The 107,549-nt window shown below is 68.1% G+C and carries 113 protein-coding genes and 3 pseudogenes (1 of these 116 running past the window's edge); 61 read left to right on the top strand and 55 right to left on the bottom strand.

The window, feature by feature from the left end:
- The 3 genes from AC1RRW_RS06705 to AC1RRW_RS06695 all read right to left on the bottom strand — a co-directional run.
- The coding region (locus AC1RRW_RS06705) for a hypothetical protein (protein WP_492899836.1) at positions 1–218 on the bottom strand (218 nt) is incomplete at its 3' end.
- A gap of 132 nt (positions 219–350) precedes the next feature.
- Positions 351–1,250: a polysaccharide deacetylase family protein gene (locus tag AC1RRW_RS06700; RefSeq protein WP_492899834.1), complete on the bottom strand. Its 900-nt coding sequence runs from the start codon at positions 1,248–1,250 to the stop codon at positions 351–353.
- Positions 1,251–1,522: 272 nt separating this feature from the next.
- The gene (locus AC1RRW_RS06695) at positions 1,523–3,691 is read right to left on the bottom strand and encodes a protein-disulfide reductase DsbD family protein (protein WP_492899833.1); all 2,169 of its coding nucleotides are present in this window, start codon (positions 3,689–3,691) and stop codon (positions 1,523–1,525) included.
- 194 nt (positions 3,692–3,885) lie between these two features.
- Between AC1RRW_RS06695 and AC1RRW_RS06690 the strand changes: the two genes are divergently transcribed.
- Positions 3,886–4,737 (top strand): SDR family NAD(P)-dependent oxidoreductase, encoded by an 852-nt coding sequence (locus AC1RRW_RS06690; RefSeq protein WP_492899832.1) that lies wholly within the window; start codon positions 3,886–3,888, stop codon positions 4,735–4,737.
- Between the two features lie 134 nt (positions 4,738–4,871).
- Here AC1RRW_RS06690 and AC1RRW_RS06685 read toward each other — a convergent pair.
- A pseudogene (locus AC1RRW_RS06685) lies at positions 4,872–5,018 on the bottom strand (ABC transporter substrate-binding protein); the annotation flags it as partial.
- A gap of 132 nt (positions 5,019–5,150) precedes the next feature.
- Between AC1RRW_RS06685 and AC1RRW_RS06680 the strand changes: the two are divergent.
- Positions 5,151–5,618 carry an Lrp/AsnC family transcriptional regulator gene (locus tag AC1RRW_RS06680; RefSeq protein WP_492899831.1) on the top strand — a complete coding sequence of 156 codons (468 nt, stop codon included), beginning with the start codon at positions 5,151–5,153 and terminating at the stop codon, positions 5,616–5,618.
- 67 nt (positions 5,619–5,685) lie between these two features.
- Here AC1RRW_RS06680 and AC1RRW_RS06675 read toward each other — a convergent pair whose 3' ends face one another.
- The 5 genes from AC1RRW_RS06675 to AC1RRW_RS06655 all read right to left on the bottom strand — a co-directional run bounded on the left by AC1RRW_RS06675 (position 5,686) and on the right by AC1RRW_RS06655 (position 10,874).
- Entirely contained in the window at positions 5,686–6,441 is a 756-nt protein-coding gene (locus AC1RRW_RS06675) for an SDR family NAD(P)-dependent oxidoreductase (RefSeq protein WP_492899830.1), read from the bottom strand.
- Positions 6,414–7,454: a ketopantoate reductase family protein gene (locus tag AC1RRW_RS06670; protein WP_492899829.1), complete on the bottom strand. Its 1,041-nt coding sequence runs from the start codon at positions 7,452–7,454 to the stop codon at positions 6,414–6,416. The genes AC1RRW_RS06675 and AC1RRW_RS06670 overlap by 28 nt, the downstream gene beginning before the upstream one ends.
- 190 nt (positions 7,455–7,644) lie before the next feature.
- Complete coding sequence (locus AC1RRW_RS06665; RefSeq protein ID WP_492899828.1) at positions 7,645–8,592, bottom strand: isoaspartyl peptidase/L-asparaginase family protein; 948 nt, start codon at positions 8,590–8,592, stop codon at positions 7,645–7,647.
- Between the two features lie 141 nt (positions 8,593–8,733).
- On the bottom strand, positions 8,734–10,326 hold the full coding sequence (locus AC1RRW_RS06660) for an ABC transporter substrate-binding protein (protein WP_492899827.1): 1,593 nt from the start codon (positions 10,324–10,326) through the stop codon (positions 8,734–8,736).
- On the bottom strand, positions 10,323–10,874 hold the full coding sequence (locus AC1RRW_RS06655) for a MarR family winged helix-turn-helix transcriptional regulator (RefSeq protein ID WP_492899826.1): 552 nt from the start codon (positions 10,872–10,874) through the stop codon (positions 10,323–10,325). The genes AC1RRW_RS06660 and AC1RRW_RS06655 overlap by 4 nt, the downstream gene beginning before the upstream one ends.
- 310 nt (positions 10,875–11,184) lie before the next feature.
- Here AC1RRW_RS06655 and AC1RRW_RS06650 point away from each other — a divergent pair, with 310 nt between their 5' ends.
- From AC1RRW_RS06650 to AC1RRW_RS06610, 9 genes are all read left to right on the top strand, one after another.
- The gene (locus tag AC1RRW_RS06650) at positions 11,185–11,910 is read left to right on the top strand and encodes a creatininase family protein (protein ID WP_492899825.1); all 726 of its coding nucleotides are present in this window, start codon (positions 11,185–11,187) and stop codon (positions 11,908–11,910) included.
- Positions 11,911–11,944: 34 nt separating this feature from the next.
- Entirely contained in the window at positions 11,945–12,916 is a 972-nt protein-coding gene (locus AC1RRW_RS06645; RefSeq protein WP_492899824.1) for an ABC transporter permease, read from the top strand.
- Positions 12,917–13,085: 169 nt separating this feature from the next.
- A complete protein-coding gene (locus tag AC1RRW_RS06640) occupies positions 13,086–13,964 on the top strand; it encodes an ABC transporter permease (protein ID WP_492899823.1) in 879 nt (292 codons plus the stop codon).
- A gap of 112 nt (positions 13,965–14,076) precedes the next feature.
- Positions 14,077–15,054 carry an ABC transporter ATP-binding protein gene (locus tag AC1RRW_RS06635; protein ID WP_492899822.1) on the top strand — a complete coding sequence of 326 codons (978 nt, stop codon included), beginning with the start codon at positions 14,077–14,079 and terminating at the stop codon, positions 15,052–15,054.
- Entirely contained in the window at positions 15,051–16,043 is a 993-nt protein-coding gene (locus AC1RRW_RS06630) for an ABC transporter ATP-binding protein (protein ID WP_492899821.1), read from the top strand. The genes AC1RRW_RS06635 and AC1RRW_RS06630 overlap by 4 nt, the downstream gene beginning before the upstream one ends.
- 481 nt (positions 16,044–16,524) lie before the next feature.
- Positions 16,525–16,734, top strand: coding sequence for a cold-shock protein (locus tag AC1RRW_RS06625; RefSeq protein WP_054210450.1), 210 nt, complete (start codon positions 16,525–16,527; stop codon positions 16,732–16,734).
- A gap of 397 nt (positions 16,735–17,131) precedes the next feature.
- Positions 17,132–17,545: a DUF4112 domain-containing protein gene (locus AC1RRW_RS06620; RefSeq protein ID WP_492899820.1), complete on the top strand. Its 414-nt coding sequence runs from the start codon at positions 17,132–17,134 to the stop codon at positions 17,543–17,545.
- 317 nt (positions 17,546–17,862) lie between these two features.
- A complete protein-coding gene (locus tag AC1RRW_RS06615) occupies positions 17,863–18,435 on the top strand; it encodes a TRAP transporter small permease subunit (RefSeq protein ID WP_492899851.1) in 573 nt (190 codons plus the stop codon).
- A complete protein-coding gene (locus AC1RRW_RS06610; protein ID WP_492899818.1) occupies positions 18,432–19,862 on the top strand; it encodes a TRAP transporter large permease in 1,431 nt (476 codons plus the stop codon). The genes AC1RRW_RS06615 and AC1RRW_RS06610 overlap by 4 nt, the downstream gene beginning before the upstream one ends.
- A gap of 342 nt (positions 19,863–20,204) precedes the next feature.
- On the opposite strand, the gene AC1RRW_RS06605 is transcribed toward AC1RRW_RS06610, so the two are convergent.
- The 4 genes and pseudogenes from AC1RRW_RS06605 to uvrB all read right to left on the bottom strand — a co-directional run bounded on the left by AC1RRW_RS06605 (position 20,205) and on the right by uvrB (position 25,160).
- Positions 20,205–20,843, bottom strand: coding sequence for a glutathione S-transferase family protein (locus AC1RRW_RS06605; protein ID WP_492899817.1), 639 nt, complete (start codon positions 20,841–20,843; stop codon positions 20,205–20,207).
- A gap of 713 nt (positions 20,844–21,556) precedes the next feature.
- The gene (locus AC1RRW_RS06600) at positions 21,557–21,850 is read right to left on the bottom strand and encodes a hypothetical protein (protein ID WP_492899816.1); all 294 of its coding nucleotides are present in this window, start codon (positions 21,848–21,850) and stop codon (positions 21,557–21,559) included.
- 352 nt (positions 21,851–22,202) lie between these two features.
- Positions 22,203–22,328, bottom strand: a pseudogene (locus tag AC1RRW_RS06595) (DUF559 domain-containing protein); the annotation flags it as partial.
- Positions 22,329–22,499: 171 nt separating this feature from the next.
- On the bottom strand, positions 22,500–25,160 hold the full coding sequence (uvrB, locus tag AC1RRW_RS06590; protein ID WP_492899815.1) for an excinuclease ABC subunit UvrB: 2,661 nt from the start codon (positions 25,158–25,160) through the stop codon (positions 22,500–22,502).
- A 264-nt stretch (positions 25,161–25,424) separates the two neighbouring features.
- On the opposite strand from uvrB, the gene AC1RRW_RS06585 reads away from it, so the two are divergent.
- The gene (locus AC1RRW_RS06585) at positions 25,425–25,820 is read left to right on the top strand and encodes a hypothetical protein (protein ID WP_492899814.1); all 396 of its coding nucleotides are present in this window, start codon (positions 25,425–25,427) and stop codon (positions 25,818–25,820) included.
- 141 nt (positions 25,821–25,961) lie between these two features.
- On the opposite strand, the gene AC1RRW_RS06580 is transcribed toward AC1RRW_RS06585, so the two are convergent.
- The 10 genes from AC1RRW_RS06580 to AC1RRW_RS06535 form a co-directional block, all read right to left on the bottom strand.
- Positions 25,962–26,615, bottom strand: coding sequence for a DsbA family protein (locus AC1RRW_RS06580; protein WP_492899813.1), 654 nt, complete (start codon positions 26,613–26,615; stop codon positions 25,962–25,964).
- A complete protein-coding gene (locus AC1RRW_RS06575) occupies positions 26,612–27,055 on the bottom strand; it encodes a disulfide bond formation protein B (protein ID WP_492899812.1) in 444 nt (147 codons plus the stop codon). Before AC1RRW_RS06575 ends, AC1RRW_RS06580 begins: the two co-directional genes overlap by 4 nt.
- Positions 27,056–27,071: 16 nt before the next feature.
- Entirely contained in the window at positions 27,072–27,809 is a 738-nt protein-coding gene (locus AC1RRW_RS06570; protein WP_492899811.1) for a cytochrome c biogenesis CcdA family protein, read from the bottom strand.
- Complete coding sequence (locus tag AC1RRW_RS06565; protein ID WP_492899809.1) at positions 27,809–28,129, bottom strand: hypothetical protein; 321 nt, start codon at positions 28,127–28,129, stop codon at positions 27,809–27,811. The genes AC1RRW_RS06570 and AC1RRW_RS06565 overlap by 1 nt, the downstream gene beginning before the upstream one ends.
- A gap of 170 nt (positions 28,130–28,299) precedes the next feature.
- Complete coding sequence (locus AC1RRW_RS06560) at positions 28,300–28,692, bottom strand: hypothetical protein (protein ID WP_492899808.1); 393 nt, start codon at positions 28,690–28,692, stop codon at positions 28,300–28,302.
- Positions 28,693–28,783: 91 nt separating this feature from the next.
- Positions 28,784–29,332 carry a TlpA disulfide reductase family protein gene (locus tag AC1RRW_RS06555; RefSeq protein ID WP_492899807.1) on the bottom strand — a complete coding sequence of 183 codons (549 nt, stop codon included), beginning with the start codon at positions 29,330–29,332 and terminating at the stop codon, positions 28,784–28,786.
- Complete coding sequence (locus AC1RRW_RS06550) at positions 29,329–29,949, bottom strand: SCO family protein (protein ID WP_492899805.1); 621 nt, start codon at positions 29,947–29,949, stop codon at positions 29,329–29,331. Before AC1RRW_RS06550 ends, AC1RRW_RS06555 begins: the two co-directional genes overlap by 4 nt.
- An 8-nt stretch (positions 29,950–29,957) precedes the next feature.
- Positions 29,958–30,452, bottom strand: coding sequence for a copper chaperone PCu(A)C (locus AC1RRW_RS06545; protein WP_492899804.1), 495 nt, complete (start codon positions 30,450–30,452; stop codon positions 29,958–29,960).
- Between the two features lie 48 nt (positions 30,453–30,500).
- Positions 30,501–30,911 (bottom strand): hypothetical protein, encoded by a 411-nt coding sequence (locus tag AC1RRW_RS06540; protein ID WP_492899803.1) that lies wholly within the window; start codon positions 30,909–30,911, stop codon positions 30,501–30,503.
- A gap of 56 nt (positions 30,912–30,967) precedes the next feature.
- Positions 30,968–32,308 (bottom strand): Nramp family divalent metal transporter, encoded by a 1,341-nt coding sequence (locus tag AC1RRW_RS06535; protein ID WP_492899802.1) that lies wholly within the window; start codon positions 32,306–32,308, stop codon positions 30,968–30,970.
- A 319-nt stretch (positions 32,309–32,627) separates the two neighbouring features.
- Between AC1RRW_RS06535 and AC1RRW_RS06530 the strand changes: the two genes are divergently transcribed.
- Genes AC1RRW_RS06530 through phnE form a run of 4 tightly spaced genes read left to right on the top strand, consistent with a single transcriptional unit; the run spans position 32,628 to position 36,993 of the window.
- Positions 32,628–34,511 carry a cytochrome c peroxidase gene (locus AC1RRW_RS06530; RefSeq protein ID WP_492899801.1) on the top strand — a complete coding sequence of 628 codons (1,884 nt, stop codon included), beginning with the start codon at positions 32,628–32,630 and terminating at the stop codon, positions 34,509–34,511.
- Between the two features lies 1 nt (position 34,512).
- The gene (locus AC1RRW_RS06525) at positions 34,513–35,388 is read left to right on the top strand and encodes a phosphate/phosphite/phosphonate ABC transporter substrate-binding protein (RefSeq protein WP_492899799.1); all 876 of its coding nucleotides are present in this window, start codon (positions 34,513–34,515) and stop codon (positions 35,386–35,388) included.
- Positions 35,389–35,398: 10 nt separating this feature from the next.
- Positions 35,399–36,172: a phosphonate ABC transporter ATP-binding protein gene (locus AC1RRW_RS06520; RefSeq protein ID WP_492899798.1), complete on the top strand. Its 774-nt coding sequence runs from the start codon at positions 35,399–35,401 to the stop codon at positions 36,170–36,172.
- Positions 36,169–36,993, top strand: coding sequence for a phosphonate ABC transporter, permease protein PhnE (gene phnE, locus AC1RRW_RS06515; protein WP_492899797.1), 825 nt, complete (start codon positions 36,169–36,171; stop codon positions 36,991–36,993). The genes AC1RRW_RS06520 and phnE overlap by 4 nt, the downstream gene beginning before the upstream one ends.
- Positions 36,994–37,008: 15 nt before the next feature.
- Here the strand turns inward: phnE and AC1RRW_RS06510 are convergent, their stop codons facing one another.
- From AC1RRW_RS06510 to AC1RRW_RS06500, 3 genes are all read right to left on the bottom strand, one after another.
- Positions 37,009–38,064 (bottom strand): L,D-transpeptidase family protein, encoded by a 1,056-nt coding sequence (locus tag AC1RRW_RS06510; protein ID WP_492899796.1) that lies wholly within the window; start codon positions 38,062–38,064, stop codon positions 37,009–37,011.
- Between the two features lie 82 nt (positions 38,065–38,146).
- Positions 38,147–38,392, bottom strand: a complete 246-nt coding sequence (locus AC1RRW_RS06505; RefSeq protein ID WP_492899794.1) for a hypothetical protein — start codon at positions 38,390–38,392, stop codon at positions 38,147–38,149.
- Positions 38,393–38,484: 92 nt separating this feature from the next.
- Positions 38,485–40,011 carry an alkaline phosphatase family protein gene (locus AC1RRW_RS06500; protein WP_492899793.1) on the bottom strand — a complete coding sequence of 509 codons (1,527 nt, stop codon included), beginning with the start codon at positions 40,009–40,011 and terminating at the stop codon, positions 38,485–38,487.
- Positions 40,012–40,322: 311 nt separating this feature from the next.
- On the opposite strand from AC1RRW_RS06500, the gene AC1RRW_RS06495 reads away from it, so the two are divergent.
- The 3 genes from AC1RRW_RS06495 to AC1RRW_RS06485 are packed head-to-tail and all read left to right on the top strand — an operon-like array spanning position 40,323 to position 42,842.
- Entirely contained in the window at positions 40,323–40,847 is a 525-nt protein-coding gene (locus AC1RRW_RS06495; RefSeq protein ID WP_492899791.1) for a DsbA family protein, read from the top strand.
- A 25-nt stretch (positions 40,848–40,872) separates the two neighbouring features.
- On the top strand, positions 40,873–41,451 hold the full coding sequence (locus AC1RRW_RS06490; RefSeq protein ID WP_492899790.1) for a TRAP transporter small permease subunit: 579 nt from the start codon (positions 40,873–40,875) through the stop codon (positions 41,449–41,451).
- Positions 41,448–42,842, top strand: a complete 1,395-nt coding sequence (locus AC1RRW_RS06485; RefSeq protein ID WP_492899789.1) for a TRAP transporter large permease — start codon at positions 41,448–41,450, stop codon at positions 42,840–42,842. Before AC1RRW_RS06490 ends, AC1RRW_RS06485 begins: the two co-directional genes overlap by 4 nt.
- A gap of 77 nt (positions 42,843–42,919) precedes the next feature.
- Here AC1RRW_RS06485 and AC1RRW_RS06480 read toward each other — a convergent pair whose 3' ends face one another.
- On the bottom strand, positions 42,920–43,555 hold the full coding sequence (locus tag AC1RRW_RS06480; protein ID WP_492899788.1) for a transglutaminase-like cysteine peptidase: 636 nt from the start codon (positions 43,553–43,555) through the stop codon (positions 42,920–42,922).
- Between the two features lie 224 nt (positions 43,556–43,779).
- On the opposite strand from AC1RRW_RS06480, the gene AC1RRW_RS06475 reads away from it, so the two are divergent.
- Together AC1RRW_RS06475 and AC1RRW_RS06470 are read left to right on the top strand one after the other, a co-directional pair.
- Entirely contained in the window at positions 43,780–43,935 is a 156-nt protein-coding gene (locus AC1RRW_RS06475; protein WP_492899787.1) for a cytochrome c oxidase system small membrane protein, read from the top strand.
- A gap of 130 nt (positions 43,936–44,065) precedes the next feature.
- Positions 44,066–44,539: a TFIIB-type zinc ribbon-containing protein gene (locus AC1RRW_RS06470; protein WP_492899786.1), complete on the top strand. Its 474-nt coding sequence runs from the start codon at positions 44,066–44,068 to the stop codon at positions 44,537–44,539.
- 35 nt (positions 44,540–44,574) lie between these two features.
- Here AC1RRW_RS06470 and AC1RRW_RS06465 read toward each other — a convergent pair whose 3' ends face one another.
- The 6 genes from AC1RRW_RS06465 to AC1RRW_RS06440 form a co-directional block, all read right to left on the bottom strand.
- Entirely contained in the window at positions 44,575–44,877 is a 303-nt protein-coding gene (locus tag AC1RRW_RS06465) for a hypothetical protein (protein WP_492899785.1), read from the bottom strand.
- A gap of 49 nt (positions 44,878–44,926) precedes the next feature.
- Positions 44,927–45,844 carry a cation diffusion facilitator family transporter gene (locus tag AC1RRW_RS06460; protein ID WP_492899784.1) on the bottom strand — a complete coding sequence of 306 codons (918 nt, stop codon included), beginning with the start codon at positions 45,842–45,844 and terminating at the stop codon, positions 44,927–44,929.
- A 154-nt stretch (positions 45,845–45,998) separates the two neighbouring features.
- Positions 45,999–46,553 (bottom strand): copper chaperone PCu(A)C, encoded by a 555-nt coding sequence (locus tag AC1RRW_RS06455; RefSeq protein WP_492899783.1) that lies wholly within the window; start codon positions 46,551–46,553, stop codon positions 45,999–46,001.
- Positions 46,550–47,083 carry a signal peptidase II gene (gene lspA, locus AC1RRW_RS06450; protein WP_492899850.1) on the bottom strand — a complete coding sequence of 178 codons (534 nt, stop codon included), beginning with the start codon at positions 47,081–47,083 and terminating at the stop codon, positions 46,550–46,552. The genes AC1RRW_RS06455 and lspA overlap by 4 nt, the downstream gene beginning before the upstream one ends.
- A gap of 2 nt (positions 47,084–47,085) precedes the next feature.
- Positions 47,086–47,715: a methyltransferase family protein gene (locus AC1RRW_RS06445; RefSeq protein ID WP_492899782.1), complete on the bottom strand. Its 630-nt coding sequence runs from the start codon at positions 47,713–47,715 to the stop codon at positions 47,086–47,088.
- A gap of 15 nt (positions 47,716–47,730) precedes the next feature.
- Positions 47,731–50,439: a heavy metal translocating P-type ATPase gene (locus AC1RRW_RS06440; protein WP_492899781.1), complete on the bottom strand. Its 2,709-nt coding sequence runs from the start codon at positions 50,437–50,439 to the stop codon at positions 47,731–47,733.
- Positions 50,440–50,518: 79 nt separating this feature from the next.
- Between AC1RRW_RS06440 and AC1RRW_RS06435 the strand changes: the two genes are divergently transcribed.
- From AC1RRW_RS06435 to AC1RRW_RS06425, 3 genes are all read left to right on the top strand, one after another.
- Positions 50,519–50,962 carry a MerR family transcriptional regulator gene (locus AC1RRW_RS06435; RefSeq protein WP_492899780.1) on the top strand — a complete coding sequence of 148 codons (444 nt, stop codon included), beginning with the start codon at positions 50,519–50,521 and terminating at the stop codon, positions 50,960–50,962.
- 130 nt (positions 50,963–51,092) lie between these two features.
- The gene (locus AC1RRW_RS06430; protein ID WP_492899779.1) at positions 51,093–51,692 is read left to right on the top strand and encodes a DUF3833 family protein; all 600 of its coding nucleotides are present in this window, start codon (positions 51,093–51,095) and stop codon (positions 51,690–51,692) included.
- 5 nt (positions 51,693–51,697) lie between these two features.
- Entirely contained in the window at positions 51,698–52,198 is a 501-nt protein-coding gene (locus AC1RRW_RS06425; RefSeq protein WP_492899778.1) for an MgtC/SapB family protein, read from the top strand.
- A 451-nt stretch (positions 52,199–52,649) separates the two neighbouring features.
- Here the strand turns inward: AC1RRW_RS06425 and AC1RRW_RS06420 are convergent, their stop codons facing one another.
- Both AC1RRW_RS06420 and hisN read right to left on the bottom strand, forming a co-directional pair.
- Entirely contained in the window at positions 52,650–53,465 is an 816-nt protein-coding gene (locus tag AC1RRW_RS06420) for a DeoR/GlpR family DNA-binding transcription regulator (protein WP_492899777.1), read from the bottom strand.
- A gap of 8 nt (positions 53,466–53,473) precedes the next feature.
- A complete protein-coding gene (gene hisN / locus AC1RRW_RS06415; protein ID WP_492899849.1) occupies positions 53,474–54,277 on the bottom strand; it encodes a histidinol-phosphatase in 804 nt (267 codons plus the stop codon).
- Positions 54,278–54,313: 36 nt separating this feature from the next.
- On the opposite strand from hisN, the gene AC1RRW_RS06410 reads away from it, so the two are divergent.
- From AC1RRW_RS06410 to AC1RRW_RS06380, 7 genes are all read left to right on the top strand, one after another.
- Positions 54,314–55,435 carry an ABC transporter substrate-binding protein gene (locus tag AC1RRW_RS06410; RefSeq protein WP_492899776.1) on the top strand — a complete coding sequence of 374 codons (1,122 nt, stop codon included), beginning with the start codon at positions 54,314–54,316 and terminating at the stop codon, positions 55,433–55,435.
- Positions 55,436–55,530: 95 nt separating this feature from the next.
- Positions 55,531–56,523 (top strand): ABC transporter ATP-binding protein, encoded by a 993-nt coding sequence (locus AC1RRW_RS06405; RefSeq protein WP_492899775.1) that lies wholly within the window; start codon positions 55,531–55,533, stop codon positions 56,521–56,523.
- Complete coding sequence (locus AC1RRW_RS06400) at positions 56,508–58,199, top strand: ABC transporter permease subunit (protein ID WP_492899774.1); 1,692 nt, start codon at positions 56,508–56,510, stop codon at positions 58,197–58,199. Before AC1RRW_RS06405 ends, AC1RRW_RS06400 begins: the two co-directional genes overlap by 16 nt.
- Before the next feature lie 14 nt (positions 58,200–58,213).
- A complete protein-coding gene (locus tag AC1RRW_RS06395) occupies positions 58,214–59,059 on the top strand; it encodes an N-formylglutamate amidohydrolase (protein WP_492899773.1) in 846 nt (281 codons plus the stop codon).
- The gene (locus tag AC1RRW_RS06390; RefSeq protein ID WP_492899771.1) at positions 59,056–60,426 is read left to right on the top strand and encodes a glutamine synthetase family protein; all 1,371 of its coding nucleotides are present in this window, start codon (positions 59,056–59,058) and stop codon (positions 60,424–60,426) included. Before AC1RRW_RS06395 ends, AC1RRW_RS06390 begins: the two co-directional genes overlap by 4 nt.
- A 41-nt stretch (positions 60,427–60,467) precedes the next feature.
- Positions 60,468–61,853, top strand: coding sequence for an aldehyde dehydrogenase family protein (locus AC1RRW_RS06385; RefSeq protein ID WP_492899769.1), 1,386 nt, complete (start codon positions 60,468–60,470; stop codon positions 61,851–61,853).
- Positions 61,850–62,995 (top strand): iron-containing alcohol dehydrogenase, encoded by a 1,146-nt coding sequence (locus AC1RRW_RS06380; RefSeq protein WP_492899767.1) that lies wholly within the window; start codon positions 61,850–61,852, stop codon positions 62,993–62,995. The genes AC1RRW_RS06385 and AC1RRW_RS06380 overlap by 4 nt, the downstream gene beginning before the upstream one ends.
- Positions 62,996–63,265: 270 nt before the next feature.
- Here the strand turns inward: AC1RRW_RS06380 and exbD are convergent, their stop codons facing one another.
- From exbD to AC1RRW_RS06345, 7 genes and pseudogenes are all read right to left on the bottom strand, one after another.
- Positions 63,266–63,721, bottom strand: a complete 456-nt coding sequence (gene exbD, locus AC1RRW_RS06375) for a TonB system transport protein ExbD (RefSeq protein ID WP_492899766.1) — start codon at positions 63,719–63,721, stop codon at positions 63,266–63,268.
- Between the two features lie 4 nt (positions 63,722–63,725).
- Positions 63,726–64,751 carry a tonB-system energizer ExbB gene (gene exbB / locus AC1RRW_RS06370; RefSeq protein WP_492899765.1) on the bottom strand — a complete coding sequence of 342 codons (1,026 nt, stop codon included), beginning with the start codon at positions 64,749–64,751 and terminating at the stop codon, positions 63,726–63,728.
- Between the two features lie 160 nt (positions 64,752–64,911).
- Positions 64,912–65,138: pseudogene (locus AC1RRW_RS06365) on the bottom strand (CbbX protein); the annotation flags it as partial.
- Positions 65,139–65,161: 23 nt separating this feature from the next.
- Positions 65,162–66,397, bottom strand: a complete 1,236-nt coding sequence (locus tag AC1RRW_RS06360) for a metal-dependent hydrolase family protein (protein WP_492899764.1) — start codon at positions 66,395–66,397, stop codon at positions 65,162–65,164.
- Between the two features lie 167 nt (positions 66,398–66,564).
- Positions 66,565–67,842, bottom strand: coding sequence for an FCSD flavin-binding domain-containing protein (locus AC1RRW_RS06355; protein ID WP_492899762.1), 1,278 nt, complete (start codon positions 67,840–67,842; stop codon positions 66,565–66,567).
- An 85-nt stretch (positions 67,843–67,927) separates the two neighbouring features.
- The gene (locus AC1RRW_RS06350) at positions 67,928–68,269 is read right to left on the bottom strand and encodes a c-type cytochrome (RefSeq protein WP_492899761.1); all 342 of its coding nucleotides are present in this window, start codon (positions 68,267–68,269) and stop codon (positions 67,928–67,930) included.
- Between the two features lie 51 nt (positions 68,270–68,320).
- On the bottom strand, positions 68,321–69,943 hold the full coding sequence (locus AC1RRW_RS06345) for an ABC-F family ATP-binding cassette domain-containing protein (protein WP_492899759.1): 1,623 nt from the start codon (positions 69,941–69,943) through the stop codon (positions 68,321–68,323).
- A 305-nt stretch (positions 69,944–70,248) separates the two neighbouring features.
- Between AC1RRW_RS06345 and AC1RRW_RS06340 the strand changes: the two genes are divergently transcribed.
- The 5 genes from AC1RRW_RS06340 to lhpI all read left to right on the top strand — a co-directional run bounded on the left by AC1RRW_RS06340 (position 70,249) and on the right by lhpI (position 74,451).
- Positions 70,249–71,538 carry an Hsp70 family protein gene (locus AC1RRW_RS06340; protein WP_492899758.1) on the top strand — a complete coding sequence of 430 codons (1,290 nt, stop codon included), beginning with the start codon at positions 70,249–70,251 and terminating at the stop codon, positions 71,536–71,538.
- Positions 71,539–71,723: 185 nt separating this feature from the next.
- Positions 71,724–72,692 carry a signal peptide peptidase SppA gene (sppA, locus tag AC1RRW_RS06335; protein ID WP_492899757.1) on the top strand — a complete coding sequence of 323 codons (969 nt, stop codon included), beginning with the start codon at positions 71,724–71,726 and terminating at the stop codon, positions 72,690–72,692.
- 27 nt (positions 72,693–72,719) lie between these two features.
- Positions 72,720–73,004, top strand: coding sequence for an integration host factor subunit beta (gene ihfB / locus AC1RRW_RS06330; protein WP_492899756.1), 285 nt, complete (start codon positions 72,720–72,722; stop codon positions 73,002–73,004).
- 157 nt (positions 73,005–73,161) lie between these two features.
- Entirely contained in the window at positions 73,162–73,500 is a 339-nt protein-coding gene (locus AC1RRW_RS06325) for a LapA family protein (RefSeq protein ID WP_492899755.1), read from the top strand.
- The gene (gene lhpI / locus AC1RRW_RS06320; RefSeq protein WP_492899754.1) at positions 73,501–74,451 is read left to right on the top strand and encodes a bifunctional Delta(1)-pyrroline-2-carboxylate/Delta(1)-piperideine-2-carboxylate reductase; all 951 of its coding nucleotides are present in this window, start codon (positions 73,501–73,503) and stop codon (positions 74,449–74,451) included. It begins immediately after the preceding gene.
- 13 nt (positions 74,452–74,464) lie between these two features.
- Here the strand turns inward: lhpI and AC1RRW_RS06315 are convergent, their stop codons facing one another.
- Positions 74,465–74,638: a DUF3309 family protein gene (locus tag AC1RRW_RS06315; RefSeq protein WP_492899753.1), complete on the bottom strand. Its 174-nt coding sequence runs from the start codon at positions 74,636–74,638 to the stop codon at positions 74,465–74,467.
- 107 nt (positions 74,639–74,745) lie between these two features.
- Positions 74,746–75,729, bottom strand: a complete 984-nt coding sequence (locus AC1RRW_RS06310) for a Bug family tripartite tricarboxylate transporter substrate binding protein (protein ID WP_492899751.1) — start codon at positions 75,727–75,729, stop codon at positions 74,746–74,748.
- Between the two features lie 136 nt (positions 75,730–75,865).
- Between AC1RRW_RS06310 and mepA the strand changes: the two genes are divergently transcribed.
- A complete protein-coding gene (gene mepA / locus AC1RRW_RS06305; protein ID WP_492899750.1) occupies positions 75,866–76,813 on the top strand; it encodes a penicillin-insensitive murein endopeptidase in 948 nt (315 codons plus the stop codon).
- 171 nt (positions 76,814–76,984) lie between these two features.
- Here mepA and AC1RRW_RS06300 read toward each other — a convergent pair whose 3' ends face one another.
- Complete coding sequence (locus AC1RRW_RS06300; RefSeq protein ID WP_492899749.1) at positions 76,985–78,106, bottom strand: extensin-like domain-containing protein; 1,122 nt, start codon at positions 78,104–78,106, stop codon at positions 76,985–76,987.
- Between the two features lie 232 nt (positions 78,107–78,338).
- Here AC1RRW_RS06300 and AC1RRW_RS06295 point away from each other — a divergent pair, with 232 nt between their 5' ends.
- Both AC1RRW_RS06295 and AC1RRW_RS06290 read left to right on the top strand, forming a co-directional pair.
- Positions 78,339–78,566, top strand: coding sequence for a DUF2798 domain-containing protein (locus AC1RRW_RS06295; protein WP_492899747.1), 228 nt, complete (start codon positions 78,339–78,341; stop codon positions 78,564–78,566).
- Positions 78,567–78,569: 3 nt separating this feature from the next.
- A complete protein-coding gene (locus AC1RRW_RS06290; protein ID WP_492899746.1) occupies positions 78,570–79,814 on the top strand; it encodes an amidase in 1,245 nt (414 codons plus the stop codon).
- A gap of 343 nt (positions 79,815–80,157) precedes the next feature.
- On the opposite strand, the gene AC1RRW_RS06285 is transcribed toward AC1RRW_RS06290, so the two are convergent.
- Entirely contained in the window at positions 80,158–80,472 is a 315-nt protein-coding gene (locus AC1RRW_RS06285; protein ID WP_492899745.1) for a hypothetical protein, read from the bottom strand.
- A gap of 232 nt (positions 80,473–80,704) precedes the next feature.
- On the opposite strand from AC1RRW_RS06285, the gene AC1RRW_RS06280 reads away from it, so the two are divergent.
- The 3 genes from AC1RRW_RS06280 (at position 80,705) to AC1RRW_RS06270 (ending at position 83,401) form a co-directional block, all read left to right on the top strand.
- On the top strand, positions 80,705–81,682 hold the full coding sequence (locus AC1RRW_RS06280; RefSeq protein WP_492899743.1) for a Tim44 domain-containing protein: 978 nt from the start codon (positions 80,705–80,707) through the stop codon (positions 81,680–81,682).
- A gap of 283 nt (positions 81,683–81,965) precedes the next feature.
- The gene (gene dapB / locus AC1RRW_RS06275; RefSeq protein ID WP_492899848.1) at positions 81,966–82,772 is read left to right on the top strand and encodes a 4-hydroxy-tetrahydrodipicolinate reductase; all 807 of its coding nucleotides are present in this window, start codon (positions 81,966–81,968) and stop codon (positions 82,770–82,772) included.
- 8 nt (positions 82,773–82,780) lie between these two features.
- On the top strand, positions 82,781–83,401 hold the full coding sequence (locus AC1RRW_RS06270) for an alpha-ketoglutarate-dependent dioxygenase AlkB family protein (protein WP_492899742.1): 621 nt from the start codon (positions 82,781–82,783) through the stop codon (positions 83,399–83,401).
- A 2-nt stretch (positions 83,402–83,403) separates the two neighbouring features.
- Here the strand turns inward: AC1RRW_RS06270 and AC1RRW_RS06265 are convergent, their stop codons facing one another.
- The 3 genes from AC1RRW_RS06265 to AC1RRW_RS06255 all read right to left on the bottom strand — a co-directional run bounded on the left by AC1RRW_RS06265 (position 83,404) and on the right by AC1RRW_RS06255 (position 87,534).
- Positions 83,404–84,030, bottom strand: coding sequence for a trimeric intracellular cation channel family protein (locus AC1RRW_RS06265; protein ID WP_492899740.1), 627 nt, complete (start codon positions 84,028–84,030; stop codon positions 83,404–83,406).
- Between the two features lie 3 nt (positions 84,031–84,033).
- Positions 84,034–84,636 carry a nucleotide exchange factor GrpE gene (gene grpE / locus AC1RRW_RS06260; RefSeq protein WP_492899739.1) on the bottom strand — a complete coding sequence of 201 codons (603 nt, stop codon included), beginning with the start codon at positions 84,634–84,636 and terminating at the stop codon, positions 84,034–84,036.
- A 90-nt stretch (positions 84,637–84,726) separates the two neighbouring features.
- Positions 84,727–87,534 (bottom strand): [protein-PII] uridylyltransferase, encoded by a 2,808-nt coding sequence (locus AC1RRW_RS06255; protein WP_492899738.1) that lies wholly within the window; start codon positions 87,532–87,534, stop codon positions 84,727–84,729.
- 296 nt (positions 87,535–87,830) lie between these two features.
- Here AC1RRW_RS06255 and AC1RRW_RS06250 point away from each other — a divergent pair, with 296 nt between their 5' ends.
- From AC1RRW_RS06250 to AC1RRW_RS06235, 4 genes are all read left to right on the top strand, one after another.
- The gene (locus tag AC1RRW_RS06250) at positions 87,831–88,808 is read left to right on the top strand and encodes an aliphatic sulfonate ABC transporter substrate-binding protein (RefSeq protein WP_492899736.1); all 978 of its coding nucleotides are present in this window, start codon (positions 87,831–87,833) and stop codon (positions 88,806–88,808) included.
- Positions 88,809–88,977: 169 nt separating this feature from the next.
- On the top strand, positions 88,978–89,781 hold the full coding sequence (locus AC1RRW_RS06245) for an ABC transporter permease (RefSeq protein WP_492899847.1): 804 nt from the start codon (positions 88,978–88,980) through the stop codon (positions 89,779–89,781).
- A gap of 14 nt (positions 89,782–89,795) precedes the next feature.
- Complete coding sequence (locus AC1RRW_RS06240; RefSeq protein WP_492899735.1) at positions 89,796–90,578, top strand: ABC transporter ATP-binding protein; 783 nt, start codon at positions 89,796–89,798, stop codon at positions 90,576–90,578.
- A gap of 67 nt (positions 90,579–90,645) precedes the next feature.
- Complete coding sequence (locus AC1RRW_RS06235; RefSeq protein WP_492899734.1) at positions 90,646–91,152, top strand: OsmC family protein; 507 nt, start codon at positions 90,646–90,648, stop codon at positions 91,150–91,152.
- Here AC1RRW_RS06235 and AC1RRW_RS06230 read toward each other — a convergent pair.
- The 3 genes from AC1RRW_RS06230 to AC1RRW_RS06220 all read right to left on the bottom strand — a co-directional run bounded on the left by AC1RRW_RS06230 (position 91,142) and on the right by AC1RRW_RS06220 (position 92,989).
- Positions 91,142–91,351: a type II toxin-antitoxin system RelE/ParE family toxin gene (locus AC1RRW_RS06230; protein WP_492899733.1), complete on the bottom strand. Its 210-nt coding sequence runs from the start codon at positions 91,349–91,351 to the stop codon at positions 91,142–91,144. The two genes, AC1RRW_RS06235 and AC1RRW_RS06230, sit on opposite strands and share 11 nt — an antisense overlap.
- A 122-nt stretch (positions 91,352–91,473) precedes the next feature.
- Entirely contained in the window at positions 91,474–91,746 is a 273-nt protein-coding gene (locus AC1RRW_RS06225; RefSeq protein WP_492899732.1) for a ribbon-helix-helix domain-containing protein, read from the bottom strand.
- A gap of 58 nt (positions 91,747–91,804) precedes the next feature.
- The gene (locus AC1RRW_RS06220) at positions 91,805–92,989 is read right to left on the bottom strand and encodes a DNA recombination protein RmuC (RefSeq protein WP_492899731.1); all 1,185 of its coding nucleotides are present in this window, start codon (positions 92,987–92,989) and stop codon (positions 91,805–91,807) included.
- Positions 92,990–93,103: 114 nt separating this feature from the next.
- On the opposite strand from AC1RRW_RS06220, the gene def reads away from it, so the two are divergent.
- The 3 genes from def to truA are packed head-to-tail and all read left to right on the top strand — an operon-like array spanning position 93,104 to position 95,341.
- Entirely contained in the window at positions 93,104–93,640 is a 537-nt protein-coding gene (gene def, locus AC1RRW_RS06215; RefSeq protein ID WP_492899730.1) for a peptide deformylase, read from the top strand.
- 34 nt (positions 93,641–93,674) lie between these two features.
- Positions 93,675–94,604 carry a methionyl-tRNA formyltransferase gene (fmt, locus tag AC1RRW_RS06210; protein ID WP_492899729.1) on the top strand — a complete coding sequence of 310 codons (930 nt, stop codon included), beginning with the start codon at positions 93,675–93,677 and terminating at the stop codon, positions 94,602–94,604.
- Entirely contained in the window at positions 94,604–95,341 is a 738-nt protein-coding gene (gene truA / locus AC1RRW_RS06205; RefSeq protein ID WP_492899728.1) for a tRNA pseudouridine(38-40) synthase TruA, read from the top strand. The genes fmt and truA overlap by 1 nt, the downstream gene beginning before the upstream one ends.
- Position 95,342: 1 nt before the next feature.
- Here truA and AC1RRW_RS06200 read toward each other — a convergent pair whose 3' ends face one another.
- The 3 genes from AC1RRW_RS06200 to AC1RRW_RS06190 form a co-directional block, all read right to left on the bottom strand.
- Entirely contained in the window at positions 95,343–95,876 is a 534-nt protein-coding gene (locus AC1RRW_RS06200; protein WP_492899726.1) for a hypothetical protein, read from the bottom strand.
- 119 nt (positions 95,877–95,995) lie between these two features.
- The gene (gene dapE / locus AC1RRW_RS06195; protein WP_492899725.1) at positions 95,996–97,186 is read right to left on the bottom strand and encodes a succinyl-diaminopimelate desuccinylase; all 1,191 of its coding nucleotides are present in this window, start codon (positions 97,184–97,186) and stop codon (positions 95,996–95,998) included.
- Positions 97,183–97,611, bottom strand: a complete 429-nt coding sequence (locus AC1RRW_RS06190; protein WP_492899723.1) for a hypothetical protein — start codon at positions 97,609–97,611, stop codon at positions 97,183–97,185. Before AC1RRW_RS06190 ends, dapE begins: the two co-directional genes overlap by 4 nt.
- A gap of 222 nt (positions 97,612–97,833) precedes the next feature.
- On the opposite strand from AC1RRW_RS06190, the gene AC1RRW_RS06185 reads away from it, so the two are divergent.
- The 12 genes from AC1RRW_RS06185 to AC1RRW_RS06130 all read left to right on the top strand — a co-directional run.
- Positions 97,834–98,448: a ribonuclease D gene (locus AC1RRW_RS06185; protein ID WP_492899721.1), complete on the top strand. Its 615-nt coding sequence runs from the start codon at positions 97,834–97,836 to the stop codon at positions 98,446–98,448.
- A gap of 191 nt (positions 98,449–98,639) precedes the next feature.
- Positions 98,640–99,410, top strand: a complete 771-nt coding sequence (gene lptC, locus AC1RRW_RS06180; protein ID WP_492899720.1) for an LPS export ABC transporter periplasmic protein LptC — start codon at positions 98,640–98,642, stop codon at positions 99,408–99,410.
- A gap of 8 nt (positions 99,411–99,418) precedes the next feature.
- Positions 99,419–100,231, top strand: coding sequence for an LptA/OstA family protein (locus AC1RRW_RS06175; RefSeq protein ID WP_492899719.1), 813 nt, complete (start codon positions 99,419–99,421; stop codon positions 100,229–100,231).
- Between the two features lie 82 nt (positions 100,232–100,313).
- Positions 100,314–101,177 carry an LPS export ABC transporter ATP-binding protein gene (gene lptB / locus AC1RRW_RS06170; protein ID WP_492899718.1) on the top strand — a complete coding sequence of 288 codons (864 nt, stop codon included), beginning with the start codon at positions 100,314–100,316 and terminating at the stop codon, positions 101,175–101,177.
- 176 nt (positions 101,178–101,353) lie between these two features.
- Positions 101,354–102,898 (top strand): RNA polymerase factor sigma-54, encoded by a 1,545-nt coding sequence (rpoN, locus tag AC1RRW_RS06165; RefSeq protein WP_492899717.1) that lies wholly within the window; start codon positions 101,354–101,356, stop codon positions 102,896–102,898.
- A gap of 375 nt (positions 102,899–103,273) precedes the next feature.
- Complete coding sequence (gene hpf / locus AC1RRW_RS06160; protein ID WP_492899716.1) at positions 103,274–103,864, top strand: ribosome hibernation-promoting factor, HPF/YfiA family; 591 nt, start codon at positions 103,274–103,276, stop codon at positions 103,862–103,864.
- Positions 103,865–103,951: 87 nt separating this feature from the next.
- Positions 103,952–104,413: a PTS IIA-like nitrogen regulatory protein PtsN gene (gene ptsN, locus AC1RRW_RS06155; RefSeq protein ID WP_492899846.1), complete on the top strand. Its 462-nt coding sequence runs from the start codon at positions 103,952–103,954 to the stop codon at positions 104,411–104,413.
- 48 nt (positions 104,414–104,461) lie between these two features.
- Positions 104,462–104,719 (top strand): type II toxin-antitoxin system RelE family toxin, encoded by a 258-nt coding sequence (locus tag AC1RRW_RS06150; RefSeq protein ID WP_492899714.1) that lies wholly within the window; start codon positions 104,462–104,464, stop codon positions 104,717–104,719.
- Positions 104,704–105,108, top strand: coding sequence for a helix-turn-helix domain-containing protein (locus AC1RRW_RS06145; RefSeq protein ID WP_492899712.1), 405 nt, complete (start codon positions 104,704–104,706; stop codon positions 105,106–105,108). The genes AC1RRW_RS06150 and AC1RRW_RS06145 overlap by 16 nt, the downstream gene beginning before the upstream one ends.
- Before the next feature lie 120 nt (positions 105,109–105,228).
- The gene (locus AC1RRW_RS06140) at positions 105,229–106,857 is read left to right on the top strand and encodes a fumarate hydratase (RefSeq protein WP_492899711.1); all 1,629 of its coding nucleotides are present in this window, start codon (positions 105,229–105,231) and stop codon (positions 106,855–106,857) included.
- Complete coding sequence (locus AC1RRW_RS06135) at positions 106,854–107,180, top strand: hypothetical protein (protein WP_492899710.1); 327 nt, start codon at positions 106,854–106,856, stop codon at positions 107,178–107,180. Before AC1RRW_RS06140 ends, AC1RRW_RS06135 begins: the two co-directional genes overlap by 4 nt.
- 46 nt (positions 107,181–107,226) lie before the next feature.
- Positions 107,227–107,549, top strand: the 5' portion of a protein-coding gene (locus AC1RRW_RS06130; RefSeq protein WP_492899708.1) for an MBL fold metallo-hydrolase. It continues 334 nt past the right edge of the window; the window shows 323 of its 657 coding nt (coding positions 1–323); it begins with the start codon at positions 107,227–107,229; its stop codon lies off the right edge, out of view.

Genomic DNA, 107,549 nt, shown 5'->3' with positions numbered 1-107,549 from the left:
CCGGCGGGACGCTCGGGCCGACCCTCGCCGGGCGCGCGCGGCGGACCGGGCTGGCGCGGGCGCTGCGGCCGCTCGGCCCCGTCTTCCGCCGGGGCCGGCCCCTGCGCGATCCGGAAGGCGGCGGGGGCGGCGAAGCCGCCCTGCGGGAGCGTAAGCGCCGGCAAAACCGTGCCGATCAGCAGCCAGGTTCTCGCGCGTGTCCGTGTGTCGTTTTTCAAGGCGCCTGTCCGTTTCCGTTTCACTGTGGGCATTCAGCGCCTCGTGGCGCTGAACCCGTGGTGAACCGAAAACGGCCGAAATCGGGCGCTGTTCCGCCTGCCGCCGCGGCAGTCAGGACAACGGCGCCGCGATCAGAGCCCGGCCTGGCCCTTCACATAGGCCGCGATCTCGTCATGGCGCGCGAACCAGACGGAGCCTCTCGCCTTGGCGTGGGCGATCAGCTTTTCGAGGATCCAGAAGCGCGAGCGGTAGGTGATGACATGCGGGTGCATGGTCAGCAGGAAAAGCCCTCCGGCCTCGTAGGCGCCGTCGAATTCGCGCCGGAAGATGTCGAACACGGTCTCGGGCGCGGTGTAGGGCCTGAGCGCCTGGAAGCGGTTCATGTTGAAATAGACCGCGTCGTCGCGGATCCATTCGACCGGCAGTTCGACCATGCCGGTCGGCTCGCCCTTGTCGACGAGTTCGTAAGGCTCGTCATCGGCGAAGAGCGACGAGTCGTAGAGCAGCCCGAGCTCGCGCTGGATCGCCAGCGTCGCCTCGGAAAAGTCCCAGGACGGCGTGCGCATGCCGACCGGCCGGATGCCGGTGATCGCCTCCAGCGTATCGGCGGCACGGAAATGCAGCTCGCGCTCGGCGCTGGCTGGCACCTGCGTATTGACCTCGTGGATCCAGCCATGCAGGCCGATCTCGTGGCCTTCCGCGATGACGCGGCGCTGCTCGTCCGGGTGCAGCAGCGCCGCGACCGCGGGCACGAAGAAGCTCGCCTTGATGTTCTCGCGCTTCAGCATCTCGAGAATGCGCGGCACGCCGACGCGGGCGCCGTACTGGCCCCAGGACAGCCGCCCGACAGACCGGCCGCCGTCGCGCAGCTCGTTGGTCTCGTGATCGGCGTCGAAGGACAGCGCCACGGCGCAGCGCGCCCCGCCCGGCCAGATCGCGGGCTTCAGGCCGCGGCCGGCGCGGACGCGGTCGACCTTGGCGCGCCAGGTCTCTTCCGGCCACTGCCAGGGTTCGAGCGGATTCTCGGTCATCGGCGTCGCCTTCGGGTCGGAGTGCCTTGCCGTCAGCAAAGCACGGGCCCGACCGGAAAGGCGACAGAGCGGCGGTTGCGTCGCCGCGCATTCTCGCCGGGCCGCCATGCGCGTTTGAGGGGAGCATCAACCTCATCTGGCATGGCGGGTCTTGCCGTCGGCGTCGAGCGCCGGAAGGCGGGCGCGGACGCGCCGGCTTTTGCCGTGCTCCGGGCGAACGCGGAGCCGGCGGCGAGGCCATGGCCGGTCTCCTTCGTGGATTCGACTCCGGATCAGGGCTGGCCGGCGGCCGTCCTGACGTCGCGGCCTGCCGCGCGGGCGGCGGCGGCGATCAGCATGTCGGCGGTGAGAAGCTGCGGCAGGATCTCCGGCTGGCTCCCCTTCACCGCCGAATAGAACAGATAGAGCGGCACGCCGGCACGGCCATGTTCCGCCAGCGCCTGTGCGATCGCAGCATCGCGGTTGGTCCAGTCGGCCTTGAGATAGACGACCCTGTCGGCCGCGAAGGCGTCCTTGACCTCCTGCCGCGACAGCGCGACCCTTTCATTGGCGATGCAGGTGATGCACCAGGCGGCGGTGAAGTTGACGAAGACCGGCTTGCCCTCCGCCTGCAGGGACGCGACGCGCTCGGGCGTCCAGGTCTGGATGTCGTCTGCCTTGGCCTGTGTGCTTGCCTCCGGAACGGCGCTCTGGAGCACGAACCGGCCGGCCCCGAGCGCGACCAGCACGGCCAGGGCCGAGGTCGCGAGGCGTATGCGTCCCGCCCCGCGCGAGACGCCGACCAGCCAGACGATGAAGCCAGCCGCCAGCACCGCGACCAGCGCCGCCAGCACGCCGCCGGGACCGGCCTGCACCGACGCGACCCAGATCAGCCAGATCGCGGTCGCGAACATCGGGAAGGCGAAGCCCTGCTTCAGCACCACCATCCAGCGCCCGGGTTTTGGCAGCAGGCGCAGCAGCCCGGGCGCGAAAGAGAGCGCCACGACCGGCAGCGCGAAACCGAACGCAAGGGACAGGAAGACGGCGAGCCCGAGAGCCGGCGGCTGCGTCACCGCATAGCCCACCGCCACGCCCATGAAGGGGGCGGTGCAGGGCGTCGCCACCACGACGGCGAGCGCGCCGGTCACGAACGCGCCGATGCGCCCGCCGCGGCTCGCCAGTCCATGGCCGACGCCTGCGACCGAGGTTCCGACCTCGAAGGCCCCGAGCAGGTTGAAGCCGATCAGCGTCATGACGACGGCGAGCGCGATGACCAAGGGCGGCGATTGGAGCTGAAACCCCCAGCCGACGCTGGAGCCGAGCGCGGCGAAGCCGATGACGAGTCCGGCCAGGGTCGTGAAGGTCACGACGACGCCGGCCAGAAAGAGCAGGCCCTGCTCGCGCACCCGCGCGCGGCTCGCCCGCGCCAGTTGCGCGAAGCCGAGCGCCTTGATGAACAGGACAGGCAGCACGCAGGGCATCAGGTTGAGGATCAGGCCGCCGAGAAAGGCGAGGCCGAGCGCGGCCCATAGCGTAAGGTCCGCGCCTTCCATCGCGACCGGCCGGCGCAACGTCGCGGCCGAGGGGGCGGCCGGCGTCGCCGATCGCGCCAGCAGCGCCGGCTCGGCCTCGGCGGTGATCAGGAGCGAGCGCATCGTGCCGCCCTCGCGCCACGTCAATACGCCGGTCTGCGCCGCCTGCTGCAGTTTGAAGGCGCTGGAACGGGCGAGGCGGAGGCTCGCGCCCTGTCCGGAGGCCGTCGCCGCCTGTGGCGCGGCATGGTCGATCAGCGTGTCCGAATAGGGGAAGAAGCGCAGGTCCGTGGCAGTCGCGCCGATGCCCGGCAGCGACAGGGCGAGGCCGTCGCCTTCGGCCCTCAGAGCGGCCTTGAAGCCTGCCGGCTTCGGCAGGGCTGTGAGGGTGGCTTCCATGCGGATCTGCGCCGCCTCGTCGATCACGGATGCTGACGCGACCGGCAGCTCGAGCGCAAAGGCGCCCGCCTCCGGGATGCAGATCTTCTCGCAGACGAGCCAGGTCGCCTTGGCCTTGAGCGTGATCGTTTCGCCCGGTTTGGCATTGGCCGGGACGACGATCTCGACCGGCAGCAGAACCGCGCGGTCATAGCCGAAATTGACGAGCGGATCGAACGGCAGCGCCTTGGGCGCGGGCCACTGGATGTCGCCCGCGCTCAGTCCCGCCGGCAGCGTCCACTCGATCTTCGTCGCCTCCCCGGAATCGCCGGGGTTCTGCCAATAGGTGTGCCAGCCGGGCGCGATCTTCTGGACGAGGGCGACATGGAAACGCTCGCCGGGTTTCACCGCATCGCGGCTGGACAGCAGCGTGGCCGTGACGCGCGGCGAGGTCACCGCTTTCGATTCAGCCGCCAGCGCGAAACCGGGCATGGCGAGCGCCAGCGCCAGAAGCGCGCCGGCCAGATTGCGGTTTCGGGAGGTCGGAGCCATGCGCCCTGTCGTCATTCCGTTCAATTCATCGTCCAGATGCCCGAAACAGGCGTTCAGCGCCAATGACAAGCGGGTGATGGCCGATAAAGGCGAGCATTTTCGGGCAGTCGCGCAAACTCCGCGACGCGCCATGATGTCGCCCCTTGGCTCCCGTTGAAGTGCCGGCCCCGAGATTCCGAATCGCGAGCCTGTCGATGTCACATGCGCAAACCGTCCTCGTTCCCGACCATGTCGCCGTCGTCACGGGCGGCGCCTCGGGCATCGGCTTCGCCGCCGCGCGCGCCTTCGCCGGGCTCGGCATGAAGATCGCGGTCGCCGACCGCGACGCCGACGGCCTGAAGGCGGCGGGACAAGTGCTGGCGACGCTGGTCGGCGAGGAGAATGTGCTGGCGGTGCCGACCGATGTCGCCAGGCGCGAGGAGATCGCCAACCTGCACGACCAGGTGATCGCGCGTTTCGGCGCGGTGCATCTGTTGATGAACAATGCCGGCATGCAGCCGGGCAGCGCGGTGTTCGGCCCGCATGACGCATGGGAGCGGATCATGGCCGTCAATCTCGGCGGGCTCATTCATGGCGCTCAGATCTTCGGGCCGGGCATGATCGCCAGCGGCCAGCCGGGGCTGATCGTCAATACGGGCTCGAAACAGGGCGTCACAACGCCGCCGGGCGATCCCGCCTACAACATTTCGAAAGCCGGCGCGAAGGCGTTCACGGAAGCGCTGCAGCACGAATTGCGCGGCACGCAGGGCTGCCGCGTCAGCGCCCATCTTCTGATCCCCGGCTTCGTCTACACGCCGCTGACGGCCAAGGGGCGCACCGAGAAGCCGGCCGGAGCCTGGACGCCGGAGCAGACGGTCGACTTCATGCTCGACAGCCTGAAGCGCGGCGATTTCTACATCCTCTGCCCCGACGACGACACGCCGCGCGCGCTCGACGAGAAGCGCATGGCCTGGGCGATGGGCGACATCATCGAGAACCGCCCGCCGCTGTCGCGCTGGCACGAGGGGTATGGCGAGGCGTTCAAGGCGTTCGCCGAGGGGACCTGAGCCCCTGTCATTCCGGGTTCGGCCCTCCGGGCCGCCCCGGAACGACAATCGAAGTCAGATAGCCGCCCCATCCGTCATCGTATCCGCGCCCAGCCCCGCGCGGACCGCCCGCACGATCTCGGCTTCCGCCGCCTCGCCGCGCTTGCGCGGCCGCGGACATCGACGTCGCGCGCGCGGGCTACCGCCAGCGGCGCGATTCCGGCGACGTAGAAGTCGATCGTGCCCGAGGCGTAGGCCTGGATCATGTTCGGGCCGGATTCGAAGATCGTCGAGACGGGTGCAAACAAGCCCTATTGACTGTTCGAGAAAAGGATTTTCTATCTGAATGCACGACAGCCACATCAATAAGATGATTATTCTCCCCATTGCCGATCCGGCAGAGACAATCATCTGCCAACCGACGGATTGCGAGAATGGATCAGATCGACCGTAAAATCCTGACGGTGCTGCAGGGCGACGCCAACATCTCGATCGCCGAACTGGCCGACAAGGTCGGGCTCTCGCAGACGCCGTGCTGGAAGCGGATCCAGAAGCTCGAACAGGCGGGCGTGATCATCAAGCGCGTCGCGCTGGTCGCGCCCGAGAAGATCGGACTGGGGCTGACCGTATTCGTCCAGATCGAAACCGCCGACCATTCCGGCCCGTGGCTGGAGAAGTTCGCCCAGATGGTCTCGTCCATGCCGGAGGTGATGGAATTCTACCGCATGGCCGGCGACGTCGACTACATGCTGCGCGTCGTCGTCGCCGACATGGCGGCCTACGACGCCTTCTACAAGAAGCTGATCGAGACGATCCCGCTGAAGAACGTCACCTCGCGCTTCGCGATGGAGCGGATCAAGGCGACGACGGCCTACAAGGTGCCGGATCTGGTGAGGGCGTGACGCGGATCGACCTTTTCGTCATGGTCGGGCTCGTCCCGAGCATCACGAAAAAGCTATAGGAGACAGATTAAGACCGCCCGCCATCGACCGACAGCACCTGCCCGGTGATCCAGCTGGCCTGCTCGCTGAGCAGGAACAGCGTCGCGCTCGCGATGTCCTGCGGCGTGCCGAGCCGGCGGGTGTGGAGGTTCTCGATCATGCGCGCCTGGCCCTCGGCGCCGTAGCTTTCCCATTGCCGCTCGGTCGCCGGGTTGGAGCGGACGAAGCCCGGCGCGACCGAATTGACCGTGATTCCGTGCGGGCCGAACTCCCAGGAGAGCTGCTTCGTCAGGCCGATCAGCGCATGCTTGGCGCTGGCATAGGCCTGGATGCCGGTGAGGCTCGGCCTCAGGCCCGCGCTCGACGAGATGGTGACGATGCGGCCGTGACCGGCCTGCTTCATGGCGGGGGCGGCGGCCTGCGCCAGGAAGAAGGCCGCGTCGACATTGGCGGCGAAGATGGCGCGCCAGTCCGGTTCGGAGATCGTCTCGATCGGCCGGCCGACCTGTCCGCGCACGCCGCCCGCCGCATGGACGAGCAGGTCGAGCCGGCCGCCGTCCGAGACGACCTCGGCGACCAGCGCCCGCGCGGCTTGCGCCGAGCCGAGATCGGCGACATGGGCCGTCGCGCCGATCTCGGCCGCGGCAGCCGCGATGCCGTCCGCGTCGATATCGGCGAGATGGACGCGCGCGCCGTCCGCGACCAGCGCGGCCGCGATGGCCCGCCCGATGCCTTGGGCCGCGCCGGTGACGAGGGCTACCCGGTCGTCGAAACGGATCTGCATCGGTCGATCAGCACCTTCAGGGTCTCGAACGCCATCGGCCGACAGCCGTCCTCGATATCGTGGATCAGCCCGACCAGCGTCTCGATCGCCGGCGTCGGCACGCCGGCCTGCGCCCCCAGCTCGGCGATGACGCCGATCTGCGGATCGACCTCGGTCTTGCGTTTGCGCACGGCGAGGTCGCGCCAGATGCCGGAATGGGTCTTCGCGGTCTGCGAGGTGTAATCCGCGAGCCAGGCGATCGTCGCGACCTGCGGCGCTTCGGGCGCGCCCGGCGCGAAGACCAGCGGATCGAATGCGCCGAAGCCGAGGCTCCTCACGCCGCGCGCCGCCGCGACGGCGCCGACCTCGCGCCCGAGCGCGAGCCAGACGGCCAGGCGCGCCGGATCGGCGAAGTTGGCCGACATCGAATCATTCGTCAGCGCCGTGCCGAACAGCATCGCGCCATAGGCGAGCTTGCCCCAGAGATAGCCGAAAATGTTGTCGGTCAGGATCGCGTCCGGCTCGAACAGCGTGAGGAGGTCGTGCATCTCGCGGGCGCGCGGCGTGATCGACCCGTCGAGCTCGCCGGCGACGACCGCGCCGCGATTGCCGTAGAGGATCTCGCCCGGTCCGTGCCAGTCGGCGCCGAAATTGACGAAGCAGCCCATGGTCCGCGCCGCGCCGACGGCCCTTGCGATGGCGATCTCGTTCAAGCCGTTCTGGGCCGAGAGCACGAAGCCGTCCCGCGCGAGATGCGGCGTGAGCGCTTCAAGCGCCGTCGCGGTCGCGCCGGCCTTCACGGCGAGCACAATCCGGGAGTAGACGCCCGTCAATTCGGCCGGCGTCACGGCCGGGATCACCTGCCGGAACTTTTCGATCGGGCCCGTGATGGCGAGCCCCGTCGTTCGGCAGGCTTCGACATGCTCGGCCACGATATCGACGAGCAGCACCGGCACGCCGGCGCGGGCCCAGTACGTCCCGAGCGTGCCGCCGATCGCGCCCGCGCCCCAGATCAGGATGGGTTCGGAGGTCATGGTCGCGCTCCGAAAGCGCCGCCCTGTCCCCTTCCCCCCGCTCGCGGTGGGGAAGGGTCAGGCATGGGGGGGCGTGCGGGAAGAGGCTCGACGACTATTACAGGCGACGGCCTGGACTTTCCCTCCCACCCCGGCCCTCCCCACCGCAGGCGGGGGGAGGGGGAAGTGGCGCGCCCTGCCTCGACAGCCATCACGCCTGCCCCGCCAGCTCGACCTCGGCATGGGTCGCAACGTGCAGGAAGCCGTCGGGCGTGACCCAGCCGCGATACATGCCCTCGGAGTTGTAGGGCGCGACGATCGCCCCGTCCGCGCCGACCGCGACCAGCCCGGCGCCGATCTCGTGCGCCGTCAGCTCGGCCAGCACCGCGTCTGTCGCCTCCTTCAGGCTCAGGCCCTTGTAGGCGATCAGCGACGCGATCTCGTGGCCGACGCAGTAGCGGATGAAATACTCGCCCTTGCCGGTGCCGGAGACGGCGCAGCGGCCGTCTCTCGCATAGGTTCCAGCCCCGATGATCGGCGAATCGCCGACGCGGCCGACCGGCTTGTTGGTGTAGCCGCCGGTCGAGGTCGCGGCGGCCAGATGGCCTGCCGAGTCGCGGGCGACGGCGCCGACCGTGCCGTGCTTTTCGGCCTCGCTGGCTTCGGAGACCGTGCCGACCAGTTCCCTGATCTTCATCGAGGACAGGTTCTTGCGCCGGCGCTCGGTCGAGAAATGCTCGTTCTCGACGGTATCGAGGCCCTCGCGCCGGGCGAAGCGGTCGCCGGCCTCGCCCGCCAGCAGCAGCGGATCGCCGCGCAGCATCAGCGCCCTGGCGGCGCTGACCGGGTTCCTGATGCGCCTGACGCCGGCGAGCGCGCCGGCGGCCAGCGTCGCCCCGTCCATGATCGAGGCGTCGAGCTCATGCTCGCCGTCGGCGTTGAAGGCCGCGCCATGGCCGGCGTTGAAATGGGGCGAATCCTCCATGACGCGCACGGCGGCCTCGACCGCGTCCACCGCCGTTCCGCCGCCGGTCAGAATGGCCCAGCCGGCGCGCAGCGAGGCGGCGAGATCGGCCTTGGCCTCGGCCCATTCGGCCTCGGTCATCTCGGCCTTGGGCAGCGTGCCGCAGCCGCCATGGATGGCGAGGGCGATGGTCATGGGCATGTCCTGAATTGATGCGAGCGAAGCAAATCCGTCATGCTCGCCCTTGTGGCGAGCATCCGCGTCCTGGTCACTGATCTCGACGACGAGAGACGTGGACGGTCGGCACAAGGCCGACCATGACGACAGGGCAGAACCTCACTTCTTCGCCGGCTTGATGTCCATCGCCAGCGTGTCCTCGTCGACGCGCGGCGCGATCGTGACCTTGTCCTTCTGCATCGCCCAGGCTGAGCCGACGGCGACGATCGGCAGGCGCGGCCGGTCCTTCGCCACGATGGCGTTGGCCTGCGCCAGCAGGTCGTTGCGCTTGGCCTCGTCGAGCTCGACGGCGGCGTCCTCGATCAGCTTGTCGATCGCGTCGCTCTTGTAGCCGAGCACGTTGAAGGCCCCGAGCTTCTTGGCCGGATCGTTGGAATGGACCACCGAGGAGAGCGTGTAGTTCGCCTCGCCGGTCAGCGTGCCCCAGCCGGACATCGCCAGCGAGAACTCGGCGCGGGTGCGGGCCGGGAAGAAGACCGCGCCGGGCTGGGCGTTGGCGTTCACCTCGATGCCGATGCGGGCCAGCATCTGCGCGATCGAGGTGCCGACCTGGCGGTCGCCAGGCAGGCGGTCGTTGGTGAATGAGAAGGTCACCTTGAAGCCGTTGGCGTAGCCGGCCTCCTCCATCAGCTTCTTCGCCCTGGCGAGGTCGGGCTTGAGCTCGGGCAGGCTCTTGTTGAAGCCTGCGATGTTCGAGGTGACGAGCTGGTTCACCGGCGCGCCGAGGCCCTCCATGGCGATCTCGACCAGCGCGGGCCGGTCGATGGCGAGGTCGATCGCCTCGCGCACCTTCGGATCCTGCAGCGGGTTCTTCGGCAGGGCCGAGCCGTCCTTGGCGCTGACCTGCGGAGACTTGTCGCGCAGGTCGATCTCCATGTTGAAGACATAGACGGTGTCGATCGTCGCGACCGAGATCTTGGGGTCGCGCTTCAGCGTCGCGACGTCGGAGGCCGGGGCGCGCACGATGATGTCGACCTGGCCGGCCTTGAGCTGAGCGACGCGGGCGGCGTCGTTGGGCAGTTCCTTGCGGGTGACGCGGGCCCAAGGCTCCTTCGGCCCCCAATAGCCGTCGAAACGCTCGATCACCATCTGGTCCTTCGGCGTCCAGGACACGTATTTGTAGGGGCCGGTGCCGATCGCCGCCTTGCCTGAATTGAAGGCCTCGTTGGCGGTTTCCCTGGTCAGCCCGGCGGCGGCCTTGGCCGAGACGATGAACAGGCGGATGAAGTCGTTGGGCAGGTTCGGCGCCGGGCCGTCGGTGACGATTTGGACGGTGAGCGGATCGACGATCTTCACCTCCTTGACGCGGCGGACATAGATCGTGGTCGGGTTCGGGCCGGCGACGACCGGGATGCGCTCGATCGAGAACTTGACGTCCTCGGCCGTGAAGTCCGAGCCGTCATGGAACTTCACGTTGGGGCGCAGCTTGAACTCCCAGACGTCGGGGGAGATCGCCTTCCAGCTCAAGGCGAGGCGCGGCTCGATCTGGAGCTTGTCGCCCGACCAGGTCAGCGTGTCGAAGACATGCTTCAGCGCCTCGGCATGGGTGCCAGTCGCGGTGAAATGCGGATCGATCGAATCCGGGCCGGCGCGCACGCCGATGGTCAGGTTCTGGGCGAGCGCGGCGCCGGAGACGCCGGCGCAGATCAGGGCCGCGAAGGCGGCAAGGCGCAATGTCCGTGCGGTGCTCATGATGGAATCCCCTCTTGTTCGAGATCGTTCGGCCAGGTCGGCGAGGCAATGACGAGCTTGTCCATCAGTTCGCAGAGCTGACGCTGCTCGGCCTCGGACAGGCCCGAGAGCATGGCGGTCTGCTGCTGCACCATCAGCGGCATCGTCTCCTCGAAAATGGCGCGGCCGGCCGAGGTCAGGCGCAGCACATAGCTGCGCAGATCGTCGCGGTCGGTCTCGCGCTTGAGCAGGCGGCGCTGGAGCAGCTTCTGGATGGCGCGCGAAAGCGTGTTCTTGGGCAGCCCCGAGGAGGAGACGATGTTCTTGGCGGCGACGCCTTCCTTGAGGCCGACCGCGTAGAGCGCGACGAATTCCGGTCGGACCAGCCCGTAGCGCGTCTCGATCCAGCGATAGACCGGGTCGTTGAAGCGGAAGGCGACGAAGTTCAGCCGGAAGGACAGCCAGCACGGATTGTCCCAGAGCTTGGTGACGGTGAGCGGGTCGAGATCGCGGAGCGCCGCCTCGCGCTCATGGTCGAGGCGCGACAGGGCGGTGGGGGCGCGGCGCATGAACAGCCCTCGTTAGTTCCGGATGGAACTTGACCGTGCCGGATGGCAGAGTCAAGGATGGCAGCATAGAGGCTGTCATTGACCATGGACAGGGTTTGGGCGTCGGCGATTGCCCGAATGCCAGGAGTTTGGTGCGGCCAAGCCTTGCGGCTTGGCCGTGACGGACGACGCCGCAGTCGGGCAAAAGCGCCACGCCGCTGCGCGGTGAGGTGAAATCTCACCCAAATCTTGTCCATGGTCGATGACCGCCTCTGGGACCATTCCTCCATCTGAAACAGCCTCTTGCCGCCGCTACCTTAGGCTGTAGCGTGTGCTGGGTAGCAAGGATCCCGCCGTGCGCGTCGCGCAGATGAACTGGATGCAGATCGAGGCGCAGGCCGCCCGCGACGACCGTTGCGTCTTGCCGCTCGGCTGCGTCGAGCAGCATGCCTATCTCAGCCTCGCGACGGATGCGATCCTGGCCGAGAAAGTCGCCAACGACGCCGCCGAGCCGCTCGGCCTGCCGGTCTTCCCGGTGCTGGCCTACGGCATGACGCCGGGCTTCCGGGCCTATCCCGGCACGGTCTCGCTCAGGATGAGCACCTATATCGCGCTGGTCGAGGATCTGCTCGAGGGCTTCTATCGCTCGGGTTTCCGCCGTATCGTGCTGGTCAACGGCCATGGCGGGAATTCCCCGGTGCTGACCTTCGCCAACGAATGGATGGGCATGCGCAACGACGCCTCGGTCAAGCTGCACAACTGGTGGGCGGGGCCGCGCTTCCAGGCGGCGGTGAAGGCGGTCGATCCGGCCGCCTCGCACGCCTCCTGGATGGAGAACTTCCCGTGGACGCGACTCGACGGCGTGACCATGCCGGACGGCGCCAAGCCGGCCTTCGACGCGGCGCTCTATCATGCCGCCAATCCCGACAGAAAGCGCGAGATCCTCGGCGACGGCAACTTCCTCGGCCGCTACCATCGCTCCGACAACGAGATGCTGAGCCTCTGGGACGTCGGCGTCGAGGAAACGCGGGCCGTGATGGCGGACGACTGGCCGTGACGGCGGTGGGTGTTCCAGGCGAAGTCGGATTGCCATGCTAGGCCACGTCATCGAGCGCGTGGTTCAGGCGCTCGCCGTCATGCTGGTGATGTCGGTCCTGGTCTTCGTCGGCGTCTACGCGATCGGCAACCCGATCGACGTGCTGATCGGCCCCGACGTCTCGCAGCAGATCAGGCTCGACACGATCGCCCGCTACGGCCTCGACCGGCCGCTCCATGAGCAGTATTTCACCTTCCTGAAGCGCGTGCTGCAGGGCGATTTCGGCCGCTCCTTCGTCTACGGCCTGCCGGTGCTCGACCTCATCCTGTCGCGGCTGCCGGCGACGCTGGAGCTGACGCTCGTCGCCGTCTGCGGGGCGGCGCTGATCGGCGTGCCGGCCGGCATCTATGCCGGCTACCGGCCGGACGGCCTGCCGGCCAGGATCGTCATGGCGGTCTCGATCCTCGGCTTCTCGGTGCCGACGTTCTGGATCGGCCTCGTCCTGATCATGACCTTCGCGGTGGAGCTGCAATGGCTGCCGGCCGGCGGGCGCGGCGAGACGGCGTCGCTCTTCGGCGTGCAATGGAGCTTTCTCACCGCCAACGGCCTCTCGCATCTCTTGCTGCCGGCGCTGAACCTCGCCTTCTTCAAGCTCGCTCTGCTGACGCGGCTGGCGCGCGCCGGCACGCGCGAGGTGATGCTGACCGACACGGTGAAGTTCGCCCGCGCCGCCGGGCTCTCGGAATGGACCGTGCTGCGCCGGCATGTGCTGCGCCTGATCGCGATCCCGATCGTCACCGTGTTCGGACTCGAATTCGCCTCGACGCTGGCCTTCGCCGTGGTCACCGAGACGATCTTCTCCTGGCCGGGCATCGGCAAGCTGATCATCGATTCGATCACCTCGCTCGACCGGCCGGTGATGGTCGCCTATCTGATGCTGGTCGCCTTCGTCTTCATCACGATCAACTTCCTCGTCGACCTGACCTATCTCGCGCTCGATCCGCGCCTGCGCAAGGCGCGGGCATGACGGTCAAAAGACCCCTGCTCCGATCCTGCGCCCTCATCCCGGGGAGCGCCGCGGGCGCGTCTCGAAGGATGCTCCGGATGGCTCCGGAACGAACCGGAGCACCCCTCGGGACGCAGGCTTCGCCTGCTCCTCGGGATGAGGGCCGCAAGGCGGCGGGAGCATGTGGATCATGACGCCCGCATCGCCCTTCGCGCGCTTCTGGGCCGAGTTCCGCGAAAGCAGGGTCGCGCTCGCGGCGCTCGTCGTCGTCGTCGCGATGGTCGGCGTCGCGCTGCTGGCGCCCGTGATCGCGCCGCAGAACCCCTATGCGCTGGCCGATCTCGTGCTGATGGATGCGCGCCGGCCGCCAGGCTATGTCGGCTCGGGCGGGTTCACCCATATCCTCGGCACGGACGCCCAAGGGCGCGACCTGTTCTCGGCCATCCTCTACGGTCTGCGCATCTCGCTGCAGATGGGTCTGATCGCAGGCTTCGTCGCCTTCGTCATCGGCGTCTCGCTGGGGCTGGGGGCTGCCTATATGGGCGGGCGGCGCGAGGCCTTCATCATGCGCATCATCGATCTGCAGCTCGCCTTCCCGGCGATCCTGCTGGCGCTGGTGCTCTCGGCGCTGCTCGGGCAGGGCAAGGCGCAGCTCATCACGGCGCTGGTGACGGCGCAATACGCCTATTTCGCCCGCACCGCCCATGGCGCGGCGGCGGCCGAGCGCGGCAAGGACTATGTCGAGGCGGCGCTGTCGACGCCATTGCCGGGCTGGCAGGTGGTGTTCCGCCACATCCTGCCGAACTGCCTGCCGCCGCTGATCGTCGTCGCGACCGTGCAGGTCGCCAACGCGATCGCGCTGGAGGCGACCTTGTCTTTTCTCGGCGTCGGGCTGCCCGTGACCGAGCCCTCGCTCGGCGCGCTGATCGCCAACGGCTTCCAGTACATGCTCTCGGGGCGCTACTGGATCTCGATCTATCCCGGCATCGCGCTGATCGTGCTGATCGTCGCGATCAACCTCGTCGGCGACCAGGTCAGGGACCAGGTCAATCCGAGGCTGAAGCGATGAGGACTATCCGTCATTGCGAGCGTAGCGAAGCAATCCAGCGGGGCGTGACGCGCTGCTGTCCCTGGATTGCTTCGTCGGCTGCGCCTCCTCGCAATGACGGGGAGGGCGATCCATGACCGCCCCCCTCCTTCAGGTCGAAAACCTCGCCACCCACTTCCACACCCGCGCCGGCGTGGTGAAGGCCGTAGACGGCGTCTCCTTCTCGCTGCGCAAGGGCGAGGTCATGGGGCTCGTCGGCGAGTCCGGTTCCGGCAAGAGCGTCACCGGCTTCTCGCTGCTCGGGCTGATCGATCCGCCCGGCAGAATCGCCTCGGGCTCGGTCAGACTGGGCGGAGAGGAACTCGTCGGCATGGCGCCGTCCCGGCTGCGCCGGCTCAGGGGCAAGCGCATGGCCATGGTCTTCCAGGACCCGGCGACGACGCTGAACCCGGTCATCGCCATCGGCAGGCAGATGAGGATGGCGCTCGAGGCCCATGGCGTCGGCGGCGAGCAGCGCACGCGCGAGCGCAGCGTGCGGGTCCTGACCCGCGTCGGCATTCCCGACGCGGCGCGAAGGCTCGGCGCGTTTCCGCACGAATTCTCCGGCGGCATGCGTCAGCGCGTCGCGATCGCGATCGCGCTTTTGCACGATCCCGAACTGCTGATCGCCGACGAGCCGACGACCGCGCTCGACGTCTCGATCCAGGCGCAGATCCTGGCCGAGATGAAGTCGCTGGTGGCCGAGCTCGGCATGGCGCTGATCTGGATCAGCCACGACCTCGCCACGGTGTCCTCGCTCGCCGACAGGATCGCGGTGATGTATGCCGGCCGCATCGTCGAGGCCGGGCCGACGGCGGCCGTGCTGCGCGATCCGCGCCATCACTACACCCAGGGACTGCTCGACTCGCTGCCGGCCCGCGCCGAGCCCGGCCGCGACCTCGTCCAGATCCCCGGCACGACGCCCTCGCTGCTGTCCCTGCCGCCCGGCTGCGCCTTCGCGCCGCGCTGCCCGAGGGCGGATTCAGCCTGCGCCGCGATGCCCGCGCTCTTGACCGAAGGCGCGCGGCAGCACCGCTGCTGGCACCCGCTCGGGCTGGAGGTCGCGGCATGAGCGACGCCTTCCTCGACGTCCGCAACGTCTCGCGCCGCTTCGCGCCGCGCATCACCTTCGGCCAGAAGATCGCCGCCAAGCTCGGCCAGCCGGTCGATGCGCGGATCACGCACGCGGTCGACGGCGTCTCGCTGACCATCGCCAAGGGCGAGGCGCTCGGTCTCGTCGGCGAGAGCGGCTGCGGCAAGTCCACGCTCGGCCGGCTCATTGCCGGCGTCCTGGCCCCCAGCGACGGCACGGCGGCGGTCGCCGGCGAGCCGGTCATGGCCCATGGCCGCAAGACCACGACCCGCGTGCAGATGATCTTCCAGGATCCGTTCGCCTCGCTCGATCCGCGCATGCAGGTCGGCGACACGATCGCGGAGGGGCCGCTGGCGCATCGGCTGACGACGAAGGCCGCTGCGCGCGACTATGTCGGCCAATGGCTCGCGACGGTCGGGCTCGATCCGGCCTTCGCGGCGCGCTATCCGCACCAGTTCTCGGGCGGGCAGCGCCAGCGCATCGCCATCGCCAGGGCGCTGGCGATGCAGCCCGACATGCTGGTCTGCGACGAGCCGGTCGCCTCGCTCGACGTCTCGATCCAGGCGCAGATCATCAACCTGTTCCTGAAGCTCCGGCGGGACTTGAGCCTGACCATGCTGTTCATCAGCCATGATCTCGGCGTGGTCCGCCATCTCTGCGACCGCGTCGCGATCATGTATCTCGGCCGGATCGTCGAGCTCGGCGCGACGCGGGCCGTCTACGCCAGGCCGCAGCATCCCTACACCCAGGCGCTGCTCGATTCCGTGCCGAAGCTGGTGCTGACCGGGGGTGTGACGACGGCGTTCAGGCCGATCGCGGGCGAATTGCCCTCGCCGTTGTCACCGCCGGCCGGTTGCCATTTCCATCTGCGCTGCCCGCTGGTCCAGCCGCGCTGCAAGGCGCAGCGGCCGGCCTTGCGCGAGGTCGCGCCGGACCGGCTCTCGGCCTGCCACTTCGCGCCGTTGTGAGGCCCCGCCTCGACGCGCGGATCAGACGATGCGCGTGCGCACCGTGCCGACGCCGGCGATCGCGCCTTCGAGCGTGCCGGTGAGGATCAGGCCGGAGAGATAGGCGATCGTCTCCGGCACGTTGCAGATATGCTTGGCGAGGTCGGAACTCTGGCGCGGCGCGCCGTTGCGGGCGGATCGATCACATATTGCGTCACGGGACCGGCCTCTCTGGAAACATGTTTCCCGCCGTTCATGCGGGAGCCGGGCTGATCGGGCAGGGGCCCGTCGTCCGGGCCGGGCCGCGCCAGCCGCATCCGGACCTCGTCCCCTTCTTCACCGCAAGCGGGGGAGGAGGCGGACAGCGCGGCGCTTGAACACGACACGGCGCCCGCGCGCGGGTCCGTGTTGCGGCGCGTCATTGCAACCTGCGCGGAATGTGCCCACACTGGCCTCCGGGACGGCATGAGCCGGCCCGAAACTGAGACTGAAGGAACAGCACGTGAGCACGGGTACCGTGAAATGGTTCAATGAAACCAAGGGCTACGGATTCATCACTCCCGACCAGGGCGGCAGCGATGTCTTCGTGCATATCAGCGCTGTCGAGCGCTCGGGCATGCGCGGCCTGAACGAAGGTCAGAAGATCAGCTACGATCTCGAGGCCGACCGCAAGACCGGCAAGTCCTCGGCGGTGAACCTCAAGACCGCTTGATGCAAACCCCAGACGGGGGGCCGATCGGCGGCGACGCCTCCCGAGCCAATGCGAATCTCTACGATCTGTGACGGACTGGAAGACGATTCCCGGCATGCCCGTCGCCAAGAGGCGGCGGTTGAAACACCAGATGGGGCTCGGCCCCGCTGCGGCGCGGATGCGCCCCTCTCCTCAATCGGCATTCCCGGACCCTCATCCTTCGCGACGCAGCCTCGGCTGCTCCTCGGAATGAGGCCGAGGGGATGGCCTCATCTTGAATTTCCCGATCATCGTCGCGATCTCGTGGGAAGCCGGGTCCGGGCCCCTCTGGCGGCAGAATTTCGTCCCTGCCGCGATGTCGGACTCTTCCACCTCCGCGACGCCCTCGGCGACGGGCCGCGCTTCTGGAAGATCAGCGATGATCTCGACGTTCCGCTCAGCCTACGCCCACCCCGCCTTCGACGGGGCCCGCCGCTTCGCGGGCGGCGACGTCGCCGCGACCCGCGGCCGCCTCGCCGCGCTGGCGCGCCTGCTCGACGCGGCCTTCCGCATCCCCGGCACGAACATCCGCATGGGCGCGGATGCGGCGCTGAACCTCATCCCGGGCGCCGGCACGCTCGTCGCCAAGGGCCTCTCGGGCTATCTGATCTGGGAGGCGCACCGGCTCGGCGCGCCGAAGACGATGCTTGCGCGCATGCTCGGCAATCTCGGCCTCGATTTCGCGATCTCGATCGTGCCGCTGGCCGGCTGGGTCGGCGACGTCTTCTTCCGCGCCAACAAGCGCAACATGGCGCTGCTGGACGCGCATCTGGCCGGGCTGGAGCGGGCCTGAGCGCCGCCCGGCGCCCCGATCCCCGAAATGGCCGTCGGCCGGCGTGCCGGCGACGCCCGGCATGGCGCGTTCCGGCGATCCGCCGCATGATCGCGGCCGGGCCGATCCCGGTCCGGCAGGCCTTGATCAACACGCCATGGATCGGCTAAGCGCATAGCCGATAGCGAGTTGGTGCATGGCCAGCACCGATTGTCCTTCCTCCTGCCTGCGCCGGGCGGCATGCCGTCTTGGCTATGCGGCCTGGCCGACAACGACAAGACGACCGGGGACCACGGACCATGTTCAAGCTTTGGCTTGCCCTGGCGACCATCGGAGGCATGATCGCCTCCGTCTGGCTGGCCTGGACCTTCTGCCGGCAGCTCATGCCGCTGACCCGGGCGATCGACCGGCTCGGTGAATGGCTCGGCGTCGTCGCGAGCTGGCTCGTGCTGCTGGCCTGCCTCGTCAGCGCCGGCAACGCCACCATCCGCTATCTGATCTCGAACAGCTCGAACGCCTGGCTCGAGCTGCAATGGTACATGTTCGCCGGCATGGTCCTGCTGGGGGCGGCCTACACGCTGAAGGTCAACGAGCATGTCCGAGTCGACCTGATCTACGGCATGGTCTCGGACCGGACCCGGCACTGGATCGACCTGCTCGGCGGCGCGATCTTCCTGATGCCGATGTGCATCATCATGATCTGGTTCACCTGGCCCTGGTTCGTCCAGTCCTGGGCGATCAACGAATCGTCGAACAATGCCGGCGGCCTGATCCGCTGGCCGGTCAAGCTGCTGCTGCCGGTCGGCTTCGGCCTCATCCTGCTGCAGGGCGTCTCCGAGATGATCAAGCGCGCCGCGGCGCTGCGCGGCTTCCATGTGCACGAATACGCTTACGAGAAGCCGCTGCAATGATCGATCTCATCCGCGACAACCTGGGCCCCATGATGTTCGGGGGCCTGGTGCTCTTTCTGCTGATCGGTTACCCGGCCGCGTTCTCGCTGGCGGCGGTGGGGTTGTTCTTCGGCTTCGTCGCCATCGAGATGGGCGTCATCACCCATAACTACATGGGCAACCTGACCTTCCAGCTCTTCTCGATCATCTCCAACGACCTTCTGCTCTCGATCCCGTTCTTCACCTTCATGGGCGCGGTGCTGGAGCGCTGCGGCCTCGCCGAGGACCTGCTCGATTCGATCGGCCAGCTTTTCGGCAAGGTCCGCGGCGGGCTGTCCTATGCGGTCATCTTCGTCGGCGCGATCCTCGGCGCGATCACCGGCACGGTCGCGGCCTCGGTCATCGCCATGGGCGTGATCTCGCTGCCGGTGATGATGCGCTACGGCTACAACATGCAGCACGCGACCGGCGTGATCGCGGCCTCGGGCACGATCACGCAGCTGATCCCGCCCTCGCTCGTGCTGGTCGTGCTCGCCGACGTGATGGGCAAGTCTGTCGGCGACATGTATGCCGGCGCGATCGGCCCCAGCATCGTGCAGGTCGCGCTGTTCTGCGTCTGGGTCGTGATCCTCTCGATCGTCAGGCCCGAGCAGGTGCCGGCCCTGCCACCGGAGGCGCGCACCCTGCGCGGCTGGCCGCTGGCCTGGAAATGCATCCGCGGCATCGTGCCGTCCGCGGCGCTGATCTTCCTCGTGCTCGGCACCATCTTCATGGGCCTCGCCACGCCGACCGAGGCCGGCGCCATGGGCGCGGTCGGCGCGCTCGTGCTGGCGGCCTGCTACCGCACGCTGACCTGGAAGCTGACCTATCAGGCGATGTCCTCGACGATGCGGATCACGGCCATGGTGACCTTCATCCTGATCGGGGCGCGCGTCTTCAGCCTGGTCTTCCAGGGCGTCGGCGGCGGGCTGTGGATCGAGCACATGCTGACCGGGCTGCCGGGCGGCCAGATCGGCTTCCTGTCGTTCACGATGGTGTTCGTCTTCTTCATCGCCTTCTTCCTCGACTTCTTCGAGATCGCCTTCATCATCATTCCGCTGCTGACCCCGGCCGCGGAAAAACTCGACATCAACCTGATCTGGTTCGGCCTCTTGATCTGCGCCAACATCCAGACCTCGTTCATGCACCCGCCATTCGGCTTCGCGCTGTTCTATCTGCGCGGCATCGCGCCGCCGGAGGTGAAGAGCCGCGACATCTATCTCGGCTCGATCCCGTGGATCGCCCTGCAGCTGATCCTCGTGGCGCTGATGATCGTCTTCCCCGGCATGGTGACCTACTGGCTCGAAAAGCCGGCCAATCTCGACCCGACCGCGATCGAGCGCCAGTTCCAGAGCCTGCCCTCGATGGACAACCTCAACCTGCCGAGCTTCGACCCGCCGAAGAACTGAGGCGGCGAAAGCCGATGCAAGACGGACGATCGCCGCCGCCCCGGCGGCGCTGGCGAATTCGATCGGCTTGCGGTCCTCGGGATGCGGCGTCTCGGGCAGCCTGAGCGCGCTCCAGATCGTCACGGCCGCCCCGAAGGCGGCGAGGCAGCCGAAATCCGGCGCCAGGGTGCGGCCGGAGGCCGGGTCGGTGCGGCGATGTCGGTCATGTCACGCCTTGCGCGGGTCGGCTCCGGCATGCGCGAAGGCAATCGGTGACAGCTCCTGTCGCGCCAACCTGGGCGCGGCGAAAGCGCCGGGCGCCCGGCCTTGCCGCGGTGCGGTATGCGCTGGGTGGGCGGCGACCTACCCCTGCGCCGCCTTCTGCTCGGCCATCAGCGCGTCGTCGATGACGCTGGCCTTCTTCGCCGCCGGGCGGCCGGTCATGCGGCCGATATAGTCCTCGAAGCCGGGACGCTTCTCGATCGTGCCGAACTGCGCGCCCCAGGAGAGCTGCGAGCCGAGATAGACGTCGGCCGCGCTGAAACGCTCGCCGAGCAGATAGGGCCCGGCCTTCAGCGCCTCCTGCAGGGTGTCCAGCACGGTCTCGTAGGCGCCGTAGCCGACGAAGCCTTCCTTGTCCTGGGGGACCTCGACCCCGAGCGCGCGGTTGGTGGTCGCGGCCTCGACCGGCCCGGCTCCGAAGAACAGCCAGCGGTAATACGCGCCGCGCTCGGCCGAGCCCGGCGCGGGAGCGAGGCCGGCATCCGGAAAGGCGTCGGCGAGATAGGCGCAGATCGCGGCGCATTCGGTCACCACCGCCGTGCCGTGCCGCAGCGCCGGCACCTTGCCCATCGGGTTGATCGCGGTGTAGTCGCGCCCCTTCATCGGCGGGCCGAAGCCGAGGATCTCGGCCCGGTAGGGCTGGCCGACCTCCTCCAGCATCCAGCGCGCGATCCGCCCGCGCGACATCGGGTTGGTGTAGAGCACGAGCTCCTGCGTCATCGTCCGTCTCCTCCGGTTTGCCGAAGCGTGGCCCGCCGATGTGGCGCAGGCAAGACGGCAGTGCCGCCCGCCATCGCGGAGGCGGGCCCCGCGCCCGGACGCGCGATGGCAGGACCGGCACGCACGGAAAACCTCGCCGGCTCTCGCCGCGAGGGTTTCCGGTAGTCCAGTGCGTATCCAAGGGGGATGCGCGGGGTCCGGACGGCGCCGCGGTCGACGGCCGCGTGCCGATGTCGAAGTCGAGCCGATAAGTCGAGCAGCGCCATCCGCCGCCGCCCGAACCCCGCGCGCGGTTCTCTTTCGGGTTCGTCGTCAGTGGGAGTCCGGCGAGGACACGGGCCTGCCTGTTTCGGCCCGTCTGGCGAACGACACCTCCCTGGCCTCGACCCGCAACGGCCGCGACCATGGACACCGCTACCCCGCCCGGCCGCACGATGCCTCGCGACAGCCCCCTTGGTCGGGCGGAGCAGGAGACTTGTCGCACAGGTCTTTGGGGGCGGGGATTAAGGGGTCTTGCCACGGGGATTTCACCGCCGCCTCTATCCCTTCTCCCGGATGGGAGAAGGTGGCACGGAGGGCCGGATGAGGGCCTGCCGGTTCAGCAAGAAGGCGCAACGGCTCCGTTTCGCCTCGACAACCGGCGGCGGTCCCTCACCCCTGCCCCTCTCCCACCCGGGAGAGGGGTTCTTCCAGCGCCCTTCGCGACCGGCCGCTCAGCTCTGGCCGGGGATCATCTTCATGGCGTTGCCGAGATGGGTGGCGCAGGCCTTCATGTCGTCCTTGGCCATCATGTCGGTGGCCAGGGTCATTTCCTTCATGGCGGCCGCCTTCTTGGTCGCGTCCGTCATCTTGGCGGTTTCGGCGTTCATCTTGGCGAGTTCGGCGGCGCTGCAGGTCGTCGGCGGCATCGGCGTGGTGTTTGGCGCCGCCGGCGCGGTCTGCGCCTGGGCCATTGAGCCGGCCAATGCGAAGCCGAACGCGGCGAGGCTCATGGTGGTTCTGGACATCGTTTCTCTCCCTGATTGGGGCCGGACGGCCCTTTTGCGGGAAACAGGGGGAGGGGGTGATTGTTCCGGTGGGTTTGGCGGGGTGGAGAGGGGTCTTTGCACGGCTTCGGCGGAGTGGGCCCAAGTTAAGCATACAACCGAGGCGGAAGTCGATCCTGTCGAAGACTGGTCCGGTTTGGCCGGGTGAGACGCCTCTTTTCCTTCTCCCGGATGGGAGAAGGTGGTCCGGAGGGCCGGATGAGGGCCCGCCGTTTTAGTTTAAGGGCGCAACGGCTCCGTCTCGCTTTACCAACCAGCGGCGGTCCCTCACCCCTGCCCCTCTCCCATCCGGGAGAGGGGTTCTTCCAGCGCTCTACCTTCCTGCCGCCGCATGGCGGATGGTGGCAAGAACCTCGTCCCGGTCATCAAGCACCTGAGCATTCGTGAATCGCAGGACGACGAAACCATGCCGCTCGATCTCGGCGGTGCGGGCGGCATCATAGTCGCGCTCCCAGCCAGTTCTTCAATAGAGGGCCGATTTTTTTGGAATATCGTTCCGACGATTCCTGCGGTCAGCTTCTACTTCTCTATCATTCCGCCATCCCTACCTAGCAAAGACAGGTATACTGCCGTATAGTCATGTCAGTGTATGGCAGGATCGGCGAGCGCGCTACTTCCTTCCCCTCCTCCCCGCCCCAACCGGCCGCGCCTCCACCCTCGGCCCCATCTCATCCAGCGTCGGCTTCTTCGGCCGCGCACGCGTCATCGGCTTACCCTCGCCGCCGCCGAAATTGTGCGGGCCCATGTCGGCGTCGGTTGGCTTCCGCGCCCGCGTCGGCAGGTTCGCGCTCGCGCCATAGGCCCGCTCGCCCTTGTATTTCCCCGCCGACGCCTCGACGTCGCCCTGCCTTGCCAGCGGGTCGTCGGAGATCGCCAGCTCCGTCGCCTGCAGGCGCTTGATCTCGTCGCGCAGGCGCGCGGCGGTCTCGAATTCGAGGTCGGCCGCCGCCTCGCGCATGCGCTTCTCCAGATCGGCCAGCGCCGCCTTGAAATTGTGCCCGGCCGCCGGCGTGGCGAGGCCGGCGTCGACCGTGACGTGGTCGCGCTCGTAGACCGAGCCGAGGATGTCGCCGATGGCGCGCTTGATCGTCTGCGGCGTGATGCCGTGCTCTTCGTTGTAGGCGAGCTGTTTTTCGCGGCGGCGGCTGGTCTCGGCCAGCGCCCGCTCCATCGAGCCGGTAATGTGGTCGGCATAGAGGATGACCTTGCCGTCGACGTTGCGCGCGGCGCGGCCGATGGTCTGGATCAGCGAGGTCTCGGAGCGCAGGAAGCCTTCCTTGTCTGCGTCGAGAATGGCGACGAAGCCGCATTCGGGGATGTCGAGGCCCTCGCGCAGCAGGTTGATGCCGACCAGAACATCAAACGCTCCTAATCTGAGGTCGCGCAGGATCTCGATGCGCTCGATCGTGTCGATGTCGGAGTGCATGTAGCGCACCCGCGTGCCGTTCTCATGGAGATATTCGGTCAGGTCCTCGGCCATGCGCTTGGTCAGCACGGTGACCAGCGTGCGGTAGCCCTTGGCCGTGACCTCCCTGATCTCGTCGAGCAGGTCGGCGACCTGGTGCTTGGCGGGGCGGATCTCGACCGGCGGGTCGATCAGCCCGGTCGGGCGGATGACCTGCTCGGTGAAGACGCCGCCGGTGCGCTCCATCTCCCAGGAGCCGGGCGTCGCCGAGACATGCACCGATTGCGGGCGCATCGCGTCCCATTCCTCGAAGCGCAGCGGCCGGTTGTCCATGCAGGAGGGCAGGCGGAAGCCGTATTCGGCGAGCGTCGCCTTGCGGCGGAAGTCGCCGCGATACATGCCGCCGATCTGCGGCACGGTGACATGGCTCTCGTCGGTGAAGACCAGCGCGTTGTCGGGCAGGTATTCGAACAGGGTCGGCGGCGGCTCGCCCGGCTTGCGGCCGGTGAGATAGCGCGAATAGTTCTCGATGCCGTTGCAGGAGCCGGTAGCCTCGATCATCTCGATGTCGAAGGTGCAGCGCTGGTCGAGCCGCTGCGCCTCGAGATAGCGGCCCATGCGGTTGAGCTCGTCGAGGCGGCCGCGCAGCTCCTCCTTGATCGACTTCACCGCCTGGGTCAGCGTCGGGCGCGGCGTGGTGTAGTGCGAATTGCCGTAGACCTTGACGAACTCCAGGTCGGCGGTCTTCTGGCCGGTGAGCGGATCGAACTCGGCGATGCCCTCGACCTCGTCGCCGAACAGGCCGATGCGCCAGGCGCGGTCCTCGTAGTGGGCCGGGAACAGTTCGATGACGTCGCCCCGCACCCTGAAGGAGCCGCGGGTAAAATCGTGCTGGGTGCGCTTGTATTGCAGCGCCACCAGATCGGCGATGAGCTGGCGCTGCGAGATTGTCTCGCCGAGCTTGATGCCGAAGGTCATCGCCGTATAGGTCTCGACCGAGCCGATGCCGTAGATGCAGGAGACCGAGGCGACGATGATGACGTCGTCGCGCTCCAAGAGCGAGCGCGTCGCGGAGTGGCGCATCCGGTCGATCTGCTCGTTGATCGAGGATTCCTTCTCGATATAGGTGTCCGAGCGCGGCACATAGGCCTCGGGCTGGTAGTAGTCGTAATAGCTGACGAAATACTCGACCGCGTTGTCGGGGAAGAAGCTCTTGAACTCGCCATAGAGCTGCGCGGCCAGCGTCTTGTTCGGGGCGAGGATCAGCGCCGGGCGCTGCGTGCGTTCGATCACCTGCGCCATGGTGAAGGTCTTGCCCGAGCCGGTGACGCCGAGCAGGACCTGGTCGCGCTCCTGCCGGCGCACCCCGTCGACGAGATCGGCGATCGCGGCGGGCTGGTCGCCGGCCGGCTCGAACTCCGAGTTCATCCGGAAGCGGATGCCGCCCTCCGACTTGTCCGGGCGCGCCGGCCGATGCGGCGTCCAGGCCTTGCCCGGGTCGATGAACGGGCTGCCGGTTTCCAGCAGCGCCTGCAGCGACTGCGCGGTGAGGCTCGCGGCGGTCTCGCCCTCGATGCCGTCGAAGGCGGAATCGGCCTTCTTGCCGACCTTCCGCTTCGGCGCGGCGTCGCCGGGGCGGGTCTCGCCCTCGTAGCCGGCCTGGGGCGTGTCCTTGAAGCCGGTCGCGCCGCCGGGCACCGCATTGCCGCGATTGATCGCCGGGTTGAGCAGGTCGGCGAGATAGCCCTCCAGCGGCTTCAGCTCCGGCCTGGTCGCCTTGGAGTTCGGCGTCCGGGCGGAAGCCGGCTTCTTCGGGGGCTTGGCCTTCGGAGGGCTGGCTTTGGCGGCGTCCGGGAGCTTTGGCATGGCCGCAATATGGGGCGGAACGCCGGCCCGCGCGAGAGGGCAGGGCGCATGGCGGGAGTGAGTGGTGACAGGAGGTGGCAGGATACTCGCGGCAGGCCGGCGCCTCGATCGGCCGGGCGGCCTTGCTGCCGAGACGCGCTGGATGCAGGATCCACCGGCAGGATCATGGCGACGAAGCGGTGGAAGACCGGGCGAGTCCGCTTGACGCACGGCTTGCCGCGGGCGCGGCTCGTGATAGCCTGTCGCGTCATGGAGATCGCGGCAATGAGCAATCGGCTCTCGATCTTGCCGTTCCTGCTCGGCGCGACGCTTTTCGGCGTGTCGGAAGCACGCTCGACGGAACTGCTCGGCAGGTTCGGGTATACGGGCGAATGGGCCATCGCCGCGACGATCTCGCCGAACCGGGCTGGTTTGTTTCGGTCCCAAGAGTTCGCGGGCCCGCTTCGCATGAAGCACATGGCGACCTGCATGCCGACCGAGGTCAACGAAAAAACGGGAAGCATCGTGATCAGCCAGGCGATCTCCGGCGCCAGGTTCTCGGCGAGAATGACCCTGGACGGCAAAGAATGCCGCTTTTCCGGCGTTCTCGCCGAGGACCAGATGTCGTTCATCAACTGCCCGGGCGTGACAAGCGTGCCATTGCGGCTTTGGGTCAAGTAGCTCGACCGGCCGGAGTCCGGCCGGCGGCATCCCGGCCGACACGCCGGCCGTTCTCTCACCCGGCGCCGCCGCCACGAGCAGCGCCGCTTCGCTTGCTGCCCGGCGAAGGGATGGGCAGGCGTCCTGACACGCGCCGATGTCTTATTTCCGCGCTTTCTCGACCTCGCGCTTGACCATCTCGTAGAGCGGTCGCGGGCCGAATTCGGTGAGGGGCTGGCCGTTCACGAAGAAGGTCGGCGTCCGCGTCACCTCCAGCGCCTTCACGTCCGCGGCATCCTTGTCCAGAATTTCCTGGATTTCCGGCCGAGCCACGTCGCGCTTGGCGAGTTCGATGTCGAGGCCCGCCTCCCGCGCCCGCGCCCAAGCCTTTTCGAGATCGGGCTTGGCGTCATCCGCCCATTCCGGCTGGAACTCCAGCAGCGCCACGAGGACGGCCTCGAACTTGCCCTGAAGGCGCGATGCCTCGAGGATTCTGACGGCCTGATCGGAACTCTCGTGAAATGCCGCATACCGGATGACGAGCCGTGCGTCGTTGGGGAAGAGCCCGAGGATCTGCTTGAGCGGCGGATAGAAGGCGCGGCAGGCCTCGCAGGACGGATCGAAGAACTCGACGATCGTGACGGGCGCGTTCGCGGGGCCGATGATCGGCGAATGGTCGCGGATCAAGGCCTCGGCGCGCGAGGCCGCGATGGCGCGGGCCCGTTTGGCCTGCTCGTTCTGATGGAAGACGGTCGCGCCGGAAAAGACCGCCAGCGCGAAGACGCCGGTCAGGACGACAAGGGTTCTGCGGTTCATGACGCGGCCTTTGGTCTGGAAGCGAGAAGGGCGATCGCGATCGCGGCGAAGGCAGCGACGGACAGGTAGGGCAATGGCAGCATGCCCAGGATCGTCATGTCGGCGCTGGCGCAGGATGGCCCCTGCGAGCAGGGCTGGATGCCTTCGGGGATGAAGCCGGCATAGAGCAGGCTGTGGAACCCGGCGATCGCCATGCCGATGGCGGCCAGGGGCAGCCCATAGAGCCAGGCGCCCGCGTCGCCCCGGAAGCTCGCCACCGCGAGCAGGACCGCGAGCGGGAACATGAAGGCGCGCTGATGCCAGCACAGGCTGCAGGGAGCCTGGCCGACCACTTCGCCGATGAAGAGCGCGCCGAGGCTCGCCGCGAGCGCGACGATCCAGGCGATGAAGAGATAGAGCCAGCGGTCGTTTCCGCTGGCGGCGCTGTCGCTGCCGGTCATGTGGGAAGCATGCCTTTCATCCGATTGTTGCGAGGAAGGGGAAGGTTTGGAGAAGCCAGAAGGCCATCGTCGTGATCTGGCCGGACATCATGGCGAGACCCATCGCGATCATGACGACCCCGGCCACGATCTGCAGGGCGCGCCCCGCGCCGCGCAGGCGGCGAAGTCTCGCCGTCATGCCGTCGGCGAACAGCGCCGTCAGCAGGAAGGGGATCGCGAGGCCGAGCGAATAGACGCTCAGCAGCGCGACGCCGCCCGAAGCCGAGGTCGAGGTCGCGCTGACCGTCAGGATGGCGCCGAGAACGGGGCCTATGCAGGGCGTCCAGCCGAAGGCGAAGGCGAGGCCCATCAGATAGGCGCCCACCGGCCGGCCACCGGCGATCGGCGTCTGGACCCGGAGCTCGCGCTCCATCCAGGACAGACGCACGAGCCCCGTCGCAAAAACGCCGAAGATGAGGACGATCGCGCCGCCGACGATGCCGGCTTCGTAGCGATAGACGAGGAGGAGGTGGCTCAGCGCGCCCGCGCCCGCGCCGAGCAGCACGAAGACCGTCGAGAAGCCGAGCACGAACCAGGCGCTCATCACGACGGCTTTCAGCCGCGACGAGGATCGGGAGGGCGGATCGACGGCCGCGGCCGAGCCGCCGGCGATATACGAGACGTAGCCCGGGACGAGCGGCAGGACGCAGGGCGACAGGAACGAGACCGCGCCGGCCGCGAGCGCCGCCCAGATGCCGATGTTGGCGATCTCCATCAGCGGGCCTGCCTTCCAGGACGATCGGCGAGGAGCGCGGCGATCTCGTCCGTCATGGACTTCTGGTCCCATGCCTCGACGCCATGCCAGCGCTCCTCTTCGGAGCCGCCGGGGCCGGGCAGGATCGTGGCGGGCAGGCCCGAGATCGCCGGCCGGCCAACCGACGCGCCCGCCGGATCGGGAAAGGCCGGCAGGTCCTTGACGTTCAACTGCTTCAGGAGCGGCTCTACCACCTCGGCGCCGTCGCGGTCGACGGAGAGCGCGACCACGACATAGCCGACGGCGACCGCCAGCGTCGCCATGGCGACCGCCGACAGCACGGGCCGTCTGGATCTGAGCGCTGGTCCGATCAATTTCGGGCCTCGAAAACAGGATGTCGTGTCGCCCAGGCCCCGGCATTGCGAGCGTCCGCGCTCACGCCCGGGGTCGGCGGGTATGGAATGGAAGGCCTGCGCGCTATGCCGCCGCAGGCCGCCTGAAGGCTCGCCCTTCAGCTCCGGCTTGGTGGACCCGTGGCCTGTGGCGGCCCGTGCGGACTGGACGAAGCCGACGCGTCGACGCGCTGCGCGAAGATCGTCGTGGCCGGTTCGGCGCGTCCCGGGATCGGCGAGGCCGGCGCAGGAGGAGTCAGCGGCGCGAGCGCGACAGATTTCGCCCAGACGCAGCAGGCATTGACGCCCTCGACATGGGGCGTCCGATCACGCTTCGAATCCGGCGTGGCGCCGCATATCTCGACGCGAGAGGTTTCTCCGGCGTCGAACCTGGCGGCGAGATGGGTGCTGCCGGCAAGCGCGCTCGCCATCAACTGGAACGTCAGCACGAGACCGCAGGCGGCAGCCAGAAGGCCGCGCCCCGGATCCCGCGAGGTTACGATCGTCGTCATGACCGGAGAATAGCCCGGGCGGTCAGGCGCGAGCAATCGCGCCGCCGCCGCCTCTCGTTCTGTTGACCTGTCCTGCTGGCGGCCGCGGGGATCATCGCGTCGTTTCCCCGGACTTGGCGATACGCTCGTCGATTTCCGCCACCGTCGCCGGCTGGTCCCACTCCCGCGCCCCCGGCCAGCGGGCGATTTCGCGGCCGGCCGGATCGATGAGCAGGGTCGTGGGCAGTCCGGTGATCTTCAGGGCCGGCATGCTCCTGGCCTCGCGGTCGAGATAGATGGCCAGGCGGGTCAGGCCCGTGCGCCGGAAGAACGGCTGCACGACATCCAGCCCCTGCCGGTCGATCGACAGCGCAACCACCTCGAAGCCGCTGTCGCCCTTCATCGCCTGCAGCCGGTCGAGCGACGGCATCTCCTTGACGCAGGGCGGGCACCAGGTCGCCCAGACGTTGAGCAGGATAAAGCGGCCGCGAAACGCCTCGGCCGGCAGCTGGCGTCCGTCGGCGGTCTCGATCGTCAGCCCGGCCAGGACCGGATCTGCCGGCTGTCCTCGTCGCGTCGCGATGAGAAGGCCGGACGCCGCCGCGATCGCGATCGCCGCCAGCGTCGCGGCGACGAACGCCCTGCGCCCAAGAGGGCTCATCGGAGCACCATGCGCACCTTCTCCAGCGCGGAAGCCTCCTCCTCGTGGTAGTCGATCATCGTGCGGAAGCGGCCGTCGGCCTTCATCAGATAGACCGAGGCCGTGTGGTCCATGGTGTAGCCGTTCTCGGTCGGGACCTTCTTCGCATAGGCCATGTAGGCGGCGAGCGCCGCATCGATCTGCTCGCGCGAGCCGGTCAGGCCGACCACCCGCGGATCGAAGGACTTGAGGTAGAGCGCGAGCTGTTCCGGCGTGTCGCGCTCTGGGTCGACCGTGATGAGCAGAACCTGCAGGCGATCCGCGGCGGCGCCGATCTTTCCGATCAGGTCGGCCATCCGCACCAACGTTGTCGGGCAGACATCGGGGCAGTTCGTGAAGCCGAAGAAGACCGCCATCGGCCTGCCGCGAAAGTCGGCGTCGGTGACCGTCTTGCCGGTGTGGTCGACCAGCGTGAAGGCGCCGCCGATGGCCGGCGCGCCCTGCGCGGAGGCGCCGTCGGCCGTCGAACGATCAGGACCCCCGACCTGCCACCACCCCAGCAGGATGGCGGCCCCGACGATTGCGACGAGAACGACGCCGGCCCAGGCGCCGTAACGGATCAGTTTGAGGACGGGCATGAGGCGCCTCAGTGCCCGGCATGGCCGCTCGCGGCCGGCTGCGACGCGCCGACGCCCTGCACCTGCAGTTCGACCTCGACCTCGCCGGCGCGCTCGAAGACCAGCTTGGCCTTGACCTTATCGCCCTGCTTGAGCGGCGCCTTGAGATCGACGAGCATCAGATGCAGGGCGCTCGGCTTGAACTCCACCGTCTGGCCGGGCGGAACGTCGACGCCGCCCGTTCTCTGGCGCATCCGCATGATGCCGTCCGTGAGGGTGCTTTCGTGGATTTCGACCCGAGCCGCCGCCTCGGTCGAGCCGCCGACCAGACGGTCGGGCTCCGTGCCGGTATTCTCGATGCTGAGAAATCCGCCGCCCATTTTCGCCGAGGGCGGCGTCGCCCTGGCCCAGGGATGGCCGATCTTGAGCGGCCCTACGGCATAGTCCTGGGCGCGGACAGGGTTGGCGGCATGGACCGCCAGAGACAGGACGACGCCGGCGGCGCCAGTTGCGAAACGCTTCATGGATGGATCCTCGAAAAGGTGATGGAGCCGGCGAGGCCGGCGCTCGGGTCACGCTTCGAGGCGGGGCGGCGCGCGCGACCCCTGCGCGGTCGCAACGCGAAACAGGATCGCCGTCGGAACCACCTGCCCGAACGGGATGGGGTCGCTGGCGCCGGCGAGATAGGGGATGGCGGTCGCCGGCGATGCCGGGGGAGCGACCGGGTCGAGGACGGCCGAAACGCCCCAGGCGCAACAGGGGGACCGCGCGGCCGCGTGGTTCGGGCTCTGGTCCGGCACGGCTCCGCCGGGAGCCTGCGCTCCCGAGCAAAGGGCCTGCGTCAGGCCGGACTCGCCGACCGACATGGCGAGGCGGGAGCCGGCGGCGGCGCTCGCGAACAGGCCTTGCAGCAGCAGGACATGGGCCACCGTCAGGGCAAGCAGCGCCCGCAGGAAGACGGTTCTGGTCGGTTTCGCTGTCACGGGCCTTGGCATAGCGGGGCGCGGCGGGCTCCGCAATGCGACATGGCGGATCAGGATCAACCCGTGGCGAGGTCGAACAGCAGCTTCATGTTCAGCGCGATGATGGTCGCGGCGATCAGTGTGGCGGTGACGGTCAGCCATTTCGGCGCGACCAGCTCGCCCATCTTGCTCCTCGATGCGGTGAACATGACGAGCGGCACGATCGCGAAAGGCAGTTGCAGGCCGAGAATGACCTGGCTGAGAATCAGCAGCTTGCCGGTCTCGCTGGCCCCATAGAGCCAGGTCACCAGGATCGCGGGGATGATGGCGACCAGGCGCGTGACGAGCCGCCTGACCCAGGCCGGCAGCTTGATGTCGAGGAAGCCCTCCATGACGACCTGGCCGGCCATGGTCGCGGTTACCGTGGAGTTCAGTCCGCAGCAGAGCAGCGCGACGGCGAAGAGCGTCGGCGCGATCGACAGGCCGAGCAGCGGCGCCAGCAGTTCATGGGCTCGCGCCAGTTCGGAGACCGTCGTCTGGCCGGTCTTGTTGAAAGTCGCCGCCGCCAGGATCAGGATCGAGGCGTTGACCACGAGCGCGAACATCAGTGCGACGGTGGAGTCGAGCGTCGCCCATTTCAGCGCGTCGCGCTTCTCGGGCACGCTCTCGCCGAAGGCCCGCGTCTGCACGATGCCCGAGTGGAGATAGAGATTATGGGGCATCACGGTCGCGCCGATGATGCCGAGCGCGAGATAGAGCATCTGCGGATTCGTGACGATCTGCGTCGTCGGCGCGAAGCCCCGGATCACCTGGCCCCAATCGGGGTCCGCCAGCGCGATCTGGATGCCGAAGCTGAGCACGATCACGCCGAGAAGCGTGATGATGAACGCCTCGATCCAGCGGAAGCCCTTGTTCTGCAGCCACAGGATGACGAAGACGTCGAGGGCCGTGACGACGACGCCGATCTCGAGAGGCATGCCGAAGAGCAGGTTGAGCGCGATCGCGGTGCCGATCACCTCGGCGAGGTCGGTGGCGCAGATCGCGATTTCCGCCATCAGCCAGAGCGGCCATGACACGGCGCGGGGATAGGCGTCGCGGCAGGCCTGGGCGAGATCGCGGCCCGAGCCGATGGCGAGCCGGGCGCAGAGCGCCTGCAGGGTGATCGCCATGATGTTGGAGAGAAGCGCGACGAAGAGCAGCGTATAGCCGAACTGCGCCCCGCCGGCGAGCGAGGTCGCCCAGTTGCCTGGGTCCATGTAGCCGACGGCGACGAGATAGCCCGGGCCGAAGAAGGCGAGGAACTTGCGCCACGGCGTCGCGCCGGGCGCGACCGGGATGGTGCGGAAGACGTCGAGCAGGGACGGTTCGCCGCGCGCCTTGCGCCAGCCGGTTTCGGCGGCATCGACCTTGTTGAGCATCTCGGTCCTATAATTGCAATTAATTCGCAAGAGCATTTATCGGCATTGTCCCGGCCTTGTCAATCTCGGACGGAATCGGGGGGGCGATCGCTCCAGAGGTTTGCGGCGCGACGCCGTGCGGTTTCTCGATCTGCTTGAGGTGGGAGGTCTGGATGGGGACGTTCGGCCGGTTGCGGATCCATGATGGTTGGCTCGACGGCAGTCCCGCCTTCAGACCTAATTGCGACTAGGTCGCAACTGCATTGACTCCGCCTCGCGTCGCGATAATGTCGGCGCGGCTTTATGCGAATGGATCGCAGTGGCAGTTAGGATGCAGGTTATGCGACTCGGATTTTTCGCGGTCCTGGGGATCGTGCTGACAGGGGCGCCGGGGTGGAGCGTCCCCGCCCGCGCCGATGTCGGCGTCGAGACGCCCTGGCATCCCGCGGCGGCCGGCTATCGCAGCATGATCTTCGTCGGCAACCTCAAGCCGGTCGTCTGGGATCTGATCAGCGAGGCCTACGACCAGAAGCACGCCGCCGCCGCGATCTCGCGCTCTCCCAAGAGCTTCTTCGAGAGCTTGCCAGGCGACGCCGCCGGCGCGATCGAGAAGGCGATCTCGGCCCGGGACCGGCAGGCGTTTTACGAGAGTGCGACGCGCGCGGTCTCCCGGCTCACTCGCAGGACGCTGGCCGAGGCGGGCGAGAGCCTGTCCGCTCCCGGCAAGGCGAACCAGAAGGTGCTGGAGGCGCGGGCGCTCTACCGCGCCTTCGGCGAGTTCGTCGACCAGACCGATCCGGAAGCCGGCAAACGGCTCGGCCTCGCCTGGCTGGAGCTGACCAGCAGCGCCGGCTCGCAGGGCGTGCTCGGCATCGGCGCGGTCGCGCCGGAGCCGGAAGCGTTCGCGGCGGCGCGCAAGGTCGTCGAGGACTATCTCGTCGCGAATTTCGAGCCCGAGCGCTTCACGCCGCGCCAGAGCCTGACGCCGGTGCCCGAGAGCGTCGTCATCGCGCGCGGCGAGGTCAAGGTCACGCCCTGGCTGCCGCCCGGCAGCCGAAAGCTCAACCAGGATCCGCTGCCAAAACTCGTCCTCAATTTCGAGCAGCGCGGCATCAAGGAAGCGGACCTGCCCCTCGTCGCCTATGGCGATATGCTGTTCGACAGCCCGAACATCTTCGGCGAGCCGGCGAAGTCGCTCAATTTAGCGTGCTCGACCTGCCACAACCGCAGCGAGGTCAACAACTCGTTCTTCATTCCAGGTCTGAGCCACCAGAAGGGCGCGATCGATGTGCGCGGCTCGTTCTTCAACCCGGACTTCAACGATCATCGCCGGGCGAGCCTCGACATCCCCTCGCTGCGGGGCTTGCGCTTCACGGGCCCCTACGGTCGCGACGGCCGCTTCGCCAGCCTGCGCGACTTCACCCGCAACGTCATCGTCAACGAGTTCGGCGGCGACGAGCCGACGTCCTTCGTGCTCGATGCGCTGGTTGCCTACATGCAGGAGTTCGACTTCCTGCCCAACGACAAGATCGACAATCGCGGCCGGCTGACCGGGAAGGCCTCCGCCTCGGAGTTGCGCGGCGAGAGGCTGTTCAACAGGCCGTTCCCGCAGATGGACGGCAAGGCCTGCGCCACCTGCCACACGCCCTCGGCCAATTTCCTCGACAAGAAGACGCACGACATCGGCTCGGCCAAGCCGGGCTATGCCGGCGCCCGCGACGGCGCGTTCGACACGCCGACGCTGCTCGGGGCGAAATTCACCGCGCCCTATTTCCATGACGGCTCGCTGCCGACCCTGGCCAGCGTCGTCGACTGGTTCGACGACCGCTACAAGCTCAGGCTGGCCAAGCGGGAGCGAGACGATCTGACCGCCTATCTCGACGCCATCGGCGACGCCAACGAGCCCTATCAGAAGTTCGAGGGCAAGGAGACCGTGTTCCGTCTGGCCTGGGAGGAACTGACCACCTTCGCCACGACCTTCGACACGCTGCTGCCCAGGCGCGACGCCAGGCATGCCGAACTGATGCTGGAGACGGTCGCAAACGATCTCGCCGCCGACGCCAGCGGCGCGAGCCATCCGCTCGCCAAGCCGAGGGCTGCCGAAATGTCCGACCTGCTGCACGACATGCGCAAGGCGATCGCCGCCGGCGACTGGTCCGCCAGCGAGACGAGCTGGAAGCGCTTCAAGGCGCTGCAGGTGGAATACGACAAGGAGATGTATTGAGATGAAGCGCGCCATGCTCGACCGCCGCCGCCTGCTTCTCGCCGGGCTCGCGGCGGCCCTGCCGTTTCCGGCCCTGGCGCAGAAGCGCAAGGATCTGGTCCTTGCCTTCATCCCGCAGGAAAACCCCGAAAAGCTCCAGGGCGACATCAAGGTGATCTCGGCCTGGCTCGGCAAGCAGCTCGGCATGCCGGTGCGCGGCTTCGTCGGCAGCGACCATGCCGCCGCCGTCGAGGCGCTGCGCAACGGCGATGCCGACATCTCCTTCATGGGCGCGCTGCCCTATGTCCTCGCCAACGCCCAGACCGGCGCGACGGCCGTGCTGGCCGAGGTCTATCGCGGCAGCCCGACCTATACCGGGCGCATCTTCGTGCGCCGCGACGGCCCGTTCCAGACGCCCGCCGATCTGAAGGGCAAGACGATCGCCTTCGCCGATCCGATCTCGGAATCGGGCTATCTCTATCCGCTCGACATCTTCGTCGAGAAAGGTCTGCTCAAGCCCGGCGACGACCCCAGGCGCTTCTTCGGCAAGGTGTTCTTCGCCGGCGGTTACCAGCAGGCCATGGCCGCCATGGCGGCTGGCCTGGTCGACGCCGCCGGCGTCAGCCAATACGCCGACCTCCTGCTGCCGCCCGACCAGCAGCCGCGGGTGAAATGGATCGCCGAATCGAAGCCGATCCCCTCGCATGTCGTCATCGCCCGCAAGGATCTCGATCCGGCGCTCAAGGAGAGGTTCGTCGCCGCCATGCTCAAGCTCAACGAGGCGGAGAACCTGGCCCTGCTCAAGCATGTCTACAGTCCGGACGGCTATGTCGCGGCCGATCTGGCGAGCTTCGACGGTGTCAGGGATCTGGCCAGGGCCTATGGGCTGATGAAGTAGGGCATCCGCCATGACGGCCAGCGCCATCGCGCTCGACGACCTGACCTTCCGCTATCCGCGCGAGGCGCGCGACAGCCTCGCCATCGCGGAACTGCGCGTCGCGGCCGGCGAGGCCGTGGCGCTGATCGGCTCGTCGGGCGCCGGCAAGTCGACCCTGCTGCGCCTGCTCGACGGGCGGCTGCGCGGTTTTTCGGGCAAGGCGAGCGTGCTGGGCCAGCCGATCGACCCGTCCCGACCGCCGCCGCGCGAGCAGCGCCGACAGACCGGCTTCGTCTTCCAGGAGTTCGCGCTGGTCGAGCAGGACGATGTGCGCCGGAACGTGCTGAACGGCAGGCTCGGCCGGGCCGGTCCCTGGGCCTCCCTGCTCGGGCGCTTCGGCGACGCGGACGGGGAGGCCGTCGAGCGGGCGATGGCCGATGTCGGCATCGCCGGGATGGCCGGCAAGCGCGTCGACCGGCTCAGCGGGGGCCAGCGCCAGCGTGTCGCGATCGCGCGCTGCCTGGCGCAGGAGCCCGCGCTGCTGCTGGCCGACGAGCCCGTCAGCAACCTGGACCCCGTCACCGCCGCGGCGGTCCTGGATCTGCTGCGGGACTGCGCGGCGCGGCGCGGCGCTGCGCTGCTGTTGTCCTCGCACCAGCCCCGGCTGATCGGCCGCTATGTCGGGCGCTTCATCGCGATGGACCAAGGCAAGATCGTCTTCGACGGGCCGCCGGAGGCGCTGCGCGACGAGACGCTGGCCGGCATCTACGAGGACGCCGGCCCGGTCCCGGAGCCGGCCCGATGAGCGCGCGGGACGGTCTCGCCACCGCCGCGCCCAAGGCCGCTTCGCCGCGCCGCGACCGCGTGGAGCGCTCGCGTTCCCATGCGCCGTTCCTGCTGACGCTCGTCCTGGCGGCGGTGGCCGTCTGGTCGTGGAGCGGCAGCGAGATCGAACTCGACAAGCTCGCCAGCAGCGGCGGCCGGATCGCCGATTTCCTCGGACGCATGCTGCCGCCGGATCCGTCGGTGCTGCCCGTCGTGCTCGAATCCTCGGCCGAGACCCTGCGCATCGCGGTGCTCGGCACGCTCGGCTGCATCATGCTGTCCCTCGTGCTCGGCCCGCTCGCGGCCGAGACGCTGACGCCGTCCTGGCTGCACAGGCCGGTGCAGGGGCTGCTGGCGGCGATCCGCGGCATTCCGCTCATCCTGGTCGCGATGCTGATGGTCGGCGCGGTGGGCCTGGGCCCGTTGCCGGGCATTCTCGCCATCGCCTTCCACGCCACCGGCATGCTGGCGAAATTCTATGCCGAGGCGATCGACGGGATCGACCGGGCCCCGATCGAGGCGCTCGACAGCGCCGGCGCGGGCTTGCTGCAGAAGCTGCGTTTCGGCGTCTGGCCGCAGATGAGGCCCGACATCGTCCGCGACACGCTGTTCCGGTTCGAGATGAACCTGCGCGAGTCGCTGATCCTCGGCATCGTCGGGGCCGGAGGCATCGGCTTCTACATCCAGGTCTATGTCCGGACCTTCCAGTACCGGAAGGTCGCGACGCTGACGCTCGTCGTCGTCGCTTTCGTGATCCTGATCGAGCTCGCCAACGGCATGATCCGGCGCATGCTGCGCTGATCGCGCCGGCGATCTTTACTTGCCGAGCGAGCCCGTGCTGAACGCCGAGGCGTTGTCGTCGTCGCCGTTGAAGGGATCGGCCAGCGCCGCCTCGGGCCGGCTGATCTCGACCTTGCCGGCGACCATGGGCTGCATGCGCTCGGGGCCGAGGCTCTTGAGCATCGCCCGGAAGCTCTTGTGCATGCCGCCATCGTCATAGGCGTAGCTCACGGCTGGCGAACCGCCGCCGACCAGTTCCGCGAACCGGGCCTGGTCGCGTTGCTGTCGCTGCGAGACGAGCGGCTGGACGCCGGGGTCGATCTCGATCGCCGGACATGGCGCGCCGGCGACCATCGGGGCCGAGCCGTCCCTGGCGTTGAAGACGTAGCGACGGCCGCAGGCGGCGAGCTTGGGCGGCTGCTTCGTCGCCTCGAAATGGTCGGAGCCCTCCTTCAGGTTCTGCCAGAAGGCGAAGTTGGCGTTGTTGCGGTGGCGCGCCATGTTCTCCGGCGTCATCCGGAAAGGCAGCGCCTGGACCTGGAAGCTGCGCTGCCCGCCGGCGAAGGCCTCGCGCGCCAGGCCGTAGATCTCGGTGACGCCCTCGTCGGTCATCGCGAAGCACCCTGACGAGGTGCAGGCGCCATGGACCATCAGCGCCGAGCCGGAATAGCCCTGCGACTTCTCAAGCGGATTGGGATAGCCGAGGTTGAAGGACAGGTAGTATTGCGAGCGCGGGTTCATCATGTCGGCGGTGACCGTGTAGAACCCCTCCGGCGCCTGCCTGTCGCCCTCGCGCTTCTTGGGGCCGAGCTGGCCCGACCAGCGGCACATCGGATAGGTCTTGAGCAGGGCGTACTGGCCGCTGCGGTCGCGCTTCCAGACCTCGAGCTCGCTCTCCTTCTTGAAGATGCGCACGAGAATGGGATCGCTCTGGCTCATGCCTTTGGCGGACATGTCCGAGATCAGTCGCGCCGGAAGGGGCTGGAGATGGCGGTCGTCACCCTCGCCGGTGACGCAGCCGGACAGGACGAAGGTCCCGAGCAGGAGCGCGAGGGCAAGGCGCAGGGTCGAGAAGCGGATGTGTGAGAGCATGCGAGAATTTTGCGCCGACGAAGCTGACAAAGCGTCAATAAAGACGGTTAACGGCTCTCTACAACCTCATGCCGCTTGAGCTTCAAGAGGAAATCGTCGGCTTCCGCCCCGCGCTCGCACGCCTGGTCCACCAGCGCCGGAGCGCGACGACCGACCAGATCGCCTCGACGACGCCGAAGGGCCAGGCGCCCTGCAGGAAGCCGTAGACCGAGGCGAGCGCGCAGGCGACGGCGAAGCCCAGGACGAACCAGTGGCTCCGCTCCTCGCAAGCATAGGTGACGAGCATCGCGGCGACGGCGAAGAGGCCGAAGAGGGTCAGGGCGTCCATGGCGCCAGTCTATGGACGCCGACCATCGCGCGCCAGACGATGACGGGCCGGGATCGATCCGCGCCCGTCGCGTGGCCGGCGCCGGGCCCAGCCTACCTGGCCTCGGCGCGCAGGCCCGCCTTCTCGACCCAGCCGGTGGCGTGCGCCATGACCTGGAAGACGAACTGCTGATCGACCACGCCCTGGAACAGATGCGCCCAGGGGCCGCCGGCGAAGATGCCGACATCCTCGCCGGTGTGGGTCTCGCTCTCCATCGGAATCAGCGCCTGCTGCTTGTAGCCCAACGCCTTGGTGTCCTCGTTCAGCGGGTCGGGACGCTCGGCGCTCATCTTCACCGCGCCCGGGCCGTTGGCGTAGCTCAGCGTGGTGTAGCCCTTGCCGTCCGAGCCCTTGGTCGGCTTGCCGTCGATCCGCACGGTCCCGAGGATCGGGTTGTTGCGCTCGGGATAGCCGACGATGTTGAAGGCGTGGCTGTGGTCGGCGGTGACGATGACCAGCGTCTCCTCCAGGTCGACCTTGGCGAGCGCGGCCTTGAGCGCGGCATCCATCGCGATCGCGTCGCGCAGCGCGCGCTGCGCCTCTCCGTCATGGTGGCCATGGTCGATGCGGCCGCCCTCGACCATCAGGAAGAAGCCGTTCCGGTTTTGCGACAGGATGTCGATCGCCTTGGTCGTCATCTCGGCGATCGACGGCTCGCCGCCCTTGTCGTCGGCGCGATCGGCCTCGTATTTCATGTGCGAGCGCTCGAACAGGCCGAGCAGGCGCGGCGTGGTCCTGGCGTCGATCGCGTCGAACTGGGCCTTGTTCCATACATAGGAGCCGCTGTTGGAGTAGCGCGCCAGCCACTCCTTGGTCAGGTCGCGGCCGTCCTTGCGGCTGCCGGTGCGGCCCGCGTCCTCGGGATCGGCCATGGTCGTTGGCAGGAAACGGTCGCGGCCGCCGCCGAGCGCGACCTCCAGCCCGTCGCCCTGCGGCCAGGCCACGAGCTGCGAGGCGATGTCCTTGCAGCCTGCGGCGATGTCGGCGGGGCGCATGTTCGCATCGCCTTCCCAATCGCGGTTCGGCGTATGGGCATACATCGCCGCCGGCGTCGCGTGCGTGATGCGGGTGGTCGAGACGATCCCCGTCGAGAGCCCGGCGCGCTCGGCGATGCCGGCGAGCGACATCACGTCCTTGCCGGCGGCGCTGGCGCAGTCCAGCGGCGTGGTCTCGCTGTTGACTCCGATGACGCCGTTGCGGGTCTTCACGCCGGCGACGAGCGCTGTCGCGGTCGGCGCGGAATCGGCGACCTGCGAATCATGCGTGAAGGTCCTCGACAGCGCGGCATAGGGAAGTTGCTCGAGCGTGAGCCGGTTCGACTCGCCATCGACGCCCTTCATCTGGCCATCGAGAATGCGGGTCGCGGTGACGGTCGAGATGCCCATGCCGTCGCCGACGAAAAGAATGACGTTCCTGGCGCGCTTGGTGTTCGGCGCGAGCTTGAGTTTCTCGGCCAGCGTGGCGCGGCCGACCGCGAAATAGGGGTCGTTGGCCTGCGGCAGCGCTTGCGCCATGGCCGCGGAGGAAGCCGCGGTCATCCAGGCGATGGCGAAAGGGCGGATCAGGGTGCTGGGGTTCATGGGGAGCCTCCGGTTTGCCCGCGTTCGGTAGGCGGCTTGCGTGAACCTGCCATGACGGGCCGGCCCGGGTTCCGAAGCGCCTGCCGTCAAATGCCGCGGGCGAAGCCGCGGGATAAATGCGAGGCGGTTACAGATAGATCTTGAACCTCGAGCGGCTTCAGGTGTGAGGCTTATGCCGCAAGATGGAGGACTTCATGCTGAATCGCCGTTCGCTCATGGGTCTGTCGGCTGTTCTGCTTGCGAGCGGCTTTTCCGCCAGTCCGGCCCTTTCGCAAACCGCTTTCGCGTCGAAGCTCCTGGAGCCCGGTCCGTTGCCGGAGAAGATCTTCGGCGCCGCCGACGCGCCGGTCACGGTAATCGAGTACGCCTCGCTCACCTGCCACTACTGCATGAACTTCCACAACAACACCTGGCCGGCGTTCAGGGCCAAATATGTCGATGCCGGCAAGGTCCGCTTCATCGTGCGCGAGTTCCCGCTCGATCCGCTCGCGACGGCCGGCTTCATGCTGGCGCGCTGCGGCGACGATGCGAAATGGTACCCGATCGTCGACATGCTCTACAGGACGCAGGAAGGCTGGGCGCATTCGCAAAACCCGCTCGACGCCCTGACGCAGACGATGAAGCAGGCCGGCTTCACGCAGGAGACGGTCGAGGCATGCCTGAAGCGCGAGGATATCTTCACGGGCGTCAGGCAGGTCCAGGAGCGCGGCTCGAAGGAATTCGGCGTCAATTCGACACCGACCTTCTTCGTCAACGGCGAGAAGAAGGTGGGCGCGCTGACGATCGACGAGTTCGACAGGATTCTCGCGCCGCTGCTGGCGTCGTCTTCCAAATAGCGGCACGGTCGGGGTGCGACAGGAGATGCCCGGCGAGGAGGTGGCGATGCGCCGACTGCTGTCGCTCGCCGCGGCGATCGATCGCCTGAGTTCCGTCGTCGCGCGAATCGTCTGCTGGGGGCTGCTCGCGAACGCCATCCTGATCGCGACCAATGCGATCGTTCGCAAGGTGTTTTCAATCGCCTGGCCGCTGGCCTTCGACATGCAGTGGCATTTCTTCGCGGCTGTCGTGCTGCTGATGGCGGCCTACACCTTTCAGCGCGACCAGCATGTGCGGATCGACCTTCTGGCGCAGCGGCTCGGTGAGCGCGGTCTCGCCTGGCTGGACCTGTTCGGCATCATGCTCGTGCTGCTGCCGGTTTGCGTCGCGATCATCTGGGTGAGCTGGCCCCAATTCGTCGCCTCGCTGCTCGCCAACGAGAGCAGGGCCAGCCGCGAGAGTCTCAGCTCTCTGCCAGCCTGGATCATCAAGGGCTTCATCCCGCTCGGCTTTTTCCTTCTCGCGCTGCAGGGCGTCGCCGAAGCCATTCGGTGCGTGGCGGCGTTGACGGGGATGGAACGGCGGCCGTTGCAGCGTTTCCAGTTGATGGAGAGGTCGGAGTGACCGTCGGAATCCTCGCTCCGGCGATGCTGGCTTCGCTCGTGGTGGTGCTCCTGGCCGGATTTCCAGTGGCGTTCTCGCTGGCCGCCGTGGCTGGCGTATTCGGCGGCCTGGCCGTCGTCGTCGGCGCCTTCCCGCCAATCTTCCTTACGGCCATGTCCTTCCGGATCCTGGGCATGTTCAACAACGACAACCTGCTGGCGGTGCCCTTGCTCGTCCTGATGGGCCTGATCCTCGAAAGAACCGGGATCGCGGAAGATATGCTGCTGGCGCTCAACCGGCTCTTCCGCAGGTTGCCCGGCGGCCTCGCCTACGCGGTCATCATCGTCGGCGCGGTGCTGTCCCCGATCGTCGGCTTCGTGTCCGCGTCGGTGATCGCGCTAGGCCTTATTTCGCTGCCCGTGATGATTCGCGCGGGCTATGACAGCCGGCTTTCGACCGGCGTGGTCGCCGCCTCGGGAACACTGGCGCAGATCGTTCCACCGAGCCTGGTGCTGATCGTGCTGGCGGAACAGCTCGAGGTGTCGTTGGTCGACATCTATCGGGGCGCGCTGCTGCCCAGCGGAATCCTCGTCGGGCTCTATCTGGCGTTCATATTCGCCGTGACGTCGTGGAAGCCGCAATTGGCGCCTCCGATTCTCGATTCCGGACGGGCCGATGCGGCCGACTGGCGTCTCCGCGCGAAAATGGTTGTCGATGGCGCGCTGCCGGTCGGTCTGGTGCTCTGCGTGCTGGCATCGATCGCTTTTGGCGTGGCGACGCCGAGCGAGGGGGGCGCCATCGGCGTCAGCGCCGCGCTCCTCCTCGCCCTGGCCAAGAAGAGGCTTGCGCTCGACCGGTTGAAACAGGCGTTGATGGCGGCGGGCGTGCTGTGCTCGGGCGTCATATTCCTGCTGATTGGCGCCTCGTTCTTCACCCTCGTGTTCCGCGGGCTCGACGGTCAGCTGATGATCGAGGCCCTGTTCCAGTACATTCCGGCTGGCCCGACGGGTTTCGCGGTCGCGGTGAACGCAGCGGTGTTCGGGCTTGCATTCTTCCTCGATTTTTTCGAGATCGCCTTCATCGTCCTTCCCTTGATCGCTCCGATCGCGCATAAGATCGGCGTCGACGTGATCTGGCTTGCCGTCCTGCTCGCGATCAACCTCCAGACCTCGTTCATGCACCCGCCATTCGGCATTGCGCTGTACAATCTCCGGAGCGTCACCCCGACATCGATCAGGACGCAGCAGATCTACTGGGGCGCCGTCCCGTTCGTGCTGATCCAGCTCCTGATGGTGGCGATCGTGCTCATGTTCCCGCCGGTCGTCCTCAAGAATGCGCCGCTCCCCGGCGCGGGGCGCGAGATCCGGATCGAAATTCCGGATTTCGCGCCTCCTGCCATGGATATGCGATGATTTTCGGCTCTCGGCGGCGCCGGTCCAGCCCCGTTCGCGCCCAAGCGACCGGGAGGCTCCGTTTCGCGTCGCCAGGATTATCGCGTCGTGATCGTCGCGGTCACGACCTCGGGCTTGCCGAGCAGGCGCCCGAGATCCTGCCAGACGTTCTGGTTCTCCGGCGACTGCCGGCGGATGAAGGTCAGGCCGGATTTCGACCAGGGCAGGATCTTGTCGGTCTGGTTGTCGAGGACGAACTCGCCGCGGTCGGTCACGACCGTCAGCACGGCGTGGCCGCCGCCCTCCTTGTCGATGACGACGGTGATCAGCAGCGCCGAGAGGGGCCAGCCGCGGCGGATCAGTTCGCGCCGCTTCTCCAGGACGTAATCCTCGCAGTCGCCCTTGCCGGTCGTCGCGTAGGTCCAGTTCTCGATGACGCCATACTGGTCCTGGTCGGTGACGGGTTCGATCGCCTTGTTGAACTTCAGGTTGACGGTCAGGAGTTCGCTCCAGGACTTTTCGTCGAGGCGGATCACGGTGGCGGCCGAGCGCGGCGTCCGGCAGTCGTTGGGGTTGTCGGCGCAGAACTGCTGCCAGCCGATCGGCGCGCGCGAGGGCTCGCCGGCATGAAGATGGGCCAGGTCGGTGGCGCCGGTCGCGAGGGCCTGCGTGACGAGGGTGGAGCTTGCGATGCCGAGGACCATCGCAGCGATGACGCTATGTCTTTTTTTCATGACGCTCTCCTTGTTGGTGAGAGCGTTTCTAGCGAAGACGCGTTGAATTCACGCGAAATCAGCCCCCTAAATTATCGGCTTAAGATTCAGATTTCATTGGCATTTCTTGCCGCGTCGTCAACCTTAAGGAACGCTTTCGCCATGACCTGTCCAACTGCTGTAGAAGGGGAGGGGCGCGTGAGTTTCGCGGCCGCTCCAGGGCCGATCAACGTGGGGCGGCGGTCATGAGGTCGCGAAATGGCGCGTTGGCGCTGGCTCTGGTCGCTCTGGCGGTCCTGTTCTACGCCGTCAGCGTCGTTCGGATGCGGGAAGTCGAGGATCGGCGGCACGTCGAGGATCCCAATGCGCACGCGCAGGAGACCGCGCCGGCCAGACCGTGACGTCGTCGAGCGCGGCGGAGTCGCGCCGCCTGCGTCAATCTGTCCCACCCGGTCGGCTTGAACCTCTGGCTGCTAGAGGACGCAGATTCCCTTCGCCGCTCCCGCGGCGGTGATGCAGCGGAAGAGAACGATGACGGACAATCCACAGACCAGACATGACGGCCTGCTATGCCCGGCCTGCCGCGTCGACCTCGTCATGAGCGACAGGCAGGGGATCGAGATCGACTACTGCCCGAAATGCCGTGGCGTCTGGCTCGATCGCGGTGAACTCGACAAGATCATCGAGCGCAGCCTGCGCGAACAGAGCTCGGCTACGGCGCCGGATGCAGGCGCGCCGGGTTTCCTGCCGCAACCGGGCAACTCCGCTCCCTGGGGTGCGGCGCCGATGCCTGCCCAGCCTCCGGCGGGAAACCCATCATATCCGAGCTATCCGCCACAAGGCGGCTATGGGGGTTACGACTCCCATGGAGGAGGCCATGGCGGCCGTGGCTCGCATGGCGGCGGCTTCCATGGCGGAGGCTCCCATGGAGGAGGCCATGGCGGCGGTTCTCATGGCGGCTCACATGGCGGAAGGCGCGGCTTTCTCGGCCGAATTTTCGACTGAGGTTCGGACGCGGCCTGAGCCGGCGTTGCGCCGGCTCAGGCTTTCCTGTCGAAATAAGCACGCGCGGCGGCGACCGGCTCGGCGCAGGCGGGAGCAGCCTCGACAAGGATCGCGTCCGGCCGCTTTGATCCGGTCCAGAGCGAATAGACGCTCGAGACGAGCCAGGCCGGATCGCCCGTGGCGCGCTTGACTATGACCGGCGCAGCCGCTTTCGCGCAGGCGGTGACCTTCCCTGCGACGGCTTCCGGCACGCCGGCCGCCGTCAACGCGCGGGTGACACCCGCTTCCAGCGGGCCGATCAGGAAGAAGGTGAGCAGTGCCGATATGATGGCGTCCATCGTGTTTCCTTCCCCGAGGTTGTGAGGGATGAAGCGCCGCCAGGCGGCGCTAGATGCGCATCTCGGCCTCGCCGGCCCGCAGCGAAGCGTCCTCGACCTGGATGGTCGTGTGATCGAGCTTGAACTCGCCCCGCATGGCGGCATTGGCCGCGGCCAGAACGGTTTGGGCTTTGGCCATGTCGTCGACGACGAGGTGGCAGCTCATGGCGTCGAGGCCTGACGTGATCGTCCAGACATGGAGCTCATGCACGGCGGTCACGCCTGCGATCTCCTTGAGCCTCTGCTCGATCAGCGCGACGTTGACCTCCGGCGGCGTGCCCTCCAGCAGGATATGGACCGCCTGCTTGAGCAGGATCCAGGTGCGCGGCACGATGAACAGGCCGATGCCCGCGCCGATGATCGGATCGACGAGCGTCCAGCCGGTGGCCAGCACGATGATGGCCGCCACGATCACGCCGAGCGAGCCCAGCATGTCGCTCAAAACCTCGAAATAGGCGCCCTTGACGTTGAGGCTTTCGGACGATCCGCCCGAAAGCAGCTTCATGCTGACGAGGTTGACGCAGAGGCCGACGACCGCGACCGCCAGCATCGGGCCGCCGATGATCTCGGGCGGGTTCTGGAGGCGTTGATAGGCCTCGTAGAGGATATAGACCGTCAGGAGCAGAAGGACGACGGCGTTGGTCAGCGCCGAGAGAACCTCCGCGCGAACGTAGCCGTAGGTCTTCTGCGGCGTCGCGGGCCGTTCGGCGAAGCGGATCGCGATCAGCGCCAGAGCGAGGCCGCCGGCGTCGGTCAGCATGTGGGCCGCGTCCGCCAGCAGCGCGAGACTGCCGGTCCACAGCCCGCCGACCACCTCCGCGACCATGAACGTGCTCGTCAGGCCGAGCGCCATCGCGAGCCGGCTCTTGTGCTTGCCGGCCGCCGTACCCGCCGGTGCTGCCCCGCCATGGGAGTGGCCTGTACCCATTTCCTGTCTCCTTCAGCCGCCTTTGCGGCAGGCGTGTTCTCGATCGCCTACCGCCGGCGATCAGGTCCGAGGCGAGCTGAAGCGGACGCAGGCGCCTGCAGCCCAATCGCGCGTCGGGCAGCCGACCGACCGCCGCCGGCGTAGCGGCGAGCGCTCAACTGTGGTCCCCGTGCTCCGGTTCGCCGAGATTCTCGACTCGTATATCGGCCGACAGGCGGCCGGCGCGTTCGAACACGAACGTCACCGGGATGGAACTGCCGGGTTCAATCTTCTCGTAGACGCCGATCAGCGTGATCTGATGCGTTCCCGGCCTGAGCGAAACCCTGCCGTTCGCCGGAACGGCAAGCTCGTCGAGTTCGACGGGGCGAACGATGCCGGTCTTGGTGTCCAACGCCTTCAGGATCGCGTGATGGGCGGCGGCCGTCTCGATCTTGAGCAGCCGATCCGGGCGGGCGCTGCTGTTGGTGAAGGTCGCATAGAACGGGAACTGGTCGCCCTTGAGGGCCGATCCCTTCGCCCAGGGATGGACCACCGCGACGCCGCTGCTTTGCGCCACCGGCTCGGGATGGATCTGGCCCATCGCGAGCAGGCTTACGCCGACCAGCGAGACGAGCCCCGCGACGCGCCAGGCGGCGGCTCGCGAAAGCAGCGCGAGCGGCTTGATCTCAGCGGAGGCAGCGGTCGCAAGCCATTGCCTGAGCCGCTTCACGTCCGCTCTCCCGACTCGCCCGGTGCGGCCTTCGTCTCCGCCGCCCCAGCGCCCGATCGCGCACTGAAATAGTCGGCTAGCGCGGCCAGCAGCATGAGCCCGACGCCGGCCGATATGGCGATGTCGGCGCCGTTGAAAGTCGGCCAATGCCAGTCGCCCCAATGCAGGTCGATGAAGTCGGTGACGGCGCCCTGGCGCCAGCGGTCCTGCGCGTTGCCAAGCGCGCCACCGGCGATCAGGCCAAGGCCGATCCGCTCCAGGCGAATTTGGCTTCTGACGGCCCAGACCATCAGGCCGAGCGCGACGGCGAGCTTGAAGGCGGCCAGCAAACCTGGCCACGCTTCCAGCGTGTCGCGGCCGATCCCGAAGCTGACGCCATAGTTGAAGCCGAGGCGCAGGTTCAGAAACGGCGTGATCTCGATCACGCGCGGCGGAACCATGACATAGGTCAGTATCGCCCATTTCGAGAGCTGATCCAGCACCGCGGCCGCGACCGTCCAGCCCAGCACGTCTCCGAGCCGTCTTTGCATCGTCATGGCGTTGGGCTCTCCGCGCCGCGGCGCGTTCCGAGCCAGCGCCTGACACGATGCTGGTAGGCGCGATAGGGCTGGCCGAGGCTCCGTGAGAGGACGCGCTCCTCGACGCGGACCTGGAGAACGATGGCGACGAGGAGCGCGAGCGTCAGGGCCGCCTGGACCAGGCTGGGCAGCACGATGAAGAGCCCGGTGAAGAGCAGGGCCTGGCCGACGAAGACCGGGTTGCGCGAGATCGCGAAGGGCCCGGACTCGACCATCGGCCCGAGTTCGCCCTCGGCCGCGCCGATGCGCCAGGACGCGCCCATATGGCGTTGGGACAGGATCGCGACGCAGGCTCCGACCACGACGAGGAGATGGCCGAGGGCGTCGAGCCAGGGCCCGTCGAGGGCGAGCGAGAGCGGGTCGGCTTTGATCGGGTTGCCGGCAAGCGCGAGCACGAGCGGCCAGGTCACCGCGCCGGCGAAAGCGAGGCGAAACAGCGTGGCGGGCAGCGCCTGTTTTTCGCGTCCCCTGTCGAAGAGCCAGACCGGCCGCCCCGCTTCCTTCGCGAGGATGGCCGACATCGCGAGGAAGCTGATGACGTAGACGACCGTCATCATGTAGCTGGCGATTTCCATGCCCGACATGGCGCGCTGCCCAGTTCAGCCGGCGCGGCCGGCGTTGAAGCGGAGCAGCCGCAGGGCGTTGGCCGTCACGATCACGGTCGCCCCGGTGTCGGCCAGGATCGCCACCCAGAGGCCGGTGTAGCCGAACACCGTGGTCACCAGGAACACCGCCTTCAGCCCGAGAGCGATGGCGATGTTGACGCGGATGTTGCCCATCGTCGCCTGCGCCAGCCGGATCATCGCGGCGACGTCCCGGACCCGGCTTTTCAGGATCGCCGCGTCGGCGGTCTCGAGCGCTACGTCGGTGCCCGAGCCCATCGCCACGCCGATGCCGGCGGCGGCAAGCGCGGGGGCGTCGTTGATGCCGTCTCCGATCATCATCACCGAGTGCTCGGCCGACAGCGCCTTGATGGCCTCGACCTTGTCCTCCGGCATCAGTTCGGCCTTGTGCTCCATCCCGAGCGAGCCTGCGATGGCCGCGCCGGTGCGGGCATTGTCGCCGGTCAGCATCAGCGAGCGGATGCCCATGGCCTTCAGTTCGGCGATGCCGGCGGCCGCGTCCTCGCGCGGCTCGTCGCGCATCGCGATCAGCCCGACGAGGATGCCGTCCGCGATCACGGCGGCGACGGTCTTGCCCGCCGTCTCGAGTTGCGCGACGGCGGCTTGCGCCTCGCCGTCGAATGGGGCTCGCGAGACGGCGTGGCGCGGCGCGCCGACGAAGATCGCGGTTCCGTCGAGCAGGCCGGTGACGCCCTGTCCGGCGATCGCCTTCGCCTCAGTCGCGTTGCGGACGGGGATCGCATGCGCTTTGGCGCGCTCGATGATCGCCAGCGCCAGCGGGTGGCTCGATCCGGTCTCGACGGCGGCCGCGAGCTCCACGACCTCGCGCTCCGTCCGTCCCAGCGCGACGACCTCGGTTACGCGCGGGCGGCCTTGCGTCAGCGTCCCGGTCTTGTCGAAGGCGACGATGCCGGTCTTCGCCGCGGCCTCGATGACGACGCCACCCTTCATCAGCAGGCCCTGCCGCGCGCCGGTCGAGAGCGAGGCGGCGATCGAGGCGGGCACCGAGATGACGAGCGCGCAGGGACAGCCGATCAGCAGCAGCGCCAGCGCCCGGTAGATCCACACGGACCATTCGCCGCCGAGCATCAGCGGTGGCACGATGGCGATCAGCACCGCCAGCACCACGATCGCCGGCATGTAGAAGCGTGAGAATCGGTCGATGAAGCGCTCGGTCGGCGCGCGTGCTTCCTGCGCCTCCTCGACCAGCCGGATGATGCGGGCGATCGTATTGTCTTCCGCCGCCTTGGTGACGCGCACGCGCAGCGCGGCCTCGCTGTTGACGGAGCCGGCGAAAACCGGCTCGCCGACGCCCTTGGTCTTCGGCACCGACTCGCCGGTGACAGGGCTCTCGTCGATGCCGGAAACGCCGTCCACGATCTCGCCATCGGCGGGAACGCGGTCGCCTGGACGGACGAGCACCGTCTGCCCGATCATCAGGGCCGCGGCGTCGATCGTGCGCGTCTCGCCGTTCTCCTCGACAATCGCGGTCTTGGGCACGAGGTCAGCGAGCGCGCGGATCGAGGCCCGCGCACGGTCGGCCGCGACGCCCTCCAGCACCTCGCCGACGGCGAAGAGAAAGACGACAAGCGAGGCTTCCTCGGCTGCGCCGATGAACAGCGCGCCGGTGGCGGCGATCGTCATCAGCATCTCGATCGTGAACGGCATGCCGACGCGGGCCGCCGCGTAAGCCTTGCGCGCCACCGGGATGATGCCGATCAGACAGGCCAGGACGAAGGCCCAGTACGCCGCGGCAGGCCAGACGAGGCTCGCCGCCCAGGCCGCGGCGAGACATGCGCCCGTGACGATGACGAGCCGGCCTTTGTTCGTCTGGTACCAGGATACGCCGTCGGGCGTCGCCTCGTGGACATGGCCCGGCAGGCCGTGGCCGGCGTCCGCGGCGTGGTCGTGGGGCCTTTCAGCCGTCGCCGGCTTGCGCGCGTGCTTATGATCGTCGTGGGAGTGATCATGGTCGTCGTGGGAGTGACCATGGTCGTCGTGAGAATGGTCATGATCGTCATGAGAATGGCCATGACCGGCGTGAGAATGGCCGTGGCCGGCATGATCGTGTCCGGCATGATCCGCGTGGTCGCAGCCATCGCCGTGACCGGACTTGGACGCCCGCGTCTTCGGCGCCAGCAACGTGGCAGTGAACCCGAGGCTGGCGACCCGCTGCTCGATGGCGTCGCGCTTCGTCTGGGTTTCGTCGAGCGCCAGGGTGAGCGTCTCGGACATCACCGAGAGCTTGACGTCGCTCACCCCGGGCAGCCGCTCGAGGCCGCCGCGGATCGTGGTGGCGCAGCTCGCGCAGTCCATGCCGCCGATCTTCCAGCTCAGGGACGCGGGCTTCTGCACGATCTCCGGCGCGGCCGCCGCTTCGGCATGTCCGTGATCATGGCCGCAGCCGCATTCCGCCGGCTCCGGCTCCTGGGCCGGCGTCGCTTTCGCGGCGATGACCGCCGTCGTGTATCCGAGGCTGGAGACGCGCTTCTCGATCGCCTCGCGTCGGGTCCGGCTTTCGTCGAGCACGAGCGTCATGGTCTCGGACATCACCGAGAGCTTCACGTCGCTCACCCCTGGCAGACGCTCGACGGCGCCGCGGATCGTGGCGGCGCAACTCGCGCAGTCCATGCCGCCGACCTTCCAGCTCAGGGTCTGGGGCTTGGTGTCCGAGGTCGCTGTCATGGTCGTCTCCGCTTGCAGGCGCTACCGAGACATCCTAGATAGGATCTATAGCCACTTCAGCTTCAAGGGATAAATGCCGATGGACGCGAAAAACATTGCGCGCCACATGCCGATCGGCTCGCTCTCGGACCGGACAGGCGTGAAGGTCGAGACGATCCGCTACTACGAGCAGGTCGGGCTGCTGCCGCAGCCCGAACGCTCCGAGGGCAACCAGCGCCGCTACGGCCGCGAACATGTGGAGCGGCTGGCCTTCATCAAGCACGCCCGCGACCTCGGCTTTCCGGTCGACGGCATCCGGGCCCTGCTCAGGCTGTCGGACAAGCCCGGCATGGCCTGCGACGATGCTCATGCCATCGCGAGCGCCCATCTCGACGACGTCCGCCACAAGATCGCGCGGCTGCGCTCGCTGGAGAAGGAACTGGAGCGCATCGCCACGGCCTGTTCCGGCGGTTTCACGGCTTGCGACTGCGCGGTCATCGAGGCGCTCACCGACCATCGCCAGTGTCGCCACAACCGGCATTAGGCGTTCGCGGGAGAGCGCCGGCGCGGTGATCCGACGCCACCGGCCTATGCCGGGCGGCCGCGGCGTCCATCCCCGATCCGACCATCGCGACGGGAACGCCTGACGCGGCGACGCGTTGCTCCGGCAAGGCATGCCGAGGGCATCATGCTCGGGATACTTCGTCGTCGCCGCCGCATTGCTCGGAGGATGCGCTCGCATGAAGATCGGCGATTTCGCGGGCAAGCAGCCGACCCTGGCGCTCGAGCGCTTCCTCGCGGGTCGCACGCAGGGCTGGGGCGTGATGCAGAGCCGGTTCGGCGCCTTCCAGCAGCAGTTCGGGATCGAGGCGACCGGCCGCTGGAACGCAGGCGCTCGAACGCTGCGCCTGATCGAAATCTACGCATTCGACGACGGGCATGTCGACAAGCTCGAATGGACCATCGGGAAGCGCGATGGCGGACAGTATGAAGGCACGGAGCCGCGTATCGACGGCACGGCGCGGGGCGGACAGGCCGGCAACGCCTTCCACTGGACCTCTACCCGCCGCGTGCCGGCCAAGGACGGTTCGGCAAGCGCGAGCGGGTTCGACGACTGGTTCTGGCCGCAGGACGAGCAGAGGCTGATCGCCCGCGCTTCCGTCAGCAAGCTCGGCCTCGAGGTCGCGACCCTGTCGGTCTTCTATCGCAAGCCGTGGCGCGCCGACGGCAGGGCGGCGAGGCCGCCGCGAGAGGCAGGCGCAAGGACAGGATGATTGCCATGGGCCCGGACGTCTGGAACGAACTCGACCTGATCCTGCGCCTCTTCGCCGGGATGGCGGCGGGCGTCATCGTCGGCTGGGAGCGGACCCAGAAGCAGAATAGCGCGGGCATCCGCACCTTCGGCCTCGTCGGGCTCGGCACCGCGACCGCGGCCTCGATCTTCACCGAGGCCGGCCAGGCGGACGCCGCCAGCCGCGTCATCCAGGGCGTGCTGACCGGCATCGGCTTCCTCGGCGCCGGGGTGATCACGCTGTCGAGGTCGGACCGGACGCCGCGCGGCCTCACCACGGCGGCCGCGATCTGGGTCACGGCGGCGCTGGGCTGCGTCGCCGGCCGCGGCGACTGGCCGATCGTGCTGACGGCGACGGCGCTGGCGCTGGCGCTGCTCGTGATCGACCACTCCGTCGAGCGCCGGGCCGGACGCAAACCGGACAAGCCGGAGCCTCCGCCGGCCGATGCCGAACAGGACGCCGCGACGACGGCCCCGGAACGGCGCTGATCGTCATGGACACGATTCACCTCGTAGGGTAACGCGCCGCCGCCTGCTCGGTCGCGTCCGGATCGCTATTCAGCGACGATGCCGGCGCCCTGGGCCGCCTTGGTCCAGCGCGAGCGATCCCTGGCGATCAAGGCGGCGAGACGCTCGGGCGGGCCGCCTCGCGCCATCGGCCCTGCTTCTCGAGGGCCGGGCGGGCGTCGGGTTGCGCCAGGATCTCGTTGGCGGCGGCGTTGTAGCGGGCGACGAGCGCGTTGGGAGCGCCGACGGGACGGCGCGGGTCGCGGAGATCGGTCCGGGCCGCGCGGGGGGCTATGCGCTGGACCGGGCGCGAGGCCGCGCCGGAGAGGACGGCAGGACGATCGGCGCGGAACTCGCGCGGATCGGCTATCCCGGCGAGATGGAGGCGGCCCCGCGCGCCTTCGCCGCCGATAACGCCCTGAATAAGCGGCAGTTATATTTCATCTCGAGCGGTGGTGATTTTTCCAGCGACGCCCGCGATCAGCAGCCGCTCGCCCGTCGCATTGCGAAGGCGAGGAAGGTCCGGGTGCCGCGTGACGCCGGCGTCGAGGACGATGTGATCGATGTCCTCGATCCGAGCATAGCGGACGCGCCCCTTGGTTCCGAGCTTGGAGTGGTCCGCCAGCAAAACCCTGATCTTGCCCCGTGCGAACATCGCACGCGCGATCGCGGCTTCTTCCGGTATGAAGCTACTTGCGCCTTCGACCACATCCAGCCCGAATGGCGATGAAAAGCAGATGTCGGCATTGATGTCGCCGATGGCTGAAACCGTGAATGTGCCGATCGTGGACGGCGGTTGCTCCGTATAGTCTCCGCCCAAGAGGATTACCCGGTTCTGTCTGTTTCGTGACGCCTCCGTGCCGAGACAGGAAGCCGCGTCGATGGAATTGGTGAAAATCAGGAGGCCGCTCATCAAGGCCAGGCTTTCGGCCAGCAGGGTCGTCGTGCTGCCGGCATCGATCAGGATCGTTTGGCCGGGCTTCACGAGTTGCAGGCAGGCCTCGGCGATGGATCTTTTCTCGCGCTGACGCGTCTTCGCCCGTTCACGATACGGGGCTTCGCCGGGCTGCTCCGCCGGGACGACGCCGCCGTGGAGCCGACGCAGGACGCCGCCGAGTTCCATCGCCTTCAGGTCGCGACGAACGGTTTCTCGGGACATGCCCAGTTCCGCGGTGATCCGATCGACCTTCACATGGCCGAACGTCTCGAGCAGGGCAAGGATGCGTTGATGTCTCTCCGCCTGCCACATGAAGGACCTCAGATCCCTATCCGTTCCAAGATTTCGGCATGGAGCTTCGGTGTCGCCGCCGCGACCACGCGTTCTCCTGAAGACAATGTCAGGCGCGCGCCCCGCCAATCGGTGATGACGCCGCCCGCGCCTTCGACGACCGGCACCAGCGCGAGATAATCATAGGGCTGGAGGCGAGTTTCGAGAACCACGTCGACATGGCCCGAAGCAAGCAGGCCGTATGCGTAGCAGTCCCCGCCGAAGCGCGGCACCGCGACGTTCGCCATGACGACATCCAAGGCATGACGCTCGGAATCGTCGAAATAATAGGGCGAGGTCGTATAGAACCGCGCCTGCGACAAGCTGGTGCAGTCGCTGACGCGGCAGCGCTGACGCGTTCCGTCGCGGCTTTCGAACCAGCTGCCCGCGCCCTCGTAGCCGACCCAGCGTTCGCCCAGCGCCGCGAGTTCGATGATGCCGAGCCGGACGCGCTCCTTCGTCGTCAAGGCAAGCAGAGTGCCCCAGATCGGCCAGCCCGTTATGAAGCTGCGGGTGCCGTCGATGGGATCGATGACCCAGGTGGGCGCGTCGGCGCGGCCCTCGGCCCCGAACTCCTCTCCCAGGATCGCGTGGCCGGGAAAGGCCTCGCGAATGCGACGTCGCAACAGCTCTTCCACGGCGCGGTCGGCTTCGGTCACGGGGCTGCGATCGGCCTTGACGTTGATCTCGACCGGGCGACGGAACCATTCCAGGGCAAGGCGCCCGGCCTCGGCCGAAATGCGCGTCGCGAACTCCGCTATCCGGCCAAGCTCGGCGACTTCGATTGCGGATATGCGCGTCACGTGAGCGACCTCGGAAGGTGGTTGCGGATGGCTGGCCCGAAAGCAGATATCCACTTATTTGCACAAAGACACAGATTGACACAATCTCCAATCTATTCCACCGTGCCCATCAAGCTGGAAAAAATTGCAGGGGGTCCGAATATGGCGAAGCTCATTGACTGCCTGGCATCGGTCGCGCTCTCGGCGCTTCTTGCCCTGCCTGCCGCCGCCGGCACGATCACGGTCTATTCCGCTCTGGAGGAGGACGAGATCGCCGCTTATCTAGCTCAGGCATCGAAAGACATGCCTGCGATCAAAGTGAACATACTGCGTCTTTCGACGGGCGATCTCGGAGCGCGGCTCGTCGCCGAGGCGAACAACCCGCAGGCCGACGTGGTCTGGGGTTTCGCCGTCACCAATATGCTCAACCCCGGGATCTACGAGCAACTCGCTCCGTATGAGGTCAAGGACGGCGAATCCTTGACCTCGAAATTTCGTGACCCGGGCAATCGCTGGTTTGCTCCCACGGGATATGTCGGGGCATTCTGTGTGAATATACCGCGCCTCAAGAGGATCGGTGCGCCAGTCCCCAAATCCTGGGCCGACCTGAAGAACCCGATCTACAAGGGAGAGGTCGTGATGCCGGACCCCTCTTCGTCCGGAACCGGCTATTTGCAGATCGCCGCCATCCTGCAGGGAATGGGCGAAGCGCCCGGCTTCAAGCTCATCCAGGACATCCATCCGAACATGGCGCAATACACGACCTCCGGCTCGCGGCCGTGCCGCATGGCCCAGGCCGGCGAGTATGCGATCGGGGCGTCGCTGTCCTATGTGGCGATGCAGGGGATCAGCGAGGGCTATCCGATCGAGATGGTGATCCCCTCGGATTACGCCGGGTACGAACTCGAGGCCAACGGCCTGATGAAGGGCTCGAAGAACGCCGAGGACGCGAAGCGATTCCTCGACTGGACGCTGAGCACGGGCGCCGCCGGCGCATATGCGGACCGCAAGGACCTGGTGACGATCCCCGGCGTGCCCCGCTCCGCAAAAGCCGACAAGTCGGGCCTGCCCAAGGATCTGACGACGATACTCTATCCGATGAACTTCGCCGCATCCGGGCAGGCGCGGGATTCCATCTTGGCAAAATGGCGCCAGGCCGTCGGACGCTGAGCTCGCCATCGACAGGATGCGACGCCTCGCATCCTGTCGCACTCGCGGCTCCGGCATGCATGCCGGCATTCGCGCCGCCCGCTTGGACGTGAATCATGACATTGTCGATACGAGGACTGTCGAAATCGTACGGGACGTTTCAGGTTCTGCACGAAATCGATCTCGATATCGGAGTCGATGAGTTCGTCTGCCTGCTCGGCCCCTCGGGCTGCGGAAAGACCACGCTCCTGCGAGTGATCGCAGGGTTGGAGGGTTTCGAGGAGGGCAGCATCCGGCTCGGCGAGCGCGACCTGAGCGATATCGGCGCGCAGCAGCGCGGCTTCGGCATCGTATTTCAGTCGTACTCGCTTTTTCCTCACATGACGGTCGCAGGCAACATCGGCTACGGGCTCAAGATTCGCAAAAGGCCTGCCGCCGAGATCCGCTCGAAGGTGGAGGATCTCATGGCGCTGGTCCGGCTTTCGCAGTTCGCGGATCGATATCCGTGGCAATTGTCGGGCGGGCAGCAGCAGCGCGTCGCCATCGCGCGCGCGATCGCCGTGGAGCCGTCGCTTCTATTGCTGGACGAACCGCTTTCGGCGCTGGATGCGCGCGTGCGAGCCGAATTGAGGACCGAAGTCCGCCAGGTACAGCGCCGTCTCGGCATTCCGACCGTCATGGTGACGCATGATCAGGAAGAAGCCCTGACCATGGCCGACAAGGTCGTCTGCATGAATGCCGGCCGGATCGAGCAGGTCGGGTCTCCGCAGGACATCTATTCGAAACCGGTCACGCGCTTCGTCGCGGACTTCGTCGGCAGCTCGACCTTGCTGGCCGAGGCGGATGCCGCGCGGCTCGGATTCATGCTGCCCCCGGATGCGGGCGGTCACCTTCTGGCATTGCGGCCGGAGGATGTCGGCATCGTCCCGTCGATGGATGGAAAAGGGAGAATTCGGTCGATCACGTTCCTCGGGAACGTGAATCGGGTGGAAGTGGAGGTGGGCGACCAAATCGTCTTGGCGGAATGCGGCCGCGTCTCGGGTCTCGAGGAAGGCGGCGCGGTCGATCTGCGCATCGCGCCCGGCGCCGGTGCATGGGTGCGGGCGTGAGCGGGCTTCGCCGCCCCTCCCGGAGCTTCCCGGCTTCGGCCGGAGAGCGCATCTTTTATCTCGCGACGCTCTGGATCCCGCTATCGGGACTTGCTCTGTTCTTTCTCTATCCCCTGACGATGGTGCTGTGGCGCAGCCTGTCGCAGCGCGACGGAGCCATCGGTTTCGGCAATTATCGCGAGATCCTGACGCTCGGGCATCTCTGGACCGTCATCGGCAATTCCCTGGTGATGAGTGGGCTGACCACCCTGATTTGCCTCGTCCTGGGATTCGTCATCGCCTACGCGATGCAGCGCACGAAAATGCCGTTGAAATGGCTCGTCTCGCTGGCTTTGGCCCTGCCGCTGCTCGCTCCGTCGTTGGTTCAGGCGCTGGGGCTGATCTTCATGTTCGGAAGGAACGGCCTAGTCACACACCTGACCGGGGTTGAGATGGGCATCTACGGGCTTCCAGGGCTCGTCATCGCGAATGCGATGTATGCGCTTCCGCAGGCGGTGATGATCCTCTCGGTCTCGCTGCGCCACGCCGACCGTCGTCAATACGACGCGGCGCTCGTGCTCGGAGCGTCTCCTTGGCGCCGCTTCGTCGACATCACGCTTCCCGGCGCGCGTTTCGGCCTCTTCAGCGCGGCCTTCGTCTGCTTCACCGTCACGATCACCGATTTCGGCAACGCGGCGGTGATCGGCGGCAATTACAGGGTGCTGGCCTCCGAGATTTACGCGCAGGTCGTCGGCCAGTTGAATTTCAACATGGGCGCGGTGATCGGCATTCTGCTGCTGATCCCAACCCTCTTGGCATTTTATCTCGAAAAAGTGGCGGCCCAGCGTCACACCGTCGGTGAAGGCGCGCTTCCCGTCGAGCCGACACTTTGGCTGGGACGGGACGTCCCGCTTTGGATCACGAGCTTTCTGACCTCGGCTTTTCTGATCGCCATCGTCGCCATGGTCGTATTCGCGAGCTTCGTGCAACTCTGGCCCTATTCACTGAATCCGACCTTCAAGAACTACAACATCGCCACGCACGGTGGTTACGGCCCGCTGTGGACGTCGCTGATCGCTTCGTCGATCACGGCCGCTTTCGGCGCCCTCACGTTGTTCGCGCTGGTGCTGAGCCAGCGGCGCATGGCGCGAACGGGCGCCAAGCTCACCTATCTGCTCGCGATCGTGCCGGTCGGCGTGCCCGGATTGGTACTCGGTCTTTCTTACGTCATCTCGTTCAACGTCCGTCCGGCGATCCCGGGAGTCCTCTACGGAACGGTCTTCCTGATCGCGTTCTGCAACTTCTATCACTATCATTCGCAAGGATTCCTCACGATGGTGACGGGAATCCGCAATGTCCCGCGGTCTCTGGAGGAGACGGTGGTCACGCTGGGCGGCGGCGTCCTTGCCAACCTGCGCGACGTGATCCTGCCCGTCATGACGCCGACGCTGATTTCCGTCTTCTTCTTCCTGTTCATGCGCGGCATGGTCACGCTTTCGGCCGTAATATTTCTCATCACCCCGAGCCTGAGCGTAGGCGCGGTTTCCGTCATGCGGCTCGATCAGGCCGGGTCATCGACGCAGGCCGCCGCCTTTTCTGTTGTCATCATGCTCGTGGTCCTGATCGCCATGGGACTGATGCGCCTTCTCCTGTGGGCACAGGGCGCCGCCGGCGCGCATCGCGCCACATCGTCATGATCGGGAGCAACGCGATGCCCGGGGTGCTCAACGACGACGACGGCCATCCGGTCGCCGTCGAACGGCCCGATGGAGGCGGCGCTGCCGTCGTCATATGCGAACATGCCTCTTGCAAAATCCCCGCTCGGCTCGGAACGCTCGGCCTCGATGAGTCGGCTCTGCGGAGCCACATCGCGTGGGATCCGGGCGCGCTTTCACTCGCCCGGACTCTCTCCGCGGCACTGGATGCAGTCCTCTACCATCAGCGCTTTTCCCGCCTGGTCTACGACTGCAATCGGCCACCGGAATCCGCATCCGCGATTCCGGAGCGCAGCGAGTTTTACGATATTCCTGGTAATCAGAAGATATCTGAGAAACAGCGCGAGGCGCGGATCCGCGAGATCTATCTGCCGTTTCGCGATGGCTTGGCCGCGCTGCTGGAGCGCCGGCTGGCGGAAGGCCGACCCACCATCCTCGTGACCGTCCACAGCTACACGCCCGTCTATTTCGGCCGAAAACGAACCGTCGAGATCGGCATCCTGCATGACAGCGACAGTCGCTTCGCGGATGCGATGCTACTCGCCGCTCGCGGGTCGGACCAGCCGTTCGCGATCCGTCGCAACGAGCCCTATGGCCAGAGTGATGGCGTGACCCACACGCTCATCGAACATGGCGTCAGGAACGCTATCGCCAACGTCATGATCGAGGTCCGCAACGACCTGCTGACCGACGGCGCCCGGTTCGCGGAGGTGTCCGCCTACCTATGCGGCCTCCTGGTCGGGACCGTGGCGAACCTCATGCGCGAATCAGGATCGAAACCGGCCGAAACCGTATCGCCGACGCCGATTCATCGTCCATACCGATCGGAAACGACATCATGACCAAGCCATACACGCTGGAGAACCTGCGCAAGGACATCGCCGCGGGCGAGATCGACACGGTGCTGGCATGTCTCGTCGACATGCAGGGCCGGCTGATGGGCAAGCGCTTTCACGCCGAGTTCTTCGCCGACTGCGGCTATACGGAAACCCATTCCTGCAACTACCTGCTCGCCACCGATATGGAGATGCAGACCGTGCCGGGCTATCGCGCCACGAGTTGGGAGGCGGGATACGGCGACTACATCATGAAGCCAGACCTCTCGACCTTGCGGAAGCTGCCCTGGCTCGCCGGCACGGCCCTCGTCCTGTGCGACGTGCTCGATCACCATACGCATGACGATGTCGCGCATTCCCCCCGGGCCATCCTCAAGCAGCAGGTGAAAAGGCTCGAAGCGATGGGCCTCAAGGCTTTCATGGCCAGCGAGCTCGAATTCTTCCTGTTCGATCAGAGCTACCAGGACGCCCAGCGGTCGGGCTATCGCGGCCTCGAGCCGGCGAGCGGGTACAACGAGGACTATCACATCTTCCAGACGACGAAGGAGGAAGGCGTGATGCGGGCGCTCCGCAACGGCCTCAACGGCGCGGGCATCCCGGTCGAGAACTCCAAGGGGGAAGCATCGGCCGGGCAGGAGGAGATCAATGTCCGCTACGCCGACGCGTTGACGATGGCCGACCGTCACGCGATCATCAAGAACGCCTGCAAGGAGATTGCCTGGCAGCAGGGCAAGTCGATCACCTTCCTGGCCAAGTGGAATTACGACGCGGCGGGCTCCTCGTCACATATCCATCAGTCGCTCTGGAGCCTCGACGGCAAGGAGCCGCGCTTCTTCGACAAGAGCGCGGAATTCACCATGTCCGGTCTGATGCGGCACTACGTTGCCGGTCTGCTGGCCCACGCGTCCGAGTTCACGTATTTCCTCGCGCCTTACATCAACTCCTACAAGCGGTTCGTGGCGGGTACCTTCGCGCCGACCAAGGCGGTCTGGAGCCGCGACAACCGCACGGCCGGCTATCGGCTCTGCGGCGAAGGCACGAAGGCCATTCGCATCGAATGCCGCGTCGGCGGTGCCGACCTCAACCCCTATCTGGCGATGGCCGCGCTGATCGCCGCCGGCATCGCCGGCATCGAAGCAAAACTGCCCCTCCCCAAGCCGTTCGTCGGCGACGCCTATGGCGGCCAGGACATCGGCGAAATCCCCCGCACCCTGCGTGATGCGACGGCGGCGCTTCGCAATTCGACGATGCTGCGGGCCGCTTTCGGCGACGGCGTGGTCGATCACTATGTGAGGGCCGCGGAATGGGAGCAGGAGGAGTTCGATCGCCGCATCACCGATTGGGAGGTCAGGCGCGGTTTCGAGCGCTGCTGACCGTCCTCACCCTTGCCTCACAAGATGACAGGAATGCATTCATGAGCGTGGTCACATGCGTTTCGCCCATCGACGGTTCTGTCTACGCGGAACGGCCGACGATGCGAGGCGAGGACGCCCGACAGGCCGTCGCCCGCGCCCGCAAGGCCCAGAAGCACTGGGCGCGCCTGCCGCTCGAAGAGCGCATCCGGCTCGTCGGCAAAGGCGTGGCCCGCCTGAACGAGATGGCCGAGGAGGTCGTGCCCGAGATCGCCTGGCAGATGGGCCGCCCGATCCGCTACGGCGGCGAGTTCAAGGGCTTCAACGAGCGCGCGGGCCATGTCGCCTCGATCGCCGCGGAGGCTCTGTCTCCGCTGATCGTCGAGGACAGCGCCCGCTTCACCCGGAAGATCCTGCGCGAGCCTCACGGCGTCGTGCTGGTCATCGCGCCCTGGAACTATCCCTACATGACGGCGATCAATTCGGTCGCGCCGGCGCTGATCGCCGGCAACAGCGTCATTCTCAAACATGCGGCCCAGACCCTCCTGGTCGGCGAACGCATGGTCCGGGCCTTCGTCGAGGCCGGCGTTCCCGAGGACGTCTTTCAGAACGCCTTCCTCGATCACGACACGGTCGCGGCGCTCATCGCGGCGCGGAGCTTCGACTGCATCAATTTCACGGGCTCCGTCGAAGGCGGCAAGGCCATCGAGCGCGCCGCCGCCGGAACCTTCGTTCCGCTCGGACTCGAACTCGGCGGCAAGGATCCCGCCTATGTGATGGAGGACGCCGATCTCGACGCGGCGGTCGACACCTTGATGGACGGAGCGACCTTCAATTCCGGCCAATGTTGCTGCGGCATCGAGCGCATCTATGTGACGGCGCCGCTCTACGACGCCTTCGTCGAGAAATCCGTCGCGTGGGTGTCGAACCACAGGCTCGGCAATCCGCTCGACCCGGATACGACGCTCGGCCCCATGGCGCATGTCCGCTTCGCCGCGACGGTTCGCGCTCAGATCGCCCGTGCCCAGGCCAAGGGCGCCCAGGCGCTGGTCGATCCGAAACTCTTCCCCGCCGATGACGGCGGCGCCTATCTCGCGCCCCAGATTCTGGTCGGCGTCGACCACGCCATGGATTTCATGCGCGAGGAGACCTTCGGTCCCGCCGTCGGGATCATGAAGGTCGGGAGCGACGACGAAGCCGTCGCCCTGATGAACGACTCGAAATTCGGCCTGACGGCGTCGCTTTGGACAGGCGATCCGGAGCGAGCGGCGCGGTTGGGCGAGACTGTCGAAACCGGGACCGTCTTCCTCAATCGCGCCGATTATCTGGACCCGGCCCTGTGCTGGACGGGCGTCAAGGAGACCGGGCGCGGCGGTTCGTTGTCCGTCATCGGTTTTCACAACCTGACACGTCCCAAATCCTATCATCTGAAAAAGGTATTCGAATGAGCCCGACCGCGAACTGGAGCTATCCGACCGCCATCAAATTCGGCGCCGGGCGCATCAAGGAACTGGCCGAACACTGCAAGTCGGTCGGAAGCGCCCGGCCGCTTCTGGTGACCGATCGCGGCCTGGCCACGATGGCGATCACGCGCAATGCCCTCGACATCCTCGAGGGCGCGGGTCTCGGCCGCGGCCTCTTCGCCGAGGTGGATCCGAACCCGAACGAGAACAATCTCGAGGCCGGCGTGAAGGCGTTCCGCGATGGCGGCCATGACGGCGTCGTCGCCTTCGGTGGCGGCTCGGGACTGGATCTCGGCAAGGCCGTGGCCTTCATGGTCGGTCAGAACCGTCCGGTCTGGGACTTCGAGGATGTCGACGACTGGTGGACCCGCGCTTCGCTCGACGGCATCGCGCCGATCGTCGCCGTGCCGACCACGGCGGGCACCGGCTCCGAGGTGGGCCGCGCATCCGTCATCACCAACTCCGAGACGCATACGAAAAAGGTGATCTTCCACCCTCGGTTCCTGCCCTCGGTCACGATCTGCGATCCGGAACTGACCGTCGGCATGCCCAAGAGCATCACGGCCGGAACCGGGATGGACGCCTTCGCCCATTGCCTGGAGGCCTACTCGTCGCCGTTCTACCACCCGATGAGCCAGGGGATCGCGCTCGAGGGCATGCGCCTCGTCAAAGACTATCTGCCGCGGGCCTATCGCGACGGCGCCGATATCGAGGCGCGGGCGCAATTGATGTCGGCCGCCGCCATGGGGGCCGTCGCCTTCCAGAAGGGCCTCGGTGCGATCCACGCCCTCTCCCATCCGGTCGGCGCCACATACAACACGCATCACGGCACCACGAATGCGGTGGTGATGCCCGCCGTCCTGCGCTTCAACCGCCGCGCCATCGAAGACCGCATCGGCGCGGCCGCGGCCTATCTCGGCATCGCGGGCGGCTTCGACGGCTTCTACGATTTCGTCGTGTCCCTGCGCGAGGAGCTCGGCATCCCGGACAAGCTGGCGGCCCTCGGCGTCGGAGCGGACAGGATCGACGACATGGCCGCGATGGCCATCGTCGACCCGACCGCGGGCGGGAACCCGGTGCCGCTGACCCTGGACGCAGCCAAACGGCTCCTCGCCGAAGCGATCTGAAGACCGGAAATCTCCGCGGTGATTTTTCATGGCGGCATCGATGCGGAATCAATTTTTGGACAGTCGCGCGCTCATCGTCGGCAACTCATAACGAGCGACCGTCTCGTCGCTCTGGTTGAAGTGATCCGCCCCCGCCGAGAGGTCCGGTTGGCCTCGGCGCGGATGCTGGAGACCCTCGACGAAGAGGTCCGCGTCATCGGCGAAGACGGCCGGATGCGCTGGATCCGCTCGATCGGCAATCCGCGCCGTGTCGCCGGCGGGGCGGCGGTCTCAGGGCCGGGCCGGCCCCGCCGCCGCCCCGCCCTGCCCGGTGTCCTCCAGCCCGACCAGCGCGATCTTGAGATAGCCGGCGTCGCGCAGGAGATTCATCACCGCCATCAGTTCGCGATAGGCGACCGTCCCGTCGGCGCGCAGGAAGACGCGCTGCTCGCGGTCGTTGCCGGTGCGCTGGTCGAGCGTCGCCTGCAGCGCCTCGCGCGGCACGGCGTCGTTGCCGAGCGCGAGCGTGAGGTCGCCCTTCACGGTCAGGAAGACCGGCCTGTCCGGCCTGGCCTGCGGCTTCGCGTTGGAGACGGGCAGGTCGACCGCGACATCGACGGTGGAGAGCGGGGCGGCGACCATGAAGATGATCAGCAGCACCAGGATCACGTCGATGAAGGGCGTGACGTTGATGTCGCTGACCTCGGCGAGGTCGCCATCCTGAGGATCCTTGAGCAAGACGGCCATGGCGCTATTCCGCCGGAACGCGCGGCAGGGCGGCGGCCGGCTCCGGCTGGGCGGCCCGCGGCGGCGAAGGCGCGGCTGGGGCCTGAAGCTGGGGGGCGCGCGGCGCGGCCTGCAGGGACCGAGTTTTGCGCTCCAGATCGCGCGAAAGATGGCGCAGGATCTCGCCCGACGCATCCGACAAAGTGGCGCGATAGCCGGCGATCGAGCGGGCGAAGACGTTGTAGATGATCACGGCGGGGATCGCCGCGACGAGACCGATCGCGGTCGCGAGCAGCGCCTCGGCGATGCCGGGCGCGACCACGGCTAGGTTGGTGGTCTTGGACCGGCTGATGCCGATGAACGCGTTCATGATGCCCCAGACCGTGCCGAACAGCCCCACGAACGGCGCGGTCGAGCCGATCGTCGCGAGCAGGCCGGTGCCCTTGGCCATGGCGCGCCCGGCGCGGGCCTCGTGGCGCGAGAGCGCGATCGCGACGCGCTCCTTGACGCCGTCCTCGGCGAGATCGCCAGAGCGTCGCGTCTCCGCCAGCGCCCCGGCGACGAGCAGACCGACCGCGCCGCGCAGGCGCCCGCTCGTGCCGGCGATCAGCGTGGCGGCCGCTTCGAGCGATTCGGCCTCCTCCAGACGCCGGACCGCCCGGCCGGCGCGCGCCTTGGCGGCCATCAGCTCCAGCGCCTTGGCGAGCCAGATCGTCCAGGTCACGACCGAGGCGAAGGCGAGGCCGACCATCACCGCCTTCACGACGATGTCGGCCGCCATGAACATCCCCCAGGGCGAGAGGTCATACGGCAAGGCGGGCAGGTCCGGAGCCGCGGCAGGCGAGGCCGCAGCGGCAGGCGCGGCTTGCGTCGGAGCAGCCCGGGGCGGGGTGGTCTGGACCGGCGCTGCCGGAGCCGGAGCGACCTGCGCCTGGCTCTCCGGAGCCGGAGCCTGCACTGCCGGCGCCTGCGCAAAAGCAGGGGCCGCGAGCGCGACGGCGATCACCGTCACCATCGCCCGGCAGCGGCCTTGCAAACCTGTCATAGTCATCACTCCGCGACGGCGGCCGCGCGCGAAAGCCGCGCATCGACGAACGTTGGGGCAACGCTCGGGCGGCGCGCCTTTGAGGGCAATGGCTGCGTTGCCCGTCGGCGGACCAATAGGCCGCGATCGGCATATAAATCAAGGAAAACAACAGTTTACATGCTTTCTAAACTGTGGCGGCCTGCGCGAAGACGCGGCTGGCGAGGATGTCGGCCGGCTCCAGCGTCATGATCCTCTCCGCGTCGGGCGCCCTGTCGAGATCGGCAACGAGCCGGTTGGCCTGGCGCAGGCGGGCGCGGTCGAGCGCGTTGCGGATCGAGCGGGCGTTGGAAACAGCGGCTGCGCCTTGCGCGCTGCGATGTATTGCCGGAACGCCTCGGCCGCCTCGCACGTCGCGGGGCTGGCGCGATGTCGCGTCAGCCCAATCGCGCCCGCTTCATGAAGACGCCGCCCTTCATGACGATCGGCATGTGCCTGCCCTGCCTCGTCAGCAGCGACAGATCCTCGAGCGGGTCGCCGTCGACGACGATCAGGTCGGCATGGGCGCCGGGCGCGACGACGCCGATCCTGCCCTCGAGCCCGAGCAGCTTCGCCGCGACATGGGTGGCCGAGCCGATCACCTCATGCGCCGACAGGGTGCGCCCGCGGATGACGAACTCCTCCGACTGGTGGCGGTGCATCTCGCCGAGCAGGTCGCTGCCATACGCCATGGCGAGGCCGGCCTTCTTCATGATGGCGAGCGACTCCATCCCGGCCGCCCGGACGTTCTCGACCTTGGCGATCGAATCGGGCGGGAAGCCGAGCCTGCCGCCCTCGGAGGCGAGCTTGTCGTAGGTGACGAGCGTCGGCACCGCGACCGCGCCCTTCGAGGCCGCGAATTTCGCGGTGTCGGCGTCGATCAGGTTGCAATGCTCCAGCGAATGCACGCCGGCCTCGGCGCAGCGCCGGATCGCCTCCCTGGTGTAGACATGCGCCGAGACATAGGTGCCGGCCATCCGCGCCTCCTCGACGACGGCTTCGAGCTCGGAGACCGAGAAGCCGAGGAAATGGATCGGGTCGGTCGGCGAGGCGCAGCCGCCATTGGCCATGATCTTGATGAAGTCGGCCCCGCTTTTGATCTCCTCGCGCGCGGCGCGGCGGACCTCGGCCTCGCCGTCGCAGATGCGCCCGAGCGCGCCGAGGCGATGCCGGTCGGTGACGCTGGCCCGGTCGTCATAGCGCCCCCGGAAATCGGCATGGCCGCCGGTCTGGCTCAGCGCCTTGCCGGAGATGACGAGGCGCGGCGTCGGGAAATGCCCTTCCTCGGTCGCCTGCTTCAGGCCGAAATCGGCGCCGCCGACATCGCGCACCGTGGTGAAGCCACGCAGCAGCATCGCGCGCATGATGACGAAGGCGCGCGCCGTCACCAGCGAATCCGGCAGGCGGGAGTTCAGGCCCAGATCGGCGACGCCGGCGACGACGTGGACATGGGCGTCGATCAGGCCGGGCATCAGGGTGCGGCCGCCGAGGTCGATCGTGCTCGCCTTTCCGGCCGCGACGGACTTGCCGACCTCGCGGATCATCCCGCCGTCGACGAGCACGCTGACGGGAGCGCCGCGCTCAGGCCTCGTGCCGTCGACGATGCGGGCATTGGTGAGCAGGGTGGCTGCCATGGGACGCTCCCGGGTTGTCCGGGCTTTTCGATAGGGCAGGGCGGTGGCCTTGGGAACAGCTTTCGCCGGCAGGCCCCTGCGGCCCCGGGTGCAACACGAGAATGAGCGCGGGTCCGGTCACGAGCCGTCAGGCCGCTCGCGGCAGGGCGCGAGCGGGGTCGTTGTCGTCAGGTGAACATGTCGGCCGTGATGCCGACATACCAGCCCATGTTCTCTCCTTGAGTCTCCTTGCGCAGTTCGTCGCTCTCGCCGGGCTTGGAGACGAAGGTCTCGGTCGCCGTGATCCTGCCGTCCCTGGGCTCGTAGCGCCCGCCGACCTTGATCGCGTCGTCGGTGTCGATCAGCGACCAACAGGTGTTGAGGTAGCGCGCAGGAAAAGTGCGCGCGTCGGTCAACTCGCCCCGGATCACCATGGCGGCGACCTTGGCCTGGCTGTTGGCGGAGAAGGCGGATTTCGGCATGTCGCCGGCGATGCAGGCGTCGCCGAGCACGAAGATGTCGGGATCGACCGTCGATTTCATGCTGGCGGCGTCGATGGCGCAGTAGCCCCCGGCCGGAGCCAAACCGGCCGAGCGCGCGACCTCGCCGGCCATCTGCGCCGGAATGACGTTGACGAAGGCGCAGTCCTTGTAGGTCTCGAAGCCGGTGACGACGGTGCTGGTCCCAGGATCGACCGACTTGATCCCGTCATGCACCCTGGGACCGAGCCATTCGATCATCGGCCCGTAGCGCTTCTCCCAATCGGCCTGGAACGCGGCCTGCTTGGAGAACATCTCCTTCGGATCGAGGATGATGACCTTGGCGCTGGTCTTGCCGGCCTTCTTCAGCGCATGCGCGAACATCGAGGCGCGCTCATAGGGGCCGGGCGGGCAGCGATAGGGGTTGGGCGGCGCGATCATCACGATCGTCCCGCCATCGGGCACGGCGTCGAGCCTCTCCCTGATCAGCTGCGTCTGGCGGCCGGGCTTCCAGCCATGCGGCATCCGCTCCTCGACGTCCCTGGACCAGCCGGGCACGGAGTCGTATTTCAGATCGATGCCGGGCGAGACGACGAGGCGGTCGTAAGGCAGGCGCTGGCCGGTCGAGAGCGCGACCTCCTTCTTGTCGCGGTCGATCTGCGCGGCGCGGGCGCGGGCGAGCGTGACGCCGTGGTTCTTCGCCAGGGCCTCGTAGCGATGGACGATCTCGTCATAGCTCTTGAACCCGCCGACATAGAGGTTGGAGTGGAAGCAGGTCTGGTAGGTCTCGTTCTCCTCGACCAGCGTGACCGCGATCGCCCCGCCTGAGTCCCTGGCGATGTATTTCGCGGCGGTCGCCCCGCCCGCGCCGCCGCCGATCACGACGACGCGCGGCCTGGCCTGGCCAAGCACGGCCGGCGCGCCGAGGCCGAGCGTGGCGCTCCCGGCCAGGCCCGCCAGGATGAACGAGCGGCGATCGAGATGCATGAGGTGTTCCTCCCCGATGTTTTTCTGGATGGCTTCGGCGCTTCCGGATGGCGCTCCGCCGAGCCTCACGATCTTCATGTTCGAGCTAGTTTGCCGGCTTCAGGCTCTCGTAATACGCCGCCAGCGCCGCGATCTCCTCCGGGCCGAGGCGGGCGGCGATGGTGCGCATGATCTGGTTCTCGCGCCGCCCGTCCTTGTAGGCGCCCATCAGCGCGACGAACTGCTCGGCGGGATAGCCGATGATGGCCGGGATCGCCCCGACCTGCCGGCCGCTGCTCTGGTGGCAGGCGCTGCATTCGGAGGCGAGATATTCGCCGAGCGCGCGGTCGCCGGCGGCATGGGCGTCGCAGCTTGATCCGAGCGCGGCGAGGCCGCCCAGCGCCATCGCCCGCCACACTCTCGCGCGCTCGCCTTGGAAAGCCGTCATGCCGACGTTATCGCGCCGAGCCGTCCGTTCGTCCACCTGCGAACGGTCGAGCTAGCCGCGCAGGCCGGGCGCCTCCTGCCCGGTGCGCGCGACATATTCGGTATAGCCGCCGCCATAGGCGTGGACCCCGTCCGGCGTCAGCTCCAGCAGCCGGTTCGACAGCGCCGCCAGGAAATGGCGGTCGTGGCTGACGAACAGCATCGTGCCCTCGTACTGCGCCAGCGCGCCGATCAGCATCTCCTTGGTGGCGATGTCGAGATGGTTGGTCGGTTCGTCGAGCACGAGGAAGTTCGGCGGGTCGTAGAGCATCAGCGCCATCACCAGCCGCGCCTTCTCGCCGCCGGAGAGCACGCGGCAGCGCTTCTCGACATCGTCGCCGGAAAAGCCGAAGCAGCCGGCGAGCGCCCTGAGCGAGCCCTGGCCGGCCTGCGGGAAGCGGTCCTCCAGCGTCTCGAAGACGGTGCGGTCGCCCTCCAGCAGCTCCATCGCATGCTGGGCGAAATAGCCCATCTTGATGCTGCCGCCGAGCACGACGCTGCCGTCGTCGGCTTCGGTCGCGCCCGTCACCAGCTTGAGCAGCGTCGATTTGCCCGCGCCGTTGACGCCCATCACGCACCAGCGCTCCTTGCGGCGGACCTGGAAGTCGAGCCCCTGATAGATCGCGCGGCCGCCATAGCGCTTGTGGACGCCTTTCAGCGTGACGACGTCCTCGCCCGAGCGCGGCGCGGGCTGGAACTCGAACGACACGGTCTGGCGGCGCTTGGGCGGCTCGACCCGGTCGATCTTGTCGAGCTTCTTGACCCGGCTCTGGACCTGCGCGGCATGCGAGGCGCGCGCCTTGAAGCGCTCGATGAAGGCGATCTCCTTGGCGAGCATCGCCTGCTGGCGCTCGAACTGGGCCTGCTGCTGCTTCTCGGCGAGCGCGCGCTGCTGCTGGTAGAACTCGTAATCGCCGGAATAGGAGGTCAGCGCGCCGCCGTCGATCTCGATGATCTTGCCGACGATGCGGTTCATGAACTCGCGGTCATGCGAGGTCATCAGCAGCGCGCCCTCGTAACCTTTCAGGAAATGCTCCAGCCAGATCAGGCTTTCCAGATCGAGATGGTTCGACGGCTCGTCGAGCAGCATGGCGTCGGGCCGCATCAGCAGGATGCGGGCGAGCGCGACGCGCATCTTCCAGCCGCCGGAGAGCGCGCCGACATCGCCCTCCATCATCTCCTGGCTGAAGCCCAGGCCCGCCAGGACCTCGCGCGCCCGACCGTCGAGCGCATAGCCGTCGAGTTCCTCGAACCGGCCCTGGACCTCGCCATAGCGGGCGATGATCTCGTCCATCTCGTCCGCGCGGTCGGGCTCGCCCATCGCGGCCTCGAGCTCGCGCAGTTCGGCGGCGACGCTGCTGACGGGGCCGGCCCCGTCCATCACGGCCGAGACCGCGCTGACGCCGGCCATGTCGCCGACATCCTGGCTGAAATAGCCGATGGTGACGCCGCGATCGACCTGAACCTGGCCCTCGTCGGGCGCTTCCTCGCCGGTGATCATCCGGAACAGCGTGGTCTTGCCCGCGCCGTTGGGGCCGACGAGCCCGACCTTCTCGCCCTTCTGCAGCGCGGCCGAGGCCTCGATGAAGACGATCTGCTGGCCGTTCTGTTTGCCGATGCTGTCGAGGCGGATCATGATTTTCCGGGACGTCCCTGCGATGTTGCGGCGCACTTAAGCCATGGCGCGTGATGGCGAAAGAGCGCCGCGGCGGCGGGCGCCATTCGGAATTGTATCGGCGGTCACCGCATTGCTTGCCGGGCCGGCTTGGCTTATGGCTGCCGGCCGCTTCGCGTCCCGCCCGTCCGCATCGGACGTTTCGCGACCGATTTCGCCATGTTTTCGAGTCCTGCGCCGCCGGGTCGTCCCCGGCCTGACCCGCTTTCGCCTCCGGCGTCGGCGGCGCGGTCGCGTCTCCTGGCCACATGCATAGGGAAACCGTCATGACCACGGCAGCCATCGGCATCGATTTCGGCACCACCAACAGCGTCGTCGCGCTCGCCGACGCGAATGGCGCGGTGACGACCCGCTCTTTCGCGACCCGCCAGGGCGCGGTCGATGCCTATCGCTCGGCGCTGATGTTCTGGCGCGAGGGCCGCCCGCCGAAAACCCATGTCGTTCATGTCAGCGGTCCCGACGCGCTCGACATGGCGCTCGGCATGAGCGCCGAGCACCGCTTCCTGCAATCGCTGAAGACGCATCTTTCCAGCAGCGCCTTCCAGGAGACGCGGCTGTTCGGCAGGCTCTTCCGGCTCGAGGACCTGATCGGCGTCTTCCTGCGCGATCTCGCGCAGGGGCTGGACGGCGTCGCGGAGCTTCCGCTCGTGTCAGGCAGGCCGGTCGTCTTCGCCGGCGAGCGGCCGGACGAGGAGCTGGCCTTGCGGCGGCTCTCGGCCTCCTACGCCAAAGCCGGCATGCCGGCCGTCGCGTTCGCCTATGAGCCGCTCGGCGCGGCGTACTGGTATGCCCGCGACCTGACGCGGCCGCAGACCATGCTGGTCGCCGATTTCGGCGGCGGCACCAGCGACTTCTCGGTGATGCGCTTCGAGCCCGGCTCCGGCGGCCGCTTCACCGCGACGCCGCTCTCGCATGCCGGCGTCGGCGTCGCCGGCGACACCTTCGACCACCGCATCATCGAGCACGCGATCTCGCCCCGGCTCGGCAAGGGCGCGGATTACCGCTCCTTCGGGAAGCTGCTGCCGATTCCGGCCCATTATCACGCCGCCTTCGCGCAATGGCACCGGCTCTCGCTGATGAAGAGCCGCGAGACCATGGCCGAGCTGCGCGCCCTGATCCGCGACGCGGTCGAGCCCGGCAGGCTCGAGGATCTGCTGACCGTGATCGAATACGATCTCGGCTACGAGCTCTACCGCGCGGTCTCCGCCGCCAAGATCGCCCTGTCCTCTCAAGAGGAGACAATGCTCGATTTCCGGCAGATGGACGTCGTCATCCGCACCCCGATCAGACGCGCCGAGTTCGAGCGCTGGATCGAAGACGATGTCGGCGCGATCGAGACCGCGCTCGACCGGGCGCTGGCGCAGGCCGGGCTCGGTGCAAACGCGATCGAGGCGGTCTTCATGACCGGCGGAACCTCCTACGTGCCGGCGGTCAGGGCGCTGTTCGACCGCCGCTTCGGCGCGGACCGGATCCATGTCGGCGACGCCTTCCGCTCGGTCGCGAGCGGGCTCGCGCTGCTGGCGCTCGATCGCCGGAAAGCGGGTCTGGCGGCCTGAACCGCCGCGGACAGCGTTCGGGCGATCGGTTGGGAAGGTTTCGAGACGAGACGCTCTCCGCCCCCTTCCCCGCTTGCGCTGGGAAGGGGACGCGCTCCTCCTTCAAGCGATCCGTCCTGCGCGCGCCTTGCCCCTCGCGGCGGGCGGGGCTACATCACGGGTCCACTCGCGGGAGCCCCACGCCGATGTCGTCCGACGCCGATCTGCTCGCCGACCGCCGCAGCCTGAGGCGCAAGCTCAGCCTGTGGCGGCTGCTCGCCGTGGTCGGGGCGATCATCGCGGCCGTGGTCGCGGGCCTCGCCTGGAGCGGGCGCACGCCGGGCTCGCTGTCGCAGTCGCACATCGCCCGCGTCACCATCTCCGGCTTCATCTCCGGCGACCGCCGCACGCTCGACCTGATCAAGTCGGTCGAGGACGGGCAGGCCGCCGCCGTGCTGGTCAAGATCGACAGCCCCGGCGGCACCACGACCGGCTCCGAGGCCCTGCACGAGGCGCTGCGCCGGCTCGCCGCCAAGAAGCCGACGGTCGCCGTCGTCGACGGCCTCGCGGCTTCGGGCGGCTACATCGCGGCGCTGGGCTCGGACCGCATCGTGGCGCGCCAGACCTCGCTCGTCGGCTCGATCGGCGTGCTCTTCCAGATCCCCAATGTCGGGCGGCTGATGGACACGATCGGCGTCAAGCTCGAGGAGATCAAGTCGAGCCCGCTGAAGGCGGCGCCGAACGGCTTCGAGCCGACCTCGCCCGAGGCGCGCGCCGCGCTGCAGCGCGTCGTCGACGACAATTACGACTGGTTCAAGCGCATGGTCCGCGACCGGCGCAGGCTCGCCGACTCCGAGCTCGCCGCGGTGTCGGACGGGAGGGTCCATTCAGGCCGCCAGGCGGTGACGCTCAAGCTGGTCGACGAGATCGGCGGCGAGCCCGAGGCGATCGCCTGGCTGGAGCGCGAGAAAGGCGTCGCCAAGGATCTGAAGGTCCGCGACTGGCGCCGCCGCAGCGAATCCTCCTCCTACGGGCTGTGGAGCGCGGGCGAGGCGCTGGCCCGCGCGGCAGGTCTCGAAACGATCGCGGCCGTGATCGCGCGCGCGGCCGACCAGCCGATCGGTTTGCGTCTTGACGGGCCGCTGGCGCTCTGGCAGCCTGCGCTCGAAAAGTGATGTTGATACAAGCGGTTATACTGGAAAATGATAAAATCAGAACTTGTCCAGCGCATCGCCGAGCGCAACACGCATCTCTACCAGCGCGATATCGAGAACATCGTCACGGCGATCCTCGACGAGGTCGTCAAGGCGCTGGCGCGCGGCGACCGGGTCGAATTGCGCGGCTTCGGCGCTTTTTCGCGCAAGGCGCGCGCCGCCCGCGTCGGCCGCAACCCCCGCACCGGCGATGCGGTCGCCGTCGACGAGAAGTTCGTGCCGGTGTTCAAGACTGGCAAGGAGCTCAGGCTCAGGCTGAACGGCAAGACGTGACGATAGCCGACCCACCAGCCCTCATCCTGGCAGGAGCCGCGGCGCGCGGCGTCTCCAAGGATGATCCGGAAGCGGCTGGAATATCCTTCGAGACGCCATTTCTGCCGGAATGGCTCCCCAGGATGAGGGTTCGCGAAAGACAGATTGGAAGCCCGCGATGAAATCCATCCTCAAGCTGCTTGTGCTGGTCCCGGTCGCCCTGGCGATCGTGCTGTTCTCGGTCGCGAACCGCGCCCCGGTGCGCATCTCCTTCGATCCCTTCAGCCGCGACGCGCCGGTCTTCGCCTACGACATGCCGCTTTTCGCCGTGGTGCTGGCGGCGATCGCCGCAGGCGTGCTGATCGGCGGCTTCGCCTCCTGGCTGGCGCAGGGCAAGCATCGCAAGGCGGCGCGCCGCAACCGTCGCGAGGCCGAGAGCCTGCGCTCGGAGGCGCAGTCGCTGCGTTCCGCCGTTCCGGATTCCGCGCTTCCGGCGCTCACCAGCGGTCGGCTCTGAATGCGTCTCTTCGATGAGGCCGCCATCGACGCGGCGCTGAGCTATCCCGGCCTGATCGACATCCTCGAACAGGCCTTTCGCGAAGGCGGCAATCAGCCGCCGCGCGGCCATCACGATGTCGGCCGGAACGGCGAAAGCGCGATCCTGCTGATCATGCCGGCCTGGAGCGGCGCGGACGCGGCCGTGCCCTATATCGGCACCAAGATCGTCTCGGTCTTCTTCCAGAACGCCAGCCGCGACCTGCCGGGCGTGATGGGCGCCTATCTGCTGATGGACGGGGCGACGGGCGCGCCGCTCGCGGTGATGGACGGCAACCGTCTGACCTTGTGGCGCACGGCGGGCGCCTCGGCGCTGGCGGCGCGCTACATGGCCGCGCCCAAGGCCAGCCACATGCTGATGGTCGGCGCCGGCGCGCTCGCGCCCTTCCTCGTCAAGGCGCAGCGCTCGGTGCGGCCGCTGACCGACATCGCGATCTGGGCGCGCCGTCCGGAGGCCGCTGAGGCCGTGGTCGCGCGGCTCGCGGCGGACGGCATCGAGGCCCGCGCCACCACCGATCTCGAAGGCGAGGCGCGCACCGCCGACATCATCTCCTGCGCCACCAACGCGACCGAGCCGCTGATCCACGGCAAATGGCTGAAGCGCGACGCGCATCTCGATCTGGTCGGCGCCTTCACCATGCAGATGCGCGAGACCGATGCGGATGCGTTGACGCGCGCCAGGGTCGTGGTCGACTCGTGGAAGGCGGTGACCGAGGGCGGCGACGTCGCGGTCGCGATCGGCGAGGGCAGTTACGGCGCCGACCAGATCGCGGGCACGCTCGCCGATCTCTGCACCGGCGCGATCGCCGGCTCCGCGCCGGGCGGCGAGATCACGCTGTTCAAGTCGGTCGGCGTGTCGCTCGAGGATCTGGCCGCGGCCATCGCCGTCTGGAACAGCAGATCCTCCGGTTAACGCGGGCCGGGCGTCAGACCCGGACCGGCGCTCCGCCGAGCGCGCCGAGCAGCCAGAGCACCAGCACGATCGTCAGGGCGAGGCCGAGCACGCCGCCGAGGCCCGCGCCGCCATAGCTGCGATGGCCGTAATAGCCGCCGCCTCCGACGAGGAGGATGATGAGAAGAACGATGACGAGCGTGGACATGGCGCGTGCCTTCCTGAAGCCGGCTTGCCGATCGACCTCGCGATCGACCGGATGGATTCACGCAACGCCCGTGATGGAGACCATGTTCCCTCGCGACGAATCCCGGTTCATTCGACCTTGACGCCGATCTCCCTGATCAGGTCGCCCCACTTCTTCTGCTCGGCCTGGACGAAGGCCGCGAGTTCGGCCGGCGTATTGCCGACGGGTTCGGCCGCCAGAACGTCCATCTTGGCGCGCACCGCCGGGTCTGCGATCGCGGCCCTGGTGTCGGCCTGCGTCCGGTCGATCACGGCTTGCGGCGTTTTCGCCGGCGCAAACAGCGCGAACCAGGACGAGACGTCGAAGCCCGGCACGACCTCGGCGATCGGCTGAAACTCCTGCGCGGTGGGCGAGCGCCGGGCCGTGGTCACCCCGAAGCCGCGGATGGCGCCGGCCCGCGCATGCGGCAGGGCCGAGGTGATGTTGTCGAACATCAGATCGACGCGCCCGCCGATCAGGTCCTGGATCGCCTGAGCGGAGCCGCGATAGGGCACGTGCACCATCTTTGTCCCGGTCAGCTTCTGGAACAGTTCGCCGGCGAGATGGATCGAGGTGCCGACGCCGGACGAGGCGTAGGTCAGCTTGCCCGGATTGGCCCTGGCATGGGCGACGAGCTCGGCGGTGTCCCCGACCGGCAGGGTCTTGTTGACGACCAGCAGGTTCGGCACCATCGCCACCATGGTGATCGGCGTCAGATCCTTGAGCGGGTCGTAATTGACCTTGGCGTAGAGGTACGGGTTGGCGACGAGGCCGACCGAGGCGATCATCAGCGTCTCGCCGTTCGGCTCAGAGCGCACCACCGAATCGACGCCGATATTGCCGCCGGCGCCGGGCCGGTTCTCGACGACGAGAGTGCTGCCCCAGGCCTGGCCCAGCTTGTCGGCCATGAGCCGGCCGAGGATGTCGGTCGCCCCGCCGGGCGGGAAGGGCACGATCAGCCTGATCGTGCGGCCCTGCGGCCAGGCGGCCTGGGCAAAGGCCAGGTCGGGAACGGCCACTCCGGCGCCGAGCGCGGCGAGAAGCGAACGGCGGTCGATGGTGAACGCGGCCATGGTGATCGCCTCTTCCGGGGATGGCTTTGCGGACTTGCGGCCGCCTTGTCGTTGGCCGCCAAGCTGCAGCGCCAGGACCGGCTTGTCCACTGGCGCGCCGCTTGACGAAAGCCGCGCGAGCCGGCGTCCTTGCCCGATGCGCCTCCTTCCCCGCCGAATCACCGGATTCTGTCTGCTCGTCGCGGCGGCGCTGGCTGCGGCTCCGGGACACGCCCAGTCCACCGCCGACGAGGAGGCGAAGCGCCGCGCCGCCAATATCGCCGCCTTCCCCGACGCGGCGCGCGCATTGTTCGGCCAGAAGACCGCGCCTGCGAACCTGCAGGCGCGCGCCATCGGCTCCTATGCGCGCGGCTGCCTCGCGGGCGCGACCGCGCTGCCGGTCGACGGGCCGAGCTGGCAGGTGATGCGGCAGGCCCGCAACCGCAACTGGGGCCATCCCATCCTGATCGACTATCTGGAGAATCTCGCCCGCGACGTGCCGCGCCTCACCGGCTGGCCCGGCCTCCTGGTCGGCGACATCTCGCAGCCGCGCGGCGGGCCGATGCTGACCGGCCACGCCTCGCACCAGATCGGCCTCGACGCCGATCTCTGGCTGACGCCGATGCCGAAGGAGAAGCTCGACCGCGACGCGCGCGAGAACATGCCCGCCGTCAACATGGCGCGGGCGGACTGGCGCGACGTCGATCCCAGGATCTGGACGCCCGGTCATGGCCGGCTGATCAGGGCGGCGGCCGCCGACCCCCGCGTCGAGCGCGTCTTCGTCAACCCGGCGCTGAAGGTCGCGCTCTGCCGCGAGGCCGGAGCCGATCGCGCCTGGCTCGGCAAGGTCAGGCCGATGTGGGGCCACAACTACCATTTCCACGTCAGGATGAGCTGCCCGCCCGGCGCGGAAGGCTGCTCGGGCCAGGAGCCGCCCAATGTCGGCGATGGCTGCGGCGAGGAGCTCTCGGGCTGGATCGAGCGCCAGCGCGCCGCGATCTTCGCGCCGCCAAGGCCGCCGCCGAAGACGCCGCCCAGGCCCAGGCCGCCGATGTCGCTCGACGCGCTCCCGGCCGAATGCCGGCAGGTGCTGGCGTCGCGGTAAAACGACGCCTTTCACATCCTTCAGCTCATCCCGGACAAGCGGCGAAGCCGCGCCGATCCGGGAGCCATCATGGAGCGCCGTCGCTCCCGTAAGATGGATCACGGATATCAGCTTCGCTGCGTTCGGTATGACGGCGAGCGTGGTCCGGGGTTGTGAGCGAAAACCGCCGGCCTACCGCCGCCGCGCACCGCCCGAACTATACGCGAACGGGTCGTTCTGCGGGGTGATCTCGGCGGGCTGGGCCTGATCGAAGCCCTCCATGTCGAGCACGCCGGTTCCCTCGTCGTCGCCCAGGATCGTCTCCTCGGTCGGCGGCGCCGAGCCCGGCAATTGCAGCGGCCCGCGCGCCTCGCTGGGCAGCGGAGCAGGCCGGTTGTAGCGCGGCGGGTTCAGCGGCGTACGGTCGTATTCCTCGAGGAAACGCGCCTGCGCATCAAGGCCATTGCCCGCGCGGCTCGCCACGGGATAGCCGCCTCCGACGCCGCCCGGCGGGCGTAAGTCCCCGCTCGGCTGGCGCAGCATCGGCCCGCTCGCCACCATCGGCGCGTCGTCGCGGCGTTGCGGCTGCGCGGAGACGTAAGGCCGCGCCGGGTCGGGCGGCGGCAAATTGTAGTTCGGCGTGTACTTGATCGCCGGCTTGCAGACCTGCCGGCCCTTGGCGTAGCGCGCGAGATCGATATGAAAATGGTCGAAGTGGACCGGATCGGCCCCGGGGCCAAGCACGGTCGAGAAGCGTTCGCACGCCCCGACGAAGATCTCGCGCAGGAAGGCCTGTTCCTCGGGCGCGCCGTTCCAGCCGCTTTTGATGACGACGTTTCGGCCGTCGCTCAGACGGAAGGAAAAGATGTCGACGGCGTTGCCATAGGCGTGCTCGGAGATGCGGGTGGTGTTGGTGCCGTTGTTCATGGCGCGGCAGGAATAGGAGCCCGCCCGCATCTCGATGACCTGCGCGCCGAGCGTGTTCATGGCCGCCGGCTGCACCGCCTCCGACAGCCATTTGTCGGTGGTCGAGACCACCGGGCAGGACAGCGTCGCCGAACTGGTCAGCCCGACGCCGCCATTGGCGAAGGCCGCGACCTTGAGCGGCTTCTCCATGCCGCAGGTGCCCGGCCCGTCGATCGGCTTGTCGCGGAGGCTGACATAGGCCGAGAGCTGGACCTGGCGCGAGGCGAGGCACTGCGCCTCGGCCTGGTCGCGCCAGGCCGCGCGCTGCGCCTTCTGGAACTTCCCGCAGCCGGCAAGGCCGACGCCGAGCAATCCGACAGCGATGAGGGCAAGATGGACACGTCGCATGATCGTTCAGATGCGACCCGTTTCGTGAACGGTTTCTTGACCGGGTGAGGCGCGGACGGCACAGCCGGATTAACTTTGCCGGCGGGGTTAAGCGGGGGTTAACGAGGCGGCGGCGGCGCGCGGCCCCACCGTCGCAGGAGCCCATTCGCCAAGGCGGCTTGGCCGGCCGGCCCGCGACGTGCCATGACGGACACGGCCAACTCGCAAGATCCCGCGTGACGAAAGACGCTGCATGACCGGCAAGGCCCGTTTCATCTTTCCCGTCGTGATGGCCTTCATCATGGCCTTGTTCGTCTCGGGCATGATCACCTTCGTCAATCTCGGCCTCGTGCCGGATTTCCTGTTTCGCTGGCTGCGCGCCTTCGCGATCGCCTGGCCGAGCGCGGCCTTCGTCGCGTTCTTCGCCCTGCCGCTGGCGCGCGCCGCGACCATGGCTATCGTCAAGCGGATCGGAGACTGAAACATGCCGCGCCTGCGCGAGATCGTCGAACGCATCGCCTCCGGGCAGAGCACGGCCCAGGCCGAACTCGTCCGCTGCCAGGCCGCGATCGACGCGGCCGAACCCGCGATCGCGGCCTTCGCCAGCCGGCCCGAGGCGCTCCTGCCCGGTTCGGGTCCGCTCGCCGGCGTGGCCTGCGGAGTCAAGGACATCATCGATACGCAAGACCTGCCGACGCAGATGGGCTCGGCGATCTACGAGGGCTGGCGGCCGCGCGGCGACGCCGCCATCGTGATGGCGCTGAAGGCGGCGGGCGCGACCATCGCCGGCAAGACCCACACCACCGCCTTCGCCTTCCTCGACCCGACGCCGACTCACAACCCGCATGATCCGGTCGCCAGTCCAGGCGGCTCCTCGGCCGGCTCGGCGGCGGCGGTCGGCGCCGGCATGCTCCCGCTCGCGGTCGGCACCCAAACCGGCGGATCGGTCATCCGTCCGGCCTCCTATTGCGGCGCTGCCGGCATCAAGCCCTCTTACGGCCTGCTGCCGACGGTGGGCGTGAAAACCTTCTCCTGGTCGCTCGATACGCTGGGGCTGATGGCGGCCAGCGCCGACGATCTCGGCCTCGCAATGGCGGCGATCACGGGTCGGGCGGACCTCGACTGCGCGCCCGCGACCTTGCGCGGCCTGCGCATCGGCATCGCAAGACAGGGTTTCGCCGGCGAGCCGGAGGACGCTTCGGACCTCGCGCTGCGGCGCTTCCGCGAGATCGCCACGGCCGCGGGCGCGGTCGTGAGCGAACTCGCCGAGCCCGCGGCGCTGGCGGACGCTTTTCGCGCCCATGCTCCCTTGCAGGACTGGGAGGCGACCCAGGCTCTCGCCTGGGAATACGCCAACCACCGCGAGGCGATCGCGCCGAAGCTGCGCGCCTATCTCGACGGGGCGAAAGCCGTCACGCCGGCGCGATACGACGCGGCGCGGCGGGATTCGCGACGGGGCCGGGACGCGGCGCGCGGCTTCTTCCGCGAGGCCGATATCGTCGTCACCTTCGCCGCGCCCGGCGAGGCCCCGGAAACGATGGGCTCGACCGGCGATTCCCGCTTCAACCGGCTGTGGACGCTGCTCGGCGTGCCTTGCCTGACGGTGCCGCTGCTGCGCGGCGCGCGCGGCCTGCCGGTCGGTATCCAGATTATCGCCGGCTTCGGCGCCGACGAGGCGGTCATCGCGATCGGCAAGGCGCTCGAAAGTCTCGACTTGCCAACAGGGTAACCGCTGATATCCACAAAACAATTCAATAGTTTAACCAAATTTTAGCGATACTCTTGCCTCCGGGCGGCCACAGTTCCTGGCCAGCCCCCTTGCGGGCCGCGCCAGTTCTGCTAGCTTCCGTCCCAGGTCAATGACAAAGGAGGGTGTGATGAGCATCGCGCTACGTCTCGACCGATTGATCATGGGCGCGGCCTTCGTTTTCATGATGGCAATCGTTCTGGGAGCGTTCTGACGGACGTCAGTCTCGAGTCGCCTGGACCACAAGAGCCTTTGAGAGAGACGCCGCCCGACGAGACCGTCCGGCGGCGTTTTTCGTTCGGCCGCTCGACCCGGCGGGAGAGCGTCAGGTCTCCGGGCAGGGGGTCTCCGTAACCTGCCACGACATCATGTTGATCACGCGCCCGCAGGCCGCCAGCCGCCTCCCCTGCGTGGTGCGGATGCAGGCGGTCGCGCCCTCGGCGATCTTGCGCCCGTCGCTCCAGCAGAAGCAGAGCGGCTCGGGCGCCTGCGCCAGCCTCGGCCGGTCCAGCGCGATCGCCGGCTCGCCCGCCCGGACGGAAGCGGCGAAGACCGCCAGACAGAGCGCGGCGGCGATGGCGGCGAGCCCGAGGCCCTGCCGGCCGTTTCCGGATTTCACACTCAACGAGATCACGCTCATGGCTCGATCCCTCCGCGACCGGCAAGAACCCGGCCAGGCCAAGCCTAGCACGGCTTCCGGCGGGCGCCCAAGCCATGCCGCGAAAGATGCCGGCGGGATCGCGTCGTCATCATTCGATTATCCTTTCGTAGTAAGACCTTTGTCGTCCGCCTTGGCTCGCGCCTCTTGCATGGTCAGGCGGCCCGAACCATATTCGCCGCAAGAGAGCCCGAGGGGGGCTCCGGGAGGAACCATGTCACTGATTTCGCTCGCCCGTCGCGGCCGGGTCATCGCCGTTCTCGCAGGCGCCCTGCTGCTCGTTCCGATCATCGCCGAGGCCCGTCCCGGCGGCGGCAAGGGCGTGGGCAGCCGCGGCACGCGCACAGATCAGGCTCCGGCCCGCACCGACACGGCGCCCAACGGCGCGCAGCCCTTCCAGCGCAGCGCGCAGCCGTCTCCGGCGGCCCCCGCCGCGGCAGGCGCGGCGGCCGCGCAGGCGGCCCGTCCGTCGATGGCTCGCAACCTGATGATGGGCCTCGGCGCCGGCCTGCTCGGCGCGGGCCTGTTCGGCCTGCTCTCGGGCTCGGGCTTCTTCTCCGGCCTCGCCTCGATGGCCGGCATGCTCGGCTTCCTGCTGCAGATCGCCCTGATCGGCGGCGCGATCTGGCTGGCGCTGCGCTTCTTCCGTCGCCGTTCCGAGCCGCAACTCGCCGCTGCCGGCGGCGCGCCGCTGCCGCGCGAGCCCTATCAGCCGCAGGCGCAGGCCAATCAGGCTGCCCGCATGGGCATGATGGGCGGCGGCTCGTCCGCGCCGCAGACCCAACCGATCGAACTCGCCGGCGAGGACTTCAACGCCTTCGAGCGGCTGCTCGGCGAGGTCAACGCCACCTACTCCAACGAGGACGAGGCCGGCCTGCGCCGCGTCACCACGCCGGAGATGTTCGGCTACTTCGACGAGGATCTCACGGGCAACGCCAGGAAGGGCCTGGTCGACCGCGTCTCGAACGTGAAGCTGCTGCAGGGCGACCTGTCGGAAGCCTGGCGCGAGGGCTCGCTCGACTACGCCACCGTCGCGATGCGCTTCAGCCTGGTCAACGCGCTCTACGAGCGGGCCACCGGCAAGGTCGTCGACGGCAACCCGGACACGCCGCAGGAGGTCACCGAGCATTGGACCTTCGTGCGCGAGCGCGGCGGACCCTGGAAGCTCTCCGGCATCCAGGCCGCGGCCTGAGCCTGACGACATCGATGAGGCGCACGGCCGGGGCGACCCGGCCGTTTTCGTTTATGGGTTTTCGGGTGTCGCGGCCGCGCAAACCGCTTTATACGGCGAGTCCGTTTCTCGCTGAACGCGACGTCATCCCGGACGCAGCCAGGCGCGGCTCCGGAATCCATCGTAAGGCGCGACAGCGCTCCATGGGGGATTCCGGATCGACGCGGCTTACGCCGCTTGTCCCGGATGACGTAGTGTTTCCATCGCGAACCTGCTGCCTGTGGAGACCAATCCCATGACCGACATGCGTCTCGTCGTCGTCGGCGCCGCCGGGCGCATGGGGCGCATGCTGATCGGGGCGATCCACGAGACGCCTGGCTGCGTGCTGTCGGCGGCGATCGAGCGGCCAGGTTCGCCGCTGCTCGGCCAGGACGCCGGCACGCTTGCCGGCCTTCCGGCCATCGGGGTCACGGTGACGGACGACGCATTGCCGGCCTTCGTCGAGGCCGAAGGCGTGCTCGACTTCACCATGCCCGACGCCACGGTCGCCTTTGCCGCGCTGGCGGCGCAGGCCCGCATCGTCCATGTCGTCGGCACCACCGGCATGGAGCCGGCCCATCTGGCTAAGCTGGAGGCCGCCGCCCGCCACGCCGCGATCGTGCGCTCCGGCAATATGAGCCTCGGCGTCAATCTGCTCGCGGCGCTGGTGCGCAAGGTCGCCGCCACGCTGGGGACAGACTGGGACATCGAGATCGCCGAGATGCATCACCGCATGAAGGTCGATGCGCCGTCCGGAACCGCCGTGCTGCTCGGCGAGGCGGCGGCGCAAGGGCGTGCGGTCGATCTGGCGGCGAACCGCGTCGCCGTGCGCGACGGCCAGACCGGCGCGCGGCCGGCCGGCGCGATCGGCTTCGCGGCGCTGCGCGGCGGCACGGTCGTCGGCGACCACAAGGTGATCTTCGCCGGCCAGGGCGAGCGGCTCGAGTTCAGCCATATCGCCGAGGATCGCGGCCTCTTTGCCCAGGGCGCGATCAAGGCCGCGCTCTGGGGCAGGGGCCGCAAGCCCGGCCTCTACAGCATGGCCGACGTGCTCGGCCTCGATACGCTCTGAGGCGGGCCATGACACAGGTCGCCATCGCACCAGGCGTCCTGCACTGGCCGAACTGGCTCGACTCCGATGCGCAGGCGGCGCTGGTGGCCGAACTGCGCGCCGTCGTAAGGCAGGCCCCGCTGTTCCAGCCGCGCATGCCGAGGACCGGAAAGCCCTTCTCCGTCCGGATGACCAATTGCGGCCCGCTCGGCTGGGTCTCAGACGAGCGCGGCTACCGCTACCAGCCGCTCCACCCCGAGACCGGCGAGCCCTGGCCGCTGATGCCGGCGCCGCTGCTCGACGCCTGGGAGGCGCTGGCCGGCTATCCGCACCCGCCCGAGGCCTGCCTGATCAATTTCTACGACAAGGGTGCGAAGATGGGCCTGCATCAGGACCGCGACGAGGCCGAATTCGACGCGCCGGTGCTCTCGCTCTCGCTCGGGGACAGCGCGCTGTTCCGCATCGGCGGCACGACGCGTTCGGCCAAGACGGTGTCGCTGAAGCTCGCCTCGGGCGACGCGCTGCTCTTCGGCGGCGAGGCGCGGCTCGCCTATCACGGCATCGACCGCATCCTCTCGGGCTCGTCGCAATTGCTCTCCGAAGGGGGGCGGCTCAATCTGACGCTGAGGCGCGTAACGAAGCCCGAGTGAGCTCAGTCCCTGGCCGTTGGTGGCCCCGGCAGGTTGGGGAACGACCAGCCGAACAGCATTGACCCTGCACGCAGGCCAAACCCCGTTCCGATGCCTGCCGCCATGACGATCAGCGGCTCGATCGCCAGCAGCGACAGTCCCGCCGTGACGCCCGCGCCCGCCGCCGCCGCAGTCACATAGAAATCACGGCTCCACAGCACCATCGGCCGGTCTCCGGCCAGGATGTCGCGCAGGATGCCCCCAAACGTCGCGGTCATGGCGCCGAGCGCGATCGCGGAAAGCGGCGAGATGCCGACATCGAGCGCCTTGAGCGTGCCGACGACGGCGAAGAGCGCGAGCCCCGCCGCATCGGCCCAGATCAGCAGGCGTTTTCCCGCCCAGCCGTCGATCAGGCCGGGTTTCAGATAGGCCGTGCCCCAGCAGCACAGCCCGACGGCCGTGCAGACGAAGACGTCGGAGGGATCGCGGACCCAGAACACCAGCCGGCCGAGCAGGAGGTCGCGCAAGGTGCCGCCGCCGACGCCGGTGACGGTCGCCAGCAGGATGAAGCCGAACGGGTCCATGCCCTTGCGGGCCGCCACCAGCGCGCCGGTCAATGCGAAGACGGCGACGCCGGCGGCTTCCAGCATGGGTCAGGCGTCGGAAGAGGGCGCGTCGCCGGCCTCGGGCGCGGGCGCTTCCGCCGGCTTCGGCTGCCCGGCCGAGACGCCGACCAAAGCCGGGCGCAGCACGCGCTCGCCGATCTTGTAGCCGGTCTGCACCACCTTCGAGACCATGCCCTTCGCGACCTCGGCGTCGGGCGCCTCGAACATCGCCTGATGCATGTTGGGGTCGAATTTCTCGCCTTGGGGGTCGATCTTGCGGACGCCGTGCCGCTCCAGCGTCTTGAGCAGTTCGCGCTCGGTCAGTTCGACGCCCTCGATCAGCGCGTTCAGCGCCGCGTCGCCGCTCTTGGCCTGCTCCGGCACGTTCTCCAGCCCGCGGCGCAGATTGTCGGCCGAGCCCAGCATGTCGCGGGCGAAGCTCGTCACGGCATAGGCCTTGGCGTCGGCGACCTCGCGCTCGGTGCGGCGGCGCAGGTTCTCCATGTCGGCCAGCGTGCGCAGGAGCTTGTCCTTGAGGTCGTCGCGCTCGGCCTCGACGCGGGTCAGCTCGCCGGCGAGGAATTCCTCGGGCGAGGCGGGCGCGTCGTTGGCCTCGATGGCAGGGTCGTCGTTCGCAGGTTTCTGCGTCATGGCCTCATCCAGTCCGGGTCAAGGTGGCGGCTCGCGCGGCAGCGGCGGCAAGCGCCTTCGCGGCCGATATCGGGCTTATGCCGGGCGAAATCAAGCGCGCGCCGCCGCCTTCGGCTTGCCCGCCGGCTTGTCGTGCCAGAAGGAGAACACGTCGAGCAGCGCCTTGCGGATCGCGAGCTGGCGGGCGGTCGAGACGATCTTCGCGTTGGTCAGGTCGGTGACGTAGAACACGTCGACCGCCTTCTCGCCGAAGGTCGCGATATGGGCCGAGGCGATGTTGAGGTTGAGCTTGCCGATCGCGGTGGTGAGGTCGTAGAGCAGTCCCGGCCGGTCGAGCCCCGAGACCTCCAGAACGGTGTGCCGGGCCGAGAGCACGTTGTCGATGATCACCTCCGGCGCGACCTGGAAGGTGCCGCCGCGCGGCGGCGGGGCGCGCCGCTGCGCCACGAGATCGGCGATCCTGATCTCGCCCTTCAGCGCCCGCTCGATCGCGGCCGCGATCCGCTCGGCCCGGCGCAATTCGTCGTCGTCGCGGTCGAAGGCGCGCGACACGCTGATCGTGTCGAGCACCAGCCCGTCGGTGGTTGTGAAGATCTGCGCGTCGACGATGTTGCCGCCGGCCGCGGCGCAGGCGCCGGTGACGATGGCGAGCAGGCGCGGATGGTCGGGCGCGAGGATCGTCAGCTCGGTGACGCCGCGGAACAGGTCGGTCTCGACCAGGGTCGCGGTGGTGCGGCCTTGCGCCTCCGCCTCGCGCAGGAAGCGGGCGTGCTTCTCCTGCCGGGCGAGGTCGGTCTTGATCCAGTAGGCCGGATAGTGGCGCGCGAGATAGGCGTCGCGCGCGTCCGCCGGCCAGTCGCCGAGAAGCTCCTTGAGCGCATCCTGCTTCTTCTCGACGCGGGCCTTGCGCTCGATCGCGGAATGGCCGCCGGCCAGCACGATCTCGGTCTCGTAGTAGAGCGTGCGCAGGAGCTGGCCCTTCCAGCCGTTCCAGACGCCGGGGCCGACCGCCTTGATGTCGGCGACGGTGAGGATCAGCAGCAGCTTCAGCCGCTCAAGCGTCTGCACGATGGCGGCAAAGCTCTCGATCGTCTTGGGGTCGCCGAGATCGCGGCTCTGGGCGACAGTCGACATGTCGAGATGGTGCTCGACCAGCCAGGCCGCGGTCTCGGTCTGCGCCTCGGTGAGGCCGAGCCTCGGCCCGAGCTTGCGGGCGATGCGCGCGCCGGCGAGCGAATGGTCCTCGATCCGGCCCTTGGCGATGTCGTGCAGGAACAGCGCGACATAGAGCGCGCGCCGGTTCGCGATCGTCGGCATGATCTCGTTGGCGAGCGGGTGCTCGCTCTCGAGCACGCCGGAATCGATCTCGGCGAGGATGCCGACCGAGCGGATCAGGTGCTCGTCGACGGTGTAGTGGTGGTACATGTTGAACTGCATCATCGCGACGACGCGGCCGAAATCCGGCACGAACTTCCCGAGCAGCCCGGATTCGTTCATCCGCCTGAGCACGGCCTCGGGCGAGCGCCGGGCCGTCAGGATCTCGAGCAGGATGCGGTTGGCTTCCGGGTCGGCGCGCAATTGCGGCGTCACCAGCCGGAGCGACTGCGTCACCAGCCGGCTGGCGTCCGGGTGGATCGCGATGTCGTCGCGGCTGGCGATCTCGTAGAGCCTGAGCAGGTTGACCGGGTCACGCCGGAAGGCGTCGTTGTCGACGACATTCAGCCGCTGGCTCTTCAGCGTGAAATCGGAATGGCCCAGCGCGCGGACGCGGCCGCGCTTGGTGAAGGAGCCGAGCAGCCGCGACAGCGAGGCGCGCGGCTTCTGCTGCCGTGCCTCGAGCGCCGCGCAGACGATCGCGGTCAGGTCGCCGACATCCTTGGCGACGAGGAAATAGGCTTTCATGAAGCGCTCGACCGGGGCCTGGCCGCTGCGGCCGGCATAGCCGATCGCGGCGGCGACCTGGCGCTGAAGGTCGAAGGAGAGCCGCTCCTCGGCCCGGCCGGTGATGAAGTGCATCCAGCAGCGCACGCGCCAGAGGAACTCCTCCGAGCGCTCGAACATCACCAGCTCCTTGCGGTCGAACAGCCCGGCCGCAACCAGCGCGCGGGCATCGTCGACGCGGTAGGCGTATTTCGCGATCCAGAACAGCGTGTTGAGGTCGCGCAGGCCGCCCTTGCCGTCCTTGACGTTGGGCTCGACCAGATAGCGCGACGAGCCGGCGCGGCGCACCCGCGTCTCGCGTTCCTGCAGCTTCGCCTCGGTGAAGGCGGGCGCGGTGCCCTCGACGACCTCGGCCCCGAAGCGCCGCACCATGTCGTGGAACAGCAGCGGGTCGCCGACCAGGAAGCGCGCCTCCAGCAGCGCGGTCCGGATCGTCATGTCGGCCTTGGCCTCGCGCACGCAATCGCTGATCGAGCGCACCGAATGGCCGACCTTCAGCTTGAGGTCCCAGAGCGGGTACAGCATCGCCTCGACGACGCTCTCGCCCCAGGCCGTCTGCTTGTGCGGGAACAGGAAGAGCAGATCGACGTCGGAGCCCGGCGCCAGCGTGCCCCGGCCATAGCCGCCGACGGCGACGACCGCGATGCGCTCGGATTGAGACGGATTGACCGCCTGGTAGAAATGCCGGGTCGCGGCGACATGCAGGCAGGCGACGACGCCGTCCATCACCTGCGACAGCCGCCTTGCGCAGGCGAGCCCGCCGCGCGGCGCCTTCAGGATCTCGCGGGCCGATCCATGGCCTTCGTCGAGCACACCCCGCAGGCCGGCGACCAGCGTCTGCCGAAGCGCCGCGGCATCGCCGCGCGCGGCAGGGCCGACCAGCGCGGCGACCGCGCGGGCGGGATCGTCCAGCACGTCCGCCAGCCGAAGGCGCGGCTGTTCAGAGACCAACGACATCGCACATCCATCCCCGGCGGAGGCGCGCCGCGCGCCGCTGCCGGGAACGCTCGTAACATGCCGCCCGGATTCGCGAAAAAGGTTAAATTCCACATTTATTTATGTGTAATATGGATTTGGACATGGCCCGACGTCTTGTTTGACAAACAGAACGATTGGACCTACAAGGCGGATACGCGCCGATTTGAGCCAGCAGCTTGCGGGCGCGAAACAAGTGCAGCTAAAGCGTCGGGGCACGGAGAGGCGTCAAGCCTGCTTCCGATCCCTGCGCCTCACCGCGAAAAGGGATCGACATCATGACCGTCAGCACCACCCGCCGCCTCGTCCTCGCCGGCCTCGCCGCCGCCTCCGTCGCGCTCGGCGCGGCGAACGCCCAAGCGCAGGCGCCCAGGGAAATCCGCATCGATTTCGCGACCTACAACCCCGTCAGCCTCGTGCTGAAGGAGCGCGGCATCCTCGAGAAGGCGCTGGCCTCGGAGGGCATCACGGTCCGCTGGGTCCAGTCGGCCGGCTCCAACAAGGCGCTCGAATTCCTCAATGCCGGCTCGCTCGATTTCGGCTCGACCGCGGGCGCCGCGGCCCTGATCGGCAAGATCAACGGCAACCCGATCAAGTCGATCTACGTCTATTCGCGCCCGGAATGGACCGCGCTCGTCACCGGCGCCAAGAGCGACATCACCAGGGTCGCCGACCTCAAGGGCAAGCGCGTCGCGGTCACGCGCGGCACCGACCCGCACATCTTCCTGGTGAGGGCGCTGGCCGAGGCGAAGCTGACCGAGAAGGACGTCAAGCTCGTCCTGCTCCAGCATGCCGACGGCCGGCTCGCGCTGGAGCGCGGCGATGTCGACGCCTGGGCCGGCCTCGACCCGCTGATGGCGGCCGCCGAGATCGAGAGCGGCGCGAAGCTGTTCCACCGCAAGGCCGAGGACAACACCTGGGGGGTGCTCAACGTCCGCGAGGCCTTCGCGACCGAGAACCCCGCCCTCGTCCGCAAGGTGATCGCGGCCTATGAGGAGGCGCGCGCCTACGCTCTGGCGAACCCGGCCGAGCTGAGGAAGACGCTGGTCGACTACACCAAGCTGTCGGACGCCGTGATCGAGCGCCAGCTCACCCGCACCGAATTGACCCATTCGGCGATCGGCGACGCGCAGGCGCAGACCATCCTCGCGGCCGGCCTCGCGCTGAAGGAGGCCGGCGTGCTGCCGGCGACGACCGACGTCAAGGCCGCGGTCGACGCGCTGCTCGACCGGCGCTTCGCCGCGGCGACGAACTGAGCGTGCTGCGCGGCGCATCCTCCTTCCCGTCATGGTCGGGCTTGTCCCGACCATCCACGTCTGTGCTGGTCGAGTTCCATGTCCAAGGCATGGATGCTCGCCACGAGGGCGAACATGACGGCGTGGGACACGCCGGGCCGTGAGCGTGCTCGACCCGGTCAAGGCGAAGCTGGCGCAGGACAAGCCACGGTCGACGGCATCCGCCAAGCCGCGCCGCCTCGCGCTCGCCGGCCTGCTGCTGCCGATCCTGCTCGCCATCGCCTGGGAGGCGCTGGTCCGTGCCGGCGTCGCCAATGGCCGGCTGATGCCGCCGCCGAGCGTGGTCGGCAAGACGCTCTGGGGATTGGCGGCGTCGGGTGAACTGCTGACCCATGCGACGGCGACGCTCTGGCGGGTCGCGGCCGGCTTCGGCCTCGGCGCGGGCGTCGGCACGCTGCTCGGCGCTCTCACGGGAGCGCTGCCGGTGGCGCGCGGCCTGCTCGACCCGACGCTGCAGGCGCTGCGCTCGATCCCGTCGATCGCCTGGGTTCCGCTCTTCATCCTCTGGTTCGGCATCTTCGAGGCCTCCAAGGTGGCGCTGATCGCGGTCGGGGTGTTCTTCCCGGTCTATCTCGGGGTCGCGGCCGCGATCCTCGGCATCGACCGCAAGATCATCGAGGTCGGCCGCGTCTTCCGGCTCGGCCGGGTCGCGATGGTCCGCCGGGTGCTGCTGCCGGCGATCCTGCCGGCCTGGTTCACGGCGCTGCGCTCGGGCCTCGGCCTCGGCTTCATGTTCGTCGTCGCCGCCGAGATCATGGGGGCGAGCGAGGGGCTGGGCTACCTGCTCGTGGACGGCCAGCAGCTCGGCCGCCCCGACACCATCATCGCGGCCATCATCAGCTTCGCCGTGCTCGGCAAGCTGGCCGACGGGCTGCTTCTCGCCATCACGCGGCCCTTCCTCGCCTGGCAGGATCTCGGCCGCGACAAGCTCTGAGAAAGCCCTCCTCGATGCTGCGCTTCGAGACCCTGTCAAAAACCTATGCCGACGGCACGCAGGCGCTGTCGCGCATCGAGGTCGAGGTCGCCGCCGGCGAGATCCTCGCTCTGGTCGGCGGCTCCGGCTGCGGCAAGACCACGCTGCTGCGCCTGATCGCCGGGCTCGACCAGCCCAGCGCCGGCCGCATCGTCCTGAACGGCGAGGCGATCACGGAACCCCGCGCCGATGTCGGCGTGATCTTCCAGGAGCCGCGCCTCTTCCCCTGGCTCTCCGTCGCCGACAACGTCGCCTTCGGGCTGTCGCATCTCTCGGCCTTCGAGCGCGAGGGGCTGGTCACCAATGCGCTCGTGCGTGTCGGCCTGGCCGGCCACGAGAAGCGCTGGCCGCGCGAATTGTCAGGCGGCCAGCAGCAGCGCGTCGCGGTCGCGCGCGCCTTGATCACGCGGCCGAAGCTGCTGCTGATGGACGAGCCCTTCTCCGCGCTCGACGCCACGACCCGGGCGAGCCTGCACGGCCACCTGCTGGCGCTCTGGGAGGAAAGCCGCCCGACCGTGGTGATGGTGACGCATGACGTCGAGGAGGCGGTGGCGCTGGCCGACCGCATCCTGGTGATGCAGCCGAAACCGGGCCGCATCTTCGACGAACTCGACAACCCGCTCGCCCGCCCGCGCGACCGGCTCTCGCCCGCCTTCGAGGCGATCAAGCGCGACGCGCTGCGAACGCTCGACCGTTCGCTCGGCGACGCCGAGCCGCTGCAGAACAAGACGGCGGAGACGGCCGGGATGTGGTGGTAGCGGCCGGCCGCGCGAGCCGCTACCAAACTCTCCGACACGACCATCCCGAACCCGAGGCTTCACGACCATGGACGTCACCGCCCTTCGCGCCCTTCAGGCCCCGCTCAAGGAACAGTATCGCGAGACGCCCGATGCGGCCGTGATCACGTTGAAGGCCCGTGGCGAACTCGACGGCCAGCACATCGCCTGCAAGGTCGAGACCGGCCGCGCCATCGCGCTGGCCGGACTGCACCCGGCGACGGGCGGTTCGGGCGCCGAACTCTGCTCCGGCGACATGCTGCTCGAGGCGCTGGTCGCCTGCGCCGGCGTCACGCTGAAGGCGGTCGCGACCGCGCTCGGGATCGAGCTCAGGAAGGGCGCGGTGAGGGCCGAGGGCGACCTCGATTTCCGCGGCACGCTCGGCGTGGCGAAGGATGCGCCCGTCGGCTTCAGGGCGATCCGGCTCTCCTTCGACGTAGAGACCGACGCCCCGCAGGACGAGCTCGACACGCTGCTCAAGCTGACCGAGCGCTATTGCGTCGTGTTCCAGACGCTGAACGTGAAGCCGGAGTTGAGCGCCAGGCTCAATCGCTGACCGGCTTGTCCGCCACTCTTTCCTTTTTCAGCTTGGTCTCGACATCCTGGCCGCCATAGAACAGGCCCTCGATCAGCACGACTTCGGTCGTGACGACGAAAGCGATCGTCAGACGGCGTTCGAAGCCTACGATCCGCAGACCCGGCAGGATATCGTCACGCCGGGTGCCACGCTCCGGGAAGAGGTCGAAACGCGTCAATACGAGACGATGCGCCCGACATAGCCATCGGCGATGGCTTCACCCGCCATCTCGGAAAATGTATCGATGGAGGTCGTCGATCTGCCGCAAGGCGAGCGGCGTGAAGATGAGCTGCACGGTGCTCAGGCCCTGCGTGCCGCGCGAGAGGCTTTGATCCGGTCCATAACCTGCTCTGCCGGGACGCCCTGCGAAGGGTCGGCCAGATACTCGGCGTACCCGGCGACGATTTCGGTCCGCAACCACGTTTCCAGCGCATCGTCACGCTCGAGCAGGATTCGCAGCCCGTCCTGCACGACATCGCTACGAGACTGATAGGATCCCGACGCCACCTTGGTGTCGACCAGATCGGCGATGTCGGCCGGAAGGGTGATGGTGATGTCTCTCGTGGCAGTCATCGCAACCCTCCAAAGCGCCAGGACAGCCGATCTTCGTCCAACCGACCATGTCGCCCCTCTACTCCGCCGCATCCTTCAGCGGCAGCCCGGCCGCGAAGGGCAGCTTGGGCTCGCCGCGCGCATCGTCGAACTCCAGCGCGCCGATGCGTTCGCCGCGGCTCGTCACCTTGCCGGCCGAGGTGCGGATGCCGGCGACGTCCTCCTGCGCCTGGCGGAAATGGGTCTCCAGCTTCTCGGCCCGCTCGCCGAGCCGGCGCACATCGGCCAAGAGCTTGCCGACCTCGGACTGGATCACCTGCGCCTCCTCGCGCATGCGGGCGTCGCGCACCAGCGACTGCATAAGCTGGATCGCCAGCGCCAGCAGCGAGGGCGAGACGATCATGATCCGGGCCCGGCTCGCCTTCTGGATCACATCGTCGAAATGCTCGTGCAGATCGGCATAGATCGATTCCGACGGCACGAAGAGCAGCGCCATGTCCTGCGTCTCGCCGGCGAGGAAATAGCGCTCGGCGATGTCCTTCACATGGACGCCGACATCGTTGCGCACGCGCGTGCCGGCCGCCTTCCTCGCGTCCTCGCCGCGCGCCTCGCGCAGCAGGGTGAAGCTCTCCAGCGGGAATTTCGCGTCGATGACGAGGCCGCGCCCGTCGCCCGGCAGCGTCACCAGGCAGTCGGGCCGCCTGCCGTTGGAAAGCTGGGGCTGGAAGGCGAAGAAGGCGGCGGGCAGCCCGTCGCGGATGATCGCCTCCATCCGGCCCTGGCCATAGGCGCCGCGCGCCTGCTTGTTGGAGAGCACGTCCTTCAGCGTCACGACCTCCGATGTCAGGTCGGTCAGGTTCTTCTGGGCCGAGTCGATCACCGCCAGCCGCTCCTGCAGCTTGCCGAGGCTCTCGGTGGTCTGGCGCACGTTCTGCTCCAGCCCCTGTCCGACCTTGTGGCTCAACCCGTCCATCCGGTCGGCGACGAGGCGGGCGAGGTCGCCCTGCCGCGTCGAGAGAATCTCGGCCATGGACTGCATCCGCCCGGCGAGCTCGGCCTGGGCGCGGTTCATCTCGGCGACCTTGTCGTCCGTCTCGCGGGCGCGCTCGGCGGCCGTCGCGGCCTCGATCTCGCGCCGGCGCGTCGCCCGCCACGATCCCGCGACGACGAGGAGGAGCAGCAGCAGGCTTAAGGTGGCGAAGCCGAGCGCGGCCTCACTCCACGGGATCGGACGGCCGAGCAGAATGAAGGCGATCTCGTTCATCGCGCCAGCCTAGCCGATTCGGAAGTGGAAATCGAACGAAAGCGGAACGGTTTGACCGGCTGACCACAACGGCTTATGTCGCGGCATCCTCGACCAGATTTCGCGCAGAGCCCCATGGCCATCCGTCCGCTCGTCATCCTGCCCGACTCCGTCCTGCGCCAGGTCTCCGCGCCCGTGGCCGCGATCACGCCCGAGATCACGAGGCTCGTCGAGGACATGTTCGACACCATGTACGACGCGCCGGGGATCGGGCTGGCCGCGATCCAGATCGGCGTGCAAAAGCGCGTCGTCACGATCGATCTCGCCAAGCCCGCCGCGGAGGGCGAGGAACCGGTGCCGAAGGCGCCGCGGGTCTTCATCAACCCGGAGATCGCCTGGTCTTCCGAAGAGGTCGGCGTCTACGAGGAAGGCTGCCTCTCGATCCCGGAATACTACGAGGAGGTCGAGCGGCCGGCCCGGGTCAAGGTCCGCTACATGGACCTCGACGGCAAGACGCGGGAGATCGAGGCCGACGGCCTGCTCGCGACCTGCCTGCAGCACGAGATCGACCATCTCAACGGCGTGCTCTTCATCGACCATCTCTCGCGGCTGAAGCGCGAGCGGGTGACCAAGCGTTTCGCCAAGCAGGCCAAGCGCGAGAGCGCGGCTTGAATCGTCTTCTCACCTGTAGCGTGCGTTCCGACACATGACCCTGCGCGTCGTCTTCATGGGCACGCCCGATTTCGCCGTGCCGACGCTGACCGAGATCATCGGACAGGGGCATGAGGTCGTCGCCTGCTATACGCGCGCCCCGGCGCAGGCCGGTCGCGGGCTCGAGCTGAAGCCGTCGCCGGTCCAGCGCGCGGCCGAGCGCTTCGGCGTTCCGGTGCTGACGCCGAGGACGCTGCGCACGCCGGAGGCGGTCGAAACCTTGGCCGCCCATCGGGCCGATGTCGCGGTCGTCGTCGCCTATGGCATGATCCTGCCGCAGAGCATCCTCGACCTGCCGGAACTCGGCTGCCTCAACCTTCACGCCTCTCTGCTGCCGCGCTGGCGCGGGGCCGCGCCGATCCAGCGCGCCGTGATGGCCGGCGATGCCGAGAGCGGCGTCTGCGTCATGAGGATGGAGGCCGGCCTCGACACCGGCCCGGTCGGCATGGTCGAGAAGATCGCCATCGGACCCGACATGACGGCCGGCGACCTGCACGACGCGCTCGCGCCGCTCGGGGCTGACCTGATGACGCGCGCTCTCGCGGCGCTCGGGCGCGGCGCCCTGCGCTTCACGCCGCAGCCGGAGGAGGGCGTCACCTACGCCGCCAAGTTGACCAACGCCGAGGGCAGGCTGAACTGGAGCCGTCCGGCGAGCCAGGTCCACGACCTCGCGCGCGGGCTCTCGCCGTTTCCCGGCGCCTTCGCCGAGATCGACCTCGGCAAGGGCCCGGAGCGGCTGAAGGTGCTGCGCACGGCGCTGGCGGGCGGCGCGGCCGAGCCCGGCACGCTGCTCGACGGCGAGGGCACGGTCGCCTGCGCGGAAGGCGCGGTGAAGCTGCTTCAGGTCCAGCGCGCCGGCGGCAAGCCGATGAGCGGTGCGGAATTCTTGCGTGGCGCGCGGCTGGAACCCGGCGGCAGGATCTGATGCCGCGCTACAAGCTCGTCATCGAATATGACGGTACGCCGTTCTCGGGCTGGCAGCGCCAGCTCAACGGCCCGTCGGTCCAGCAGAGCGTCGAGGAATCGATCGAGGGTTTCTGCGGCCATCCGGTCAGGCTGCATTGCGCCGGCCGCACCGATGCCGGCGTCCACGCCACCCATCAGGTCGCCCATGTCGATCTGGAGAAGGAGTGGCGCACCGATGTCGTGCGCGACGCGACGAATGCCCGGCTGAAGCGCGTTCCCGTCGCGGTGGTGAGCGCCGAAGCGGCGCCAGACGATTTCGACGCGCGCATCTCCGCGAAGCGGCGCCACTACATCTATCGCATCCTCGACCGGCGCGCCCAGCCGACGCTCGACCTGAACCGGCTCTGGCATGTACCCGTGAAGCTCGACCACGAGGCGATGGACCGCGCGGCCAAATTCCTGCTCGGCCATCACGACTTCACCACCTTTCGCGCCGCCGAATGCCAGGCCAGCAGCCCGCTGCGCACGCTCGACCGCTTCGACGTCAGGCGCGAGGGCGACGAGATCGTGGCCTACGCCCATGCCCGCTCCTTCCTGCACCATCAGGTCCGCTCCATGGTCGGCTGCCTGAAGATGGTCGGGGCCGGACGCTGGCCTGAGGCGAAGCTCGGCAAGGTGCTTGCTGCGCGGGACCGCTCGCTATGCGCGGCGCTGGCGCCGCCCTGCGGGTTGTATCTGGCTGGGGTCGACTACTGACTCAGAAACCCCACAACCCCAGCAGCGAGGCCACGCCGGCCTGCGCCATAAAACTCGCGGCGACGACGAGCAGCGCGACGCCGCGGTCAGGCCCGAGCGTGGCGGCCGCCGCCGCATAGCGTAGTCTCGCCGCCACGGCCGAAAAGGCGAACCATTGCACGGTCGCGATCGCCGGCGTCGACCAGCCGATCGCATGGACCAGCGCCGGCAGGGCGAACAAGCTGGCGCAGAGGATCTCGGTCCAGTTCCAGGCGATGACGAAGCCGCCGAAAGCTGGCGCGCGCAGGAGATGCGGGGCCAAGCCCGCGATCAGCGTCGGGACCATGATGAAGGCTGCGATCTGCGAGGCCAGCACGGCCATGACCAGCGACGGCGACTGGAGCAGGCCGGCGGCGTTCGACAGGCCCGCCATCCGGTTCTCGGCGGCGAGGATCGCGACCATCGCCGGCACGGTCAGGATCGCGGCGAGCCAGGAGCGCGTCAGGCCCTGCCGGGAGAGATCGAGTTCGGGGAGGGCGGCTGACCCGGCGGACATCAGCCGCCACGAGCCGCGCAGGCAGCGTGTCACATCATCGGCCGCCAGCGGCATCGCCAAGCCCTCCGACCTCGTATTAGACTTTCGTCTAGGAGGATGAAAGAAGGATCAACGAACGGTCAGGCGCTCCGGTTCCCTGCGAAATACGAAGTCAGCAGCCGGTGCGTGACCGCCTCCAGCGCGACGAGGTCGGCGACCGCCACCACCTCGTCGACCTGATGCATCGTCTTGCCGACCGGGCCGTACTCCACCACCGGGCAATAGCTCTTGATGAAGCGCGCGTCCGAGGTGCCGCCGGTGGTCGAGAGCGCCGGCCGCTTGCCGGTTTCGGCTTCGACCGCATCGGCCACCATCGCGACGAAAGGCCCGGGCTGCGTCAGGAAGGCGACCGCGTTGGTCGGCTGGATCTCGAGCTCGTAGCGGACCGCGTTGCCGGCTGCCTCGCGCAGGCGGCGCTCGATCTCGGCGCCCAGCGTCTCCGGCGTCCAGATATCGTTGAAGCGGATGTTGAACACGGCTCTGGCCTGCGCCGGCACGACATTCGTCGCCGGGTTGCCGACATCGAGCGTGGTCACTTCGAGATTGCTCGGGTCGAAATGGTCGGCGCCGGCGTCGAGCGGTGCGGCGTCGAGCGCCGCCAGCAGCCGGACCATGCCCCGGATCGGGTTCTCGGCGAGGTGGGGATAGCCGACATGGCCCTGTTTGCCGTTGACGGTCAGCTTTCCGGTCAGCGAGCCGCGCCGGCCGATCTTGATCATGTCGCTCATGCTTGCAGGATTGGTCGGCTCGCCGAGCAGGCAGTGGTCGAAGCGTTCGCCGCGCGCATGCGCCCAGTCGAGCAGCTTGACCGTGCCGTTCACGGCCGGCCCCTCCTCGTCGCCGGTCACCAGAAAGGCGATCGAGCCCGAAGCGTCGGGGTTGTCGCGGCGGTAGCGCAGGGCGGCCGCGATCATCGCCGCGAGCCCGCCCTTCATGTCGCAGGCGCCGCGCCCGTGCAGGACGCCGTCCGCGATCTCGCCGGAGAACGGATCGCGCGTCCAGGCGTTGGCGTCGCCGACCGGCACGACATCGGTATGGCCGGCAATGACGAAGACGGGGCCAGCCGTTCCGATGCGGGCGTAGAGGTTCTCGATGTCGGGCGTGCCGGGCTCGCTGAAGACAGGGCGATGCACCTCGTAGCCCGCGCCCGCCAGCACGGTTTCCAGGAGCGCGAGCGCGCCGCCGTCATGCGGTGTCACCGAAGGACAGCGGACCAGGGCCTGGGCGAGGGCGACGGGATCGGTGGGGTCGAAGGCGAGTGTCTGGCTCATCCCGCCGGTTTAGCATCGGCGGGCGCGGCCGCAACCGCGTCCTCGTCATGCCGCCGGCCCGGCATCAGGCCGAGATCCACCAGCGTCACGACCCAGGCGATCAGCGAGATCGTGTCCAGCGAGGGCCCCCAGGCGATCGACATGGCCGACTTGAGCTCGGTGGGCAGCACGATGGCGCAGACCAGCAGGATGCCGAAGACGGGCGCGCTGCCGCGATCGACGGCGCGCTTGGCGGCGAGGACCGCCCAGGGGAACAGCGCGAACGCCTCGGCGAAGGCGACGATCGTCGCGGCGTGGAAGAACGCGACCTGGGGCGCCGTCCGCTCGATCAGCAGCAAAACCAGCGCGACCGCGACGCTGCCCGTCCAGAACGGGACGAGGCCGATCCGGCCGTCGAGGCTCGTGAAGAGGCGAATGAGCGACACGCGCAAGGCTCCGATGCCGCGTTCTCGCATGCCGCCGTCCCGGCTTGAAGCCTATGGTGAAGAAAAGGTTAACGCCGGCGTGACGGGACAGCGCTCTAGAAAAGGCTTGAACGACTGCCACCGCGCCGTTAGCTGCGGGGTCGGGGCTTGGCGATCGGGGTCCGCAAGGCGCGCCGCATGGCGGGGCCGCCGCCCGCGTCGGTGTTGAGAGAGGTGTCCGCCATGACCATCCGCCTGCATCGCGGCGACCTGCCGGCCGACCTCGATCTCGGGCCGATCGTGGCGATCGACACCGAGACGCTGGGCCTGAATCCGCATCGCGACCGGCTTTGCGTGGTCCAGCTCTCGCGCGGCGACGGCTCGGCCGACGTCGTGCAGATCCCCAAGGGCGGCGGCCAGCCGGTCAACCTGATCAGGCTGCTCGCCGATCCGGGGGTGCTGAAGCTGTTCCACTTCGCCCGTTTCGACATCGCCGTGCTGCTGCACGCCTTCGGCGTCGTGACCGGGCCGGTGTTCTGCACCAAGATCGCCTCGAAACTGACCCGGACCTATACCGACCGCCACGGCCTGAAGGACCTGGTCCGCGAGTTGCTCGGCATCGAACTGTCGAAGCAGCAGCAATCGTCGGACTGGGGCGCCGAGACGCTGAGCGAGGCGCAACTCGCCTATGCGGCTTCCGACGTGCTGCATCTGCATGCGCTGCACGCCAGGCTGACGACGCTGCTGGCGCGCGAGAACCGCACGCATCTCGCCGCGGCGAGCTTCGACTTCCTGCCGTTTCGCGCCGAGCTCGATCTCGCCGGCTGGGCCGAGGCCGACATCTTCGCGCATACCTGACGAATTCGGGCTCTTGCTTTCGCGGGATCCCGAGTCCGCTTTCGCGAATCCGCAGTCTCGTCATTGACAAATTCCAAGTCTCGTTGCGTCAATTTGTTCGAGCGGCATGTCGTTCGCACCCGCGAGACCGGCGCGCCGCCGACACGAAAAAGCCGTCAGCGGCTGCCATTTCGCGGGACATGACTGTGGCGATGACATCGGATCATTGGGTCCCCGCTCCCTCCGGCCGCCCGAGCCCGCGCCAGGCCGTGTTCAGGTCGGCGCGACGGCACACGCTCGTCGTGCGCTTCCTTCGCGTCGCGATCCCGCTCGGTGCGGTCGTCGCCGTGCTGGGTCTGGTCGTGACGCCGTTCATGAGCCCGCTGCGCGACGTCTCGGGGCTCTCGGTCGGGGCGGTCGGCATCCAGAACGGCAAGGTCAGGATGGAGACGCCGCGCCTCTCCGGCTATCGCAAGGACAACCGGCCCTACGAGGTCAATGCCGAGGCCGCGCTGCAGGACATCCGCAATCCGACCGAGGTCGAGTTGGTGACGCTGACGGCGCGTCTGCAGATGGAGCGCGAGGGCTGGGTCACGGTCAACGCCAAGACCGGCCTGTTCAACACGCAGGCCGAGAAGCTCAAGCTGATCGACGATGTCCGGGTCCGCACCGAGACCGGCTACGACATCCGCATGCAGAGCGCCGATATCGACTTCAAGGGCGGCACCGTCGTCTCGAAGCAGCCGGTCAAGGTCAATCTCGGCGCCACGACGGTCGACGCCGATTCACTGGATGTGAAGGAGAACGGCGCATTGATCGCGTTCGACGGCCGGGTCAGGGCGGTGATCGAGAACGCGCCGAAGGGCACGCTGGCCGGGCCCGAGCGCGAGGGCAGCAAGCCCGATCTGGAACTTCTGAGACGGGCCGAGGTTGCGCCTCCATCAGGTGGCGGCGCTGCTCCCGGGCCCGGACAACCGAATTGAGCAACGACATGCGGCACCCCATGCAATCCGTGCAGCGTCACGCGCGACCGGCCCGTCGAACCCTGACGGCGCTCGCCGTGGGTCTGTGCCTCTCGACGGCCGGCTTCAGCCTCGCCGCCATGGCGCCGGCCGGTGCGCAGCAGCCCGGGCCGGCCGTGGCGCAGAAGGCCAAGACGGTCGTCGCGCAGGCGGCTCCGGCCGCCCCGGCGCAAGGCCGTCGCGGGCGTGGCGGCGGCGAGAACTCGCCGCTCGGCGGGCTTGGCGGCGACAGCAAGGAGCCGATCAAGATCGACGCCGACAAGCTCGACGTGCTCGACAAGGAGAACAAGGCGATCTTCAGGGGCAATGTCGTCGCCGTGCAGGGCGAGACCACCGTCCGCTGCACCGTGATGACCGTGTTCTACGAGGGCCGAGGCGGCGGGCAGGGCGGCGCGGGCGCGGCGCGCGCCACGGCTCCCGCGCCGACGCCGGCCGCCGGCGGCCAGTCGAACGATTCCTCGATCAAGCGCATCGAATGCACCGGGCCCGTCACCGTCGTCTCGAAGACGCAGGCCGCGACCTCCGACAACGCCGTCTTCGACCGCGCCAACAACGTCGTGATCATGACCGGAAACGTCGCGCTGAACGACGGCCCCAACATCACGCGCGGTGAGAAGCTGACCTACAACACCGTCACCGGCGTCGCCAATGTCGAGACCAGCAAGGGCGGCCGCGTGCAGGGCTTCTTCGTGCCGAATTCCGAGACCAAGCCCGGCGCGCCCGCCGCCGGCAGCCCGGCCCGGCCCGCGCCCGCGCGCCCGGCCGCTCCGCCGACCAACTGAGCGGCGCGGAGGCGCGGTCCTTGCGGCCGTCTCCGCGCCCGTTCCACGGATCCAAGCCTTATTCATGTCCGGCTCGCCATCAGTGACAATCCCCTACACGCCCCAGACCGAGCAGACGCCTGAGCTCGCCCGGCCGCGCGTCGGCCTGCTCGCGAGACTGCGCGGCGCCTTCGCGCGCGGCGGCGACAAGGCCGGGCGCATCACGGCGGCCTCGATCGGCGGACCCGGCGTGCTCGCCGTCAGCGGCCTGCGCAAGAGCTATGGCGGGCGCAACGTCGTCAGCGAGGCGAGCCTGTTCGTCCGCCAGGGCGAGGCGGTCGGCCTGCTCGGCCCAAACGGTGCCGGCAAGACCACGATCTTCTACATGATCACCGGGCTGGTCGGAGCCGATCTCGGCGTGATCTCGCTGGAGGGCAACGACATCACCGAACTGCCGATGTACCAGCGCGCCAGGCTCGGCATCGGCTACCTGCCGCAGGAGGCCTCGATCTTCCGCGGCCTCTCGGTCGAGGACAACATCCGGGCGGTGCTCGAGGTCGTCGAACCCAACCGCAGGAGCCGCGAACGCCAGCTCGACACGCTGCTGGAGGAGTTCAACATCGCCCGCCTGCGCAAGGCGCCCTCGATCGCGCTCTCGGGCGGCGAGCGCAGGCGCTGCGAGATCGCCCGCGCGCTCGCCGGCAAGCCCTCCTTCATTCTGCTCGACGAGCCCTTCGCCGGCATCGACCCGATCGCGGTCGGCGACATCCAGGCGCTGGTCCGGCAATTGACCGATCGCGGCATCGGCGTGCTGATCACCGACCACAACGTCCGCGAGACGCTCGGCCTCGTCGACCGCGCCTACATCATCCATTCCGGCCGGGTGCTGACCGAAGGCTCGCCGGCCGAGATCATCGCCAATCCCGACGTGCGCCGGGTCTATCTGGGCGAGGATTTCCGGCTTTGACCGGCGCGGCGGAGCCGGGCGCTCCGTCGATGCGACATCATGTTGCAGTGCATTAACTGACCTGCCCAAAGCCGGGGCAGGGGCATTGCCGAGCCGCTCCGGCAGGTCTAGGCTCTCCTCCACAGGCAAGAAGCGTGCCGGAATGGCGCGCCCGTCATGGAGGGGATCGCGAGCGCATGGCGATGATGCCGCGCATGGAGTTGCGCCAGGGCCAGTCCCTGGTCATGACGCCGCAATTGCTGCAGGCGATCAAGCTCCTGCAATTGTCGCATCTCGAATTGCAGCACTTCGTCGAGGGCGAGCTCGAGCGCAATCCGCTGCTGGAGCGCGACGAGGCGGGCGAGTTCCCGATCCAGCTCAACGGCGACGGCGCGCACGCCGTCGATATCCATGCCGCCGATGCCGACAGCTTCGCCCGCTCCGAGAGCCTGAACTCGCAGGAGGGCATGGAGAACCGGCTCGGCACCGGGCTCGACAACGTCTTCCAGAGCGAGCAGCCGAGCGTCGCCAGGCTCGATACGCGCGGCGCCGATTCCCTGCCGATCATCGGCGGCGCCTATGGCGGCGCGGGCGGCTCCTTCGAGGACGGCCCGGACGGCTTCGAGCGCGGCCTGACGGCGGAAGCCTCGCTGCGCGACCACCTCTCCGCCCAGCTCGATCTTGCCGTCGCCGACCCGGCCGAGCGCATCATCGGCAGCCACCTGATCGATGCGGTCGACGATTCCGGCTATCTCGGCGAGCCGATCCCCGAGATGGCCGAGCGGCTCGGCATCACGGTCGCCCGCATCGAGAGCGTGCTCGCCATCGTGCAGGGCTTCGATCCCTCCGGCGTCGCGGCGCGCGACGTCCGGGAATGCCTCTCGATCCAGCTGCGCGACCGCGACCGTTTCGACCCCGCCATGCAGGCGCTGGTCGCCAACCTTCATCTCGTCGCCAAACGCGATTTTTCGGCGCTGAAGCGCATCTGCGGCGTCGACGACGAGGACATCGCCGACATGGTCGCCGAGATCCGCCGGCTCGATCCCAAGCCCGGCCGGGGTTTCGGCGGCTCGGCGGCGGAAACCGTCGTGCCCGACGTCTTCATCCGCGCCGCGCCCGACGGCTCCTGGCTGATCGACCTCAACCCCGACACGCTGCCGCGCGTGCTGGTCAACCAGACCTACCACGCCAAGGTCTCGAAGGCGGCGCTGAAGGACGAGGACCGCGCCTTCATCGCGGAATGCCTACAGACCGCGAACTGGCTGACGCGCTCGCTGGAGCAGCGCGCCCGCACCATCCTCAAGGTCGCGAGCGAGATCGTGCGCCAGCAGGACGGCTTCTTCGCCCATGGCGTCGAGCACCTGCGCCCGCTCAACCTGAAAACGGTCGCCGACGCGATCGGCATGCATGAATCGACCGTCTCGCGCGTGACCTCGAACAAATACCTGACCTGCTCGCGCGGCGTCTTCGAGATGAAGTACTTCTTCTCGGCCGCGATCTCCGCGACCGGCCATGGCGAGGCGCATTCGGCCGAGGCGGTGCGCTTCCGCATCAAGCAGATGATCGACGACGAGGCGCCGGCCGACGTGCTGTCCGACGACGCGATCGTGGCGAGGCTCAAGGGCAGCGGTATCGACATCGCCCGGCGCACGGTCGCGAAATACCGCGAATCCCTGCGCATCCCCTCCTCGATGGAGCGCCGCCGCGAGAAGGTCGCGATGGCGATGAGCAGCGGCCGCTAGATCGCCGTGCGTCCCATCGGACGCAAAGTGGCGGTCTATCTCCTTAAACGTCACCTTGCGGACGCCCAGCGTCGTCAGGCCGGTCAGGCGGACGCCGAGCTCTGAGCGCAAGGCGGTGTTGGTGAGGACGGACTGCTTCCAGCGATCGCCCAAGGCGGGGTTGACGTTGCGCCAGCCCGCGCCATCTTCCGCGGCGCTCATTGACATCCCCCCGACCCCGTCCTTACCTCCTGAGTGTCGGTCCGGTTACGGGCCGTACCTGCAACGAGCCTGGCGTCGAGGAAACGAGACCCGATTCGTCGCCGAAGTCAGGCTCACACCTTAAGTCGAGGATCGCGGCCGCTCGGGTGCGGTCCCGGGAAGGGAAAGCGTTCCATGAGCTTGCGAATCTCCGGCAGGAACCTCGATGTCGGCGAGGCCCTGCGCGGCCAGGCCGAGGCCCGCGTGGCGGCAGCCCTCAGCAAATATTACGAGGGCGGCTATCAGGGCCACGTCACCGTCGGCAAGGACGGCACCGCCTTCAAGACCGACGGCGTGCTGCATCTGTCGTCCGGGATCACGCTCGAGGCCTCCGGCACGGCGCACGACGCCTACGCCAGCCTCGACAAGATGGCCGAGCGCATCGAGAAGCGCCTGCGCCGCTACAAGCGCAGGCTCAAGGACCGCTCCGCCGCCCAGCAGAACGGCCGCGAGGCCGGCATCGAAATCCCCAGCTATGTGATCGCGGCCCCCGACGACGACATCGAGGAGATCGAGGCGACCACTGAGGGCGACAACCCGGTCATCGTGGCCGAATCGACCAGGTCCCTGCACGTCCTGACGGTCGGCGACGCCGTCGCGGAACTCGACCTCACCGGGGCCCCGGTCGTCATCTTCCGACACGCTGGCAATGGCCGGATGAACGTCGTATACCGCCGCCGCGACGGCAACATCGGCTGGATCGATCCGCCGGCTTCGCTCTCCTAGGGCCAAGGGCAGGACAGCCCGGCCGCAACGATGGAACCGCGCCTGATCGGCTGAAATGCCCGGCACGGGACATGCATGGACTGGCGTATGACGCTGACCGATCTCCTGAGCCCCGCCGCGGTGATCTCGCCGCTGCGGGCCAATGGCAAGAAGCAGGCGCTGCAGGAGCTGGCGCAGCATGCCGCGGGGCTCACGGGCCTGGGCGAGCGCGAGCTCTACGAGGCCCTGCTGCAGCGCGAGCGGCTGGGCTCCACCGGCATCGGCGACGGCATCGCCATTCCCCATGGCCGGATGGCCGGCATCGATCGGCTCGTCGGCCTCTTCGCCAGAGCCGAGAAGGCGATCGACTTCGACGCGCTGGACGGCCAGCCGGTCGACATCATCTTCGTGCTGATCGCGCCCGAGGGCGCCGGCGCCGACCATCTCAAGGCGCTCGCGCGCGTCGCCCGCGTGCTGCGCAACCACGCCGTCCTGGAGCAGGTCCGGGCCGTGCGCGACCCCGAGGCGATCTACGCGATCCTGGCCGATTCGGCGGCGAAGGCGGCGTGAGCGATATTATCGCTTGAATATAGCCTGCAGGCCGGCATATTTTGGATCGTGAAGACGATCATCTTCAGCGACAGCGCCGCCAAACAGCTTGACGCGCTTCCGCCGGATGCCCAGGCAGCCGTCGAGGATGGTTTGATTCAATATGCGATGACCGGGCGAGGCGATGTGAAGACACTTTCCGGGCGAAGCGGCTATCGTTTGCGGATCGGGCGATATCGCGCGTTGATCGCCGAGGATGCTGTCACCATCCTGGCGGTTTACATCGGCAAGCGCGAGACCACGACCTACCGATGGGTGAGCCCGTGAATGCATCTGTGAAAGTTCAGATCATCCAGACTCCATCCGGCGACAGTTTGGCTGTGCTGCCCTTGGCGGATTACGAGGCTTTGCTCGCGGCAGCCGAGGCTGACGATGACGCGCTCGATATCGCGATTTTCGACGCAGCCATGCGGGACCTCGAATCCGGCGTGACATCTTTGCTGCCGGCGGAGGTGTCCATGTCGATTTTGCGCGGCGCGTCGCGGCTTTCGGCGCTTCGCCGCTGGCGGGGCCTAAGCCAGAAGGAGTTGGCTCAGCGAGCCGGTATCACGCAAGGTTTCCTGTCGGACATGGAACGCCGCCGCCGCGCGGGCGCGTCGGAGACAATCGATCGGCTTGCCGCCGCGCTGGATGTGTCGCGGAGTTGGCTGGACTGAGCTTTGCCGACCGGCGCCGGAGCTCGCGTTTCCTCCGATTTGACCAGATCGAAACATCCGTTATTGCCACGGGCATGTGAGGGGCCTTCAAGCCCGAATTGTGATCCCGGAGCGCCGCCAATGGCCTATACCCATGTCGATCTCTTCCCGCTCGGCGACGACGCGACACCCTATCGCAGGATCGGCGGCGAGGGGGTCACGGTGGAGAAGCTCGGCGACCACGAGGTGCTGAGCGTCTCGCGCGAGGCGATCCGGAAGCTGTCCGAGCAGGCCTTCATCGACATCAACCACCTGCTGCGGCCGGGTCATCTTGCCCAGCTCGCCAGGATTCTCGACGACCCCGAGGCGACGGGCAATGACCGCTTCGTCGCCTACGACCTGCTGAAGAACGCCAACATCTCGGCCGGCGGCGTGCTGCCGATGTGCCAGGACACCGGCACGGCGATCATCATGGGCAAGAAGGGCCGCAAGGTCTGGACCGACGGCGACGACGAGGCGGCGCTGGGCGAAGGCGTCGCCGACGCCTATTTCAAGCGCAACCTGCGCTATTCGCAGGTCGCGCCGCTGTCGATGTTCGAGGAGAAGAACACCGCGACAAACCTGCCGGCGCAGATCGACATCTATGCCGAGGGCAAGGGGCACGGCGAGGACGCCTACAGGTTCCTCTTCGTCGCCAAGGGCGGAGGCTCGGCCAACAAGACTTTCCTGTTCCAGGCCACGCCCTCGCTTTTGACCAAGGACCGGATGCTCGCCTTCTTGAAGGAGAAGATCCTGACGCTGGGCACCGCCGCCTGCCCGCCATACCACCTCGCCATCGTCATCGGCGGCACCTCGGCCGAGCAGAACCTCAAGACGGTCAAACTCGCCTCGACGAAATATCTCGACGCGCTGCCGACGCAAGGGTCCGAGAGCGGCCACGCCTTCCGCGATCTCGCGATGGAGGAAGAGATCCACAAACTGACGCAGTCGCTCGGCGTCGGCGCGCAGTTCGGCGGCAAGTATTTCTGCCATGACGTCCGCGTCGTGCGCCTGCCGCGCCACGGCGCCTCGCTGCCGATCGGGCTCGGCGTCTCCTGCTCGGCCGACCGCCAGGCCAAGGGCAAGATCACTAGGGACGGCATCTTTCTCGAGGCGCTTGAGGCCGATCCGTCGAGATATCTGCCCGATATCGACGAGAGCAGGCTCGGCGGCGACGTGGTCAGGATCGACCTGAACCGGCCGATGGCCGACGTTCTGGCGACGCTCTCGCGCTATCCGGTCAAGACCCGGCTCTCGCTCACCGGCACGATCATCGTCGCGCGCGATTCAGCCCATGCCAGGATCCGCGAGCGGCTGGAGGCCGGCGAAGGCATGCCGGACTATCTCAAGAACCACCCGGTCTATTACGCCGGCCCGGCCAAGACGCCGGACGGCATGGCGTCGGGCTCATTCGGCCCGACCACGGCGGGCCGGATGGACTCGTTCGTCGACCAGTTCCAGTCCTTCGGCGGTTCGATGGTGATGCTCGCCAAGGGCAACCGATCCGCGGCGGTTCGGGAAGCCTGCAGGCGCCATGGCGGCTTCTATCTCGGCTCGATCGGCGGGCCGGCGGCGCGGCTGGCGCAGGACTGCATCCGCAAGGTCGAGGTGCTGGAATATCCCGAGCTCGGCATGGAGGCGGTCTGGCGCATCGAAGTCGAGGATTTTCCGGCCTTCATCGTGATCGACGACAAGGGAAACGACTTCTTCAAGGAGCTCAACCTCGGATGAGGGCGCTTCCCGCAGTTCTTCTCGGGGTGCTGGCGACCGTCGCGGCGGCGCAGGCGCAGCAACCCGTGCCGGCGACCTGCTCGCGCGACCTGTTCCAGAACGAGGGCGGCATGCAGCGCGAGCTGACGCGGCTGCGTTCGGTCGGCACGGCCCCGCTGCCCGAGCAATGCCGCGTCTGGCGCGAGCATGTCGGCTTTCTGCAGAAGGCGCGCGGCGTCTTCGCGACCTGCATGACCGGCGCGAGGCGCGAGCAGAACGTCCGCCAGATGGACGAATCGCTGGCGGAGTATCGCGTGCTGCTGGCGGATCGTTGCAAGCGATGAGCCTTTCCGTCATTGCGAACGGTGACCGTGAAAGCCGAGGAATGCCATGACCGACCAGCCGCAGTCGCCCCTCGGCATCGCCGTCGTTCCCGTCACCCTGTTCGAGCAGAACTGTTCGATCGTCTGGTGCACGAAGACGATGCAGGCCGCGATCGTCGACCCCGGCGGCGATCTCGATCGCATTCAGGGCGCGCTGAAGGAACTCAAGGTCACGCCGGTCGCGATCTGGCTGACCCACGGCCATATCGACCATGCCGGCGGCGCGACCGACCTCGCCGAGGCGCTGTCTCTGCCGGTCATCGGCCCGCACGAGGCGGAAAAACCCCTGCTCGACTCGTTGCCGCAGCAGGGCCTGCGCTTCGACATGCG

The organism is Allobosea sp. GW821-FHT12C12 (assembly GCF_058807355.1).
The sequence above is the reverse complement of the archived record's forward strand: the minus strand, read 5'-3'. Positions and strand labels throughout refer to the sequence as shown.

Excerpts from the sequence above, each read along its gene's own strand:
- AC1RRW_RS06700 (WP_492899834.1), bottom strand. The coding sequence starts at position 1,250 with ATGACCGAGAATCCGCTCGAACCCTGGCAGTGGCCGGAAGAGACCTGG.
- AC1RRW_RS06695 (WP_492899833.1), bottom strand. The coding sequence starts at position 3,691 with ATGGCTCCGACCTCCCGAAACCGCAATCTGGCCGGCGCGCTTCTGGCG.
- AC1RRW_RS06690 (WP_492899832.1), top strand. The coding sequence starts at position 3,886 with ATGTCACATGCGCAAACCGTCCTCGTTCCCGACCATGTCGCCGTCGTC.
- AC1RRW_RS06680 (WP_492899831.1), top strand. The coding sequence starts at position 5,151 with ATGGATCAGATCGACCGTAAAATCCTGACGGTGCTGCAGGGCGACGCC.
- AC1RRW_RS06675 (WP_492899830.1), bottom strand. The coding sequence starts at position 6,441 with ATGCAGATCCGTTTCGACGACCGGGTAGCCCTCGTCACCGGCGCGGCC.
- AC1RRW_RS06670 (WP_492899829.1), bottom strand. The coding sequence starts at position 7,454 with ATGACCTCCGAACCCATCCTGATCTGGGGCGCGGGCGCGATCGGCGGC.
- AC1RRW_RS06665 (WP_492899828.1), bottom strand. The coding sequence starts at position 8,592 with ATGACCATCGCCCTCGCCATCCATGGCGGCTGCGGCACGCTGCCCAAG.
- AC1RRW_RS06660 (WP_492899827.1), bottom strand. The coding sequence starts at position 10,326 with ATGAGCACCGCACGGACATTGCGCCTTGCCGCCTTCGCGGCCCTGATC.
- AC1RRW_RS06655 (WP_492899826.1), bottom strand. The coding sequence starts at position 10,874 with ATGCGCCGCGCCCCCACCGCCCTGTCGCGCCTCGACCATGAGCGCGAG.
- AC1RRW_RS06645 (WP_492899824.1), top strand. The coding sequence starts at position 11,945 with ATGCTAGGCCACGTCATCGAGCGCGTGGTTCAGGCGCTCGCCGTCATG.
- AC1RRW_RS06640 (WP_492899823.1), top strand. The coding sequence starts at position 13,086 with ATGACGCCCGCATCGCCCTTCGCGCGCTTCTGGGCCGAGTTCCGCGAA.
- AC1RRW_RS06635 (WP_492899822.1), top strand. The coding sequence starts at position 14,077 with ATGACCGCCCCCCTCCTTCAGGTCGAAAACCTCGCCACCCACTTCCAC.
- AC1RRW_RS06630 (WP_492899821.1), top strand. The coding sequence starts at position 15,051 with ATGAGCGACGCCTTCCTCGACGTCCGCAACGTCTCGCGCCGCTTCGCG.
- AC1RRW_RS06620 (WP_492899820.1), top strand. The coding sequence starts at position 17,132 with ATGATCTCGACGTTCCGCTCAGCCTACGCCCACCCCGCCTTCGACGGG.
- AC1RRW_RS06615 (WP_492899851.1), top strand. The coding sequence starts at position 17,863 with ATGATCGCCTCCGTCTGGCTGGCCTGGACCTTCTGCCGGCAGCTCATG.
- AC1RRW_RS06610 (WP_492899818.1), top strand. The coding sequence starts at position 18,432 with ATGATCGATCTCATCCGCGACAACCTGGGCCCCATGATGTTCGGGGGC.
- AC1RRW_RS06605 (WP_492899817.1), bottom strand. The coding sequence starts at position 20,843 with ATGACGCAGGAGCTCGTGCTCTACACCAACCCGATGTCGCGCGGGCGG.
- AC1RRW_RS06600 (WP_492899816.1), bottom strand. The coding sequence starts at position 21,850 with ATGTCCAGAACCACCATGAGCCTCGCCGCGTTCGGCTTCGCATTGGCC.
- uvrB (WP_492899815.1), bottom strand. The coding sequence starts at position 25,160 with ATGCCAAAGCTCCCGGACGCCGCCAAAGCCAGCCCTCCGAAGGCCAAG.
- AC1RRW_RS06585 (WP_492899814.1), top strand. The coding sequence starts at position 25,425 with ATGAGCAATCGGCTCTCGATCTTGCCGTTCCTGCTCGGCGCGACGCTT.
- AC1RRW_RS06580 (WP_492899813.1), bottom strand. The coding sequence starts at position 26,615 with ATGAACCGCAGAACCCTTGTCGTCCTGACCGGCGTCTTCGCGCTGGCG.
- AC1RRW_RS06575 (WP_492899812.1), bottom strand. The coding sequence starts at position 27,055 with ATGACCGGCAGCGACAGCGCCGCCAGCGGAAACGACCGCTGGCTCTAT.
- AC1RRW_RS06570 (WP_492899811.1), bottom strand. The coding sequence starts at position 27,809 with ATGGAGATCGCCAACATCGGCATCTGGGCGGCGCTCGCGGCCGGCGCG.
- AC1RRW_RS06560 (WP_492899808.1), bottom strand. The coding sequence starts at position 28,692 with ATGACGACGATCGTAACCTCGCGGGATCCGGGGCGCGGCCTTCTGGCT.
- AC1RRW_RS06555 (WP_492899807.1), bottom strand. The coding sequence starts at position 29,332 with ATGAGCCCTCTTGGGCGCAGGGCGTTCGTCGCCGCGACGCTGGCGGCG.
- AC1RRW_RS06550 (WP_492899805.1), bottom strand. The coding sequence starts at position 29,949 with ATGCCCGTCCTCAAACTGATCCGTTACGGCGCCTGGGCCGGCGTCGTT.
- AC1RRW_RS06545 (WP_492899804.1), bottom strand. The coding sequence starts at position 30,452 with ATGAAGCGTTTCGCAACTGGCGCCGCCGGCGTCGTCCTGTCTCTGGCG.
- AC1RRW_RS06535 (WP_492899802.1), bottom strand. The coding sequence starts at position 32,308 with ATGCTCAACAAGGTCGATGCCGCCGAAACCGGCTGGCGCAAGGCGCGC.
- AC1RRW_RS06530 (WP_492899801.1), top strand. The coding sequence starts at position 32,628 with ATGCGACTCGGATTTTTCGCGGTCCTGGGGATCGTGCTGACAGGGGCG.
- AC1RRW_RS06525 (WP_492899799.1), top strand. The coding sequence starts at position 34,513 with ATGAAGCGCGCCATGCTCGACCGCCGCCGCCTGCTTCTCGCCGGGCTC.
- AC1RRW_RS06520 (WP_492899798.1), top strand. The coding sequence starts at position 35,399 with ATGACGGCCAGCGCCATCGCGCTCGACGACCTGACCTTCCGCTATCCG.
- phnE (WP_492899797.1), top strand. The coding sequence starts at position 36,169 with ATGAGCGCGCGGGACGGTCTCGCCACCGCCGCGCCCAAGGCCGCTTCG.
- AC1RRW_RS06510 (WP_492899796.1), bottom strand. The coding sequence starts at position 38,064 with ATGCTCTCACACATCCGCTTCTCGACCCTGCGCCTTGCCCTCGCGCTC.
- AC1RRW_RS06505 (WP_492899794.1), bottom strand. The coding sequence starts at position 38,392 with ATGGACGCCCTGACCCTCTTCGGCCTCTTCGCCGTCGCCGCGATGCTC.
- AC1RRW_RS06500 (WP_492899793.1), bottom strand. The coding sequence starts at position 40,011 with ATGAACCCCAGCACCCTGATCCGCCCTTTCGCCATCGCCTGGATGACC.
- AC1RRW_RS06490 (WP_492899790.1), top strand. The coding sequence starts at position 40,873 with ATGCCCGGCGAGGAGGTGGCGATGCGCCGACTGCTGTCGCTCGCCGCG.
- AC1RRW_RS06480 (WP_492899788.1), bottom strand. The coding sequence starts at position 43,555 with ATGAAAAAAAGACATAGCGTCATCGCTGCGATGGTCCTCGGCATCGCA.
- AC1RRW_RS06475 (WP_492899787.1), top strand. The coding sequence starts at position 43,780 with ATGAGGTCGCGAAATGGCGCGTTGGCGCTGGCTCTGGTCGCTCTGGCG.
- AC1RRW_RS06470 (WP_492899786.1), top strand. The coding sequence starts at position 44,066 with ATGACGGACAATCCACAGACCAGACATGACGGCCTGCTATGCCCGGCC.
- AC1RRW_RS06465 (WP_492899785.1), bottom strand. The coding sequence starts at position 44,877 with ATGGACGCCATCATATCGGCACTGCTCACCTTCTTCCTGATCGGCCCG.
- AC1RRW_RS06460 (WP_492899784.1), bottom strand. The coding sequence starts at position 45,844 with ATGGGTACAGGCCACTCCCATGGCGGGGCAGCACCGGCGGGTACGGCG.
- lspA (WP_492899850.1), bottom strand. The coding sequence starts at position 47,083 with ATGCAAAGACGGCTCGGAGACGTGCTGGGCTGGACGGTCGCGGCCGCG.
- AC1RRW_RS06445 (WP_492899782.1), bottom strand. The coding sequence starts at position 47,715 with ATGTCGGGCATGGAAATCGCCAGCTACATGATGACGGTCGTCTACGTC.
- AC1RRW_RS06440 (WP_492899781.1), bottom strand. The coding sequence starts at position 50,439 with ATGACAGCGACCTCGGACACCAAGCCCCAGACCCTGAGCTGGAAGGTC.
- AC1RRW_RS06435 (WP_492899780.1), top strand. The coding sequence starts at position 50,519 with ATGGACGCGAAAAACATTGCGCGCCACATGCCGATCGGCTCGCTCTCG.
- AC1RRW_RS06430 (WP_492899779.1), top strand. The coding sequence starts at position 51,093 with ATGCCGAGGGCATCATGCTCGGGATACTTCGTCGTCGCCGCCGCATTG.
- AC1RRW_RS06425 (WP_492899778.1), top strand. The coding sequence starts at position 51,698 with ATGGGCCCGGACGTCTGGAACGAACTCGACCTGATCCTGCGCCTCTTC.
- AC1RRW_RS06420 (WP_492899777.1), bottom strand. The coding sequence starts at position 53,465 with ATGTGGCAGGCGGAGAGACATCAACGCATCCTTGCCCTGCTCGAGACG.
- AC1RRW_RS06410 (WP_492899776.1), top strand. The coding sequence starts at position 54,314 with ATGGCTGGCCCGAAAGCAGATATCCACTTATTTGCACAAAGACACAGA.
- AC1RRW_RS06405 (WP_492899775.1), top strand. The coding sequence starts at position 55,531 with ATGACATTGTCGATACGAGGACTGTCGAAATCGTACGGGACGTTTCAG.
- AC1RRW_RS06400 (WP_492899774.1), top strand. The coding sequence starts at position 56,508 with ATGGGTGCGGGCGTGAGCGGGCTTCGCCGCCCCTCCCGGAGCTTCCCG.
- AC1RRW_RS06395 (WP_492899773.1), top strand. The coding sequence starts at position 58,214 with ATGCCCGGGGTGCTCAACGACGACGACGGCCATCCGGTCGCCGTCGAA.
- AC1RRW_RS06390 (WP_492899771.1), top strand. The coding sequence starts at position 59,056 with ATGACCAAGCCATACACGCTGGAGAACCTGCGCAAGGACATCGCCGCG.
- AC1RRW_RS06385 (WP_492899769.1), top strand. The coding sequence starts at position 60,468 with ATGAGCGTGGTCACATGCGTTTCGCCCATCGACGGTTCTGTCTACGCG.
- AC1RRW_RS06380 (WP_492899767.1), top strand. The coding sequence starts at position 61,850 with ATGAGCCCGACCGCGAACTGGAGCTATCCGACCGCCATCAAATTCGGC.
- exbD (WP_492899766.1), bottom strand. The coding sequence starts at position 63,721 with ATGGCCGTCTTGCTCAAGGATCCTCAGGATGGCGACCTCGCCGAGGTC.
- exbB (WP_492899765.1), bottom strand. The coding sequence starts at position 64,751 with ATGACTATGACAGGTTTGCAAGGCCGCTGCCGGGCGATGGTGACGGTG.
- AC1RRW_RS06360 (WP_492899764.1), bottom strand. The coding sequence starts at position 66,397 with ATGGCAGCCACCCTGCTCACCAATGCCCGCATCGTCGACGGCACGAGG.
- AC1RRW_RS06355 (WP_492899762.1), bottom strand. The coding sequence starts at position 67,842 with ATGCATCTCGATCGCCGCTCGTTCATCCTGGCGGGCCTGGCCGGGAGC.
- AC1RRW_RS06350 (WP_492899761.1), bottom strand. The coding sequence starts at position 68,269 with ATGACGGCTTTCCAAGGCGAGCGCGCGAGAGTGTGGCGGGCGATGGCG.
- AC1RRW_RS06345 (WP_492899759.1), bottom strand. The coding sequence starts at position 69,943 with ATGATCCGCCTCGACAGCATCGGCAAACAGAACGGCCAGCAGATCGTC.
- AC1RRW_RS06340 (WP_492899758.1), top strand. The coding sequence starts at position 70,249 with ATGACCACGGCAGCCATCGGCATCGATTTCGGCACCACCAACAGCGTC.
- sppA (WP_492899757.1), top strand. The coding sequence starts at position 71,724 with ATGTCGTCCGACGCCGATCTGCTCGCCGACCGCCGCAGCCTGAGGCGC.
- ihfB (WP_492899756.1), top strand. The coding sequence starts at position 72,720 with ATGATAAAATCAGAACTTGTCCAGCGCATCGCCGAGCGCAACACGCAT.
- AC1RRW_RS06325 (WP_492899755.1), top strand. The coding sequence starts at position 73,162 with ATGAAATCCATCCTCAAGCTGCTTGTGCTGGTCCCGGTCGCCCTGGCG.
- lhpI (WP_492899754.1), top strand. The coding sequence starts at position 73,501 with ATGCGTCTCTTCGATGAGGCCGCCATCGACGCGGCGCTGAGCTATCCC.
- AC1RRW_RS06315 (WP_492899753.1), bottom strand. The coding sequence starts at position 74,638 with ATGTCCACGCTCGTCATCGTTCTTCTCATCATCCTCCTCGTCGGAGGC.
- AC1RRW_RS06310 (WP_492899751.1), bottom strand. The coding sequence starts at position 75,729 with ATGGCCGCGTTCACCATCGACCGCCGTTCGCTTCTCGCCGCGCTCGGC.
- mepA (WP_492899750.1), top strand. The coding sequence starts at position 75,866 with ATGCGCCTCCTTCCCCGCCGAATCACCGGATTCTGTCTGCTCGTCGCG.
- AC1RRW_RS06300 (WP_492899749.1), bottom strand. The coding sequence starts at position 78,106 with ATGCGACGTGTCCATCTTGCCCTCATCGCTGTCGGATTGCTCGGCGTC.
- AC1RRW_RS06295 (WP_492899747.1), top strand. The coding sequence starts at position 78,339 with ATGACCGGCAAGGCCCGTTTCATCTTTCCCGTCGTGATGGCCTTCATC.
- AC1RRW_RS06290 (WP_492899746.1), top strand. The coding sequence starts at position 78,570 with ATGCCGCGCCTGCGCGAGATCGTCGAACGCATCGCCTCCGGGCAGAGC.
- AC1RRW_RS06285 (WP_492899745.1), bottom strand. The coding sequence starts at position 80,472 with ATGAGCGTGATCTCGTTGAGTGTGAAATCCGGAAACGGCCGGCAGGGC.
- AC1RRW_RS06280 (WP_492899743.1), top strand. The coding sequence starts at position 80,705 with ATGTCACTGATTTCGCTCGCCCGTCGCGGCCGGGTCATCGCCGTTCTC.
- dapB (WP_492899848.1), top strand. The coding sequence starts at position 81,966 with ATGCGTCTCGTCGTCGTCGGCGCCGCCGGGCGCATGGGGCGCATGCTG.
- AC1RRW_RS06270 (WP_492899742.1), top strand. The coding sequence starts at position 82,781 with ATGACACAGGTCGCCATCGCACCAGGCGTCCTGCACTGGCCGAACTGG.
- AC1RRW_RS06265 (WP_492899740.1), bottom strand. The coding sequence starts at position 84,030 with ATGCTGGAAGCCGCCGGCGTCGCCGTCTTCGCATTGACCGGCGCGCTG.
- grpE (WP_492899739.1), bottom strand. The coding sequence starts at position 84,636 with ATGACGCAGAAACCTGCGAACGACGACCCTGCCATCGAGGCCAACGAC.
- AC1RRW_RS06255 (WP_492899738.1), bottom strand. The coding sequence starts at position 87,534 with ATGTCGTTGGTCTCTGAACAGCCGCGCCTTCGGCTGGCGGACGTGCTG.
- AC1RRW_RS06250 (WP_492899736.1), top strand. The coding sequence starts at position 87,831 with ATGACCGTCAGCACCACCCGCCGCCTCGTCCTCGCCGGCCTCGCCGCC.
- AC1RRW_RS06240 (WP_492899735.1), top strand. The coding sequence starts at position 89,796 with ATGCTGCGCTTCGAGACCCTGTCAAAAACCTATGCCGACGGCACGCAG.
- AC1RRW_RS06235 (WP_492899734.1), top strand. The coding sequence starts at position 90,646 with ATGGACGTCACCGCCCTTCGCGCCCTTCAGGCCCCGCTCAAGGAACAG.
- AC1RRW_RS06225 (WP_492899732.1), bottom strand. The coding sequence starts at position 91,746 with ATGACTGCCACGAGAGACATCACCATCACCCTTCCGGCCGACATCGCC.
- AC1RRW_RS06220 (WP_492899731.1), bottom strand. The coding sequence starts at position 92,989 with ATGAACGAGATCGCCTTCATTCTGCTCGGCCGTCCGATCCCGTGGAGT.
- def (WP_492899730.1), top strand. The coding sequence starts at position 93,104 with ATGGCCATCCGTCCGCTCGTCATCCTGCCCGACTCCGTCCTGCGCCAG.
- fmt (WP_492899729.1), top strand. The coding sequence starts at position 93,675 with ATGACCCTGCGCGTCGTCTTCATGGGCACGCCCGATTTCGCCGTGCCG.
- truA (WP_492899728.1), top strand. The coding sequence starts at position 94,604 with ATGCCGCGCTACAAGCTCGTCATCGAATATGACGGTACGCCGTTCTCG.
- AC1RRW_RS06200 (WP_492899726.1), bottom strand. The coding sequence starts at position 95,876 with ATGTCCGCCGGGTCAGCCGCCCTCCCCGAACTCGATCTCTCCCGGCAG.
- dapE (WP_492899725.1), bottom strand. The coding sequence starts at position 97,186 with ATGAGCCAGACACTCGCCTTCGACCCCACCGATCCCGTCGCCCTCGCC.
- AC1RRW_RS06185 (WP_492899721.1), top strand. The coding sequence starts at position 97,834 with ATGACCATCCGCCTGCATCGCGGCGACCTGCCGGCCGACCTCGATCTC.
- lptC (WP_492899720.1), top strand. The coding sequence starts at position 98,640 with ATGACATCGGATCATTGGGTCCCCGCTCCCTCCGGCCGCCCGAGCCCG.
- AC1RRW_RS06175 (WP_492899719.1), top strand. The coding sequence starts at position 99,419 with ATGCGGCACCCCATGCAATCCGTGCAGCGTCACGCGCGACCGGCCCGT.
- rpoN (WP_492899717.1), top strand. The coding sequence starts at position 101,354 with ATGGCGATGATGCCGCGCATGGAGTTGCGCCAGGGCCAGTCCCTGGTC.
- hpf (WP_492899716.1), top strand. The coding sequence starts at position 103,274 with ATGAGCTTGCGAATCTCCGGCAGGAACCTCGATGTCGGCGAGGCCCTG.
- ptsN (WP_492899846.1), top strand. The coding sequence starts at position 103,952 with ATGACGCTGACCGATCTCCTGAGCCCCGCCGCGGTGATCTCGCCGCTG.
- AC1RRW_RS06145 (WP_492899712.1), top strand. The coding sequence starts at position 104,704 with ATGGGTGAGCCCGTGAATGCATCTGTGAAAGTTCAGATCATCCAGACT.
- AC1RRW_RS06140 (WP_492899711.1), top strand. The coding sequence starts at position 105,229 with ATGGCCTATACCCATGTCGATCTCTTCCCGCTCGGCGACGACGCGACA.
- AC1RRW_RS06135 (WP_492899710.1), top strand. The coding sequence starts at position 106,854 with ATGAGGGCGCTTCCCGCAGTTCTTCTCGGGGTGCTGGCGACCGTCGCG.